Origin of the sequence: Natronococcus sp. JC468, from assembly GCF_012163165.1 — an archaeon.
Lineage (GTDB): Archaea > Halobacteriota > Halobacteria > Halobacteriales > Natrialbaceae > Natronococcus > Natronococcus jeotgali.
The window spans coordinates 1-112,580 of the sequence record NZ_JAAVUO010000010.1 but is presented as its reverse complement, the minus strand read 5'-3'; the positions used below and the strand labels follow the sequence as shown (position 1 = coordinate 112,580).

Genomic DNA, 112,580 nt, shown 5'->3' with positions numbered 1-112,580 from the left:
GGGGCGGAGGGTTCGGCGGCGCGGTCGCGAACGATCCCGCGGATACGAGACCGCGACCGACGGCGCGGTCGAACGCGCTACGCGGACGCCCGCTCCGTCCGATCCGTTCAGTACGACGACGTTACGCGCCCGCTCGACGGTGTACGCGTCCCCATCCGCCGTCAACGAGGGCCTACAGCCCCGTCGGCGCCTCGAGGTAGGTCGTCTCGAGGCCCCACTCCTCGACGAGCGCTTGGAGGGCGCGGACGCCGAACGTCTCGGTGGCGTAGTGGCCCGCCAGCGCGACGTGGATTCCCGCCTCCTTCGCCTCGTGGTAGACCTGCTGTTTGCCCTCGCCCGTGACGAGCGCGTCCGCGCCGACTGCGACCGCCTCCTCGAGCCAGTCGACGCCGCTGCCGGTGACGATCGCGACGTCCTCGATCTCGTCGGGGCCGAACTCGAGGAGCCGAACGGGGCGGCCGTCGGTCTCGAGTTCGGCCTCGAGTCGCGCCGCGAGGTCGTCGGGCGCGTAGGCGTCCGAGGCGGTGCCGCGCTGGCCGATGTGTTCGGGTCCGAGTTCGCCGAACGGCTCCCGTTGCTCGAGCTCGAGGACGTCGGCGACGCCTGCGGCGTTGCCGAGCTCCCGGTGGCCGTCGAGCGGGAGGTGGGAGACGTACAGCGCGAGGTCGTGCTCGAACAGGGGCTCGAGGCGGTCGTAGGTCCGCCCCGTCACCCGATCGAACCCGCCCCAGGAGAGCCCGTGGTGGACGACGAGCGCGTCCGCGTCGGCCGCGGCCGCGCGCTCGATCGTGTCGACGGCGCCGTCGACGGCGAACGCCACGCGCTCGACGGACCCCTCGTCGGGACCCACCTGCAGCCCGTTCGCGCTGGCGTCGACGTCGGCGTAGTCGTCGGTTCGCAGTCGGTCGTCGAGTCGGTCCGTAAACGTCGAGAGCTCGAGGGACATGGCCGATCGTTGCGCCGCCGTCGGCTTGTAAGCTTCCGATCGAGGGCGCGGCGAGGGGAGCCCGCCCTCACAGCAGGTAAAACAGCGGGAAGAGCAACACCCAGACGATGTCGACGAAGTGCCAGTAGAGCCCGAAGAACTCCACCGGACGGTGGTCCTCGAGGTAGGCGTCGATCGACCAGACGCGGTAGAGCATGAAGACTGCGATCAACAGCCCGAAGATGACGTGCAGCGCGTGCATCCCCGTCGTCACGTAGTAGATCGAGTACTCGAGGCCGTACCACCAGTACTCGCCGTCGGCGAACTTCACGCTGTACTCGTAGCCCTTGACGCCCATGAACGCCAGCCCGAGCAGAAGCGTCGCGCCGAGCGACGCGAGCAGCCCCCGCTTGTTCCGCCGTTCGGCCATCGCGAGCGCGAGGACGACGGTGAAACTCGAGGTGATCAGGATGTACGTGTTCAGCAGGCCGGGCCAGGTGGCGAACGGGACGGTCGTCCAGTTATTCCAGCCCGCGTGGATACGCATGAAGACGTACGCGCCGATGATCCCTCCGAAAAGGACGACGTCGGAGGCGAGGAATACCCAGACGCCGAACTTCGTGGTGCCGACCCCGTCGAACGGCCACCGCTCGGCGATGGCCATCTCGGGGACGACGAACCGCTCGCGGCCGAGCTCGAACAGCGCGTACCCCGCGATCGCCGCACCCAGAACGGTGAGAATCGGATAGACGACGGTCGGCTCGGCGGCGGTACCGGTGAGGTTCTCCGGGGCGACGCCGGTTCCCTGCGCGAACTCGATCATGTACGGCGTCACTCCCGAAAGCCCGAGGAAGAAGACGCCGATCCCGGCGCCGACGCCCAGCGGCCAGATGCTCGCGTGGTCGGCGTGTGCGTCCTCGGCGGCGACCGCGGAGGAGGGCCCCTCGTGGGCGACGCCACCGTCGGCCGCGGCCGAGGAGTCGTCGACGAACTCGAGGCGGCCGCTGGCGTAGGAGGGGCGGCCGTCCCAGTTTTCGAGCGGCGGCGGGGAGGGGATCGCCCACTCGGCCGTGCGGGAGAACTCCCAGGGGTTTTCGGGCGCTCGCGGGCCCGCGACGAGACTGTGGGCTAACGTCGCGAACAGGATCAGAAACGACGCCCCGAAGACGAACGCGCCGACCGTCGAGAGCTGGTGGTAGATCTGCAGGTTCTCGCCGAAGTGGAAGACCCGCCGCGGGGTCTCCCAGGCCAGAAACTGCGGGAAGTACAGCAGGTTGAACCCGACGAAGTACACGGCGAAGCTGAGCTTGCCCAGCGTCTCCGAGTACATCTTTCCGGAGATCTTCGGCCACCAGTAGTACAGTCCGCCGACCAGCGCCGTCACGCCCGAGACCATCACGTAGTGGAAGTGCGCGACGACCCAGTAGGTTCCCCGGAACTCGTAGTCCAGCACGACGGCCCCGAGGAAGACCCCCGTGATCCCGCCCAGGATAAAGAGGACGAGCGCGCCCAGCGCGAAGAGAAACGGCGTGGTAAACCGCACCCGCCCCTTGACCATCGTGTAGATCAACGCGAAGACGATCAGGTCGAAGGGCAGCGAGATCCCGATGGTCGTCGCCATGAACAGGGTCTTGACCTCGAGGTTGATGGTGGTCAGGAACATGTGGTGCATCCAGACGAGAAACGACTGCACCGCGACAAGCACCATCGCGATGATGACCCACTTCCGGCCGACGAGCCGTCTCCCGGTGAACGTCTGGAACGCCTCGAGCATGATCCCCAGCGCCGGGAAGAAGACGATGTACACCTCCGGGTGACCGAAGTACCAGAACAGATGGGCCCACAGCAGACTCGATCCCTGATCGGTCGCGAAGTACTGCGTCAGGAACACGCGGTCGGCAGCCTGCAACAGCAGCGCGGCCAGCAGCGCCGCGAACGCGAACAGCATCATCCAGACGGTCAACAGCCACGACCAGGTGAACATCGGCATGTTCCACAGGCCGAGCCCCTCCGCGCGTGAGCGGTGGATCGTCGTGATGAAGTTGACCGAACCGAGCGTGATCGAGAAGACGAACAGGATCAGCGCGAGCAACGCACCATTGCTGCCGGTGGTCGCCTCGAGAGCGGGCGTGTACATCGGAACGTTCAGCGGAGCGTACATCGTCCAGCCGCCCTCCCAGGAGCCGCCCTGGAAGAACGAGAGCGCGAACAGGATCCCCGAGAACAGGTAGAACCAGTAGCTCAGCGCGTTCAGCCGCGGAAAGGCGAGATCTTTCGCCCCGATCTGGAGGGGGACGAAGTAGTTCGCGAACCCGGACGCGATCGGCGAGAGGAACCAGAACACCATCAGCAGGCCGTGGGTCGACACCGCCTGGTTGAACTGGCTGTTCGTGAGCAGCCCGGTTCCGCCGCTCTGCCAGAGGTGGGCCCGGAACAACAGCGCCATCACGCCGCCCATCACCAGGAAGAACAGGGCCGTCACCAGGTAGAGAACGCCGACGTCCTTGTGGTTGGTCGTTACCAGCCAGCGCTTGACGCTCGTCTTCGGCGGCAGATCGCTCACCGACCGTCACCCCCGAGCGGACCGCGCCGGTCGCGGGGCGGTAGCGGCGGTCGAAACTCGAGCGAGACCGCCCTCGCCTGAGCCCGGTGCGGGCGGGTTTCCCGAGGGTGCGAAGCGAGAACCATAGGCAAGGAAACGCTCTCGACCGTCGCGGGGATGGAGCTATCCGGTGCACTCGCAAGGTCGTTTTTGAACCATCAGGGAGCGAAGCGACCCCGCTCGAGTCGGTCGCGTCGAGACCCGTTGCCGCGTCTCACTCGGCGGGCGGTCGAAAGGCCCTGACCGTGTGGTAGTCCATCGGGGCGGCGGCGTCCTCGAGTTCGACCCACCCGCGGTCGGTGAACACGTGCGCCCAGTCGCGGACGTACAGCCGGACGCCGTCGTCCTCGCGGACCTCGACGACGGATGGCTCGACGGCCGCGTTCGCGTCGGCGTCGACCCCCGCGGCGTCGGTCTCGCCCGTGATCACCAGCCCGCTGGCCAGACGAACCAGTTCGTCGAACACCCACTCGGCGTCGGGGTGGACGTGCTGGAGCGTCTGGACGGAGTAGACGACGTCGAACCGGTCGGTCTCGCGTTCACGGACGAACTCCTCGAGGGCGGCGTGGTGGAACGTCCCCGCCGCGGCGAGGTCGGGATAGTCCCGTTCCATCACCTCGAAGGCCTCGGCGTTGATGTCGACGCCGTGGAGGTCGTCGTACCCGCGGTCGTGGAGGTGCGCGAGGTGGCGCCCGGAGCTACACCCCAGTTCCAGCACGGTCGCGTCGGGACCGACGACGCGGTCGATCAGGGTCCGGAGCAGTTCGCTCGTCTCGTCGGGACCGTAGTGGGCGTAGTACGCCGGGGAGTACGCCCCCGTTCGCTCCGCCCATCGGTCGTGGATATCGTCGGAGTTCATCGTCGTAACGTCGTCCCGGCATCGCGAGAACCGGGGCTACTCGCTCCGGATCCGGAGTCCGCGAGCCGCCGGTTCGGGGCCCGCGGTCGTTCGTTCGGTACCGCCTCCGCCGTTCGCAATCGAGGCTGCGGGTCGATCAGAGCCGCGTGAGGTTTTTCGCGCGCGGACCCTTGTCGGCCTGTTCGATCTCGAACTCGACCTCCTCGCCCTCCTCGAGGTCGGGGCCGCCGACGTCTTCCATGTGGAAGAAGACGTCGTCGTCGCTCTCGTCGGTCTCGATGAAGCCGTACCCGCCAGTGTCGTTGAAGAAGTCGACCGTTCCGGTTGGCATCGACTGCAACTCCGGCGCCCGGCCATATATATTCGAGGGGTACCGCTCGCCCGCTCGCGCGCCGTCTCGAGGGACCGTTTTACGATCCCGCCGTCCGTAGCGGTGAGTGTATGGAACGTGAACACGTGTCGCACGAGGACGGCGTCGTCTACGAGTTCGAATCCGATCTCGAGGCGGTGACGACCGTCGAGCCCGGCGCGAAGCTGACGATCGAGACGAAAGACAGTCTGAACGGAACGATCAGAACGGAAGCCGACGTGATCGAGTCGATCCCCTCGCAGGTCAACGCCGCGACGGGACCGATCGCGGTCGAGGGGGCCGACCCCGGCGACGTCCTCCGGGTCGAGATCGAGGAGATCCGGCTTGCCGAGGAGCAGGGACGGGTGGTGACGATCGGCGGCTTCGGCCTGCTCGACGGCCACGAGGGGATCGATTCGCCCCGGACCCGCCTGCTAGAGGTCGAAGGCGACGCGCTCGCGTTCGGCGACCTCGAGGTCCCCGTCGACCCCGTCATCGGCACGATCGGGGTCGCAACCGAGTCCGACTCCTACACCACGCTGGTCCCCCACGATCACGGCGGCAACCTCGACACGACCGACATGACCGCCGGGTCGGTCGCGTACTTCCCGGTGTTTCAGGAGGGCGCGATGCTCGCGATGGGCGACTGCAAGGCCGCGATGGCCGACGGGGAGATGTGCGGCACCGGCGCGGAGATCGCTACCGAGATCGACGTCACCCTTGAGGTCGTCTCCGATCCCGAACCGGGTCTCGAGCGCCCGCTGGTCGAGACGGCCGACGCCTGGAAGACGATCGCCAGCGCCGAGACCCTCGAGGCGGCCTGCGAGCTCGCCAACCGCGACGCGCTCGAGTTGCTCGCGGCCGAACACGGGTGGGACTCGACCGACGCCTACATGCTCTCGAGCCTGGTCGGCGGCCTCGAGATCAGCCAGGTGGTCGACCCGCTCGTGACCGCGCGCAACGCGGTGCCGAAGGCCTATCTCGAGGATCCGTTCTATAGTAGCCACTGAGAGTCAGTGCGCACTCGATCGCACGACTACTGTGCGATCGGTGTGCAAACAGTTTCAGTTGTTACTATAGCGCAACGACGCCTCGAGCAGCCGGCGCGTCTCCCGATCGGCGGTGAGGACGACCCGGTCCGTCGTCGGATCGTACGCGATCACGCCCCGGTCGGCGAGTCGGGGCAGGTGGTTGTGGACGAGAGCGATCTCGATCCGGCGGCGAACCGTCCGATCGATCGTTTCGGTCGGCTCACCGCGTTCCCGGGCGGCGATCTCTACGGCCAGCGCCGACAGCGTCGTCGGCGCTTCCGGCTGCAGACACTCGAGCAGGTACCGTCGGCGCGAATCCGCGAGCAGTCGCCAGGTACCGCTCGGGAGACCATCGTTTGCGTCCGTGCGCGACATGCGACGGCTTGGGGACCGAACCGCACCAGAATACGCCCTAACTGGTTGGGTGGGTTCGCTCGAGCGAAGCGGTCAGGCGCGTTCCGAGCGCGCGTAGACGAACTCCCTGACCAGCTTCCCGGCCAGCGACGCCGCCTGGCCGTCGTCGCGGTCGTTGACCTCCACGGCGTCGAACCCCGTCGCGGCGGGCGCGATCGAGCGCACGACGTCGCGCATCTCGCGGGGCTCGAGGCCGAACGGCTCGGTCGTCCCGGTCCCCGGCGCGTAGCCGGGGTCGGCCGCGTCGACGTCGACGCTGCAGTAGAGGTCGCACTCGAGCAGCGCGGGGTCGGGCTCCCAGTCGGCGACGTCCTCGGGAGGGACGACCGTCACGTCGGGCTCGCTCGCCCGTTCCCACTCGGCCTCGCTGCCCGTTCTGGCCCCGAGGACGACGGCCTCCTCGACGGATTCGACGTCCTCGAGGATCCGTCGGGTGACGCAGGCGTGCGAGAGCGGGTTGCCGTCGTAGGCCTCGCGGAGGTCGAGGTGGGCGTCGAGGACGACCAGCGCCTCGGGCTCGACGGCGCGGGCGCCCGCGAGCGTGACGGTGTGTTCCCCGCCCAACAGGAGCGGGACGGCATCGTCCCAGACGACGTCCCGGAGGGTCCCCTCGAGCCACTCGAGGTACTCGGGGACGTCGTCCCACGGGCGGACGTCGCCGTGATCGACGACGCCCAGCTCCGAGAAGTACCGGTCCGTCCGGTGGTCGTAGTCGTCGAACGTCTCGGCAAAATGGCGGATGCGCCGGGGCCCGAAGCGGGTCCCCGGCTGAAAGGTCGTCGAGGCGTCCAGGGGCGCGCCGACGACCACGAAGTTCGCGTCCGCGCGATCGGGTCGTCCCGTCGCGTCGGTTCGCTCGCGCTCGTCGGTCGCCCCGGGGAACATTAGACGATCTTTCGCTGCTCTTCCATCTCGAGGAACTCGATGTTCTCGTCGGGGGAGACGTCCTGGTCCTCGGGGACGCGCATCGTCATCGTCTCGTAGGTCTCGAGGTCCATGACCTGCATGTCGTTGCCGTCGACGGAGACGACCTGGCCCTGTTTGCGCTCGATGATCGGGACCCAGATCTTCGCGTCGACGGGCTGGGACAGCGAGCGCTTCTTGCCGTCGAAGACGCCCTCGGCCTCGACGCGGGCCTTGGCGCTGCCGTGCTTGCCCGGCTTGGCCGTCGAGTAGGAGTTGATCTTACACGCGGCGTCGTCGATCATCACGTAGCTTCCTTCCTGGAGGTCGCGAACTTCGGTCTGCTGTTTCGCCATGTCCCGGCGTAATCAACCGACGGCCATAAACCGTTTGGAATGCCCGCTCGAGGGGTGAAAACCGATACCACGCCCCGCTCGCGCGCGAGCCCCTCAGCGCTCGAGCACCCGCCCGATCCGATCCAGCCCGTCCTCGAGTTCTGCGGTCGGCAGCCCGAACCCGATCCGGAACCGGTCGGGGTGGCCGAAGAACTCCCCGGGCGCGAGGACGACGCCCTCCTCGAGGACCGCCCGACAGAACTCCTTGCCTGTCTCATAGCCGTCGGGAACGGTCACAAAGCCGTTGACGCCGACGGGATCGTACCACTCGAGGCCGTAGTCCGCGAGGAACTCCTGCACGCGGGCGCGGTGGTCGGCCACGAGTTCGCGGTTCTCGGCGAGGATCTCGTCCTCCCGCTCGAGGGCCTGCGCCGCGACGTGCTGGCCGAAGATCGACGGCGAGATCGTCGTGTAGTCCTTCCAGTTCCAGGCGGTCTCGAGCAGGTCCTCGTTCCCGACCAGCCAGCCGAACCGCAGCCCCGCGAGCCCGTACGATTTCGACAGGCTCGCGGTCGAGAGACCGCGGGGACCGAGACTCGCCACGGGCGGTAGCGGGTCCTCGGCGAGCAGCCTGTAGACCTCGTCACAGAGCAGGTAGGCGTCGGCGTCCGCCGCGAGGTCGTACAGCGCCTCCACCGTCTCGAGGGGGTGGTACCTGCCCGTGGGGTTGTTCGGGTTGTTCAGGACGATCAGTCGCGTCTCGGGACGGATCGCGTCGGCGACGGCGTCGACGTCGAGTTCCCAGGTCGGGGGCTCGAGGGGCACTCGAGTCACCTCGCCGACGGCGTCGGGGACGGCGTGTAGTGCCTGGTAGGTTGGAGTCACGATGACCGCATGGTCGTCCGGCTCCTGGAGAACGGAGAGGACGGCCAGGAAGTTCGCCTCCTGGGTGCCGCAGGTACACAGCACCTCGTCGGCCACCCGGTCGTAACGGTCGGCGATTCGCGCCCGGAGGTCGGGATCGCCGTTCGTCGGGATCACGTAGCCCAGCTCGCCAGGATCGGTGTCGAAGCGATCCGTCGAGAGGCTGCGCACGCCGCTTTCCGCGAGCATGATCTCGGCCTCGTGTTCGTACTCGGCGAACCACCGCTCGAGGCCGAAGGTGTCGATCTGCATGCTCGAGGCTTTGCGGGAACGGGTAATACGGGTTGTTCATTCGGCATGGATCGGTGGGCTCGAGAACCGGACGCGAGCGATGACCCGAGCGAACCACGACACGGTGGCGCGCGCTGGTCGACGGTGAGCGAACAGCGAACCGTCATCCGATTCCGTGAGAGGTCTTCGCGAGCAGGCGAGCGAATGCCTGAAAGACGCTTCGCGTCTTTCCGTGGATGAGCGAACGAGCAAAGCGAGTGAGCGAAGCGACTGGGGAGGGCGTGGAGATCCCTGTCGCCAGCGTGAGCACGTTACGTACGAGTGCTGGACGTACCACTCTATCCGGATACCACAGGTGTTCGACTGCGACTTATACACCCGACCCCCAAGTGACTGTATGAGCATTATCGCCGAGTTTTCCGTCAGATCGGATGATTTTGCATTGAACCATGCACTCACGACGGCTCCACAGATGGTCGTCGAGATCGAGCAGGTTGTGGCGACGATGGAAGATCGACTGATGCCGTATTTCTGGGTGAGTGGCGGTGATCTCGCGGAGTTTGAAGAGGCGTTTCAGGACGATGAATCCGTGAAAAACACTGCTAGTATTGACGAAGTAGAAGGGGCGAAACTGTACCGTGGCGAGTGGACGGAAAACGTCGAGACGGTCATCTATGCGTACGTTGAACTCGGAGCAACGATCATACAAGCGATCGGAAAAGCCGAAGACTGGGAACTACGGATGCGATTCGACGATCAGGACTCTCTCTCTTGGAATTTCAAGAGTACTGTAATGAGAACGGCATTTCGTATGAACTCAATTCAATCCAAGAACAGGAACAGCCGATGGCGAGCTCCCAGTACGATCTCACACCGAAGCAACGCGAGACGCTGGTCACCGCGCTCGAAGCAGGCTACTACGAGGTTCCACGAGCGGTGACAATGCGTGAACTGGCGGATCGAATGGGGGTGGCCCAACAGACACTCTCGAGCCGATTTCGCGCTGCACACGACAATCTCATTACGAGTACGTTGACGATCAGCCATCCAGATGAGGACGAGGAGTGACGTGCTCCCACGAGGACTGAAGTCGTGGGTTTTCTCACCTGATTCCGATAATTCTCCAGTTGCGGACTGTCTGGGTTCCGTCACCCGGGTTAGTACTATACAGCATGTCTTCTCTTACGCGAAGAGGTGTTCTCTTCTTTCGTGGTTGGGTCTACTATCGAGTTCGACACGGTTCTCGAACTGTGTCAAGAGCAACACCGCCGCATCATCCTCGCAACACTCACACACGAGAAGCGGTCGGTAACGGTAACCGATCTCACGAAGACGATCCTCAAACACAATCATCACACGCCTCTTGCAGCGGTTTCCGAAGAAGAATCGAAACGGATTCGGCTGGCGCTGCACCACGTGCATCTTCCGAAGTTAGCGGAGCAATCGATCGTCGGCTACGATCGGGAACGGCAACTGGTGAAACCAACACCCCAGTTCGATCAGTTACAGCCCCAGCTTTCAGCCATCATTGATGCCGATCCCGATCTTGATGCACCAATATCACCGTGAAATGGCTCAGAATCGTCATTTGAACGACGTAGGGTTTTGATTGTTTTCCGCGGTGCGTAGAACGTAAGCGACGGTCAGTATGCCCCCTCCATGTACCGATCACCCGAGCACACGACGTATACTGACAACAGTGAATTTCCACATCCTCCCCAGCCGATTTCTGCCCACGGGCACTGCGCGGCGCGTTGCGCCGCGAATTCGAGGCGGTGAAACCGCCTCGCACGGCCCGTCTGCTCACGGGTCACAGACCCGTTCGCATGGTATGCGAGACCGCTGGTCTCCTATTCGCTTTTCGAGACGTGAGTATACTCACACCTCGCTACGCTCGAGCCGATCGACAGCGCACGCCACCGCTGTAGTGCAGACGGGCGATCAGACGCACGGTTCACTACAACTCGAGCGAATCGAACCCACCGTCCTCGCTTTCAGGACCAGCGAAAGCCCTCGGGATCCGCGGGTGGCTCGAGCGGGCTCTCGGGTAACTCTCCCGTCACCTCGGGCTCGTTGTACGCGCCCGGCGCGACGTCGTTGGGCGTGTCGGGATAGAACACCGACGCGAGCGCCTGGAGCTGGCCCCGCCCGACGCCGAGTTCGAACTGGCCGCCGCCGTACAGCGCCATCCCGCGCTCCTGGCAGTAGTCGATCGTCTCGAGCAGCGACTCGAGCGAGCCAAAGCGCGAGGGTTTGACGTTCAACCATTCAGGCTCCCACGGCAGGTCGCGAACGTCCTCGAGGCCGTGGATCGGCGCGTCCCAGGAGGTCCGCCCGCGGACCGCGTCGTCCTCGAACAGCGCCTCGGTCCCGTCCTCGAGCGCGGGGTCCTCGAGGACGGCCTCCGGAAACCCCTCGATCAGGCGTTCGTACAGTTCGGGGCTGACCTCGACGTCGACCTCGGTGCCGCTGTACTGGCCCTTCAGGTCGAGGATGCGGACGGCGTCGGTCGCCGCCAGCTCCGCGATCAGCGACTCGGTCCAGTCGGGCGTCGGGTCGAGTTTGAGCTCGAGATCAGGGACCGCCTCGCGAAGTGCCTCGACGCGGTCGATCGAGGGCTCGTCGCCGAGACGGGTGCTGGCGACGAACCGCACCGGCTCGTACTCGGCGTCCAGTCGCGAGGCCAGGTCCGTCCCGGCCTGGCGCAGCGCGAGGTCGAGCGCGGCGGCCTCGAGCCCCCACCGTCGGTAGTTCCGGAACACCTCGCGGTCGGGCGCGCCGGCGGGAAAGAGATCGAGGTCGGCGAGCCGACCCGAGAACGAGTCGATCGTGTACTCGCCCGCGAGGTCGGGCAGCCCCGTCTCGGCGAGCGCGTCGTGCTCGTCGGTCTCGTAGGTGACGTCCTCACCCTTCCCGACGGCGCCGTCGGGTCCCTCGAACGAGAACTCGGTCGTGACGCGGGTAAAGCCGCTCGAGGTCTCGCGCTCGAGGCGGTCCATCGACGCCGACTCGATCGTCAGCGGCAGATCGGCGATCCGGTCGTAGCTCATACGGGAGAGTCGAGAGCCAGCGGAAAGAAGGTTGCAGTGGCGGCGATCGAGTCGCTCACTCCTCGCGGCGGCGCTGGCGGAGGTTCTGACGGGTGAACTGCGGTTTCGCCTGCAGCGAGCCGCCGCCGTCGCGGAACGACCGGTAGAGCTGGACGAGCAACACCGCCGAGAGGACGGCGGCGACGATCGAGGCCTCCGGCGCCCCCAGCGCGTACAGCACGCCCATCGAGAACAGCGACATCGTCAGCAACATCCCGTAGACGAGCCGTTTGGCGAGCGCGTCGAAGACGCCCTCGGAGTCCTCGACGCCGACCCGGACGTAGAGGTTCTCCCGGTCGAGCCGATCCAGCGTGCGCTCAGTCTTGGGCGCGAGTCGGGTCAGCGACTCGCCGGACTCGCGGAGCTGTCGGCCCGTCTGCTCGGCGTACTGGCGGATCGACTCCTCGCGGTAGCCCTGCTCGGTCAGGTAGTCGGTCGCGGTCGCGATGAAATCGAACTCCTCGTCGAGCGTGACGCAGACCCCCTCGACGACCGTCGCGACCCGAAGGACGAGCGCGAGGTTCTTCGGCAGCCGGAAGGGAAACTCGTAGATCGAATCCTCGATCTGGCCGACGATCTGCTGGACGCGGTACTGTTCGATCTCCTGGCCGCGGGCGTCCTGGATCGCGAGTTCCATCACCTCGGCCATCACCGCCCGGTCGGCGTCGGGGGAGAGGGTGCCGACCTCGATCAGCGCGTCCAGGATCGCGTCGATGTCCTGGTTGGCGACCGCGATGTAGAACTCGACGATCTTGCCCTGGACGAACTCGTCGACGCGTCCGGACATCCCGAAGTCGTAGAAGATGATCGCGCCGCCGTCGGTCACCGCGAGGTTCCCGGGGTGGGGGTCGGCGTGGAAGACGCCGTCGTCGATGATCATCTGGAGGTAGGCCCGCTGGAGGGTCTCCGCGACCCGGCTCCGGTCGATCCCCTTGCGGTCGAGGGTCTCGACGTCGTTGATCTTCGTCCCCGGGACGTACTCCATCGTGAGCACGCGCGGGCCGGAGTGGCTCTCGAGGACCTCGGGGATGACGATCCGGTCGTCGTCCGCGAAGTTCGAGCGGATCTCGGCGAGCATCGTCGCCTCCCGCTCGTAGTCCATCTCCTCGCGGATCGTCTTCGCGAACTCGTCGGCGAGGTTCTCGAGCGAGAACGCCCGCGACTCGTCGACGAAGTACAACAACAGCGGCAGCGACCAGCGGACGACCCGCAGGTCGGCCTCGACGAGGTCCTCGATGTCCGGGCGGCGGACCTTCACCGCGACGGGGTCGCCGTCGACCCGGGCCCGGTAGACCTGGCCGAGGCTCGCGCCGCTGATCGCCTCGGTCTCGAACGCCTCGAATCGGGACTCGACCGGGCCGAGTTCGTCCTCGAGGACGCGTTTGGCCGCCGACCAGTCGGCGGGGGGCACCTCGTCCTGCAGGGCCGCGAGTTCGTCGATGTACTCCGGCGGGAGGACGTCGGGACGCGTCGAGAGCAGCTGGCCGAGCTTGATGAAGGTCGGGCCGAGGGTCAAAAGCGACTCGAGCAGGGTCCGTGCGCGACGGCGTCGCGTCTCCGGGTCGACCCGTCGGCGCGAGCCGAACAGCAGGAAGCGCCGTCGGTCGCGGGCGTACGCGAGCACGAGCGGGAGGAACTGCCAGGCGACGAGGACGAACCGGCGGTACGCGCGGAGTCTCGCCAGCCTCGGTCACCCCGTGTTCTCCGGGTCGGCGACGTCGATCGGCGCCTCGCCGCTCTCGGAACGCTTCGGAACGGTCAGCTCGAGGACGCCGCGCTCGACGGTGACCGCCGCCTCGCTCGCGGCGTCGTCGGGAAGCGGCAACTCGAGGTCGATCAGCAGCGGCCGGTTCTCCTCGAGGTACCGGTACTCGCCGTCGGCGAGCTTCTCCCGGTGGGCCTCGACCGCTATCGTCCCGTCCGCGACGGTTACTTCGACCGACTCCGCCGTGGCCCCGGGAACGTCGAGCACGATGAGGTAGGCGTCGTCGCTCTCGAGAAGATCGAAGAAAACGTCCTCCGAGAGGTCCCGCAACGCGTCGCGCAGCGTTGACATGGCCGTGGGTTCGAACGCGGGGACGAAAAACCCCGCGGTAGCGGTCGATTCCGGGTCGGTGACGGGGCCGTGGCGACGTCCCGTACCCTTTTGGGTCCCGCCGACCCGAGTCAGCGTATGGACGGAGCCGACAGCGAGCGCAAGGAGGCGGGGTTCAAGGAGCGGACGCCCGTCGACGAGGCGCGCCGGATTCTCAGCGACGCGGCCGTCGGGGACGGGGACCGCCCGACGACGGGCACCGAGACGGTCCCGCTCGAGCGGGCCGACGGGCGGGTGCTGGCGGCGCCGATTACGGCCGCCCGGGACGTGCCACACTACCGTCGGGCGGCGATGGACGGCTATGCCGTCCGCGCCGCGGACACCTTCGGAGCCAGCGAGCGCTCCCCGGAGGTGCTCCGGATCGGCGACCGAAACGGCGACGTCGGTCCCGACAGGGCCGTCCGGGTTCACACGGGAAGCGCCCTGCCCGACGGGGCCGACGCCGTCGTGATGATCGAACACGTCGAGGAACTGTCCGACGTCGGCGAACTCGAGGTCGGCGACGCCGTCGCGGAGGGAGAAAACGTCGCCCCGATCGGCGAGGACGTCGCGGAGGGTGCACGGCTCTACGAGGCGGGCCACCGCCTGCGCCCCTCGGATCTCGGGTTGGTGCGGTCGGTCGGCTACGACCGCCTCGAGGTCGCACAGCGGCCGACCGTCGGCGTGATCCCGACCGGCGAGGAGCTGGTCGAGGGCGATCCCGGCCCCGGCGAGGTGATCGAGACCAACGGGCTCACCGTCTCGCGGCTGGTCGAGCGCTGGGGGGCCGACGCTACCTACCGCGACGTCGTCACCGACGATGCCGAGGCGCTGCGGGTCGCGATCCAGCGCGACCTGACGAGAGACGTCGTCGTCACCACCGGGGGCTCGAGCGTCGGCGAGCGGGATCTGCTGCCGGAGGTTATCGACGACCTCGGCGAGGTGCTCGTCCACGGTGTCGGGCTCAAACCCGGCCACCCCGTCTGTCTGGGAATCGTCGAAGAGACGCCCGTCCTCGCGCTGCCGGGCTATCCCGTCGCCTGTATCGTCAACGCCGTCCAGTTCCTTCGGCCGACGCTGCGCCGGCTCGAGGGGACGACGCCCGATCCCCACCCGACCATGCCGGCCGTCCTCGAGCGCAAGATTCCCAGCGAGCCCGGCACCCGAACGTTCGCCCGGGTTCGACTCGAGGAACGCGAGGATCCCCCCGCGGACGAGCCCGCGTTCGCGGCGACCCCGACCCGCGCCAGCGGCTCGGGCGTGCTCTCGAGCGTCGCGCTCGCCGACGGCTGGGTCGTCGTCGACGACGGCCGCGAGGGGATCGCCGAAGGCGAGACGGTCGCGGTGCAGGACTGGGAGTCCCACCCCTGACGGTCGCCCCCGGCGCCCACCGATCAGCGCGGACGACCGTCACGCCTGGTCCGACAAAGGGTTATTTCGGTGGTGCTGGTACGACGACCGCCATGACGGCAGTCAAAGTTATCCGCGTGATGGGAACGTCCGACGAATCCTGGGAGGACGCCGCCCACGAGGCGTTTCGGGAGGCCAGCCAGTCGGTCGACGACATCTCCGGCGTCAACGTCGAGAAGTGGACGGCCGACGTCGAGGACGGTGAGATTATCGAGTACAAGGTCACGACCGAGATCGCGTTCCCGGTACAGCACTGACCGACCGGGAGCGATTCCGAGCGTCGTCCCGGGACTCGAGCGGTCCCCGTCGATCCGAAACGCAGGGCTATCGCTTCCGCTCGAACTCCTCCTCGTCGATCGTCATACGTCGGGTTTCGACGGCGAGCCACACGTAGTTCCGGAGGGGCGGTCCGCGTCGTCCGCGATCACTCGCGGCGAGCGCGTCGGAACCGCCTCGCGTACCGGGAGGCCGTCGCCAGCGCGAGCGCGTTCGTCGAGAGGCTCGAGCACAGCAGGAACAGGTTCCGTCGTTCAGTCCACTCGATGCGTTCGCGCTCCGCGGTCGTCGTCCGGACGACGAGCTGGGCCAGCGCCGTCGCGGTCCAGGAAAGCGCCGCGAGGAGGGGCAGGAGGCGTCTCGGTCGCACCATACCGATCGTTCGTCCTCGAGGACCAAGTCACGTTCTACGTCCCGTCGGAGAGCGCGAGTCGCACCGCGTCCGCGAGGGCGCTCACCCGGGCCACGTGCTCGTAGGAGCCGTCCCGGACGCCGTTTGTCACGTACGAAAGGGCGACCCCCGTCTCGGGGTCGGCCCAGCCGACGCTACTGCCCAGCCCCGCGTGACCGAACACGCGATCGGGCGCGAGCGAGCCGAACGGGGTCGCGGCGGTGCCGCCCTTGTAGACCCCCAGCCCGTACCGACGAGGTCGCGAGAGCGTCCCGTCGTCGTCGGTCTCGGCCTCGAGAGCGGTCATCGCGTCGACGGCCGACGACGAGAGGATCCGAGTTCCCCCGAGTTCGCCGCCGTTGGCCAGACAGGCGTAGAAGCGAGCCATGTCCCGGGCGGTGCCGATTCCGTTCGCCGCGGGGACGACCGCCCGGTGGATCGCCTCGGTGTTGAACGGCGCGGCGACCGCGGCGTTGTCGCCCAGCCCCTCGTCGGGGTCCCGACAGCGGTCGAACGCGTCGAACCCGACGAGGGTGGCGACGTCGTCGGGCTCGTGCTCGCGCAGGCCGATCCCGGTGTCGGCCATTCCGAGCGGGTCGAACACGCGCTCGGCCGCGACCGTCTCGACGCGCCGTCCCGCGACGCGGCGGACGAGCTCGCCGACCAGCCAGCCGAACGTCAGCGCGTGGTAGGCCACCTGCTCGCCCAGCGGCGAGACGAGGTCGGCGTCCTCGAGGCCCTCGATAACGCGTTCCCAGTCGGGCCACAGGTCGGGGCGGTCGTCGAGGTCGCTTCGCTGGAGTCCCGCGGTGTGGCTGAGCACCTGCCGAACGGTCACCGCGGCCTTCTCGGATCCCTCGTCGGCGAACCCGGGCCAGTGGTCGACGACCCGGTCGTCGTAGGCGAGCGCGCCGTCGTCGACGAGCGCGTGGAGCGCGGCCGCCGCGTACGGTTTCGTCGAGGAGAAGAGCACGTGGCGCGTCTCCGGGGTCGTCTCCCCGCCGTCGGGACCGGTCGTCCCGCCCGCGAGGTCGAGGACCTGCTCCCCGTCGACGAAGACGGCGAGCTGAGCGCCGTGGTGGAGGCCGACCTCGAGATGGCGGTCGAACAGCGCGGCGATGCGTTCGCGGGCGGCGGGCGCAAGTCGCGACATACCCGTGCCAACCGGGGGCGGGCTTGTAACCGTTCCGCCGCCCGCGATCGACCGACGTTTTTAGCCCCGGCCCGTCAACTTCGGGTATGGAACGCAAGGAGTTTCGCGACCTCGCCTCCCCCGAGGAGGCCCGCGAGGCGATCCGCTCGCTCTCGCTCGAGGGCGGTATCGACCGCGTCCCGCTCGCCGAGGCGCGGGGCCGCGTCCTCGTCGCGCGACTGGACGCCGAACTCGACGTCCCCGGGTTCGACCGGGCGAGCCTCGACGGCTACGCGCTTCGCGCGCGGGACACGTTCGGCGCCGACGAGGCCGACCCCGCCGCCCTCGAGCTGGTCGGCGAGGTCCACGCCGGCGAGGAGCCCGACGTCGCCGTCGGCGAGGGCGAGGCCGTCGAGATCTCGACGGGGGCGGTGATGCCCGCGGGCGCGGACGCGATGGTTCCCGTGGAACGAACCACCCGCGTCGAGCAACGCTCGGCAGAACAGGCGAGCGGTGAAACCGCGAGCACTGCGGGCGATGGCGTCGAGATCCGCACCTCGGTCGCCCCCGGCGACAACGTCATGTTCGCGGGCGCCGACGTCGCCGCGGGCGAGCGGGCGCTGGGTCCGGGAACGCGGATCACGCCCCGCGATATCGGCCTGCTCTCGGCGCTGGGGATCGACGAGATCCCCGTCAGGTCGAAGCCGACGGTCGGCATCGTCTCGACGGGCGACGAGCTCGTCCGCCCGGGCGAGGACGTCGCGAGCGAACGGGGCGAGATCTACGACGTCAACAGCTACACGATCGCCGCGGGCGTCGAGGACGCGGGCGGCGAGGCCGTGCTCTACCCTCACGCGGGCGACGAGCAAGAGGAGATGGAGCGGGTGCTCCGGGAGGCCGCCGCGGACTGTGACCTCGTGCTCTCCTCGGGCTCGACCAGCGCGAGCGCGGTCGACGTCATCTACCGGGTGATCGAGGAGCAGGGGGAGCTGTTGCTCCACGGCGTCGGCGTCAAGCCCGGGAAGCCGATGCTCGTCGGTCGACTCGAAGACTCGGCGTACGTCGGACTGCCGGGCTACCCCGTCTCGGCGATGATGGTGTTCAGAACGTTCGTCGCGCCCGCGATCCGCGAGGCCGCGGGCCTCCCCGAGCCCGAAACCGCGACGGTCGAGGGCAGGATGGCCGGACAGGAGCGCTACGGCGAGGGGCGGCTGCGGCTCATGCCCGTTGGGCTGGTCGCCGACGGGGACGGCGAGACGCTGGTCTACCCCGTCGACAAGGGCAGCGGCGCGACGACCAGCCTCGCGGAGGCCGACGGCGTCGTCGAGGTCGCGCCCGGCACCGACTACCTCGAGGCGGGCGAGTCGGTGACCGTCTCGCTGTTCTCGCCGGACGTACGGCCCCCGACGCTGCTGGGCGTCGGCGAGGACGATCCGACCCTCTCGCGGCTGCTCGACGGCCTCGACAACCCCCGGTACCTCTCGGCGGGCTCCCGCCCCGGTCTGCGGCGGCTCCGGGAGGGACTGCCGGACGTCGCCGTCGTCGCTGGCCCGACCGACCGCGACGTCGACGCCGAGGAGCTTGGCGGCTGGGAGCGCGAGTGGGGGCTGCTCGTCAAGCCCGGCAACCCCGATCGGATCGAGGGCCTGGGCGACCTGGTCGACGCCGACGTCGAGTTCGTCAACCGGACGACCGACTCCGGGCTGCGCTCGAGTCTGGGCGCCGCCGTCGCCGACCTCGCCGCGGACCGGAGCGTCGACCGACACGATATCGTCGACTCGATATCGGGGTTCGACCTCGGACTGCGCGCCCACGAGAGCCCCGCCAGGAAGGTCCTCGCCGACGAGGCCGACGCCGGGCTCGGGCTCCGCGAGACCGCCGACAGGCTCGAGCTGGGATTCGTCTCGCTTGGCACCCAGCGGGTCCGGGTCCTCGCGAACCCCGATCGCCGCTCGAAACCCGGTGTCGCGGAACTCGAGGACGCCCTCGAGTCGGTCGAACCCGACAGGTAGCCGACCGCGACGGTCAGTCGGCGCTGAACAGCGATTTTTACGCCGGGTGGTGTACGGAGCGTGATGTCGACCATCGCCGAGTTTCGGATTCCGGCTTCGGATACGGTCTTGGCCGACGCGTTCGATCGACTCCCGGCGCTGCGCGTCGAGCTCGAGGCGGCCGTCTCGCGGTCCGAGCCCTGTCTCTGGATCACCGACGTCGAACGGGCGACCGTCGACGACGCCCTCGAGGCGGATCCGACCGTCGAGACCGCCACCCTCCTCGTCGAGGCGGACGACCGACTGCTGTACGACGTGGCGTTCGTCGAGGGGCGAACGGTGTGCGATCGCCTGCTCGTCGACGGGGGCTCGCTGCTGGAAGCCTGGGCGGCCGAGGGCTGGTGGCAGGCCCGCGTCCGGTACCGGGACCGCGAGGCGCTTTGCCTGGCTCACGACCGACTCGTCGACCGCGGGGTCGGGGTCGACCTCCGGCGGGTGACCGACGTCACGCCGGGGTCCCCCACGAGGACGAACCTGACGGACGAACAGCGGGAGGCCCTGGAGGCCGCCCTCGAGCGCGGCTACTTCGAGATCCCCCGGGAGATCTCGATGGCGGAGCTGGCCGCCGAGATCGGGATCTCCCACCAGGCGCTGTCCGAGCGGTTGCGACGGGCCTACGGGGCGCTCGTCGACGAGGAGCTCCAGCCGACCCGCGAGCGGACCTGAGGCTCAGGGTCGGCCGGGAAGTTCGTCGAACGACGCGACGCGGTAGTCGCCCAGGACGCACTGACCGCGGCGCTCGGGGCCGACCCGTTCGACGTGGATGGCGTCGAGCCCGGCGTTCCAGGCCGCGCCGACGTCGTTCGCGCCGTCGCCGGCCAGCACACCCTGGTGGCCGTTGTGCGCGACGCCGAGCTCTCGCAGGACGGACTCGACGGGCGCGGGGTCGGGTTTCCAGCCGGTCTCCTCGGTACAGCAGAGGCGGGCGTCGAACCAGTCGCGGATCCCGACGTTGTCCAGCACGGGCTCGCAGAGGAACTCCTGGCAGTGGGTCACGAGCCCGACGGGGACATCGAGGTCGGCGACGAACGCGGCGTCGTCGTGCAGGTAGGTCTGTTCGGCCCGCACCATCGGGTCCTCCTCGGCGTGGAACGCCTCCCAGAACTCGTGGGGATCGATCCCCCACGCCTCGAGCTGGCGGTCGCGGGAGCCGGTGAGGCCGCTCCAGATGATGTCGGCCTCCCGGTCGGTGAACTCGCGGCCGAGGCGGTCGCCGACCCGGTCGAACACCTCCCGGGTGTAGGACCACTCGACGTCGACGAGCGTGCCGTCGAGGTCGAGCAGCCAGTAGTCGTACTCGGAGACCATTCGGACGGCTACCTACGGGATCGGCGAGTAAATGCGTGTCGCCCGCGCGCGCCGCCTACGTTCGGTCGACGACGTGGATGCTCGAGCCCAGGTACTTCGAGAGCACCTCGGAGACGTCGTCGGCGTTGAACGCCTCGAGGTCGGTCGCGATCTCGGCTTTCAGCGCCTCGAGGTAGGCCTCGTCGGTCCGCAGCTCCCGGAAGGAGACGTCCTCGATCGCGCCCAGGGGCTCGCCGAGCCAGTCGGCGGCGAGCCGTCTGGCGTGTTCCGCGTCGCCGACCTCGCCCCGCCAGAGCGCGTTCCGGAAGAACAGCCACCCATCGGTGCCCGGTTCCGGGGCGTCCCGCGAGACCGTCACCGTCGTCTCGCCGGAGTCGCCGTCGACCCGAACGCCCCCGGTCGCGGGCTCGAGTCGGAGCCGAACGCGAAAGACGTAGGCGGCGTCCATCAGCCGCCGTATTCCTCGTCGGCAAGTTCCGCCATCTCGATGTCGGCGTCGGTGATCCCGCCCTCCTCGTGGGAGGTCAGTCGCACCTCGACTTCCTCGTAGCGGATGCGGATCTCGGGGTGGTGGAACTGCTCCTCGGCGACCTCGCCGACGTCCCCGGAGAAGCTCACGCCCCGCAGGTAGTCGTCGAACTCGTAGGTGCGGACGATCTCGTCGCCCTCGCGCTCCCAGCCGTCGGGAAGCTGTGCGTCTACCTCGTCGTCCGAAAGCAGGTCTGCCATAGCGGACGGACGGAAGCGACGAAAATAACGGTTGTGCCGTCTTGCTCGTGCCGGGCTCAGTCGTCGTCGGTGGCGCTCGCCTGCATCTCGGATCGGTCGCGGTCGTCGGCCGGGGCGAACGCCGACGGCCGCGCGTCGCCGAAGTCGGGATCGAACAGCTGGAGGGCGGTGTTGATCGTGCTCCAGTCGTCCTCCGCGGCGGCCTCCCGCAGGCTCTTGGTCGGCGGGGCCAGCAGCTGGCTGACCATCGAGTCGGCCATCGCCTCGAGCACCTCCCGCCGGGAAGCGCCCTCCTTCTCGAGCTCCGCCAGTGCCCGCTCGAGTTCGCGTTCCTTGATCCGCTCGGCGGACCCGTACATCGCGGCGATGACCTCGTCGGCGCGGGCGCGCTTGTACTGGTCACAGAGCAGCTCGAACTCCCGGTCGATCATCGCCTCGACCTCGCTCGCGGCGTCGGCGCGTTGCTCGCGGGTTTCGGCGGTGATCGACTCGAGGTCGTCGAGATCGTACACCGTCGCCGAGTCGAGCCCGCCGACCGCGGGCGCGACGTCCCGGGGCTGGCCGAGATCGACGAGCACCCGCTCGTCGCCCCCGTCGGTCAGGTGGTGCGGTTCGACCACCGGTTCGTCGCTGCCGGTCGCCGCGACCACGACGTCGGCGTCGTCGGCGACGGTTCCGAGCGCCTCGAGCGGAACCCCGCGGGCGTCGACCTCGAGTTCGCTCGCGAGGTGGTCGGCCCGGTCGACGGTCCGGTTCGCGACGACCAGCTCCGAGACGCCGGCGTCCGCGAGGCTCCGGGCCGCCAGCCGCCCCATCTCGCCGGCGCCGACGACCAGGCCCGTCGCCCCCTCGAGGGCGACGTCGTCGGCGACGAGTCGGGTCGCGGCCGACCCCAGCGAGACGACACCCTCGTTGATCGCGGTCTCGGTTCGGGCGCGTTCGCCGACGTGGATCGCCTTCGTGACGGCCGCGTCGAGCATCGGTCCGATGCCGCCGGCGTCGCGTGCGTCCTCGTAGGCGGTCCGGACCTGGCCCATGATCTGGTCCTCGCCCAGCACGACCGACTCGAGTCCCGTGGCGACCCGCAGCAGGTGGCGCAGGCTCTCGTCGTGGCCTGTCACGACCAGCGCCTCGTCGTCGGCGGTCGCGAAGAACTCCTCGAGCGTGGCTCGACCGAGCGTGGCGTCGGTCGAGACGACGTAGGCCTCGACCCGGTTACACGTCGAGAGAACGTACGCTTCCTCGATCTCCGGGAGCCCGCGGAGCGCGGCGACGGCGGCTCGCTGGCTATCGGGACTCGCGGCCGCGAGATCGTCGACGCTCCCGCTGTCGTGCGTGACACGTGCGGCCGTGATAACCCCGTTCACTGCCGATCACCCGTCGTCGACGGCACCTCACCCAGCACGTCCTCGATCACTTGGAAGGGATTAGACGTTCCCGTACGTAAATCTGTCCAAACGTCGGGTGATTTGACGACGTCTCCGACGAGCTCGCGGCGTCGGGCGGGCGCGACGTCCCTCGATTTGAGCTCCGTCCGCAGCGCCGCACAGACCCGCGCCATCTCCCCGGCGCCGGCCAGTTGGTCCTCGAGCTCTCGGCGGAGGTGCTTGCTCACTGCGGGGGCGGTCCCGTCCGTCGAGATCGAGACGACGACGGGGTCCTCGCGGACGGTGGCGGGGACGACGACGCTGCCGGGCTCGCGCTCGCCGGCCCGGTCGGCGCGGTTGACGAGCGCTCCCCGCTCGCGGGCCGCCCGCTCGATTACCCCGTTGAGCACCTCGTCGTCGGTCGCGGCGACGACCAGCGCGGGCTCGGCCCGGGCGAGCCACCCCGAAACGTCCTCGGGATCCGGCGCGGCCCGGACTCGCTCGGCGCCGCCGAACCGTTCGTCGGCGAAGTCGGGACTGACGACGATCACCGTCGCCTCGCGGGCGAACCGGCGGGCCTTCCGGGCGCCGACCGGACCGCCTCCGAAGACGAGCACCGTCGCGCCGGTAAAGTCGTGGAGTAGCGGAATCATGGGAGACTCGAGTTCGAACTGCCGCGTCGAGGCCCGTCGACGGACGTCTCGGCGGTCGGGCCGTCGACGCGGTGCGTACACCCGATCGTCGGGTCGCGTCCGTGAAAAGCGAACCGGGTGCAGCCCGGGCGCCGTCGAGCCGCGCCCGAATCGGGCCGTTACTCCTCGCCCTCGACCCCGGTCACGTCGAAGCCCAGCTCCTCGATCTCCTCGAGGATCGCCTCGTGGTCGGCGCCCGCCTCGTAGTAGACGACGACGTCGAAGCTTCCCTCCCGGAGCAGCTGCTGGCACTCCCAGACGAACTCCTCGTCCTCGAGGGTCAGCCCCTGGTGCTGGTTCGAGGAGAAGTCGGGGTCGTCGTTGCCCGAGTAGACGTAGCAGTCTTTCGGGTCGTACCCCGAGTGCTCGGCGATGATCTCGCCGACGTCGATCGTGGCCTGCATCATCCGCACGTCCTCGCTGCCGTCGTAGTCGGTGTGGACGATCGCGCCGTTGAGTTCGACGTCGCCGGGCTCGAGCAGCGCCTTCGTCCGCCGGTAGAGATCCTCGTCGAGTGTCTCGGTCATCGGCCGACACGAGAACCTCCGGCCTGATAGCCGTCACGATCGGCCCTCGCGTGCCGTGACAGGACGTATCGATACCGACGAGTAACACACAAGACACATACTTCTCCCCGCCCTCACGTCGAACGATGAATCGGTGGCTCCGTGAGCGCGTGGACGCGGCCTACGAGCGGCTCCTCTCGAGGGAGATCGCCGGCGTGCCGACCCACGTCGCCGTAATTCAGGATGGAAACCGTCGGTACGCGCGCCGACGGGGGGCGGACGCGACCGACGGCCACCGCGCGGGTGCCGAGACGACCGAGCGCGTCCTCGAGTGGTGCCAGGAGGTCGGCGTCGAGGAACTGACTCTCTACGCGTTCTCGACGGAGAACTTCGAGCGCCCGCCCGAGGAGCGCGAGGCGCTGTACGACCTGCTCTGCGAGAAGCTCCGGGAGTTCGCCGACGCCGAGCGCGTCCACGACAACGGCGTCAAGATCCGCGCGCTCGGCGCGGTCGAACGGCTACCCGAGCGGGTTCGTGACGCCGTCGACTACGCCGAGGACCGAACCCGCGAGTACGACCGCTTCGTGCTCAACATCGCGCTGGCCTACGGCGGACGCTCGGAGCTGCTCGAGGCCGCCCGCGGCGTCGCCGCGGACGTCGAGTCCGGCGAGGTCGCCCCCGAGGAGATCGACGTCGGGGCGATCGAGCGCCGGCTGTACGACGACCCCGTCCGGGACGTCGACCTGATCATCCGGACCGGCGGCGACGAGCGAACCTCGAACTTCCTGCCCTGGCACGCCAACGGCAACGAGGCCGCGGTCTTTTTCTGTACCCCCTACTGGCCCGAGTTCTCGAAGGCCGACTTCCTGCGGGGAATCCGCACCTACGAGCACCGCCAGGAGTCCTGGCGGCGAACCCGCGCCCGCCGGGCGCTGGCCCTGCTCGGGGCGATGAGCGACCGCGACCTCGCCGAGGCCCGCTCGATCGTCGACCGGTTCCGGGACTCGCTACCCACCGCCGAACAGCCCGACGACGAGGAGCTCGAGGCGGTCGACTCGAGCGGTCCCGCCGCCGATTGAGCCCGGACCGTCCCGAAACCGACAACCGGGTAGACGCTTGAGTCGGCGTATGAACCGCCAGCTCGCAGCCGGCCTCGCCGCGACGGCGGCCGGGCTCGCGTCGTTTGTGGCGCTCGGGGCCGCCGGCGCGCTCCGCCACCCGCAGGCCGCCGTCGCCCACACCCGACCCGCGGAGTTTCTCGCGATCGGCGGAAGCCTGGGGCTGGTGACCGTCGGCGTCCTCGTGGCGCTGTTCGTCTACGTCGAGTTCCCCGAACCGAAGCCGTAATCCGAGAGACTACCGACCGAACCGCCTCGAGCGGTTGCAGTACTCCCGGACCGCCCGCAGGAAGTCCCGCTTTCGAAAGTCCCGCCAGTTGACGTCGGTGAAGTACAGCTCCGAGTAGACCGACTGCCAGATCATGAAATCCGAGAGCCGCTCGGCGCCCGTCTTGATCACCAGGTCGGGCTCGGAGGGGAAGACGAGGTGGTTCTCGACGCGCTTGTCGTCGATCTCGTCGGGCTCGAGTTCACCCGCGTCGACGCTCTCGGCCAGGGTGCGGACCGCGGCCGTGAACTCGTGTTTCCCGCCCAGCCCGATCCCGATCTGGATCGGGGCGTCGGCCCGGCTCGGGTCGTCGGGCGTACGGACGGCGACCTCCCGGGGAGCGTCGACGGTCTCGAGTTCGCGGCGCAGGGCCGGAATCGCGTCGGCGTCGAGGACGCTGACGTAGACGGTCACGCGCTCGGCGTACTCGAAGGCCCACTCGAAGAAGTCCGCCAGTGTCTCGTAGGCGCCGCCCTCGAGCAGGTCTCGCTCGGTGATCACGAGCGCGACGTGGTCGGGGCTGTCGGCGTCGTGACGGCCGATGCGAACGGAGAGGTAGCGCTCGTACAGACCCACGCCCTCCCGTTTTCGGGCCGGTGGCATACCGGTTACGGGTTCGCTCGAGACCGCGCGGACGCTCGAGTCAGCCCCGCTACGGGCGGGAAATCGGCGCCGGAGCGGTTCACGAAGGTTGAAGTGATCCCCACAGAAAGGACCGATTACCGTGTCTGAACCCGTTCGGCGAGCCGGCGTCTTCGCGTTGCTGTGTACGCTCTCGCTCGCCGTCCCGCTTTTCGGCCCGGAGGTCGCGGCGGCACTCGCCGCGGTCGTTTTGCTCGGCGCGGTCGTCGTCACGGACGGGCCGATCTTCGACCTGCTCGCCTACCCCGACGACTACGAGGACGGGCGCCTCTACGGGCTGATCGCGTTCGTGCTCGCGGGGGTCGCGCTCGGGCTGCTCGCCACGCAGTCCTCGATGACCAGTGCCGTGTTCGTCGGGACCGTCCTCCTCGTCGGCTACGGGAACTTCGGCGAGCGGCTCGTCCGGACCCGAACGGCCGACGACGTCGCCCGCGCTACGGGGTTCTGTCTCGCCGCAACCGTCGCGGCCGCGGTCGGACAGGCCGCGACCGTCGGGCTCGCCGGCGGCTCGGTCGCGGCCGCGCTCCCGACGATCCTGTTTCTCGCCGCCAGCGGCGCCCTGCTGGCCGCCCTGCTACGGGATATCCTGCTGCTCTACGACGATCCGGTGGTCATGTTGTCGGTCGGCCTGTTGCTCTGGCTGCTCGCCGAACTCGACCCCGCGCTGGGCGCGGTCGACATCGTGATCGCGCTGGCGATCACCGCTGCCCTGGGGTACGCCTCCTACGCCCTCGAGACGGCCTCGATCGCCGGGATTCTCACGGGGGTCTTGCTCGGCCTGTTGACGGTCGTGCTCGGCGGGTACGGCTGGTTCGCCGTGCTCATCTCGTTTTTCGCCATCGGCGGGCTCTCGACGAAGTTCCGCTACGGCCGCAAGGAGGACCTCGGCGTCGCCGAGGAGAACAACGGCGCCCGCGGTACCGGCAACGTCCTCGGCAACGCGGCCGTCGGGCTCGTCGCCGTGCTCGGCTACGCCGCCAGCGAGGCCGGGTTCGTGCCCGTCGCCTCGGAGCTGTTCCTGTTCGCGTTCGCCGGCTCGGTCGCGACCGCCATGAGCGATACGCTCTCGAGCGAGATCGGCAGCATCTTCGAGACCCCGCGGCTGATCACCACCCTCGAGCCGGTCGAGCCGGGGACCGACGGCGGCGTCACCTGGCAGGGGGAGATCGCCGGCGTCGTCGGCGCGGGGATCGTCGCGGCGATCGCCTACGCGCTGTTTCCCGAGATCGGCGCCGTCGGTGCGGCGATCGTCGTCGCCGCCGGCGTCGTCGGCATGACCGTCGACAGCCTCCTGGGGGCGACTCTCGAGGGGACGCTGCTCGGCAACCAGGGGGTCAACTTCCTGGCGACGCTGTCGGGGGCGGTGGTGTCGGCGCTGCTCGTCCTCTCGCTCGCGGCGCTCGGGTAATCCGTCGCTCGAGAGCGGTCGGCGGCGAGGAAACTGGTCTCCGTTCGAGAGCGGTCGCCACCCCCTCGAGCGGCGACGCCGCGAGAATCGCAAGCGGCGCGAGGGCGTCTTACTCCGAGGGCGGTTCGTCGGCGATCTCGTCGACCGCGTGGACCCGAACGCCCGTCGGACGCTTCGTGAACTGGCCGAGCGAGCGGGCGACGATCCGCTCGACGTCCCGATCGGCCGCGAGATCGAGCAGCCGCTGGTCGAGGATCCCGTCGAGCACGATCGTCGTCGGCGCCGTCTCGGCGTCCTCGAGCGCGTCGTAGACGTCCGCGGCCGGCGCCTCCTCGAGGATCTCCCCGTCGGCGTCGAGAAAGCGGGCGCGGTCCGTGTCGCCGGCGACGACGAGCGTCGCGTGACCGTAGACGGTCTCGGGCTCGGATTCGTCCTCGCTCGCGGACTCGTCGGCCGACGACACCGGACGGGACGGTTCCGCCTCCGCGTCGGGGCTCGAGTCCGCGTCGGCCGGGCCCGGATCGGGACGTCGGTTCGAACCGGTCGGCGGCGCCTCGGGCGATCCCTCGTCGATCGTCGGCGGGGACGACGCCGGGGGCGCCGGCGTCGCGCTCCCGTCGGTCGCGGCGACCGCCTCGCGGGGTTCGTTGAGCCCCGAGACGCTGTCGTAGGGGACCTTGTTCCGCAGCGCGGCGAACAGCTGGTGGTGGTCGAGCTCCTCGACGGACTCGCCCGACGGGGCGAAAGCCACGTAGTCGATGTCGCCGACCTGGGAGAGCTCCTCGAAGATCAGGTCGCCGCCCCGGTCCCCGTCGAGGAAGACGGTGACCGTGCGGTGGCGGGTCAGCTCGGCGACCGCGTCGGGGACGTTGGTCCCCTCGACGGCGATGGCGTTTTTGACGCCGTACTTCAGCAGCGTCAGCACGTCCGAGCGGCCCTCGACGACGATGATCGCGTCGCTGTCCGTAACTCGTGGACCGGCGGGCAGGCCCTCGTACTCGGTGATGTCCTCGACGCGAACGTGCTGGCGCACCTCCGCTAAGATCTCCTCGGAGGTCATCACCGAGTCGTCGAACCCGGTTCGCAGGAGTTCCTTCGCCCGGTCGACGACCTCCTTGCGCTTGGCCGCGCGGACGTCCTCGATCTCGGCGACCTCGAGGGAGGCCCGGCAGGGCCCGATCCGGGTGATCGTCTCCAGCGAGGCCGCGAGCGTGGCCGTCTCGACCTTGTCGAGGCTGGTCGCGATGGTGAGCGTTCCGTGTGACTGGCCCTTGGTGCTGGTTATCTCGACGTCGATACGGCCGACTTTCTGTGACTGACGGAGGTCGCGGAGGTCGAGTTCGTCGCCCAACAGCCCTTCCGTCTGGCCGAAGATCGCACCGACGACGTCGCTTCGCTCGACCACCCCGTCGGCCGTCACGTTTGCGTGGATGTGGTATTTCGAGGTGTCTTCCATACAGATCTGCCCCCGCAAGGCGGGGACTGACGAGACCGCGCGCCCGGGTGTTGCCTAGAACGAGGGCGGTGAGACGCAAATAGCTGTTGACCTGTCGGCACTCGACCGGGAGGAGGGGCCTCACGCCCGGCGAGCCCGGAATCAGTACGCCGGCCGCGCCCAGTACCAGTATCCCGCCACCGCGAGCAGGACCGCCAGTCCGCCGAAGAAGAACAGCGAGCCCGGCGATACGCCCGCGAACACGGCCTCGGCCGTTCCGACGCTCCCCTCGAGGAGCCAGTCGATTCCGTCCCCCGTCGGTTCGCCCGATTCCTCCGTTCGGTCGGCGCCCTCGCTCGCGGCCGACGCCGACGCCCGGTCGCGTCCGCCCTCGCGAAACCAGCGGGTGACGCCGTACTGGACGAGCAGGCTCCCGCCCGCGAGGGCGGCGATCCCGGCGAGGAGCCGCGAGAGGACCGTCCGCAGTCGGACGGCCGCGGTCCCGTCGCTGGTGACGATCAGGGGCCCGTCGGTCGTCGCGTAGACGCTCATCTCGTTGCCCCGCGAGGAGTACCAGGTGTCGACGATCTCGATCAGCCCCGCTTCCTCGAGGTTCTCGAGGTGGTAGCGGACGTTCTGGATCGAGGAGTCGATCGTCTCCGCGACGTCGCTCGGCGTTCCGGGCTCGTCGTCGAGGCGCGCGTAGATCCGGCGGGCCGTCGTCGAGGAGAGGGCGCCGAACACCGCGTCGGCGTCCTCGCCCTCGAGGTCGACGACGCGCGGTCGCCCCTCCCCGCCCCCCGGTTCCGAGCGGAAGGGGAACAGACGAGCCATGGTCAGTACCCATTCGCTTCCCGATACACATACCCTTTTCCTCCCCAAGAGAACGGTTTCAGCGAACGAGAGTCGCGCGGTCGAACGGGAGCCGGCGAACCGATGGAAAAATCTATTCAATACGCGTGATCGAACAGTAATAGTTATCCACGTGGGACCGAACGACGTGGTATGGCACGGCTAGTGCGTTGGGGCTGGATCGTCGTCGCGGTCGGGCTGTGCGCGCTCACGGTCCCGTGGTTCCTCTGGGGCGACGCGACGGTCGTCGCGGGGATCCCGCTGTGGCTCTGGTGGCACATCGGCTGGATGGGACTCGCCGCGCTCGTCTTCCGGCTGTTCGCCCGGCGGGCCTGGGGACTCGGCATCGAATCGGGCGCGGGCTCGAGCGACGGCTCGACGCCCCCGAACGCGGGCGTCGACCCCGGAGGTGAGCGACGGTGAGCGTCGCGCTCCAGCTCGGGATCATCGTCGGCTACCTCCTGCTGGCGCTCGCCGTGGGGCTGGTCGCCTACCGAACGACCGACCGCACCGCCGAGGACTTCTACCTCGCGAGTCGGACGGTCGGGACCGTCGTGTTGCTGTTTACGACGTTCGCGACGCTGCTGTCGGCGTTTACGTTCTTCGCGGGACCGAACATCGCCTACCGGGAGGGCCCGGAGTGGGTGCTCGTGATGGGGCTGATGGACGGGATCGTCTTCGCGATCCTCTGGTACGTCGTGGGGTACAAGCAGTGGCTGCTGGGTCGGCGCTACGAGTACGTCACCCTCGGCGAGATGCTCGGCGATCGGTTCGGTTCGCGACGGCTGCGGGGTCTCGTCGCGGGGATCAGCCTGCTCTGGCTCTTCCCGTACGTGATGCTCCAGCAGGTCGGCGCCGGCACGGCGCTACGGGCCCTGACCGACGGGGCCGTCCCCTACGCCGTCGGTGCGGGGCTGATCACCGCGTTCATGATCCTCTACGTCGTCGTCGCCGGCTTCCGCGGGATCGCCTGGACCGACACCCTCCAGGGGGCGTTCATGCTCGTCACCACCTGGATCGCGCTGGTGTGGGTGCTGGCCGCGGTCGGCGGTCCGGGCGCGGCGACCACCGCACTCGAGGCCGAGGCGGCCGACCACCTCGCGCTGGGCGGCGACTTCTACACCGTCCAGTGGATGCTCTCGACGGCGATCACGATCGGGTTCGGCGTCGCGATGTTTCCGCAGGTGAACCAGCGCTTTTTCGCCGCGGGTTCCGAAGCGGTCCTCAAACGGTCGTTCTCGCTCTGGCCGCTGCTTTGCGTGTTGTTGTTCGTCCCCTCGTTCCTGCTCGGCGCCTGGGCCCGCGGGCTCGACGTCGCGATCGCCGAGGGCGAGAACGTCCTGCCGGCGGTCCTGGCGGAGTACACGCCCGTCTGGTTCGCCGCGCTGGTGATCGCCGGCGCGATGGCCGCGATGATGTCCTCGTCGGACTCGATGTTGCTGTCGGGTTCGTCGTACTTCACGCGGGACCTGTACCGACCGTTCGTCGAGGGGAGCGTTTCCGAACGGCGCGAGGACCTGCTCGCTCGCCTCGGCGTGGTCGGCTTCGCGACGGCCGCGTTCGTCGGCAGTCTCGCACAGCCCGCGACGCTGTTCGAGCTGGGCGACGCGGCCTTCAGCGGGTTCGCCCAGCTCGCCCTCCCCGTCCTGGTCGCCCTCTACTGGCGGCGGACGACCCGCGCCGGGATCACGGCCGGGATCCTCGCGAGCCAGGCGTTTTACCTCTCGAGTCTCTTCACCGCCGTCGTCCCGAGCGCGTACGGGGGCTGGACGGCCGGGCTCGTCGGGATGGGACTGGGTCTCGTCGTCACCGTCGGCGTCTCCGCCGTGACCACGCCCGCAGCGGACGAACGGCGCGCGATCTACTTCGACGGCCTCGGCGCCGACTGACCGGTCGGCTGCAAACAACACACCGAAACGTGATCGTCGCGTACGGTCCGGCGATGACGTCTGCGCTGCCGGAATCAGTCGCTGGAACGTGGCAACGCGCCGGTACCCGCCAGGGAGAGACGAGCGTCCTGATCGCGTCGATCACCGCCGAGACGACGGTGTACGAGCCCGTCGAGTCGGCCGCCGCCCTCGCGGAGCTCGGGCCGGCCGATATCCCCCTTCGATCGCTGTTTACGGTCGAGACGACGTTCTCCCCGTCGCTGTCGACGGTCGGCGTCTCGCCAGCGTCGGCGCTCTCGAAGGCCGCCCCGAAGGCGAAAGACCAGTTCGTCGAGACCGTCGAGAACGACGGTCTGGTCGTCGAGGACACCCGCGAGGAACACGCCTTCGAGCGACCCGACGGGACCGAGGGGCGGTGGTTCGTGCTCGACGTCGCCTACCCCCTCTCGCCCGACCTCGAGACCGACCGGGATCGCCTCGCGGCCGAGACGAACGTCGCCATCTGGCCGACCGACGACGCCTACGGGATGGCCGGCGGCACGCTGCCCCTCGAGGCCCCGCCCGGAGACGCCGACGCGCTCGGGGTCGACCCCGAGCGCGACCGCGAGACGATCGCCGAGCTGATCCGGACGGTCGATCCCAACGGCGCGAGCGAGTAGCGACGGTTCGCCCGAGTCGTACGGACCGGTGTGTATTCTTCTCGATTTACAATATACCACACTTATGGCGCTGAGCGATGCCGTGGTGCTATGGAGGAGGACAGCCGGCCCGACGAGCTCGTCGAAAGCGACGCCCTCGACGGCACGCGGTCGCTTTTGGACCGATTACCGGACGGCGTGTACGTCCTCGACGACGAGCGCCGGGGTGTCTTCGTCAACGAGCGCACCCTCGAACTCCTCGGAACCGATCGCGTCGACGGCGAGGCAATCGACCGACTCCGCTCGCTGTTCGGGAGCGCACACGACCGGGCCCTCGAACGCCAGGAGACGGTCGCCGCGGACGTGTACGATCCCGCGACCGACGCCTGGCTCGAGGCGCGCGTCGAGCCCTCCCGGACCAGCGTCACGGGCTGTCTCAGGGACGTAAGCGAGCTGAAAGAACGCGAGCGACGGTTCGAGCGCCAGCGCGAACGGATGGCTGCGCTGAACGGCGTCTACAGCGTCATGCGGGCGATCAACGACGTGATCGTTACCGACGCCACCCGGGACGAGCTCGAGCGCGTCACCTGCGAAACCCTCGCCGACGAACCGGGCTACGAGTTCGCGTTCGTGGCCGCGGTCGACTCCGGAACCGGGGACGTGTTCCACCGAACCGAGGCCGGCGTCGAGGGGTACGTCGAGCGCATCCCGCTCTCGACCGATCCGGACGACCCTGCGGGGCGGGGGCCGGCCGGGCGGGCGATCCGAACCCAGCAGCTGCAGGTATCCAACGACGTCCTCGCCGATCCCGACTTCGAGCCCTGGCGCGAGGACGCCCGCGAGCTCGGCTACCGGTCGGCCGCCGCGATCCCGATCGTCCACGGCGGCGGACTGTACGGCGTCCTCGGCGTGACCGGCGCCAACCGGAACGCGTTCACCGACGAGGTGGCCGAAGGGTTCGGCCAGCTCGGCGAGGTGCTCGGTCACGCGATCGCCGCAATCGAGCGCAAGCGCGCCCTGATGGGCGACCGCCTGACCGAACTCGAGTACGAGATTACGGACGGGGTGGGGCTGTTCGACGGGCCGTCGATGGACGGCCACCGGATCGACTTCGAACGCGTCGTCCGGGTCGACGACGAGCAGTTCCTCGAGTACGGCGTGACGACCGTCGAGACGTTCCCGAAGCTCGAGGCACTGACCGACTGCGTGCCCCACTGGGAGAGCGTCGAACCGATCGACGAGTCGGCCGGCGAGGTCGCCTTCGAGCTCGAGATCGCGTCGCCGCCGCTGTTTTCCGTCGTCGCCTCCCACGGCGGCTACGTCGAGTCGGCCGCCATCGACGACGGCGACTACCGCATGACCGTCCACCTGCCCGAGAGCGCCGACGTACGGGCGGTCACCGAGGCGATCCGGGAGGTTTACCCCGAAGCGACTAACGTCGCCCGGCGGCAGGTGACCCCCTCCGACAGCTCGATCGCCCAGCTCCAGGACCACCTCTACGGCGTGTTGACCGACCGCCAGCGCACCGTCCTCGAGACGGCCTACTACGCGGGCTTTTTCGAGTGGCCCCGACACAGCTCCGGCGAGGAGATCGCCGAGACCCTGGGGATCACCCCCGCGACCTTCCACGAGCACCTCCGGTCGGCCCAGCACAAGATCGTCGCGGCGGTGTTCAACGAGCCGAACACGACGCGGGCGGAGGCCAAGCGGGAATGAGCGCCCGCGGCGTTCGTACCCGAGACCACAGGGGATTCATTAGGCGACCGACGAACTACCGGGTATGCAGACCCACATCGTCCCGGTCGGGTTCGACTACGACCGGCTGATCGCGCCGCTGGTGCGCGATCAGATCGACGTCGACCGCGTTATCCTGCTCGAGGGCGCCGTCGGCAGCGAGGCCAACGTCGAGTACTCCCGGCGCCTCTCCGAGAAGCTCGAGACCGACTTCCGGAACCTGCTCGGCGCCGGGACCGAGCGGTTCGTCCTCGAGGACGTCTACGACTACGACGAGGCCTTCGAGCAGGCCTACGGGCTCATCACGGCCGAACTCGACGACGGACACGAGGTCTGGGTCAACGTCGCCGCGATGCCCCGCACCGTCAGCTTCGCGTTCGCGACGGCAGCGAACTCGCTGATGGTCGAACGCCAGGACGACCGCGAGGCGATCCACACCTACTACACCGCCCCCGAGAAGTACCTCGAGACCGAACTCGCCGAGGAGCTGCGCGCGGGGATCGACCTGCTCGAGGACCTCGAGAGCGAGAGCGAACTGGAGGACGACCGCGTCGCCGAACGCCTCGAGAGCGCCCGCGGGCTGCTGGCGGAGTTCGACGAGCGCGGGACGACCATCGGTGCCAAGGAGATCGACGGACAACACGTCGTCGAACTGCCCGTCGCTTCCTTCTCGAACGTCAAGCCCTTCGAGGAGCTCATCCTGTACAAGCTCGGCGAGGACGGCGAGTTCGACTCGGTCTCCGAGCTGGCGGAGGCGCTGGCCCGGGAGTTGAACGAGGAGTACACCGACAGCTTCCGCTCGAAGGTGATCTACAACGTCGATCGGCTCGGCCCCGGCGGAAAAGGGTACATCGAGCGCGAGGAACACGGGAAGTCCTACCGAACCCGGCTCTCGCGGATCGGCGAGCTGTGGGTGCGGGCCCACTCCGACGGCGAAGCGACGAGCTGATGGCGTCCGGCGGCGACGCTCACCGCGTCGCCGCCCCGTCCGAAGCGGTCGCGGTCCACGAGAGTCCCAGTAGTTATACGGTCAGCTCTATCGACAGTACCACATGGAGCGTGCCGACCTCGCCGTCGCTCGACCGTTTCGCTTCCGGGTATCTCCGCTCCGGTCCCGACAGGTCGTCGGGACGGGACTGGTGGCCGTTCTCCTCGCCGCCGTCCTCAGCCGCGCCGCCGGTGCCCCCGAGTGGCTGAACTCGTGGCTGGTCGCGAGCGCCGCGCTGGCGTTCGCCGGCCTGCTGATGGTCGCGCGGCGCTTGACGGTCGCGACGACCGACGACGCCGAGCGGTACGTCTTCGCCGCCCGACTCGCGCTCGTCGTCGGACTGCTGGGGGTCCTCTACCAGAGCCGGAACCCGGGGTTCGGCCTCGGGGTGGACCGCGGACTCGACGCGGCGATGGTCTTCCTCGCACTGACCGCGCTGTGCGTGCTCGCCGGCGACCCCCGGCAGTACGACCCGTTCCAGTGGGTCGCGCTGGGGTGTTTCGCGGTCGTCGCCGGGATCTTCTTCTACCACGGCGTTCCGGTCGCCGAAGGGAGCGTGCGATCCCGACACCCCATCTGGTGGGGCGTCCTCGCGGGAACCTGTCTGGTGGTGCTTCCGGCGTACGTCTCCCGGGACGCGTACCTGTGGGCGCTGAGCCGGCTCTCGGCGATCCTCATCGCGCTTGCGCTCCCGGTCTACGCCGTCGGCGAGTTCTCCCTGTACGGGCTGCAGGTCGGGTTTCACGGGGCGTACACGATCCCGCTCGCGGAGTACGAGGTCCGGGCGACGCGGTCGCTGTTCGTCAACCGGAACGGGTTCGCGCTGGTGGTCTTCGCCGGCTTCGTCGCGTCGATCGCGGAGCTGTACCGCTCGTTCGACACGAAGCGACGGCTCCCGGGGCTCACGATCGCGGTTTCGGTCGTCCTGGTAGCCGTCAACACGCTGGGCATGGCGATCGCCTACGGGCGAGCGCTGTGGGTCATCACGCCGATGGCCCTCGGGGTGTACGCCGCGTACCTGGCGTTCGGTCGCCGGGCGCTGCCGATCGCGGTGGTGGCCGGGATCGCGTACCTGGCGACCGGTATCGCGGCCGTCCACTCCGGCGTGCTCAAGCTCCCCGACGGGACGCCGACGCGGATGAACCGGTGGTACCCCGCCATCGAAGCCGTCACGGACCAGCCGTCGCTGCTGGGCGAGGGACTGATCGCGCCCGGCGAGTTCATCGCCGACTACCATCCGACCGGCTCGAGCGGCAGCCCTCACAACTCCTACCTCTCGATCTGGATCCGAACGGGGATCGTCGGCGGAATGGCGTACGTCGGGCTCGTCGTCGCGAGCCTGCTGCGGGGAGTGGTGCGGTACCGCGAGGTCGACATCGGCGTGCTCGCGCTGGCGGTCGGGTTCGCCGCCCACCAGCTGTTCGACGTCTACACGATGTTCCAGACGGGCGCGAGCAGCGTCGTCGCCGCGCTCGCGATCGGCATGGTGCTCTTCGGCGACCGACCGCTCGAGCGAACGGGAGACGCCGGGCCGTCGACGATTCCGGACCGCTGACGAACGCCGTCGCTTTCGATCGCGGTCAGGTGTAGGCGTCTCGTACTCGTCACCGTGAAGGTCGGGTAAACGCCGGTACTTCCTCGGGTGTTCACTGAACTAGTCGGCCCGTCGGACGATGACCGATACACTCGAGTTCGATGGCTGGCCGAACCGTTTGGAAGCACCTGTTGTCGACCACAGAGCTATCGGGCTGGAGAGCCTACGAGTCAGGATGGCAGACGACAAACGCAGTCGAGACAAGCAAGCACACGACGCCGAACGACGCCAGCGGGAGCGTGAGATCGCCGCGGAACTCGAGCGCGGGGACGAAATAGAGCCGCCGATGGAAGCGGAAGAACTCGCCAATCTCGAGGCGGAACTCGAAGAGGTGACGTTCCCGACGACGGGGAACGAGGTCGTCACGGCGATCGGTGATCACGAGATCGAATCGGTCGAGGGGAGCTACAGTATCGAGGAACTAGTACCGGAGACGGACGAGGAGACGTTCGACTCTCCGGCTGCCGTCCGGGTGCAGGTACAGCGGCCGACAGTTGCCGCGGCCATGAAACGGGTCGTGGAAGCCAGCAAGACGCTTCGGAATACTGATTTCAGTTGGACACAACGCAAGGCTTACGAGAAGACCTTCCAGGAACTCAAAGCGATCGACGCCGATGACGACGATGAAGGGATCCAGGTCATCGGCGACTGGATCGTCGAGCGAATCCGTGACAAAGAGACGCTCCCGACGTCCCGGGCGGTACGCCGAGAAGCGGCGAAGTTCTGTCGGGCGAACGGATATCAGATCCGAAACGACGAGTGGCTCGGAGTGTAGACAGACGATCACGGGCATCGGTGCAACGACTGCCTCAAGCTCTACGCGTAACCGAGACGCGTCTGCGATCCAGTACCGGGACGTTCTCTTGCGTGAGGCGTCTCGTTCCGTCTCGTTTGGAACTGCTGTGGGCTTTATTGTGTTACCAGTGAAACCACTAGTATGGCGCTCGATATAGCGGTCCCGGAACCACCGGACCTCTCGAACCGAGGAATGCCCCGTGAGTTCGAGTGGCAGGACGAGACGCTCGGGTCGGAGGACTTCTACCGCGAGGATCTCGAAGACCTGCTCCAGGAGGGGGCGTGGAAGGAGGGATTCAACGAGTGGACCGAGTACACGAACCTCGACGAAGAGCAGGTTCGACTCGTCAGCGACCTCGGCCTGTTCCAGGCGTTGGACTTCTACTGGGACCCAACCGAAGACCGTCTTCGGTTCGACGCTCCAACGATTTCGGATGACTGGCGGGAGCGAGACGCGACCGAGTCGCTCGATCCGGGCACGGTTTCTACGATTGACAGTGAGTTAGACGATCTCGGCCGAACGGTACAGGAGGTAATGGAGGACTACCTCGAACGGAACGACGAAGCGTCCGACTATGGGTGGGGTGAAGAAACGTACGGCAAACGCCAGGAGTGAGCACAATCGACATCGTGAGCAGACGTCTGTCACGCCCGTTCACGGTCCAGGAGCACGCTCTCGCGAGCCGCGGAAACGCGTTACCTTCCGGCGGCGTCGTCGGCCCGTCCCTCGAACCGGAAGTAGCCGTCCTCGTCGACCCGTCCCAGATCGCCGGTGAGGTACCAGTCGCCGACGAACGCCTCGTCGGTGCGGTCGGGATCCTCCCAGTACCCCAGGAAGAAGGAGGGGAACTCCCCCTGGACGGCGATCTCGCCCGTCTCCCCGGGCTCGAGTTCGTCGCCGGTGTCGGGATCGACTACCGCGGCCTCGACGCCGGGCAGCGGTTTGCCCATGCTTCCCGGCCTGGTCTCGATCGACGGGTAGGTGTTGATCAGCATGTTCCCCGTCTCGGCCTGCCCGTAGCTGTCGGCGATCGGCGTTCCCAGGGTCTCCTCGCCCCACTCGATCAGGTCGGCCTCGAGAGGGTCGCCCGTGCTCATCGCCCGGTGGAGATCCAGCTCCTCGGGCTCGAGCCCGTCGGCGTCCTCGCGCAGCCGGCGGTAGTGGGCGGGAACCCCCGAGAGCACGGTGACGGGGAACTCCTCGAGCAGGGCCGTCCAGGTGTCGGGGTCGAACGCGCCCGCGTACGCGAGGATGCTGTGGCCCCAGAACCAGACGCCCAGCGCGTTGACCGGGGCCGTGAGCCAGCCCCGGTCGCCGGTTCCCCAGTAGAGGTCGGTCTCGTGTTGCTGGAGGTCGGCGGCGTACAGCTGGGCCGCGGCGACGCCGACGATCCAGCGGTGGCCGTGGACAATCCCCTTCGCGGGCCCCGTGGCGCCGCTGGTGTAGTACAGCAGGGCGGGATCGGAGCCTTCGGTCCGGACCGTCTCGTACTCGTTTTCGGCGCGGTCCATCGCCTCGTAGTAGCTGACGTCGCCCCGACGAACGCCGACGCCGTCGTCGCTGACGACGATCACGTGCTCGACCGAGGGGGCGTCCTCGAGGGCCCGTTCGACCGTCTCGCGGTTCTCGGGCGTCGTGACGACGACGCTCGCCTCCGCGTCCGCGAGCCGGTAGGCGACCCCCTCGGGACCGAGCTGCGGATCGATCCCGCCGAAGACACAGCCCGACTTGAGCGCCCCGAGCATCGCGACGTACTGCTCGGGGATGCGGGGCGTATAGCCGAAGACGCGGTCGCCGCGCTCGAGGCCGAGGTCCTCGAGGACGTTCGCGAACCGGTTCGACCACTGCGCGAGCTCCCAGAACGCGATCCGCTCGCGCTCGCCGTCGCGCCCGACGAAGTACAGCGCGACGGTACCCCGATCGGTCCGGTAGCGGTCGCAGACCTCGTGGGCGACGTTGATCTCCTCGGGCGCGTCCCAGTCGGCGTCGGCGTAGATGCTGTCCCACTCGAAGACCTCGGAGAGCCCCTCGTAGTCGGCGAGGTTCGGTGCCGTCTCCATGCGGGACGGTGGCACGCCGACGGCCATAACTCATCGCCCGGAATCGACGGTCCGCGCCGATTCCGGCGGTCGGACGTCGACGTCGACCTCGTCGATCGGCGGCCTACACCGATCCCGTCGATCCGAACCGCTCGAGGACGCGCTCCCGAACCACGAGCAGACAGGGTAACACGGTGAGACAGGCGACGAAGGCGTAGACGATGCTCAGTCCCGTCACGAGCCCGAACCGCTGGAGCGGGGGCGCCAGCGCGAGCGCGAGGACGCCGAAGCCCGCGGCCGTGGTCAACGCGCTGCCGAGCAACGCCCCGCCCGTCCCGGTGATCGTCGCGGCGAGGGCGTCCTGAAGCGAGTCCTGGCGACCCGATTCGTCGACGAATCGCTCGCCGACGTGGATGCTGTAGTCGACGCCGAGCCCGATCGCGAGGCTCGTGATGACGGCCGTCTCGCTGTTGAACGGAACGTCGAGCAGGGCCATCGTTCCGAGCAGCCACGCCAGCGCGGCGACCACCGGGGCGAGTGCGATCGCCCCCAGCGAGAGCGAGCGGTGGCGCACCCAGTACAGCACCGTGAGGAAGACGAGAACGACGACCAGCGTGACGGCGAACGCCTGAACGAGCGTCTCGAGCAGCGCGTCCTGGACCACGGCCGACGTCACAGGCCCCCCGGCCGCGACCGCCGAGACTGGGGCGTCGCTCTCGATCGCGCTCGCGAGAGCGCGCGTATCATCGGCGACGGTCTGCGCGGAGGCGTCGCCGCGCACGTCGACGAGCATGCGGGCGGTCTCGTACTCTCCGCTGTCGGTGCGGTACAGCACCGTCGACGCTGCCTCCTCGTCGGCCTCGTAGAGGACGTCGTACAGCCCCGCGAGGTCCTCGTCGGGCAGGCCGTCGCCGTCCGCGTCCCGCTCCTCGAGGGCCGCGGCAACGGATTCGTTCTCGCTCGCGGCGTCCCGAAGGACGGTCACCGGGCTCTCGACGGCGGGCTCGCCTCCGGGACCGACCGCGATCGTTCCGCCCTCGCCGCCGTCGATCCCCGCCGTGCCGTTCTCGATGGCGGCCAGCGTCGCGGGGTCGGTGACGTCCCCGCGTATCAGTACCTGCGTCTGGCTCCCCTCGCCCCGCTCCTGGAAGTTCTCCCCGAGGTACGCGGCGTCGTCGCTGATCGTGTACGTGTCGGGCGCCAGCGGCTCCGGAAGCGACTTCGCCCACTCGGGGGCGTCCTCGGGCAGGAAGTCGGCCTGGTTGAACTCCGTGTCGATCCCCGCGGCGCCGTAGGCCCCGCCGATCGCGAGCAACAACGCGACGGCGACGACGGCCAGCGGCGCCCGCCGGACGACCGCGACGACCCCCGAGAGCGCGCGGTTGACGGGCCCGGCACCCCGACCGAACGGGTCCTTTCGCCGATCGATCCCGAACCGGTTCTCGAGCAGCTCGTCGATCTCGACCTTCAGCGCGGGCACGAGGACGGCGAAGGCGACGAACGTCGCGAGGATGCCCCCTGCCGAGAGGATCGCGAAGTCCTGGATCGCGGGCAGCGGACTGACGACGTTCGAGAGGAAGCCGACCCCGGTCGAGAACGTCGCGGCCGCGAGCGCGAGGACGACGCCGCCGAGCCCGAGGCGCATCCCGTTTCGGACCGTTCGGCCGCCGCCGTCGGTCGCCGCGTCGTCGGCTGCTACCGCGTCCCCGCGGTCCCGCTCGAGAACGCCCGCGCGGGCCTCTCGAGAGCGCATGATGACGTGCAGGGAGTAGTCGATGCTGAGCCCGATCAGCAGGAACGGCACGGCGATCAGCAGCTGGCTCGTCGGGATCTCGAGCCAGCCCAGGATGCCCGCGAGCCAGGCCATCACGACGCCGATTCCGACCAGGCTGACGAGCACGTCGACGACGTCGCGGTAGGCGACCCCGAGCGCGAACAGTACGAGTACGAGCGCGACGGGCGTGATGATCGCGAAGCTGTCGCCGACCGCGTTGCTCGAGGCCTCGTCGGTGACGCCCTGGCCGAAGAGGAAGGCGTCGTCGAAGCGCTCCTCGACGAGCCCGTCGATCTCGATCTGGGCCGCGTAGGCGGCCTCGGGGTCCTCGTCGTCGTCGCTCTCGTCGACCTGGAAGACGAATCCGATCCGGGCGTCGGCCGTCGTCGAGCCCGGCTCGTAGTCGCTCGGCAGGAACTCGTAGGGGTCCTCACCTCGGTTGTCCGCGTCGGGATCGAGCACGTCGGCGAGCAGCGCCTCAACCTCCGCGTCGGAGCGGTCCTCGAGGGCCGCGATCTGTTCGTCGAGCGTGGGCTCGCTGGTATCGGGCGGTCCCTCGGTTTCGGTCGCGCGGTCCTCGAAGACCGCCCCCGTCGCGACGACGTTCTCGAGGGCGACGAACCCCTCGTCGGCCAGCGTCGCGTTCACGCTCTCGTTCTCGCGGACCTCCCGTTGCAGGTACAGTCCCTCGAGCAAGGAGTCGCGGGTCAGCACGTCGCCGCCCTCGTCGCGGACGACGAGCTGGGAGACGACCCGATCGTCCGTTCCGTACGTCTCGTCGATCTCCTCGAGCGCCGCGGTCTCCTCGGAGTCGGTCTCGAACTGGCCGATCTCGCCCTCCTCGCTCTCGCCGACCGCGGCGCCGGCGGCGACGGCGGCGGTGAGCACGAGCACGAGCAGGACGATTAGCTTGCCGTGGGAGACGATCGCGTCGGCGTAGCGGTCGGCGAGCGACCCGCCCATTCGCTATCGTCCTCTGTGGTTTATCGATGCGTTGCGGGTCGGTTCTCGAGCCGTTCGTCGGGGGTCGGAAGGCGCCGAATCCTCGGGGGGCGAGCCCGAACCGTCGGCGCCCCGCCGTTCGCTGATGTGCATGCCACCCTCTCGAACCCAAGCGCTCATATCCGTTCGGGTGGAATCACGTGTCGTATAATCGAAATCCGATTATGAACACCGACACCGATCGCGACCGCGGCATCCTCACGCCGGCCGACCGCGCGTTCCTGCTCGGCGAACGCGAACTGGGTCACGAACAGTCGCGACGAAACGCCGAGGCCCGCATCCGACGGCGCGTGATCGACTCAATTCTCGACTTCGATCTCCTCCTTCACGCGCTCTCCGAGAAGGATCGCCGACAGGTGTTCGCGGAGCTGACGAGCGATCCCGACTCGCTGGACGGGCTCAAAGCGATGCTCGCGTTCGCCTACATCGGGACCGACGAGCAGGGCGTCGACTTCGAGGACGTGCTGGTTCCGGCGATCCGCAGCTCGGAGGAGGCCGTCGCGGCCTCGAGACGCGGCGCGAACGTCTCGGTCGAGGTCACCTTCGAGGTCGAGACCAGCGTCGGGACGACCCTCGAGGGCGTCGCCGAGCGCCTCGCGGACGGCGACCCCGTCACACCCCGGGAGCTGTTCGCGCTGATCATGCAGGGCGAGCACGACCCCGCCGCACACGAGCGGATCGCGCTCGTCCTCGGCGAGGGCGACGTCGACGACCAGTTCCTCGAGCGACTGGCGACCTACCTCGAGGGCGAACTTCGGCGGCCGACGCCCTCGCGGGCGGTGATCCGTCTCGGCGACGGGTAGACGGACGCGAAACACCTAACAGGAATCGCCGCCAAGAGCGACGCATGACGGACTCCCTCGAGCGGACGGCGCGTATCGACGCCCCTCGGGACGCCGTTTTCGTAGGGGCCCCGTAGCCCCGCCTTCTACCCCGTATCGACGGATGTATTGTAGCCGACCAGCATTCACCGACAACGACCCGTATGGACGATCGAATCCTCCCCACGACGACGCACCGACGACGCCCCCGCCGGGCGGTGAGAGCATGAGCACGGATCCCGACGCGACCGAGCGCGAGGCGCCGAGCCTCGAGGGCGGCTACGATCCCGAAGCCGTCGAGAAGCGCTGGCAGGACCGCTGGGTCGACAGCGAGGTCTACGCCTACGACGGCGACCCCGGCCAGGATCCGAACACCACCTACGCGATCGACACGCCGCCGCCGACGGTCTCGGGCAGCCTCCACATGGGCCACCTCTACGGCCACACGGTCCAGGACTTCGCGGCCCGGTTCCAGCGGATGTACGACGGCGACGTCCTCTTCCCGTTCGGCTACGACGACAACGGGATCGCCAGCGAGCGCCTGACCGAGAAGGAACTGGACATCCGTCACCAGGACTACGAGCGCCGCGAGTTCCAGAAGCTCTGTCGGGAGGTCTGCGAGGAGTACGAGGCGGAGTTCACCGACAAGATGCAGGGACTGGGCTGTTCGATCGACTGGTCTCACACCTACAAGACGATCGAACCCCGCGTCCGGCGCGTCTCGCAGCTGTCCTTCCTCGACCTCTACGAGAAGGGCCGCGAGTACCGAAAGAAGGCGCCCGCGATCTGGTGTCCGGAATGCGAGACGGCGATCTCGCAGGTCGAGATGGAGGACGAGGAGCGGGGCTCGCACTTCAACGACATCGCGTTCGAGGTAGCAAGCGACGGCGCGGACCGCGAGGAGTTCGTCATCTCGACCACCCGCCCCGAACTGATCCCGGCCTGCGTCTCCGTGTTTGTCCACCCCGATGACGAGGAGAACCAGGATCTGGTCGGCGAGACGGCGCGAGTGCCGATTTTCGGCCACGAGGTGCCGATCATCGAGGACGACCGCGTCGACATAGAAAAAGGCAGCGGCGTCGTGATGTGCTGTACCTTCGGCGACCAGAACGACATCGAGTGGTACCAGGCCCACGACCTGCCGCTGCGGGTCGCCATCGACGAGTCCGCCACGATGACCGAACTGGCCGGCGACTACGAAGGCATGTCGACCGAGGAGGCCCGCGAGGCCATCGTCGAGGACCTCGACGACGAGGGCTACCTGCGGGACCGCTGGGAGATCACCCACGCCGTGCAGGTCCACGAGCGCTGTGACACCTCCGTCGAGTATCGCGTCTCCAAGCAGTGGTACGTCGAGATCCTCGATCACAAGGAGGAGTACCTCGAGGCCGGCCGGGAGATGGACTGGTATCCCGAGAAGATGTTCTCCCGTTACCGGCACTGGATCGAGGGCCTCGAGTGGGACTGGCTGATCTCGCGCCAGCGCGACTCGGGGATCCCGTTCCCGGTCTGGTACTGCGGCGAGTGCGACCACGAGGTCATGGCCCGCCGGGAGGACCTGCCCGTCGACCCGCTCTCGGACGAACCGCCGATCGATACCTGTCCGGAGTGTGGGAACACGTCCTTCGAACCCGAGGAGGACGTCTTCGACACCTGGGCGACCTCCTCGCTGACGCCGCTGATCAATGCGGGCTGGGACTGGGACGAGGAAGCTCAGGAGTTCTCGATGGACAACCCCGAGCTCTACCCGTTCGATCTGCGCCCGCAGGGCCACGACATCATCTCCTTTTGGCTGTTCCACACCATCGTCAAGTGCTACGAACACACCGGCGAGGTGCCCTTCGACGCGACGCTGATCAACGGCCACGTCTTGGACGAGAACCGCGAGAAGATGTCCAAATCGCGGGGCAACGTCGTCGCCCCCGACGAGGTGCTCGCGGACTACCCCGTCGACGCGGTCCGGTTCTGGGCGGCCAGCGCCGCGGTCGGCGACGACTTCCCCTACCAGGAGAAGGACCTGACCGCGGGCGAGAAGCTGCTGCGCAAGCTCTGGAACGCCTCGAAGCTCGTCGATAACCTGGCGCCCGAAGAGCCCGACGAGCCCGACGAGCCCGACGAACTCGAGGCGATCGACCGCTGGATCCTCGCGGAACTCGACGACGCCGTCGAGGAGCTGACGGCGTACCTCGCCGACTACGAGTTCGCGAAGGCCCGCGACCGCCTGCGGACGTTCTTCTGGAACACGTTCTGTGACGACTACTTAGAGATCGCGAAGGAACGCGAGGACAACCCCTCGACGCAGTACGCCCTGCGAACCGCCCATTGTCGGTTCCTCGAGCTGTGGGCGCCGTTTCTCCCCCACGTCACCGAGGAAATCTGGCAGGCCCGCTACGCTGGAGACGGAGGTCTCGACGAAACCAGCGTCCACGTCCGCGACTGGCCGACCCCGCAGGGGTACGAGGCCGACCTCGAGGCCGGCGAGGCCGCGATGGAGGTCATCTCGGCGCTGCGCCGGTACAAGAGCCAGAACCAGCTCTCGCTGAACGCCGCTCTCGAGGCCGTCTCGGTGTACGGCCCCGTCGACGGGTTCGAGGACGCGATCCGGAACGTGATGCACGTCCGGGAGCTGACGGTGCTGGAGGAACCGCCCGAGATCACCACCGAGGTCGCCGCGATCGACCTCGACTACTCGACGCTCGGCCCCCGCTACGGCTCGCAGGTCGGCGAGATCGACGCCGGCATCGAGAGCGGGGAGTACGAGATCGACGACGAGGAGGGCGTCCTCCGCGTTGCTGGTGAAGAGCTCGAGGACGAACTGTTCGAGGTCGAACTCGAGCGCACCTACTCCGGCGAGGGCGAGATGCTCGAGACCGAGTCGGCCGTCGTGATTCTCGAGTAGCACACCGAGTGCGGATTTCGGCCGCGAGCGCTACCGCGAACGGCTCGCCGACTCGGGACTCCCGACGGGGCGCTCCCGGGCCGCCTCGCACTTTTCGACCCGCGTCGCGAGCGCGAGAAACAGCGCCAGTAGCACGAACGCCGTCTCGCCGGCCGCGATCAGGCCCAGCGCGTCGGCGCCGAGGAACATCGGCTCGTCCCGGGGGACGGGAATCGTGGTGTGATGGGGCTCGCCGACGATCGGGACGAAGTAGTCGACGGTCAGGTTGAACCCGTACCAGGCGAGCGCGACGGCGACCCCCCAGACCGGGAAGTCCGTGATTCGGTGGAGGACGAAGGCCTGGACGACCATCGCGAGGTGGCTCCAGAACAGGAACTGGTACATCAGGAAGTCGGTCTGGGCCAGGTAGGTCTCGTGGAAGACGACGAGCGTGTACGGCGTCCAGAGCCCGAGGACGACGTTCCCGAAGAAGGCCAGCGCGGTCAGCCAGGGGAGTTCACGCCCGAGCTTCCAGGCGGCGATCGCCAGCGCGACGAGCAGCGTCGCCAGCGGACTGTCGGGCACCCACGGCCACATCGCCGTCGGCGTCGCGGCGAACTGGGCCGAGTAGTACCAGAACCCGAAGGCGGTGCCAGCGAGGTTGATCGCGACGACGACCCACGCGAACCGGAGCCCGAGGTCCTCGAGCGTCTTCGGCACGGGAGCGAGATAGCTCGGCAACGGATCGCGGTCGGGCAGCCCGGTCGACGCGGTCATCGTTCGGCGCGACGAACGGAACCCGCAAAACGGTAGCGGTCGCGGCCCGTCGGCGTCCGCCCGCAGCACTATCACCCCCGCCGCCGTTCGTTCGGACATGGCTTCGCGCACCGACGACCGAGGACGGCGAGTGCTCTCGACCGGACACGCGGTCTCGCTGCCGCTCGAGCTCTCGTGTACGCTCGGTGGGGTCGTCGTTCCGGCCCGCCGAGCGCGTCTGGAGGCGGTCTTGCCCGACGGGCTCTCGTCGCTGGGGATCGCCCCCCGCGTCGGCTGCGTCGCGCTCGTCGGGATTCGGTACCACCGCGTCGGCCGCGACACCGGCCTCGAACCCTACGACGAGTTCGCGGCGATCGTCCCCGCCGTTCGCGGGAGCCGAACGGACCGACCGCTCGCGCAACTGCTCGAGGGCGAACCGGGCGGGTACGTCCGCTGGCTGCCCGTGACGACCGACGCGTCGGTCGCGCTCGGCCGCGAGCTCTGGGGGTTCCCGAAGGAACGCGCCCCGATCACCGTCACCGACGGCCCGCGGGGTCTTCGCGTCGTCGTCGGCGATCCCGACGCGAGCGAGGAGACGGTGCGTCTCGAGGTGTCGCGTCCGCGAACCGCGATCCCGCTTCGGGGGACGGAGCTCTCGAGTTTCACCCACCATGACGGCGAGTTGCTCCGAGCGCGAATGCAGCTTCGCGGCGAGCTCTCGATCGGGTCGCCGATCGGGGCCGACCTCGAGGTCGCGCCGAAACTGGCGTCGGAACTGGGTCTGTGGCGCCGGCCCCTGACTCGAGTGTACGGCTCCCGCCTCCGCGCGCGATTGTTCGAGGGAGAGTCGATCGCGGCGAGAAGCGTCGACAAAGGACACGCGTAAGTGGGCCCGATCCCAACGCCGCGATATGCCAGAGAGTACCGATCTCGAGGAGCTCCGACGGGGGACGGACCTCGTCAAGCGCGGCTTCGCACGGATGCAGAAGGGCGGCGTTATCATGGACGTCGTCAACAAAGAACAGGCTCGGATCGCCGAGGACGCCGGCGCCGTAGCGGTCATGGCCCTCGAGGCCGTTCCGGCGGACATCCGCAAGCGCGGCGGCGTCGCCCGGATGGCCGACCCCGCGGACGTCGCCGAGATCGTCGAGGAGGTCTCGATCCCGGTGATGGGCAAGTCCCGAATCGGCCACACGAAGGAGGCCCAGATCTTAGAGGCCGTCGGCGTCGACATGATCGACGAGTCCGAGGTGCTGACGCCGGCCGACGACGCCTACCACATCGACAAGCGCGACTTTACGGCGCCGTTCGTCTGTGGCGCCCGGGATCTCGGCGAGGCGCTGCGGCGGATCCACGAGGGTGCGGCGATGATCCGCACCAAGGGCGAGGCGGGAACCGGCGACGTCAACCAGGCGGTTCACCACCAGCGGACGATCAAGGGCGCGATCCGCGAACTCGAGGGCATGACCCACGAGGAGCGGGAGGCCTACGCCCGCGAGATCGAAGCGCCCGCTGAACTGGTCCACGAGACCGCCGAGATGGGCCGCCTTCCAGTAGTGAACTTCGCCGCGGGCGGGATCGCGACCCCCGCCGACGCCGCCCTGATGATGCACCACGAGTGCGACGGCATCTTCGTCGGTAGCGGCATCTTCGGCGCCGAGAACCCCGCGGCGATGGGCGAAGCGATCGTCGAGGCCGTCAACAACTGGGACGACCCCGATCGTCTCGCCGACATCGCCTCGAACCTCGGCAAGGGGATGAAAGGCGACTCCAACGCGGACCTCCCCGAAGAGGAGAAGCTGCAGGGTCGGGGCGTCTGATCGGTCGGTCCCCGAGACCGTTCTCGAATACTGCCGATTTCGGGCCGTACGAATCGGTAAGCAGCTTCGTTTTCTCGGTGCCGGACGTACCGGTCCCATGAGTCAGTCGACAGCCCTCGAGCAGCGGTTCGATCGTCTCGCGGACGCCCTCGAGCGGCTACTTCTGGCCGTCGCCGAGGAGGCGGCGGACGAGACGCTGGCGGCGACGGCGGCAGAGCTGTGGGACGTCGTCGCCGAACTCGAGGACGTCCTCGAGACCGTCGACCTCGAGCGACTGCCCGATGCCGTCGACGGGGAGGCGGTCCCCGACGTCCTCGACCTCGAGCGACTGCCCGAGGCGATCCGGGAGCGGGACCCGGTGCTGGCGCTCGATCTCGACGCGCTGCGGCGCGCGATCGAGCTGCGGGAGCTCTGGAACGCCGTCGACCTCGTCGACTTCGGGCGGGAGTCCGACGAGCTCAGGGCCGAACTCGAGGACGTCCTCGGCCCCGACGCGTTCGAGTCGGACGACGACTCGGAGGCGGCCGAGGAACTCGAGGAGTTTACCGAGGAACTGACGGAGGAGGCGACGAACGCGGCGTTCCAGCAGGAGGTCATGGAACGGCTCGAGCCGGCCAGGGAGGCGGTGATCGACGCCCACGCGACGTTCGAGGAGCTGTACGAGTCACACCAGCGCGGCTCCGGCTACGCAGGACGGCGACCGACGTCGAACAACCCGACGGCGGTGTCCTCGATGCCCGTCGGCCCGCTCCCGGCGAGCGTCTCCACGCGGGTTTCGACCGTGCCGACGAACGTTCGCCACGCGAAGGTCGACGCGTTCCCGCGCGTGTACGGCCGTCGCTGGCGGAGCGCCCGACGCGACTGATCGAGCCGGCGCTACCACCACGTCCGCGGGGGCGGAACGATCCCGACCCGAACGAGCCCCAGCAACGCGAGGTAGGTCACCAGGGCGCCACAACACAGCGACAGCACGGGCTCCGGGGCGACTTGAGCGCCGACGGCGGCGAGCCCGACCGCGATCGCGAGCGAGATCGCCTGAACGTCACGTCGTTCCCAGTACCGACGAACGAGGTCGTACTCGCGGGTCGCGATCAGTTCAAACAGGACCGTCGCGAGGCCGCCGTAAAACAGGTAGAACGGGGAAAGGGAGGCGTTCACGAGGACGGCGGCGCCGACAAAGACGGCGAGCGCGACGAGGGCCAGCGCCGCGTCGGCTTTCGAACCCATCGGGTGCGGGTCAACCGTCGCGGTAGAGCCGCGCCCCTTCGCCGACGGCCGTCTGGTAGGCGCGGCTCTCGATCCCGGCTGCGTCGAAGGCGTCCATCATCGCGCCGGCGATCGCCCGACGGTCAGACTCCCGACAGACCGCGAGCACGCCCGGGCCCGCCCCGCTGACGGTGACCCCGGTCGCGCCCGCCTCGAGGGCCGCCTCCCGGACCGCGTCGTAGCCGTCGATGAGCGCGCTGCGCTCGGGCGTGACGATCTTGTCGGCCAGTCCTCGACCGACGAGTTCGGGATCGTTCCGGGTCATGCCGACGGCCAGCGTCGCGGCGTGGCCGACGGTGTCGACGACGTCCTCGAGGGGGGCGGTCTTCGGGACGACGCCGCGGGCGTCCCGCGTCGAGACGCTCGTCTCGGGGAGGCAGGCGACGAGGGGGACCGACGCGTCGACCTGGGTGACGCCGTCGTCGGTGGCGATCGTAAAGCCGCCCAGCAGCGAGGGGGCGACGTTGTCGGGGGGGCCCCCCCCCGACACCGGCCCCCCCCCCGGGGCGGCGAGCGGAACGAGTCCCCCCCGGGAGAGGCCGCGGTCGTAGAGGGCGTTGAGCGCGACCGCGCCCCCCGCGGCGCTGGCCGCGGAGGAGCCGAGCCCGGAGGACGGGCGGACGCCCTTGTCGATTCGGATCGTCGCCGGCGCCTCGAGGGCGTCGGCGACGGCGCCGACGGTGTTTTGCTCCGGATCCGTCGGGATGTAGTCGCTTCCGGCGCCGGTGATCGTGATCGACGTCTCCGGGGCTCGCTCGACCCGGATCACGTCGGCGGGCGCTCCGAGGGCGACGCCGAAGACGTCGAAGCCGCTCCCGAGATTCGCACTGGTCGCCGGAGCCCGCACGGTGAGCATGCCGAGTGCTTTCCAGAGGGCGGGGAAAAAGGTAGCGAACGACGCGAGATCCGACGCGGCGGCGGGTCAGTCGTCGGTCGCGGACGGCGTCGGCTCCGAGTCGGCGAACCGGTCGAGTCCCGCGACCAGCGCCGTCGAGAGGGCCAGCCCACCGAGCGCAAACGCGGCGATCATCACGAAGAACCAGCCGAGCGAGACGTCGAGCACGAACCCGCCCAGAGCGATGCTCGCGGCACCGAGCCCGAACTCGCCGAAGTAGGTGTAGCCGTAGGAGAGCCCCCGGGTGTCGGCGGGCGTGTAGACCGCGACGGCGTTCTGGTAGAACGGCTGGATCGCGAACAGGAAGAAGCCGAAGACGCCACAGAGCGCGACGATGGCGGCGAGTCCCATCCCCGTCACCGGGACGAACGCCACCGCCAGCACCGCGAGCACGGCGAAGATCGCGGCCATCCCCCGGGCGGGCGAGAACCGATCGGTCAGCTTCCCGCCGACGTACTGGCCGGCCATCCCGACGACCAGCAGTCCGACGTAGATGTAGTCGGCCGGTTCGATCCCCCGGAGTCCCTCGGACAGGGCGAGCGCGTCCGTGGCGGGCAGCCCGTGGAGGATCTCGGGGAGGTAGGTGAGCATTCCGCGGTAGTACAGTCCTTCGAAGGTGACGATGGCGAAGACGAGAGCGAACGTGCTCGCGAACAGAACCTTCGTGTTCGCGACCAGCTCGGGCAGCGACAGCGCCTCGTCAGGGCCCGCGTCGGCGTCGTCTTCGACCGCCGCGGTCGCCTCGAAGTCGGCGGAGAGCCCGTACAGCACGGCCAGCGCCCCGGGTGCGGCCAGTATCGCGGCGACGTGTTGCCACTCGAGGACGATCAGCAGGGTCGCGGCGGCGAACGGGCCGAGGGCGATGCCGGCGTTCCCGGCCATGCCGTGCCAGGCGAAGACGGTGCCCCGTTCCTCGACGCCCGTGCTGATGAGCGCCAGCCCGGCCGGGTGGTAGACGCTGGCGGCGAGCCCCCAGAGCAACAGTCCGACCGCGATCGCGTAGATCGAATCGAGATACCCCGCGCCCGCGATGAGGAGGAACGCCCCGCTCATCCCGGCGAGACAGAGGAGAACGAGTCGCTTCGCGCCGAACCGATCGACCAGCACGCCCGCCGGAAGGGCCCCGAACCCGAACAGCCCGTAACTCGGCGCGAGGACGAGCCCGAGTACGAGCAGCGAGACGTCGAACTCGGCGAGCCAGACGACCAGCAGGATCGGGATCGACGTCTCGAACCAGTGAACCAGTGCGTGACCGGCCATGGTGAAGCCGGCGATCGATCGGTCGTTTGCGTTCAGTGCCATTCGGTATCGATACGGGAACGCGCCGGCTATTAGCGGCTTGGGTCTGCGGCAAGGGTCGCCCGCGGCGCGGGCCGCGACGGCGGGACTCGCCGCCTACTCGTCCTCGTCGACGCCGACCGCCCGCGAAACGTCGTCGTCGGGCTACTCGCGCCCGTCCTCAGAAATCGAAGAGTTCTGATGGGCTCGTGAATCGGCGTTCGCCGATTCGCGACCGCCGACGACCAGTTCGCCGTCGTCGGTCTCGACGTAAACGTCGTCGGCGAACCCGCCCTCGGCGTAGGGGTGTTCGGGCTCCTCGAGCTTCTCCGGGGTCGAGGGTGCCTCGGGAATCCCGCCGACGGGCGCGAACTGGCCCAGCGGGTCGTCGATGGCGACGTCCCAGCGCTCGAAGAAGTCGCGGTAGCGGTCGTAGTGGTCGTCGAGTTCGTCGACGGGGAACTCCATCATCTCGGTCCAGCCGTGGTTGTAGAAGTCGAAGTTCGCCTGGATGTGGGTGATCTCGCGGGCCTCGGCTTCCGAGTACCCCTCCTGGAGCGCACGCAGGTACGCGTCCATCGTCGCGTCGAAGAAGGCGTCGAGTCGGTCCGTTCGTTCCTCGGCGTGGGAGGGATCGGCCTTCTTCGTGAATATTTTGGTGTGCAGGCGGACGAGGCCGGACTTGGCGACCGACCGGACGCCCGGCGTCTCGAGGGCCTTGCGATACGCGAAGTGCTGGGCGTTCTGGCGGATCTTCATGGCCGCGGGTACGGACGCCGTCCTCAAGAGCGGTTCGGATACGTACGTCGGCTCTCGGGTCGACCGTCGGACGGTCTGCTATCGTCAAACGGCGAGAGACGCCCACCGTTTACCACGGGGGAACAGTACCGGTTTTGCACGATCAGCAATCCGGCCCCGAGCTCGGGCGGGAGAGTTGTCGTTCCGTGGGTTCGACGGCCCGTTCGTCGACAACTGTGGTGACTGTCCGACCGAGGACGGAAAATGGACGAGATAGCAATATCCTTTAACCCGCATTACGAACGGTCAGGGTATGACCGAGTACGTCATCATCGGTGACGGGATCTCGGGCAGCTCGGCTGCCGAGACGCTCCGGGAGGAGGACCCGGACTCGTCGATTACCGTCATCACCGATGAGGGGGAGGCGCTGTACAACCGGATTCTGATCAAGGAGCACGCGAAGGGGAAGCTTCCCGAGGCGCCGATCTCGATCCACGAAGAGGGGTGGTACGAGGAGCGGGACATCGAACTCTCGCTCAACACCCACGTCACCGGCATCGATACCGACGAGAAGGTCGTCCGCACCCACGAGGGCGAGGGCGTCGGCTACGACAAGCTCCTGATCGCGACCGGGGGCACCCCCACCCAGCTCCCGGTCGACGACAGCGACGCCGAGGGGATCCACCACTTCTGGACGTTCCAGGACGCCCGCAAGATCCGCGAGAGCGCCGAGGAAGCCGAGAAGGGCGTCGTCGTCGGCGCCGGACTCCTGGGCATCGACTTCGCCGCGGTCTGTGGCGCCCAGGGCGTCCAGGGCAAGTACCTGATGCGGGGCGACCGCTGGTGGCGCTACGCCCTCTCGGGTGAGGGCGCGGAGATCATGCACGACGGGATGCGCGAGGTCGGCGTCGAACCCGTCTTCGACAGCGGCGTCGATCGCTTCGAGACCGACGACGACGGGCAGGTGGTCGCGGCGGTCGACCCGAACGACGAGCGCTACGAGTGTGACTTCGCCGGCGTCGCCATCGGACTGACGTTCAACACCGAATTCCTCGGCGACATCGGCCTCGAGCAGGACAACGGGATCGTCGTCGACGAGTACATGCAGACGAACCTCGAGGACGTCTACGCGGCCGGAGACATCACCCAATTCTACGACGTCCTGCTGGGCGAGCAGGCCCAGAACGGGTCCTGGGGCTCCGCGAAGGAACAGGGTCGGATCGCCGGCGTCAACATGGCCGCCGACGGCGAGGCCGAGGCCTTCGAGTGGGTCTCCTCGTACTCGATCACACACTTCGATTTCCCCTTCCTCTCGTTTGGCCACCCGACGCTGGGCGACGACTACGCCGAGCGCAAGTACAGCGACACCGAGTGGCGCCGGATCGCGTTCAAGGACGGCAAGGTCGTCGGCGGCGTCCTCATCGGCGACCTCGCCCCCCAGAGCAAGCTCAAACAGCTGATGCGCGAACAGCGCGACGTCGCCGACCAGAAGGAGGTCCTGCTCGAGGAGACCGTCGACCTCGACGACCTCGCCCCGCCCCAGGAGCAGTAGCCGCCCCCGTCTTCCTCGAATCGCCCGTTCGAACGGGCGTTCCGCTCGCGAACCGTTGGTCGCCGCCGGATTCTCAGCTCAGTTCAAGAACAACAGTTAAGTGACCCCACGCGTTTGGTAACGACACGCATGGCAACGACTACCAGTACGGGACGGACGCTGACGCTCAGGCGCGTCGACTCGGTCGCGGCGGACGCGACCGTTCGACACATCGACCAGCTCGACGAACACGCGCTCGAGCTGTTCTACGCGGCGCTTGAGGGAGCTAGACCGTTACCCGCGACTGGTACCGACCTCGAGCCGGGAACGGTCGTCGTCGCGACGGAGTACTACCGGATCGAGGCGACGTAGCCGACCGTTCCGAGGGGGTTGGAAGTATCGAAGCCGTTTTCCCGGCTGCGCCGTTTCGATAGCGTATGAACGGCGGTAGCGACATGACCCTGGCGTTCGAGCTCGAGGCGCTGAAGGAGCTCGCGTCGCCCGAGAGCGTCTTCGAGGACGCGAGAGGGTGGAGCGAGTACATTGGCGTAGTCTCGGAGAAACCCACCTACGTCGTCACGAACTACACGCGCAAGAACCGCATCCGACAGGACTTCTTCTCGGGCCCGCGCGGGAAAGCGGAGAGTCTCGAGGCCGTCAAAGACCAGTTCGACACCGAGCGGTACGTCTTCATCGGCGCGAACGAGGACGACGAGGCCCTCGCCGAACAGGTCGACTGGGAGTACCTCCCCGTCGAGGACGCCGCCGAGGCGGCCGACTGGATCGTCGCCAGCAGCGCCGACGACGAGGACGAAGACGCCGGAGCGGTCCGGGACGACTGGCCCTAACCGCGCGGAGTCGTCGACCTTTTACTGCTTCCGTCCTAACCGCGTCCAATGGTAGAGCCCCGCGTCCCCGGTTCCGAGCCCGACGACCGCCTCGAGCTTCCCTGCGGGGAGTCGTTGGACCCCCACGAGATCGACCTCGGCATGCGCGAGTACGACTGTCCCTGCGGCGAAACCCACGCCGTCGTCACGGACGTCCACCCGCCCTCGCGCTTTTTCCCCGAGTCGTTCGTGGTCGTCCTCCAGGAGCTGGTCGAGACCGACGACGAGTTCGAGGAGTTCGGCACGCCCCACCTGCTGGGCGTCGTCATGGAGGAGTTCCCCGAGGCCGTCGTCACCCACGACGCGAGCGACGACGGCGCGGTCGGCTACTCGATGTTGTGGGTCACCGACTTCGACTCCCGACGGCTGCACGAGATCGTCGTCGAACTCGTCGTCGAGCTGATGGAACACGCGATCAGCCACGCCGAGGACGACGCGGCGATTTCGGAGTTCGAGTCCCAGATGCTCGAGTTCGACGTGGGCGAGTTCGTCGAGCAGTACCGCCGCCAGCGGGAGTTCGAGGGCGAGCACGACCGGGCGCTCTGAGCGCCTGCGCGACTGCGGTCGCGGGCGCTCCGGCCGGACGCGGTTCCGAACGCGCGGTCCGCGGCGCCGGTTCGGTCCCCCTCGCGATCGTTCTCGAAACGGCGGGCTCCCGGGCCGTGACCGTTGACCCGTTATGCGAACGGACGCGTTCTATCACGATCGCTCCCTAGCGACGGGTACGACCGCGATCGGGCTCGGCCGTCGGTCGGTTCTCGACAGTATTCGAAATTCGAAATCGAGTTACGAGAATCGTATCGTTTCGTGGGGCTTATTACGATGTGCGAACTTCGAACGGATAGGACCAATGAGTACGGACCACCAGCGCGGCGGGGACGCCGCCACAGGGGACGGACGCACGATCCTGCTGATCGGCAGCGGACCGATCCAGATCGGCCAGGCCGCCGAGTTCGACTATTCTGGCGCGCAGGCCTGTCGGGCGCTTCAGGAGGAGGGCGCTCGAGTCGTCCTCGTGAACTCGAACCCCGCGACGATCATGACGGATCCGGAGATGGCGGACGAGGTCTACATCGAGCCGATCACGACCGAAGCCATCGCCGAGATCATCCGCAAGGAACAACCCGACGGCGTCATCGCGGGGCTGGGCGGTCAGACCGGGCTCAACGTCACCGCCGAACTGGCCGAGGAGGGCGTTCTCGAGGAACACGACGTCGAGATCATGGGCACTCCCCTCGACACCATCTACGCGACGGAGGACCGTGATCTCTTCCGCCAGCGCATGGAGAAGATCGGCCAGCCCGTGCCGGCCTCGACGACCATCTCGCTCGACGAGGGCGAGTCGGTCGCGGAGCTGACCGAGGCCGACCTCGAGGAGCGCGTCCAGGAGGCGGTCGACGAGGTCGGCGGGCTCCCGGTGATCGCCCGGACGACCTACACGCTGGGTGGTAGCGGGTCGGGCGTCGTCCACGAGTTCGACGAACTCCTCCGTCGCGTCCGCAAGGGACTGCGCCTCTCCCGGAACAGCGAGGTGCTGATCACGGAGTCGATCGCGGGCTGGGTCGAGTACGAGTACGAGGTGATGCGCGACGCCGACGACTCCTGTATCATCATCTGCAACATGGAGAACATCGACCCGATGGGCATCCACACCGGGGAGTCGACGGTCGTCACCCCCTCTCAGATCGTCCCCGACGAGGGCCACCAGGAGATGCGCACCGCGGCGCTGGACGTCATCCGCGAACTCGGTATTCAAGGCGGGTGTAACATCCAGTTCGCCTGGCACGACGACGGCACTCCTGGAGGAGAGTACAGGGTCGTCGAGGTCAACCCCCGGGTCTCGCGGTCCTCCGCGCTCGCGTCGAAGGCGACGGGGTACCCGATCGCCCGCGTGACCGCGAAGGTCGCGCTCGGCAAGCGCCTCCACGAGATCGAAAACGAGATCACCGGCGAGACGACCGCGGCCTTCGAGCCCGCGATCGACTACGTCGTCACCAAGGTTCCGCGCTGGCCCAAGGACAAGTTCGACGACGTCGACTTCGAGCTGACGACGGCGATGAAGTCGACCGGGGAGGCGATGGCCATCGGCCGCACGTTCGAGGAGTCGCTGCTGAAGGCCCTCCGATCGTCGGAGTACGAGCCCGACGTCGACTGGACCGACGTCTCGGACGAGGAACTCGAGTCCCACTATCTCGAGCGCCCCTCCCCCGACCGCCCGTACGCGATGTTCGAGGCCTTCGAGCGCGGCTACGACCTCGAGGAGGTCGTCGAGCTGACGGGCATCTTCGAGTGGTACGCCGAGCGGTTCCAGCGCATCGCCGAGTCGACCCGCGCGGCGCAGGAGGGCGACTTCGCCGAGGCCGCCATCGCCGGCCACACCAACGCGACGATCGCCGCGACGGCGGGCGGGGACGTCGACGTCGACACCGTCGAGCAGGCCGTGCCCGGCCGCACCTACAAGCAGGTCGACACCTGCGCCGGCGAGTTCGCCGCGGAGACGCCGTACTACTACTCCGCGCGCAAGTCGGAGTTCGACTCCGGCCCGCTCGAGGGCGCGGCGGCCGCGGGCGAGCTCGAGGTCGACCGCGACGTCGAGAGCGTGATCGTCGTCGGGGGCGGCCCGATCCGGATCGGCCAGGGGGTCGAGTTCGACTACTGTTCGGTCCACGCCGTCCAGGCGCTGCGCGAGCAGGGGATCGACGCCCACGTCGTCAACAACAACCCCGAGACGGTCTCGACGGACTACGACACCTCCGACGGGCTGTTCTTCGAGCCCATCACCGCCGAGGAGGTCGCCGACGTCGCCGAGGCGGCCGACGCCGACGGCGTGATGGTCCAGTTCGGCGGCCAGACCTCGGTCAACATCGGCGACCCGCTGCAAGCGGAGATCGACCGCCGCGGGCTCGACTGCGAGGTCATGGGCACCTCCGTCGAGGCGATGGACCTGGCGGAGGACCGCGACCGGTTCAACGCGCTGATGGACGAACTGGGCATCGCCCAGCCCGAGGGCGGGGCCGCCCACAGCAAGACCGAGGCGATGGAGCTGGCCCACGACATCGGCTACCCCGTGCTCGTCCGTCCGTCCTACGTGCTCGGCGGACGCGCGATGGACGTCGTCTACGACGACGCTGAACTCGAGGAGTACATTGAGGAGGCGGTCCGCGTGAGCCCGGACAAGCCGATCCTCGTCGACGACTTCCTCGAGGACGCGATCGAACTCGACGTCGACGCCGTCGCGGACGGCGAGGACGTCCTCATCGGCGGCGTGATGGAACACGTCGAGACCGCCGGGGTCCACTCCGGGGACTCGGCGTGTATGATCCCGCCCCGCTCGCTCGACGACGAGACGATGGCCCGCGTCCGCGAGGTCACCGAGGACATCGCAGAGGCCCTCGAGACCGTTGGCCTGCTGAACGTCCAGCTCGCGGTCCGTGGCGTCGGTAGCGACGAGGAGAGTACGGTCTACGTCCTCGAGGCCAACCCCCGCTCCTCGCGTACCGTCCCCTTCATCTCGAAGGCGACGGGCGTCCCGATCGCGAAGCTCGCGGCCAGGGTGATGGCCGGCGAGTCGCTGGCGGACCTCGAGATCGACGAGCAGATCCCCGAGCAGACCTCGATCAAGGAGGTCGTCCTCCCGTTCGACCGCCTGCCGGGTTCGGACCCGCGTCTCGGCCCGGAGATGAAATCGACGGGCGAGGTCATGGGTAGCGCCGACAACTTCGGCAAGGCCTACGACAAGGCCCAGGACGCGACGGGCAAGCCGATCCCCGAGAGCGGCACGGCGATCGTCGACCTCTCGGCCGACGAGTTCCCCGACCCGGAGACCGACGACGGGGCGGCGCTGGTCGACGGCTTCACCGACCACTTCGACCTCTGCGAGGAAGTCGACCTCGAGGAGGCCGTCAAGCGCGGCGAGGTCGACCTGATCGTCTCGCGGGACCGCGACCTGCTCGAGGTCGCCGTCGAGGAGGAGGTGACGTACTTCTCGACGCCGGCGAGCGCGAAAGCGGCTCTCGAGGCGCTCGAGGCGAAAGACGAGCCGATCGACGTCCAGGCGATCACCGGCCGTCCGAAGCGGACCGCCGAGTGGGGCCGGTAGCAGAAGTCGTAGTTCGGTTTGCTGGACACGATTCCGGGGACCGAATTCAGACCGGTCGAGTCGTTACGTGGGGCGTGCAGACGTACCTTTTTCTCGTCGGGTTCGCTCGCAGGGCTCGCTCACCACTCCTCCAAAAATCTACGCTAAAAAGCCGCCTCCGCGGGCTTCGCCCGTTTCGGCGGGGAACCGCTCGCTTCGCTCGCGGATGCTGGCCGTGATATCTGCTTCACCTGTACAGAACATGAATTTCACAGGCAACTTCGAATAGCGAATCGTTCGGCGATCACTCGAGCGTGTAGCGATCGAACCGCTCGATCGCGTACAGCGCCGACGTCGGCGGGGCGAGGAGCCCGACGACGAGGACGGCCCAGGCGACGCCGGCGATCTGGGCCGCGGTGATCGAGACCGAAGGGGTCGGGGCCCAGGCCGCCGTCGCCGAGAGGAGCGCGGCGATCGGTGCCGCCGCGTCGACGTAGAGCGCGGCCGCGGCGGCCGTCGGCAGGATCACCGCCAGCGAGTAGACGGCGAACGCCGCCTTGCTCGGCATCACCGCCTCGCGGCTGTTCGTCACGTTGACGCTGCCGAACCGGGGAAGCGCGGCGCCGATCCCGGTGGCGAGCGCTGGCGTCGCGACGGCGCCGACGGTCGTCGCCGCGGCCAGGGCCGCGGTTCGCTCGAGCGAGATCGGGCTGGCGAGACCGAGCGCCAGCGAGACGACGAGGCCGACGGGCGCCGCGACGAGGACGCCCGCGAGCACCAGCCCGGCGATCGACTGTCGACCCGAGAGCGTCGAGGTGACGACGGCGGGCAGCGCTCGGCCCAGATCCCCCAGCGGGTTGAGGGTGAACAGCGCGCCGGCCGCCCAGACCAGATAGACCGAGAGAACGACGGCGACGTAAGCGGGGATCGTTCCGGCCTCGAGGATCGCCTGGACGAAGCCGACGGCGCCGAACAGCGGGTAGCCGACGTACGCCAGGCGGATGGGCGCTCGCCTGGTCCGTCGGATCGCGGTGACCGTCACGGTCCGGGTCGGACGATCGACTCCGCGGGACAGGGCTCCCGCCAGTCGGCTCGAGGACGCCCCGGAGCGGTGCCGATCGTCGAACCGGGCCGGGTCGGCGAACCAGTGGACCCGCGCGGAGGCGACGCCGATCCCGACCGCGATCGGGGTCACGAGCGCCGTGCCGACGAGCGCGCCGAGGATCGCCGTCCCCGAGGCCGGGACGTTCGGGACGGTCGCGAGCAGGAGGTGGCCGGGCCAGCCCAGCGGTCCGTCCTGCAGGGCGACGAAGAGTTCGCTCACGACCAGGTCGAACCGCCCGGTCGCGATCGCGCCGAAGTACAGCGCCCAGAAGCCGACGAACAGGAACCACCGGTAGCGGGCGATCGGCTCGTAGGCGGTCACGAGGTGGCGAACCCAGACGCCGACCACGAACCCGACCGGGACCGCCGAGAGGAGCGCGAGCGCGGCGACGAGGACCGCGCCGACCACGGGTACCGCGGTGTCGGCGCCGACGGCGAACGCGCTCGAGAGCACAATCGCCGGAGGAAACACCCAGACGGCGAACAGCAGGATCTCGGCGCCGACGAGGCCGACGGCGGCGTTGCGGGTCGACGTCGAGACGAGCAGGAACGCCGGCTCGTCGGGGTCGGCGGCGGTAAAGGCCCGGATGGCGCTCATTCCGACCAGGAACAGCCAGCCGATCGCGACGCCGCCCGCGACCGTGTTCGTCGCCAGCGCGACGCTGCCGGCGGCCGGACCGTCGGCGAAGTGTTCGCCCAGCGTCGGCAGCAGGTACCCGCCCGCAACGGTCACCGACCCGAAGGCGAACGCCGCGAGCAGGCTCATCATGAGCAGCTTCGTTCGATCGGTCGTTATCGCGCGGACCGTTCGGCGAAACTCCGTCCGGGCGACGAGCGCGGCGGCGCGCGTCACCGCCGATCACCGTCGGGAGCCGGACGGCGGCGCGTGGTGGGGGGGACCATGCCCGATACCGCGTTCCGCCGCCACCTAAACGGTTCGGGTTCTGACAGGGAACGGCGTCCGCTCCGGGTGGCGAGCGATCGCCGAGCGAATCGGTCGGGAACGTCGACGTCCGATCTGTCGGTTTTACGTAACCAGCGACGGACGGAGGGGTATGGACGGCGAGGTTCCCGCGATCCGGACCGACGAACTGACCAAGCGGTACGGGGAGACGACGGCGGTCGACGGGCTGACGATGACCGTCGACCGCGGGACGGTGTACGGCTTCCTGGGTCCCAACGGGGCCGGAAAGACGACTACGATGCGGATGCTGACGACGCTTACCCGCCCGACCTCGGGCACGGCGCAGGTTGCGGGAGAGCCGATCGCCGACCGCGAGGCCGTCACCCCCCACATCGGTTACCTGCCCGAGGAGCCCCCGATCTACGACGAGCTCACCGGCCGCGAACAGCTCGAGTACGCCGCCGGCCTTCGGGACCTCCCCGAGGACGAGTCAGCGGAACGCATCGGGTCGCTGCTCGAGCGCTTCGACCTGCTCGGGGACGCCGACAGGCGCATCGAGGGCTACTCGAAGGGGATGCGCCAGAAGGTCGGGGTCATCCAGGCGGTGTTGCACGAGCCCGTCGTCGCCTTCCTCGACGAGCCCACCAGCGGACTGGATCCCCGCGCCGCGCGGACGATGCGGGAGACGATCGCCGATCTCGCGGACCGGGAGATGACGATCGTGCTCTCGACACACATCCTCCCCGTCGTCGACGAGCTGGCCGACGAGATCGGCGTGATCCACGAGGGCGAACTCGTCGCTCAGGGCGACCCCGAGACGCTCAAGTCCCGCGCCGAGACCGGCGAGACCCGCAGCCTCGAGGACGCCTTCCTCGAGGTCACTCGAGAGACGCCCGCGGCCGAGCGCTCGACGGAGCCGCGGCCGGAGTAGCCGGCGCGTGCGGTCGGGGTCCGCCCCCTCCGATCGCCCGGAGGAACCGCCCTCGGATATTAGTTAACAACAAAATATATTCAACTATAAGACACGATCGGTGGGGTATGGTCCCCCTTCGAAGCCGCCGCGAGGAGTCCGGCGGTGACCCGTTGCGATTCGCACTCGTCGTCGGGCTCGCGACGGTACCGTTTACGGTCGCTCTCTCCTGGCAGTTGCCCGAGGGAACGACCGCGGTCGGCGGCAGCGTCTCGGGGCTGCCATTGCTGGTCGCCGGGGCGCTCGTGGGGTATCGCTACGGCGACTGTGCGACTCGAGTTCGTCGCGCCGGCGTCCGAGCCGGCCTCGCCGCGTCGGTCGCGACGGTGTTGCTGTACGCCGCCACTGCGGTTTCGACGATCGGCGCCGCGTCGACGGCGGCGACGGCGGTGGCCGTCATCCTGGCTCCGTTCGTCGTCGCGGTGGGCGCGGCGCTTACCGTTCTGGTGACCGCGGGGACGGCCGCGCTCGTCGGCTGGATCCGTCGACGAGCCGACCCCGATCGCTGAACTGCGAACCGCGAGGACGGCCGCCAGCGAGGGGCGCTCGAGTCGCGGTGGTGGCTGCCCGTCCTCGGGTACGTCCTGCTGGCGCCGACGGTCGCGCTCGCCGTGGGGGTCGTCGACCCCGACGGCCGAGCGGGGCTCGCCCTCGCGCTCCTGGTCGTCTGTGCCGCCCTCCTCTCGGTGCCCGCCCTCCTCGGCATGTTCGTCGACGCGACCGTCCACCGACGCGGGTCGGCGTGGCTCCCGAACGTGTGGGCGTACGTCGGTCCCCCCGTCTGCGGGTTCGCCGTCGCGTACGTCGCCGCGTCCCTCCTGGGATCGCCGCGTCCCTCGGCCCCGGCCGCGGTCGCCTTTCTGGCCGTCCTCTGGGCGACGGCGGTCGTCTCCCTCGCGAACAGGTACCGCCGCCTCGAGACGCCGTAGCTCGGGGCCGTCGCCTCGCGCGGCGGGCGCTTCGCCGGCGAACGCGGGACGTCCGTAGCGGTCGCGAGCCGGCAGTCCGACATTCCTAAGCGCGACGGTCGCCGTGGTGGAGGTATGGAGTATCACGAGGCGGCGGACTTTTTGTTCGGGTTGCGTCGGTTCCGTCCCAAACCGGGGACGGAGTCGACGGCCCGGCTGCTCGCCCACCTCGAGGACCCCCAGGAGGGCGTCGATTTCGTCCAGATCGCGGGGTCGAACGGGAAGGGGAGCACGGCGCGGATGGTCGAGCGAACGCTGCGGGAGGCCGGGCTCTCGGTCGGGCTCTACACCTCGCCGCACCTCGAGGACCTGCGGGAACGGATCCGGGTCGACGGCCGGAAGATCCCGAAGTCGTCGGTCCGATCGTTCGTCGAATCGGTTCGCGACCACGTCACCGAGCGGGCCGCGGACGGGGAGTCCCCGACGTTCTTCGAGGTGTTGACCGCGATGGCGATCCGGGAGTTCGACCGCGCCGACGTCGACGTCGCCGTCCTCGAGGTCGGCATCGGCGGGCGCTACGACGCGACCAGCGTCGTCGATCCCGTCGCGAGCGCGGTCACGAGCGTCACCCTGGAGCACACGGGCATTCTCGGCGACACCGAGGCCGAGATCGCCCGCGACAAGGCCCACGTCGCGCCAGCGGGCGCGCCGCTGGTTACCGGCGCCTCCGGCAAGGCCCTGGAAGGGGTCCGCGAGGTCGCCGACGAGGTCGTCACCGTCGGGTTCGGCGACCGGGACGGGTCGGAGCCGGACGTCGGCGTCGCCTACGAGGGACGGGTGAACCACACCGAGGCCGTCGTCTCGATCGACGACGGCGACCCCCTCGAGGCGCGGCTCCCGCTGCTCGGGCGCCACCAGGCGGCGAACGCGGGGATCGCGGCGACGCTGGCCCGGCAGGTCGCGGACGTCACGGACGAGGAGCTCCGGCGGGGGCTGCGAAGCGCCCACTGGCCCGGGCGCTTCGAGGTGCTCGAGACCGAGCCGCTGGTGGTGCTCGACGGCGCGCACAACCCGGGCGCCTGCGAGGGGCTGGCCGAGACCCTGTCGGAGTACGACTACGACGAGCTCACCCTCGTCGCCGGCGTGATGCACGACAAGGACGTCGCGGGGATCGCCGACGCGCTGCCGACTCCCGATACGGCGATCGCCGCAGAGCCGGCGCTCGACCGGGCCGAGGACGGCGACGTCCTCGCGACGGTGTTCGAGCGAACCGGGGTCCCCGACGTGCGGGTTATCCCCGACGTTCGGGACGCTCTCGAGGCCGCGATCGCGGACGGAAACGCGGACGACTGCGTGCTCGTGGCCGGGTCGCTGTTCGCGGTCGCCGAGGCCCGCTCGCGGTGGACCGACCTGCAGGTGCCAAAGCGGGTCCGCGACCGCGACGACGCCCGCGAGGTGCTCTCGGGGGCCCACGCGACCGAGGACGACGTCGACGACGCGACCGACGCGGCGGTCCACCGGGTGGTGAAGACCTCGCTTCGCTACGAGCGGGCGACGGCGCTGCGGACCGAGCTGTGCCGGCTCGGCGGGGAGTGTACCCTCTCGGGGCTGCGCCGGAGCGACGAACGGATCGACGCCGTCCTGTCGGGCACCCTCGAGCAGTTCGCGGAACTCGTCGATCGCCTCGCGGCCCGCTCGGACGGGCTGGCCGCGATCGGTCGGGAGCTCGAGCGCACCCTCGAGCTCGAGGACGGGGCCGAAACCGACTCCGGCCCGCCCTCGGACGACGGCTCGTCGCCCCCCTGGGCCGACCGAACCGCCGTCATGGGCATCCTCAACGTCACGCCCGACAGCTTCCACGACGGCGGCGAGTACGACTCCCTCGAGGACGCGGTCGCCCGCGCGGAGGCGATGGTCGAGGCCGGCGCCGACGTGATCGACATCGGCGGGGAGTCGACGCGGCCCGGCGCCGACCCGGTCCCCGTCGAGGAGGAGATCGACCGCGTCGTCCCCGTCGTCGAGGCGCTGGCCGACTTCGACGTCCCGCTCTCGATCGACACGCGGCGGGCGACCGTCGCCGAGGCGGCGCTGGAGGCCGGCGCGGACATCATCAACGACGTCTCCGGGCTCGAGGATCCCGAGATGCGTTTCGTCGTCGCCGACCACGACGCGACCCTGGTCGTGATGCACAGCGTCGACGCGCCCGTCGTCCCGGATCGGGACGTCGAGTACGACGACGTCGTCGAGGACGTGATCGACCAGCTTCGAGAGCGGATCCTGCTGGCGGAGAAGGCGGGCCTCGAGCGCGGGGACATCGTCGTCGACCCGGGGATCGGCTTCGCCAAGTCGGCCCGCGAGAGCTTCGAGCTGCTCGATCGGCTCGGGGAGTTCCGGGCGCTGGGCTGTCCGATCCTGTTCGGCCACTCCCGCAAGTCGATGTTCGCACACCTCGGTCGGGACGCGGGCGAACGCCTCGAGGCGACGGTCGCCGCGAGCGCGATCGCGACCGAGCGGGGCGCCGACCTCGTTCGAGTCCACGACGTACCCGAGAACGTCGCCGCGGTGCGGACGGCGCTGGCGGCGCGCGATCCGGACCGATTCGAGTGGTAACCGGCGCAGTTGCCGGTCAAAGCTTCAACTGTCGGGGACCGGTACTGCCCGTGAGCGAAGCGTGCTCGAGGCCAATCTATGACAGACGAACACGATCACGATCTGCAAATCGAGGACGAACTGCCCGACGACCCGGTGGACGCGGCGAGCGAGATAGCCGGAGGGAGCCTCCGCGACGGGCGTCTCGCCGTGGTCGGCGGCGGGTTGCTGTTGCTGTCGACGCTCCGGTCGCTCGTTCGCGGACAGTTCCGGGCGATCCCGAAAGCCGCCATCGGCGCCGGGCTCGTCGGTATCGGGCTCCGGCAGCGCCGCGGGAGCGAGGGGACGACGTTCGAGCCCGATCTCGAGGAGATCGAGGGCGAGACCGACGGCAAGGAGACCAGCGACGAAGCTGCGGCCGCGGCCGAGCGCCCCGACGCCGGCCAGGAGTCCCAGATCGACGCGGCGGGCAACGTCGACGAGGAGCCCCAGCTCGGCGAGGCCGACGACGACGACGACGGCGATATCGAGTTCACCGACGATCCCGAGGAGGCGACCCACACGAAACCCGACGCCGACACCGACGACGAGGACCCCCGCCGAACCACCGACGGAGACGAGACGACGGTCGACGTCTCCGAAACCGCGATGGCCGAGGAGACCGCGGAGGCCACCGGTCCCGATCCCGAGCAGGCCCAGCCGACCCAGACCGACTCGACCGAGCCCGAGGACACCCCCGAGGAGGACGCCTCGGATATGAAGGTCGAACCCGACGACGAAGACGAGGAGGACGAGGACGGCGAGGAGAACTGACGTCGAGGGCGGTCCGGCTCCTGCTTTTCGTCGACCGTTACCGGGCGTGCCCGCTACCCCGAACGCGCCGCGGCCGCCTCGAGGATGCGTCGGGCGACACCGGTCGCGACTTTCGACCGCGAACACGGCAGTTTTGATCGGTGGTCGACGTAGATACCGGTAAATCGAATGCCGTGTCACGGACTGTCGCAATATCGGCTCCCACCTACGACGAAGCCGTCACAGCTATCGGCAACTCTTTCCTCCGTCTCCGACGGTATCGACAAGGGTTAAGTGCGCCGATCCGAAGGATCCACACGAATGTCTCTCAATCGACTGAGTCGAGGGGCTGCGGCCGTTCGGTCGCGGTGGACAGGCCTCGAGCGCGACTGGCAGAGCGTCGCCGTCGGAGCCGCGACCGTCGCGACTGTCGCCGTCTTCGAACTGCAGATCCCCTGGTAGCGAGATGTCGATCACGCGGTTTCTCCCGGGAATAGTCGCGCTCGGTCTCGGCGGCGTTCTCGCGCGCGCGATCGAGCTGACGCTCGGTCCCAACCACCTGCTCGTCGCCATCGCGCTCGGGTTCGTCCTGGCCAACGCCGTGGGCGTCCCCGATCGGCTCGAGCCGGGGATCGGTACCCACAAGCTCTGGCTCGGCGCCGGGATCGTCCTCATGGGTGCGTCGCTGACCCTCGAGACCGTCCTCGAGGTCGGCGGGACCGTCCTGCTGGTCGTCGTCGCCGTGACGGCGATGACGGTCCTCGTCGTCGAACTCCTCGCGCGCAACGTCTTCGGACTCGCCGAGCGACTCGGCTCGCTGCTGGCGGCCGGATCGGGTATCTGTGGCGTCTCCGCGGTCGTCGCGGTCGCCGGCGCGATCCGCGCTCGGGAGGACCAGATCGCCTACGCGGCGGCGACGGTGTTGCTGTTCGACGCGATCACCATCGTCGTCTACCCGATCGTCGGCGATTTGCTCGGCCTCTCCGACGTCGTCTTCGGCGTCTGGGCCGGCGTCAGCATGTTCTCGACGGGCCCGGTCGTCGCGGTCGGGTTCGCCCACTCGGAGGTCGCCGGCCAGTGGGCCACGATGGCGAAACTGTCGCGAAACGCCCTGATCGGCGCCGTCGTCATCGCGTACGCGAGCTACTACGCCCGCTCGGACTCGGCCGGTCGCCCCTCCCTGCGGACCCTCTGGGACGAGTTCCCGAAGTTCGTGCTCGGCTTTCTCGCCCTCGTCGCGCTGGCCAGCGCCGGCGTCTTCTCGCCGGCCCAGCAGGCCTCCCTCGAGAACGCCTACAACTGGCTGTTCGTGCTTGCGTTCGTGGGTCTGGGAACGGAGATTCAACTCGCCGAACTCCGGAGTACGGGGCTGACGCCCGCGCTGGTCGTCCTGCTCGCGTTGCTCGTCGCCAGCACGGTCTCGCTCGTCGTCCTCGCGGCGCTGTTCTGACCGTAACGGCGCTGCAGGGCCACTCACCCGCCGACGAAGTCGGATTCCCGTCGAAGTCTACGGCAATACTTGCTACCGGTCCGAGACGGCGGCCGCTCCCGGCGAAACGGCGCAGTTCAGGCGCGAGCAGGCGGGAATTCGATCGGACGAGCGAGTCGGACGATCGCGGATCGTCGCCGCGAACGGGTCGTCCGCCGTCCGTTCGGCCGAAAACGGCGGAAACGGCGAGATCGGGGCCGACCCGCCAAACCGTGGGACGCGTTCGCGTTCGTGCGAGAGCTTTGCTGGTTTCGGGTTGAAAACCAAATAATTGCAGGCTAACGAGGGGATACAAGCGTCTAGTGGGTAGGATGGGGCACGCATGGAACGGGGTTACTCGCGTCGCTCTGCACTGACCGCACTCGGGGCCGGGTCTGCGGTCGCGCTCTCGGGGTGTCTCGCCGGGTCGGATTCCGACTCCGGCTCGGGACCGACGATACGCATCTCTGGGGGCGTCGGCCCGCTGCCGATGGTACAGGTCTGGGCCGACATCTACACCGACGAGCGCGACGTCGAAATCGACGTCTCGGGAGGCGGCACCGGCGTCGGCGTCTCGGACGTGTTGAACGAGCAAGTCGACGTCGCGATGATGGGACGGGGCCCCGAGGAGGCCGAACTCGAGCAGGGGCTCGTCGCGACCGCGATGCTCATCGACACCGTCGTTGGTACGATCAACGTCAACAACCCGATGTACGACGAGATCCGGGAGCGCGGGCTCACCCAGGAGGAACTCGCGGCGATTTTCAGCAAGGAGATCACGAACTGGAACGAGGTCGTCGAGCCCGACGTCGACGAACCGATCTTCGTCTACGGGCGCTCGGACTCCTCGGCGGCCTACCAGAAGTGGGGCGAGTTCCTCGGCGGCTACACCGAAAGCGAACTCGAGGACATGGCCGACGGGAACTTCGACGGCGACCAGCAGGTCGCTCAGGCGATCAACAACGACACTCACGCCATCTCGCTGAACAACATCAACTACGTCTACGACTTCAACACGGGCGACCTCGAGATGAACATTCGACCCGTTCCGCTGGACCGCGACGGGAACGGGACCCTCTCGTCGGAGGAGGACTTCTACGACACCCGCGACGACTTCCTCACCGCCGTCGAGGACGGGCGGTACCCCTCGCCGCCGGCCCGCGACATGTACCTGGCCGCGAACGGGGAGTTCGACGACGCCGCCGCCGACTTCGTCGAGTGGGTGCTCACCGAGGGCCAGCAGTACGTCCGCGAGAACGGGTACGCGCCGATCGGCGACGAGAAACTCGAGAAACAGCGCGAGATCCTCGCGGAGGCCTCGTAGATGGGGACGACCGAAACCCGCTCCGAGGGCTCGAGCCGGCTCGACCGGCGGCTCCTGCTCGAGCGTCTGAGCAGTTACTGGCTGGTCGGCGCCGGCCTCTTCGCGGTCGCGCTGTTCGGGCTGATCGTCCTGACGCTCGTCCAGCGGTCGCTCCCGGTCGTCGCCGAGCACTCGCTGCTCGAGATGGTAACCTCGGCGAACTGGGACCCCGCGGCCAACGAGTTCGGGTTCCTGCCGGCGATCGTCGGCACGATCTACGTCACCGCCCTCTCGATGGCGATGGGGACCCCGATCGCGCTCCTCGCGGCGATCTACATCGCGGAGTACGCGGAGGGGCGAACGAAGGTGCTCATTTCGTCGTTCATCGACCTGCTCGCGGCGATCCCGAGCGTGATCTTCGGGCTCGTCGGCCTGATCGTCGTCGTCCCGTTCGTCGGCGACTACCTAGCGCCTGCCGTCGGCGCCCACAGCATCGGCCTGGGGATCGTGACGGTCAGCCTCGTGATGGCGATCATCGTCACCCCCTTCATGATCTCGCTGTCGGTCGAATCGCTCGAGGCCCTGCCCAACGAACTGCGGGAGTCGTCGCTGGGCGTCGGCGCGACGAAGTGGGAGACGATTCGGACGGTGCTGCTTCGGGCGGCGGGGCCGGGCATCTTCTCGGCGATCCTGCTCGGCTTCGGGCGCGTCTTCGGCGCGACGATCGTTCCCGCGATGCTCATCGGCGGCCAGACGGCGATCCCGGAGAGCCCGTTCGACGCGGGCCAGACGCTGCCGACGCTGATCGTCAACGACTTCGGCGAGCTGATGTCGATCCCGCTGACCCAGTCGGCGCTGATCCTGGTCGGACTGATGTTGCTGGTGATCGTCTGGCTCTTTAACTTCGGGGCGATGCTCGTCCGTCGCCGCCTGCAACGGAGGTGGCAGTACTGATGGACCGCTACACCGAACAGCGCCTGTTCGGCCTCCTCGCTCGGGCCAGCGCCGCGCTCGTCCTCGCGGTGCTCGCGCTCGTCGTCGGCGTCACGCTCTACCGGGGCGGACGCGTCTTCGTCACCGATCCCGCGGTCGCGGTGACGCCGCCGGGTTCGCGGTACATGTTAGACGGCGGCGGCGGGTTCCTCCACGCCGTGCTGGGCAGCATCTACATCGTCGTTCCCGCCACCGTGGTCGCCTCGATCCTGGCGATCTCGACGGCGATCTACCTCCAGAGCGACTACTCGAGCGAGCGCACCTCGGACGTGATCAATATGTTCCTGAACGTGCTCTGGGGGACGCCGCCGATCGTCTATGGGGTGTTCGTGCTGACGCTCATCATCGCCGCCGGCGCCCAGACGAGCCTGATCTTCGGGACGGTCGCGATCGCGATCTTCCAGTACCCGATCATGACCCGGTACGCAGACGAGGCGCTTCGCTCGGCTCCCGACACGGTCAGGGAGGCGTCCTACGGCCTCGGCGCCACGCGGTTCGAGACCGCCCGGATGACCGTCCGCGCGGCGCTGCCGGGCATCATCGCCGGGATCATCATGGGCTTCGCCCGCGGGATCGGCGACGCCGCCACCGTCCTCTTCACGGCCGGCCGGAGCACCCAGATGCCCGGCGGCCCGTTCGACTCCGCGACGACGCTGCCGATCCTCATCTTCGAGCAGGCGTCGTCGTTCAACGCCGAAGTGCGCTCGCACGCCTACGCGGCGTCGTTCGTCCTGATCGTCGCCGTGCTCGCGTTGATACTCGTCTCGAAGCTCCTCGCGGGGAGATTCGCCCGCTTCGCACCAGGAGGCAGACACTCATGACAGACGACACCGCAATCCGCACCGACGACCTCGAGGTAACGTACACCGGCAACCGAGACGTGACCGCGCTCGACGGCGTCAGCGTCGCGTTCGACGAGAACAAGCTGACGGCGATCATCGGCCCCTCGGGCTGTGGCAAGTCGACGCTGCTGAAGTCGCTGAACCGCCTGCACGAGATCCAGCCCAACGCCGAGATCGACGGCGAGGTCTACCTCGGCGACGAGGCGATCTACGACACCGACCAGCCGCTGCCCGAGATCCGCCGCCGGGTCGGCTACGTTCCCCAGACGCCGACGGCGCTGCCGCTGTCGATCTACAACAACGTCGCCTACGGCGCGAAGATCCACGGCGACTACTCGAGGGCGGAACTCGACGACCTCGTCGAGCGCTACCTCCGGAAGGTCAACCTCTGGGAGGAGGTAAAGGATCGGCTCGAGGACCCGGGCGCCGAGCTCTCGACCGGACAGATCCAGCGGCTCTGTCTTGCCCGATCGCTGGCCGTCGAGCCCGAGGTCCTGCTCTGTGACGAGGTCACCTCCGCGCTGGACCCGATCTCGGCCGAACAGGTCGAGGAGACCCTCGAGAACCTCAAAGCGGAGTACACCATCGTCATGGTCACCCACAGCATGGACCAGGCCAAGCGGCTCGCCGACGACGTGATCTTCCTCTATCTCGGGGAGCTCGTAGAGGCCAACGACACGCGCTCGTTCTTCGAGAATCCCCAACACGAGCGGACCCAGGAGTTCGTGAAGGGACACACCGCGGTCGACTACGACGAGCCCAGCGAGGGGGCCGCGGCTGACGAGCCCCCCGTCGCCAGTCGCTAGCCGGTCGGTTCGTAGACCTCCACCCACCCGTCGCTTCTCACCTTGACGAGGTACTCGGTGTAGCGAAATTCGACGGTTCCCGTCCCACGTCGGGACCCGTTCCCGCTGTCGGAACCGAAGAACGCGTCCTCGACACCGGCGACATCGACGCTGTCGTACAGCGGCGGGGATTTCACCTCGCTCGGGGAGATCCCCTCGGCTTCCGCGATGGCGAACACGATCACGGTCGCGAGTCCGCCGTCGCGGTCGGGATCGTATAACTGTTGTGTGGCCTGCTGCCAGTGTGTCTCCCGGCCGAGGGTCGGATCGTCGCTGCTGTCGGTTCCGCCGTTACCGTCCCTCGTCATCCATCTCACTCCGTGCGTGCGTCTCCTGAGTACTGTCGACGCTCGCCCCCATCCCTTCGAGTGCGGCCAGGACCTGAGCGGCGTTCTCGGCGGCCGCGATGGTCTCGCTCGCGTCGTCGAAGGTGATGACGCCCTCGTCGACTAACTTGGGAACGTGGGCGTGATAGAGCGAGACGTAGGCCCGCTCCCGCTGGCGGGCAGTAACCTCGTGCTCGGGGCGGTCGTTCTCCCACGCGGCGAGTTTCGTGGCCAGATCGGTCAGCGACCACTCCGTGTCCTCGAGCAGCGTGTAACAGAGGTATCGACGCCGCGGATGACCCAGCGCCTCGTAGACGTGATCTAACTCCAGTATCCCCCGCGGAGGGGGGGGGTCGTTCCCCGGTCGACGGACTCCCGGATTCGGTATCGGTGTCGTCACGTCGTTCGGAATCGTCGGTCATACTGTCTACGGAGAGGTTCGGCGAGTTATTAAACACCGCTGCCAGTTAGTTACGTGACACGGATGAGGGCACGAAACGTCTCTCCGTTCTCGGGGAGCCGCTCGAGCGAGTCGCTTCGGCCGCAGAACCTATTTGACGATCAGCGAGAAACGAACGACCATGTCCGACGGCAACTTCGAGGGCTACGGGGGCCGCCACGTTCCGGAACCGCTTCGCGACCCGCTCGAGCAACTGGCCAGCGCTTACGACGAGGTCGGCGCGACCGAGGAGTTCCGAGCCGACCTGCGAGAGCTCCTCGAGGACTTCGCGGGGCGACCGACCCCGCTGTACCACGCCCGGAGTCTGAGCGAACGCTACGGCGCCGAGATCTACCTCAAGCGCGAGGATCTGCTCCACGGGGGCGCCCACAAGATCAACAACGTCCTCGGGCAGGCGCTGCTCGCGAAGCGCTCGGGTCGCGAGCGGCTGATCGCCGAGACCGGGGCGGGCCAGCACGGCGTCGCGACGGCGATGGCGGGCGCCCTGCTCGATCTGGAGACGGAGATCTACATGGGCGAGAAGGACGTCGCCCGCCAGGAGATGAACGTCTTCAGGATGCGCCTGCTCGGCGCCGAGGTCAACGAGGTCGCACGCGGCGACGCGGGACTGGCCGACGCCGTCGACGCCGCCCTCGAGGACTTCGCGGAAAACGTCGCGGATACGCACTACCTGGTCGGCAGTGTCGTCGGGCCGGACCCGTTCCCGCGGATGGTCCGGGACTTCCAGAGCGTGATCGGCGAGGAGGCCCGCGAGCAGTTCCGCGAGCGGACGGGCGATCTGCCCGACGCCGCGGTCGCCTGCGTCGGCGGGGGGTCGAACGCGATCGGGCTCTTCCACGCCTTCCGCGAGGACGACGTCGCCTTCTACGGCGCCGAGGGCGGGGGCGAGGGAGCGGACTCGACGCGCCACGCGGCGCCCCTGGCCAGCGGCACCGACGACACCCTCCACGGAATGAAAACGCGGGTGCTCGAGGACGACGTCGAGGTCCACTCCGTCTCGGCGGGGCTGGACTACCCCGGCGTCGGTCCCGAACACGCGATGTTCCGGGCCGTCGGCCGCTGTGAGTACACCGCCGTCACCGACGACGCGGCGCTGGCGGCGTTCCGGGAGCTGAGCGAGACCGAGGGAATCATCCCGGCGCTGGAGTCGAGCCACGCGGTCGCCCGCGCGATCGAACTCGCCGAGGACGGCGCCCACGAGACGATCCTCGTGAACCTCTCGGGACGGGGCGACAAGGACATGGAGACCGCGGCGCGGAAGTTCGACCTCTAGAGGCGGTTCCCGACGAGCGCGCCGAGGGGACCGAACGCGGCCGGATAGACGACGCCGACGAGCCCGATCGCCGAGACCGGCGTCGGGCCCGCCGAGAGGCCGCTCGCGTCGACCGTCAGGAGGATCAGACCGACCAGCGCCGCCGGGAGGTAGCCGAGCACGACGGCGAGCCCGTGGATCGCAGCGGCGGTCGTCGGCAGCCTCGGCTCGCCGATCCGAACGGCGACGCCCGCCAGGAACAGCAGCGCCGGGGGAACGACGACGAGCAGCGCGCTTACGTCGTTCATCGCGCTGACGAGGTTGACCGTCTCGCCGCCGAACAGCTCCGGAACGGTGCTGGGCGAGAGGTGGGCGCCGTAGAACAGCCAGCCGACCACCCGCCACTCGTCCCCGCCAGTCACCGACGCGATCAGCTGGGCGAGCGTCGAGGTCCGAACCGCCGAGGCGGTCAGCAGGTAGACCAGCAGATACCCGCCGAGCCAGGCGCAGACGCCGCTGGCCGCGCCGCGAGCGACGGGGAACCCGGAGTCGGTAGCGGTCATCAAGAGGCGAGACGAACGCTACGGGATGGAGGTGACGATCGTCACTGCTGCGAACGCGAAGACGACCGCCATCAGCGCCGCGTCGCCCTTCGTTCCGTACCCTCCGACGGTATCTTTGGTTGTGGCGACGAGCGCGACCAGACACCCGAGCAACGCGAGGAGCGCGATTCCGGCGTACGCGACGTAGATCGACGGGAGCATACGTCGGTACAGTCGGCCCGCCGTCCTAAACGTTTGGAACCGCCCTCGGCGCCGATCGAACGATTATAATGCGCTCGCGGGCTACCGAGGTCCATGCGGATGGAACTGCGGGTGTGCAAACACTGCTACAACGGCGAGCACGGTAACCCCCAGAAGACGGCGGTCACGGAGGATATGGTCGCCTGCGCCGAACAGATCCGCGAGTACAAGGACCTCATCGGCATCGACTCGCTGTACATCTCGATGGTCGAGGAGGGCGACCGGGGCGGCGCGGAGGCACTGACCGTCTACGTCGCCGACATCGAGAACGACCAGATCCAGATGAACGATACCCAGCTGGTGATGGAAGACGACGACGGCAACGTCCTGGTCTACCCCGATCCCGACGACATCCTCGAGGTGCTCACGCGCAACATCGATCAGATCGACGCCCAGACCCGTCAGGACGTCGGCGTCGAGCTCTCGCCCGACAGCGAACAGATCCTCTCCTAGGTCCCGATCGCGTTTTCGCCGAACACTCCCTCGATCCGGACAGTAGCGACGTCCGTCGTCGTACGGTTCGATTAAGGGTCGACTTTTAACTCGAATCGTCACAACAGTAGAGGTATGACGGCCGAAAAATCGGAGCGGAAACGAGTGGCGGCGATCTGCGAGAACTGCGAGACGGTCCACGCCGCACACGTCGATTCCGGCGGCGAGATTAACCCGATCGGAAGCGGAGCGTGTCAGTGTGGCGACGGCGCGCTCCGGATCATCGAGGACAGTCCGGAAGGGTTCGAGGACGCGGACGACTGAGGGAGTCGAACGGCCTACCGGTCGTCGTGAGGGCGAATCTGACGGAGTGTTGGGCGCTCGAGCGCGTTACTCCCGCGAGCCGCCGTCGGTCGCGACGCCGTCTCGCTCGGTCTGGGCCTGCTGTTGGCGCTGTTTCAGGTACCGCACGCGCAGGATGTTGCCGTACATCGAGAGCGCGAGCCCGATGAACAACACGAGCATTCCGACGTTGATCGCGATCGTTCTGAACATGTTCCCGTCGGCGAAGGCGAGGGAGTCCGGAATCGGGTAGCCGCCGTAGCTCATGCTGCCGGCGAGCACGCCGGCGATGCCGACGATGACCATCGCGCCCAGCAGGTTCGTCGCCCACTTCCAAGTCGGCTTGAGCCGCAGCCGTTCGATCCCGGTCGTCTCGTACTCGTCGGGATCGCCGTGGAAGTTCGGCGTGTCCTTCTTCGGCAGGAACGCCTTCATCTCGACCGGGTAGAAGGCCGGATGACAGGCGTGCTCGAAGGTGTGAAACATCACGCCCATCAGCATGATGACCCCGAGCAGGCCGTGGAACGCGACGAAGCCCATCGCGACCGACTGGGAGTTGTAAAACTCCATCAGCCAGGTCTTCTGCCAGATGAGCAGCCCCGAGACCATCAGCAAGACGAGTTCGACGGTGAAGATGGCGATGACACCCTTCCCGACGTACGACAGCAGCGGGACCTCGTCGGCCTTGTAGCCGGCGAACTGCCTGGCGTGGGGGTGGCGCTCGTCGGCGTACCCGAGCGCGAACTTGACGTCCTGGACGAATGCCATCAGATCAGCCTTCGGCTTGGGCAGGACCTCGCGCAGGTTCGAGCGACTCGAGGCCCGAAGCAGCATGAACAGCACCCAGAAGACGGTCAACACGATGAGCGAGAAGCCGGCGGCGCGGTGGATCGTAAGCACCCAGTCGTTGCCGCCCATTAGCTCGACGAGCCACCACAGTTCCGCGTTGAACGCGATGGCGTACCCCGTAAAGAACAGGAAAAACACCGTCAGCGCCAGCAGCGAGTGGAAGGTGGTCGTGACTCGAGAGAACTTGCCGTGGTCTAAGTTCGTCACGCGCGGTCACCCCCGCTGGTGCGGTCGGACTCGGCGGCCCGGTCGCCGCCGTCGGCGCGAGCCGACGGCTCGGCGCCCCCGGGCGGTCGCATACGGTCGGCGAGCCGGCGGAACGCGGCCCAGTGGACGACCACCATCAGGATGATGAACACGCCCATGATCACGTCGGCGAAGTGAAGCACCGAGATCAGCGCGTTGAGCAGCGGCTCGGTGTTGCCGGCGACCCAGCCGGTGCCGACGCCGCCGCCGGCGACGGTCGGCCGAACCCGGAGTACCGTCTGGTAGAACGGTCCCTGGGACAGCCAGACCGAACCGACGGCGGCGACGAGGCCCGCGATCGCGGCGATCCAGAACGCCGCCGTATCGGAGAGGAACCCGTCGGTCCCGTTCGAGTCGTCGGCGCGCGTCTCGTCCCCGCTCATGATTCGAAGAGGTCGGCGTCCTCGCCGAAGATGATCCGCATCGACTCCTCGTTGAAGAAGGAGCCGCTGTCGCGCTGGTCGAGTTCGTCGGCGATGTCGCCAGCCGAGCCGACGAGCAGGGCGTTAGTCGCACACTCGTCGACGCAGGCCGGTGCCTTGCCGACCTCCTGGCGCTCCTTGCAGCCGGTACACTTGTCCATCGTGCCACCGGTGCCGACGATGCTCGCCGACCCCTCGCCGCTCTCGGGGAACTGGGGCGCGCCGAACGGACAGCCCGACAGGCAGTACTGACAGCCGACGCAGAGGTCCTCCTCGAGGTCGACGAAGCCGTCGTCGCTCTTCTGGAGTGCGTCGGTCGGACAGACCGAGACGCAGGGGGCCTCCGCGCAGTGGTAACACTGCATCGGCAGGTTCGTCTCGCCGGGGTTGACCCCGTCCTCGAGGGCCTTGGTCTGCTGACCGTTGTACCCCGACTCGGCCTCCCGGCCCTCGAGCATCTTCACGACGTCGATCCGTTCGCGCTGGGGCTCGACGTCCCAGGTCCGTTTGCACGCGACGACGCAGGCGCCGCAGTCGATACAGGCCTCGACGTCGGGAAACAGGCGCATTCCCTCTCCGACGCCCATCGTCCCGTCGCCGATTCGGTTTCGTTGTGATTCGTTCGTAGACATCGTTAGTCGTCAGCGAGCATGTCGTGCTCTCGCACGTCGTACTGTTTCTGGAGTCCGAGTTCCGCCTCGTCCTGCGGGAAGTCGATGAACTCCATGTCGTACTCCTCGATCCGTTCGGGCGTGGCCGGCAACACCCGGACCATCCCGACTTTCGTCTCCTGCATCTGGGTCTCGGCGTCGAACCCGCTGGCGGTGACCACGTTCGTCGAGTCGCCGATCGCCAGCGGTTCGGTGCCGTCGGGCCACTGGTCGCGCTGGTCCTTGCCGGCGAAGACGCCGCCCCAGTGGTACGGCAGGAAGATCTCGTTGGGGTGGGGTTCGGCGGTTTCGGTCCGGTAGTCGACCTTCGCTTTCACCAGGATCGCGCTCTTGCCCGCGCCGGCGGGCTCGATGATGACCATGTCCTCGCCGCCGGTGATCCCGAGCTCCTCGGCCATATCGGGGTGGATCTCGGCGTACATGTGGGGCTGGAGGTCTGCCGTCAGCGGGTTATTCCGCGTCTCGGAGCCCCCGCCCTGGTGTTCGACCTGGCGTCCGGAGGTCATGATGACGTCGAACTCCTCCTCATGGACGCGCTGGGTCGCTTCCTGCTGGGTCGCGGCGTTGTTCTGGTCGAGCCGGAAGACGTTCTGTTGCTGGCCGTTGGCCGGCCACTCCTCGGTGATCCCGAGGTGCGGGCTCTGGATCGGCTCCCGGTGGACGGGAACGGTGTCGAGGAAGTTCCAGGCGACCGCCCGGGCCTTCCCCCGCCCCGTCGGCGGGTCGGGCTGGGCGGTGTCGAACTGTTCCCAGAACTCCATGTCGAGGTCGTGGTCGTACTCCTCCTCGAGGGCCTGTGCGGCGTCCAGCGGCGACTGGTCCTCGCTCAAGGCGTACTCGACGGGCAGCGTCATCTGGTGGGGTTCGGAGACGTCGTCGGGCAGCACCGTATTGTAGTGGGGGTACTGCGGGACCCCCTCGACTTCGCCGTCCCACCACTCGGGTTCGTACGGCTCCCGGAGCATGTCCAGGCCCTCCTCGCCGCGTTCGTCGTACGTCTCGGCGAGCGGGTACTCCTGGTCGATGTCCATCTCGTCCCACTCGTCGGGCGTCGGCGCCTGGATCCCCCAGTTGGTGCGGAAGTCGTGTCCGCCCTCCCGGGGATCCATGTCGTCGCGCCAGATGATCGGCGTACCGGTGTGACCCTCGCCCCAGTAGGGCCAGGGCAGCGACCAGTACTCGCCGTCGACCGGCGTTCCGGGCGCGTCGGCGCGCAGGTCCTCCGTGCTGAAGAGGTGGTCGTACTCGCGGTGTTGCTGGAGCTTCTCGGGAGACTGCTGGTAGCCGATCGAGCGCGCCCCGAGGTTGATCTCCCGGAGCGCGTCCTCGTAGGTGCTCTTGCCGTTGTAGAGGCCGTCGCCGCTCCCCCAGTTGAAGTGCTCGCCGAAGCCGAGCGCGTCGGCCAGCTCCTGCATGATCTGCAGGTCGGGCTTGGAGTTGTGCGCCGGCGGGCCGGCGGGTTCGCTCCACTGCACCGATCGGTGGGTGTTCGTCAGCGAGCGGTAGTGCTCGTACTGGCTCGAGGCCGGCAGCAACAGGACGTCCGAGTCGTCCGGCAGCGTCCCCGCGACCGAGGGGAAGACGTCGACGACGACCATCATCTCGAGGGACTCCATCGCCCGCTTCATCTTCTCCATCTCGCTGATGGAGTTCGCCGAGTGCCCCCAGAAGAACGCCATCTTCAGCGGGTTGGGCTGGTAGAGGTTCGACTCGTGGAGCCGACCCTCCTGCCCGAGTGCCGCCTCGTACCAGCGGGCGACCGTCAGCCCCGGCTGGAACATCATCGACCGGGTCGTCACCTCCTCCGGCCGGTGCGAGTCCGGCTGATCGTCGCCGAGTTCGTCCTGGACCTCGAGGTTGACCTCGGCGGTCGGCACCGTCTCCTCCTCCTCGCCGAGGTCGTCCCAGCGGTCCTCGGGCATCGCATCGAACCGGTTGTAGAGCTCGTCGAAGTCGGTGGTGCCGTCGGTCCAGGGGCTCTCGGACCAGACGTTCGCCCAGTGGGTCCAGGAACCGGGAGAGGTTATCGAGTAGTAGCCGGGCAGATACTCGGCGTCGACGCCCATGTCCGTCGCTCCCTGCACGTTCGCGTGGCCGCGCATGACCTGCAGCCCGCCGCCGGACCGGGCCGCGCTCCCCGAGGCCAGGCTGAGCAGGGCGTAGGAACGGATGTTCTGGGTGCCGTTGTTGTGCTGAGTCCCACCCATCGCCCACTCGATCTGGACGTTGGGCTTGTTCTCGATGATCATGTCGCCGATCTCCTCGAGATCCTCGACGTCGAGCCAGGTGAGTTCCGACACCGTCTCGAGGTCGTAGCGCTCGAGTTCCGCGTAGGCGTCCTCCCAGCCGTTGACGCGGCCCTCGAGCATCTCCTCGTCGAGCTCGCCCTGCTGGTCGAGGTAGTTGATCAGCCCCATCATGATCGCGACGTCCGTGCCGGGTCGCATGCGATAGAAGTAGTCGGCGTGCGAGGACGTCTTCGTGTAGCGGGGATCGATCGAGACGATCGTTCCGCCGCGGGCCTGCCCCTCGAGGATGTGTTGCATCGCCACCGGGTGGGCCTCGGCGGGGTTTTGCCCGATGATGATGTTGAGATCGAAGTTGCGGTAGTCGTTGACCGTGTTCGTCATCGCGCCGAAGCCCCAGGTGTTCGCGAGGCCGGCGACGGTCGGGGAGTGACAGATCCGGGCCTGGTGATCGACGTTGTTCGTGGCCATGAACGCGCCCAGCTTGCGGAACGCGTAGGCCTCCTCGTTGGAGTGGTGGGCGCTGCCCAGCAGCATCACGCTGTCGGGCCCGTACTCCTCGAGGATCTCCTGGTGTTGCTCGGCGATGAGCTCGTAGGCTCGGTTCCAGGTGATCTTTCGCCACTCGCCGTCGACCTTCCGCATCGGGTGCTTGAGTCGCTTGTCGGAGTGTTCGGTCTCGAGGATGCTGGCCCCCTTCGAGCACAGTGACCCGTTGTTGATCGGGTTCTCCGTCCAGGACTCCTGGGCGACGAAGGAGTCGCCGTCCTTGACGGCCTTGAACCCGCAGCCGACCGAACAGTAGTTACAGATGACCTTCGAGGTCTCGGCGGCCTCGTGAACCCCCTCGGGTTCGTCCTCGTCCTGGCTCAGGACGCGACCCGTCGCCCCGCTGCCGAGGATCGTCGCCCCGGCCAGCGCGGACGCCTTCATGAACGACCGCCGATCGAGGTCGAGCGTTACCGGTTCAGCACTCATCGTGGCCCCCTCACTGGTGGGAGATCGTAGTATATATCCGATACGTCCACAGTATCCGCATGAACCGGTTTGTCGATCATAAACGTTGTGTATGTAGCGCTATCTCGTTAGAGTTTTTACACAATGGTGTAACATTTTTCTCGTTTCCCCATTCGGACAAGGACGACTCGAAAACAGTTATCGGGCTAACGCGAAACATCTTTCATAATCGACGCAAAGACGGAGTTGTCTATGAACACTGGGGCCTTCGTCTGCTCGTGTGCCGGAACCTGCGATATCGATCTCGAGGCGGCGCGTGAGGGGATCGACGACGTCGACGTCGCTGCCAGCTCGCGGCTGCTCTGCGGGGACGGACTCGAGGGGATGGAACACGTCGTCGAGGAGCACGAACTGGACCAGCTCATCGTCACCTGTCCCGAGGCGAGCGCCCAGGAGCGAATCCGCGAGGCGGCGATCGAGCGGGGGCTACACCCCGACGCCGTCGAGTTCGTCGACCAGCGCGAGAGCGCGGGCTGGGTCCACGGTGAGTCCGAGGCGACCGCCAAGACCGCGCGGCTGGTCAACGCGGCGAACGCCGGCCTCGAGAACGAGTCGGTCGGCCGATCGCTCACCTACGAGGCCGGCGAGCGGGTCGCGGTCGTTGGCGACCCCGAGACGGCCGCGGGACTCGCCGAGGGCGCCGACGTGACCCTGATCGCCGACGGTCGCGACTTCGCGGACACCGAGTACGACCTCGAGGACGTCCGGATCGAACGCGGTCGTGTCGTCGAGGTCGAGGGCAGTTTCGGCGAGTTCGAGCTGCGCGTGCGAAGCCGCGTCACCGACGACTGCATCTCCTGTATGGAGTGCGTCCGCGAGGCCCCCGACGGGAAGGCGACCCGCCACCCCGTCGACCTCGACCCCGACGTCGACGACGAGTCGCTGCCCGAGCTGTGTCCGACCGACGCCATCGAACTCGAGGGCGCCGAGCGCACCCTCGAGGCCGACCAGGTCGTCTACCCCGAGGCGACCGACTCGTCCCGCGGCGGCCGGCTCGGTTTCTACACCGCGCCGATCACCCCCGCGAAGGTGTCGGCGATCGAACGCCAGCTCGGCGGGGTCACGAAACCCGAATTTCTCGACCTCGAGATGGACGTCTGCGCCGCGGGGGCCTCGAGCCAGGCGGGCTGTAACGAGTGCGTCGAGGCCTGCCCCCACGGCGCCGTCGAGCGCGCCCGGATCGACGAGGTCGAGTTCCGCGAGGAGCTCTGTCAGAACTGCGGGGCCTGCACGAGTTCCTGTCCGACGGGCGCCACACAACTGCGCGAGCCAAGCAACGAGCGCATCGCCCGCGAGGTCGAGACGCTGCTGGTTCCCGACGAGGTCGAGCGGAGCTGGCTCCCGGGTCGCTCGGGGTCGGGCATCGACGACGCCGTCGTCGCGTTCGTCTGCTCGGAGCGAGCCGAGGACGCCCTCCGGGAGTACGGTCGGCTCGCGGCCGCGGGACGGGCCGACGTCGAGTACCCGCCGATCCTGCCCGTGCGGGTCAACTGCACGGATACGGTCGGCGAGGCCCACGCGATGCACGCGCTGGCGGCCGGCGCCGACGGCGTCGCGATCGTCGGCTGCGGCGGGAGCTGTCTGCACTCCGGACCCGATCCGAAGGCCGAGCTGGTCGAGCGCCTCGAGCGCGCGACGACCGACCTCGGCCTGGGCAACCGCGTCGAGTTCTTCGCGCCCGATCCCGACGAGCCCGAGGCGTTCGTCGACTCGCTGACCGCGTTCGTCGACGGGCTCGAGTCGACGCCCGTTCCCGCGGGCGAACACGAGGCCGAGGGCGGGATCGACGACCCCGGTCGCGAGAACCCCGCCTTCGACAGTCACGGCTGGACCCTCGAGAGCGTGCGGGCGATCCTCGCCCACGTCGAGCCCGAACGGCGGGTGATCCGCGGGCTGAAGGACTTCGGCGTCGTCGACGTCAGCGACGCCTGTACGCTGACCCCGACGTGTTCGAACCTCTGTCCGACCGACGCGTTGCGTCGGACCGAGACGGGCCTCGAGTTCAACCACGAGCGCTGTGTCAACTGCGAGCTCTGCGAGGAGGGCTGCATGGAGGACGCCATCGCGGTCGATCAGGGGCTGGATCTCTCCCTGCTGCCGGAGAACCGCGACGAGGAGGATCCTGCCTGGTCGACGGTGTTCGAGGGCTCGATGCTCGAGTGTCGCAGCTGCGGAAAGGAGTTCACCAGCGAGCGCTCCGCGGAGCGGATCAAGGGCGAGGTCGGCGACCTCGTCTCGGGGATGGCCCCCCACGCCGAGGGGAGCATCTTCGACTACTGCTCGGAGTGTCGATCGAAGTTACTGTACGACCGGAGCGGCGAGTGATCGGTATGGACATGGACGCCATCTACGCGGCGCGGCTCGACCTCGTCGAGTTCCTCGTCGCGGCGACCCACGACGCGCCGGGAGAAGCCTTCGTCGCGGACGTCCTCGAGGGTGAGGTGACCGCGCCCGCCGACAGCGTCAACGACGAGCTCGACCGCGGGTTCGCGCTGCTCGAGGAGTTCGTCGAGGCGAACCGCGAGCGACCGATCGAGGACGTCGTCGACGACCTCGAGGTCGAGTACACCCGCCTGCTCGTCGGTCCGCGACCGCCCGTGACTCCCCACGAGACCTACGTCCGCGAGGACATGGAGTACCTGGGCGAGGGATTACCGAAGGTCAAGGCCAGCTACGCCGCGGCCGGCTGGAAGCCGCCCGAGAACTACCCCGAGGAGGCCGACCACGTCGCGGTCGAACTCGCCTTCCTCCAGTACCTGATCCGCTCCCAGCACCAGGGCCGGGAGGAGGCGCTCGGCTACCAGCGGGTGTTCCACGAGGAGCACCTGACCCACTGGCTCGAAGAGTGCGCGCTCGAGATCGCCGAGAAGACCCACGAGACGTTCTACGAGGCGGTCGGCCACCTGCTGGCGGGCTACGACGAGTTCGAGGAAGGGATCGCGATGCAGGTGAGCTAGACGGTCCGTCGCTACTCGTCGTCGCCGCGTTCTTTCTCCTTGAGCTCGTCGGGGAACTCGACGACGCCGTCGACCTCGTCGTCGGCGATCTCGTGGGCTCCCGTGTGGGTCCAGGATTTTCGGGTCGCTTCGTCGCCGTCCTTCGGCGTCCAGTTGGTGCGTTTTCGCGCCATGCTGGTCGTCGGATACCGGCGGGAGACGTATAGTCGTTGTTCTCCGTCGCGGGGTCAGCGGCGCCCGCCGTTTACCCCGCGGTCGTCCTCGAGGAAGGCGCGGGCGAACAGGTCGACGTGCAGTTTCAGCAGCCGATCCGGCTCGAGGCCCGTCTCCGCGGCCTGGTCGTCGAGAAACGCCCCGAGATCGCCGCTGGGTTCGTAGACCACCGTCTCGCCCTCGAGGTCGAACTCGACGGCGGTCGCGCCGGAGACGAGGTGTTCGATCTCGAGCAGCGCCTGCTCGACTTTCGACTCGACGGCGGCCGATCCGGAGACGACCCGCGAGTCGCCCCACTCCTCGGCGGCCGCGAGGAAGCGCTCGCTCAGTTCGAACGACAGCGCGTCGGCAGTCGAAGGTCCGGTCATCTCACTCGCTCGGGGGGAACTCCTCGGGGCCGGGACTCGGCTCGCCCAGTTCGCCGTAGAGCAACACGACCGTCAGTCCGAGCACGAACAGCACGGCCAGGCCGATCAACCCCACGACCCCGCTCTGTCCGACCCAGTCGCCGTACGCGATCTCGCCCATGCTCGAGGAGACGTTCAGGATCGTCAGGAACGTCCACGCCCCGAAGGCGAGCAGGCCGACGAACACGAGCGGGTTCTGCCGAAACGCCGTTCGAAGTCCCATATCGACTGGGAGAATCAGGCCGAGCAGTATGAACGTTTTGAACGACGGTGACAGAGCCTCCCCTCGAGCCGTCAGGGCTCCAGTCCCCAGTCGGCGGCCTCGGCGGCGTCCTCGATCGAGAGGAACTCCCAGTCGGCGGCCTCGGCGATCGGTGCTTCCTCCTCGAGGCCGATCAGAAGCAGCCGCTCGGCGTAGAACATCGAGGTGCGATCGATCTCGCGGAGCCGCTCGGCCGGGCTCGTCCCGCTACCGGTGAAGAAGTCGGCGTCGACGGTGTTGGTCCGCTGGAAGTTCGTGATCGCGTGGGTCCCGACATCGCCGACGATCCCGATCCAGTCGGCCCACGATGAGGCGTCCGCGAACACCGCCGCGGGCGTCTCCAGCCGCCCGGCGGCCCGGTAGGTGAACGCGATCGTCATCTCGTCGGGACCCCCGCCGTGGGGACCGTCCGCCGCCGATCCCGCGGGCCGGGGTTCGGCCGTCGTTTCCCCCGCGTCGGCCGAGTCGCCGGCGCCCGCGCCGCCGCTCCGGGCCGGGATTCCGACCGGTTTGGTCCGTTCCGATCGCGGGACGTGAGGTGCGGGCGACGCCTCGGCGCCCGCGTCGGCACCGTTCGGGCCGTCGTCCCGTCCGGTGTCGGGCTCCTCGACGGCGGGTCCGGTCGTGGCGGGCCGTTCGGGTTCCTCGTCTGGGCTGCCCTCGCCGCGCCAGAGCCAGTCGCCGCGGTTCGGTTCCTCGGTCTCCTCGTCCTCGCCGCCGACGTCGAGTTCGTCGAGATCGATTCGTTCAGTCATGGTGTGAGTCGGGCTCGAGGTCCTCGAGCCCGTAGCGTTCGAGCGTCTCGCGGGTCGGTCGCCCCCGCTCGTCCCAGCCCCGGCGCTCGTAGTACCGATCGAGGGTGTCCTCGAAGCCGGCCGCGTCGATCGCCGCGCCGTCGTTTGGGCCGCCCTGAAGCGGTTCGGTCAGCCGCCGGGGGAGCGTGTCGTCCTCCCGGGAGAAGCCCTCGCGGCAGTTGAAGAGTCGGATCAGCGTCCAGACGCGCTCGCCGACCCGACGGAGCGCCGCGGGGTCGTACTCGCGGCCGACCGCCGCGAGCCAGTCTGCGCCGAGCGTTTTCGAGAGCGCCTCGCCGAAGAAGTCGTCGGCGATGAGACTCCAGAGGACCGCACGGCGGTCCTGCTCGGCGATCACGGCGTCCACGCGGTCGACGTCGTCCCAGTCGGTCCCGCCCAGCGCCTCGACCTCGACGGGGCGAGCGCGGCGGTGGCAGGCGCCCCGGTCGCTGGTCGCGTAGGCGAGCGCCATCGCGGACGCGCCGCGGGGGTCGTAGGCCGGCAGCGCCATCCCCTTCACCGAGGGGATCAGGTCGCCGCCGCCGTACTCGGCCGCGGCCGCGTCGACGCCGTCGGCCAGCGCCGCCCCCAGCGGGCTCGAACGGCGGGCGATCTCCTCGATCAGCTTCCGGGCACCAGCCTCGTCGCCGAACTCGAGGTCGCGGTCGATCAGGCCCTCCTGGCTCGCGCGGATCGCCCAGGCGACGGCGTTGCCACCCGAGATCACGTCGAGCGCCAGTCGGTCACAGACCGATCCCAGGGTGGCGACAGCGTCGAAGTCGTCGATCCCCAGACCCGCCCCCAGCGAGATCGGCGTCGATCCTCGCGGGACGCTCTCGCCGTCCTCGCCCTCGACCTGGAACCCGCCCGGAACCGGGTCGTCGGCGCGCTCGCGGTCGTGGGCGGCGTCGCGAACGGCCTCGATGCCGATCCCCTCGGCGCCGTCGAACCGCCCCTCCTGCCAGCCGCGGGTCGGGAGGACGCCGACCTCGTTGGCGAAGTCGATCGTCTCGAGGGTCTCGCTGGCGGCCTGCCAGCGCCCGGTGTCGTCGTCGGCGAAGGCCGCCTCGTAGCGCCGACGGAGCTCCCGGAGGTCCGCGTCGGGTTCGGGCGGGCCGTCGAGGGCGACCAGCGCCTTCAGCCGTTTCGCGCCCATCACCGCCCCCGCGCCGCCCCGGCCCGCGTGGTGGTCGCCGCCCCCGGAAGCGATCGTCGCGTAGGAGATGCCGTTCTCGCCCGCGGGACCGATGCAGGCGACCGCGGCCTCGCCCGCCCGCTCGTCGGTCTCGCGGGCGTCGAGTCCCCACCAGTCCGCGGCGGGTTCGATCGAGACCTCGCCGTCGGCGACCTCGAGCCTGACGGGGCGGTCGGCCCGCCCGGAGACGAGGACGCCGACGTTGTCCCCGAGCGAGCCCGCGAGCCGCCCGGCCATCTCGCCGCCCGCGTAGGAGTCGAGGAAGGCCCCCGTCAGCGGCGACTTCGTGACGACGACGTAGCGCTGCTCGCCGGGGAGGTACCCGGTCAGCGGGCCCGTCAGAAACAGCAGGACGTTCCCGCCGCCGAGCGGGTCCGCGCCCGGCTCGAGCTCCTCGTAGAGGTAGCGCGCGCCGAGTCCCTTCCCGCCGACGAAGTCGCGGCGCCACGACTCGGGTACCGGTTCGTACGCGACCGACTCGGCCGCGAGGTCGACGCGGACGAGAGACTCCCCCGTTTCCATACAGTCCCGTGATCGTAACCGCCGAACGATAGTTAAAGCTCTCGGCTCCGAACTACGCGACGTCGACGACGGGGTCGTCCTCGAGCAATCGGGTGAGGACGATCCGGGGAACCGCCCGTCGGTCGCGGATCTCGGCCGCAATCTCGCGGGCGACGTCCTCGAGTTCGGGCGTGTCGACCATGTTGATCAGCGGGATCACGGTCGCGTCCTCGGGAACGTCCTTGCACCCGCCCCGGCCGCTGGCCAGGACCGTCGCGACGTCGGTCGCCGAGATCCGATCCCCGAGTTCGAGGTCGGTGATCGACGCGACCCGTTCCGGGCGGTGGACGTGGTCCTCGGCGAGGCGCTCGCCGACGACCTTCGCGCTCGCGATGGGGACGACGACGTCGGTCGCGGCGGGGAGCTGGGGCTCGTCGTCGTTCGGGGCCTTGAACCAGCGGGTGCGGGCGCCGTCGGCCTTGACGACCACCGACGTCTCCGCGTCGAGTTCGGCCGCGAGTTCGTCGACGACCGCGGGATCGTAGCCGAGGTACCGATCCGACCCCTCGCGGCCGGCGACCAGCCCGAGCGGCCAGGACTCCGCCGTACGGATCGCCTCGAGCGGGGCGTCGGTGACGACCACGTCGGCGACCCGCTCCTCGAACGGCGGGATCCGGACCGTCGCGGTGACGACGGCGCGCTCGAGGACGTCGCCGAGGGCGTACAGGGTCGATTTCTTTCCACCCGCGCCGACGACGCAGGTCACGTTCCCCCTCGCGTCCAGGGCCTCGGGGAGCTTCATGGCGGTACCCGGACGCGAACGCACTTGTAGCTGCTCTTCGCGCCGCTCCGGGACGAGAACGCGGCTCGGTCCGTCCCTCGTCGGGATCGTCGCTCGAGGCGGACGGCGCGGCCGCTCGGGACGTCACCGTCAGCCGCCGTCGCCGAGCGCGTCCGCGCCGTCGTCCGTGACGTTCTCGTCGGAGTCGGCGGGTTCGTTCGAGTCGCTCGCCGCCGTCTCATCTTCGTTTCCGTTCGGCTCGTCGACGTCGACCGTCTCCGCGGCCCCCTCGTCGGTCCCGGCGGGCTCCGCGGCGTCCTCGGCCCCGTCGTCCGCGCCGCCGGCTCCGAGGCCAAGGAAGACACCCGCGAGGGTCAGCCCGAAGGCGACGAGAACGACGACCGTCGTGAGCACTAACGTTCCGAACGCGGCGCCCGACTCCCGCTCGTACCCGCGCGTCATACTCGGAGCGAGCACGCCGGGGGGCATTGTTACGCGCTCCGAACGGCCGTCCGCCGACGTCGCGAATCGTGGTCGTCCGCGCGCGGTCGCCGGGTTCGTCCCGAGTAGGCGAGGGCTACTCGACGAACGGCGGTTCCGGAACCGAAACGACTACCGACTCCCGTCCGTACCGCCGTGACATGGGAACCTACGACATCGAGCGGTATCTCAACGTTCGCAGCGCCTACGGCGCCTCCTTCGGCCCCGACGGCGAGCGACTCTCCTTCCTGATGGACACGACCGGCGTCTCGCAGGTCTGGTCCCTCGAGGAGCCCCGCTCCTGGCCCGAGCAGCGCACGTTCTACGACGAGCGGGTGACCTTCGCCTCCTGGTCGCCCGAACGGCCCGAACTGGTCTTCGGAATGGACGAGGGCGGCAACGAGCGCGCCCAGCTCTACCGGCTCGAGGCCGACACTGGCGAGATCGAGAACCTGACCGCGACGCCCGACGCGAAACACCGCTGGGGCGGCTGGAGCCACGACGGCGACCGGTTCGCGTTCGCCTCGAACCGCCGCGACGAGGCCGTCTTCGACATCTACGTCCAGGGTCGGGACGCGATCGGAGACGAGGCCGAACTCGTCCACGAGGGCGACGGCTGGCTCTCGCTGTCGGGCTGGAGCCCCGACGACTCCCAGCTGCTGGTCTCGCAGGCGTACTCCAACTTCGACCAGGATCTGTCCGTCCTCGACCTCGAGACCGGGGAGCTCGAGCACCTCACGCCCCACGAGGGCGACGTCCGGTATCAGAGTGCCAGCTGGGCGCCCGACGGCGAGGGGATCTACCTCGTGACCGACGAGGGCCACGCCGACACGCTGTATCTGGCCTATCTCGACATCGCAAGCGGCGAGATTGAAACGGTCGTCGCCGACGAGGAGTGGAACGTCGACGGGATCGCGCTCGACGACGAGACGGGGCGGTTCGTCTACTCGAAGAACGTCGAGGGCTACACGGAGCTAACGGTCGGCGAGTTCGACGCCGCGGAGCCGACCGCGTTCGAGACCTTCCCCGAGCCCGATCTGCCGGGCGGGGTCGCTGGCGGCGTGAGCTTCGCCCCCGACGCCGAGCGCTTCGCCATCTCGACGACCGGGGATACGGTCAACGCGAACGTCTTCGTGGTCGACGTGGAGAGCGGCGAGGCCGAGCGCTGGACGAGCGCGCCGACCGCGGGCATCCCGCGGGAGACGTTCGACGAGTCGGAGCTCGTCCACGTCGAGAGTTTCGATGGACTGGAGGTCCCCGGCTTCCTCACGCTTCCCGCCGAGGACGAGGCGAGCGAGACCGAAACCGGCGAGGGTGTCCCCGTCATCGTCGACATCCACGGCGGCCCCGAGAGCCAGCGCCGTCCCTCCTTCTCGAGCGTCAAACAGTACTTCCTCGACCGGGGGTACGCCTACTTCGAGCCGAACGTCCGCGGATCGGCGGGGTACGGCGCCGACTACGCGGCCCTCGACGACGTCGAGAAGCGGATGGACTCCGTGGCCGACATCGAGGCCTGCGTGGAGTGGCTGCAGGGCCACGAGGCGGTCGACCCCGATCGGATCGTCGCCAAGGGCGGCTCCTACGGCGGCTTCATGGTGCTGGCCGCGATGACCGAGTACCCCGACCTGTGGGCCGCGGGGATCGACATCGTCGGCATCGCCAACTTCGTCACGTTCCTCGAGAACACCGGCGACTGGCGCCGCGAGCTGCGCGAGGCCGAGTACGGCAGCCTCGCCGAGGACCGGGAGTTCCTCGAGGAGATCTCGCCGATCAACAACGTCGAGCGCATCGCGGCCCCGCTGTTCGTCCTCCACGGCGAGAACGATCCCCGCGTGCCCGTCGGCGAGGCCGAACAGATCGCCAAGCAGGCCAAAGCCCAGGGCGTTCCGGTTCACAAGCTGCTCTTCGAAGACGAGGGCCACGGCTTCTCGAAGCTCGAGAACCGCATCGAGGCCTACTCGGCGATCGCCGACTTCCTCGACGAGCACGTCTAGGGCGTCGCGGTCGCGATCAGCCGATGACGCCGGTCTTCGTCGCGACCTCCCGTGCCGCCCGCTCGTTCATCCCGTTGCCGAGGATCGTGTAGCGGTCGCGGATCTCGTGGCAGGTCGTCAGCGCCTCGATCACCGTCTCGTCGTCGATCCCGAGCTCGGCCGCGGTCGTCGGTGCATCGATGCTGTCGAGCGCGTCGCGGATATCGTGCCAGATACCCCGTTCGCCGCCGTGGAGGTAGGCGGTCATGATCGATCCGACGCCGACCTGGTGGCCGTGCAGCGCCGCCCCCGGCTCGAGGCGGTCGAGCTGGTGGGAGAAGAGGTGTTCGGCGCCGCTGGCGGGCCGCGACGAGCCCGCGATGCTCATCGCGACGCCCGAGGACATCAGCGCCTTGGTGACGATCCAGGCCGACTCCTCGAGGCCCGGCCGGACGTGGTCGGCGTTGTCGACGAGGATCTCCGCGGTCATCTCCGAGAGCGCGGCGCCGTACTCGGAGAACTCGACGTTCTGGAGCCGCCGGGCCAGCCGCCAGTCCATGACGGCGGTGTAGTTCGAGATGATGTCGGCACAGCCGGCGGTCGTCAGCTTCCAGGGGGCTTCCGCGAGGACGCCCGTGTCGGCGATCACGGCGAGCGGTGGCTCGGCCGCGACGCTGTGGCGGGTGTCGCCGTCGGGCACCGAGCCGCGGTTGCTGACGATCCCGTCGTGGCTGGCCGCGGTCGGCACGGAGAGAAAACCCATCCCGAGGTGCTCGCTCGCCATCTTCGCGATGTCGATGGCCTTTCCGCCGCCGATCCCGACGAGGTAGGAGACCTCCTCGGCCTCGGCCGTCTCGATGACCTCCTCGACGGCGTCGAACGACGCCGACTCGACGGTGACGACCGCGGGTTCGACGCCGGCGGCCTCGAAGTCGGCCGCGATCGGGTCCGCCGCGAGGCGACGCGGCGTCGGGCTCGTCACGAACAGCGGTCGCCCCTGGAGGTGAAGCTCGTCGACGGCGGCGACGACCTCCGACAGCACGCCGTGGCCGACGATCACGTTCCGCGGGAGTCGAATCCACGTCGACTTCTCGAACATACGTTGACCGAGTCACCACCGAAATATACGTGTTGTTGCTCGCCGTCGCGAACCCGGTCGGGAGCCGCCGGATTCGCGGGTCAGAACGTGTCGAGGATCCCGAGAACCCGCTCCTCGGCCTCCCGGTCGGGCTCGTGTTCGCTCCCGTCGCGGTCGCTCTCGAGGTGGGCCGCGACCGAGCGGGTCATCGCCTCGTCGATCGGCGTCGACTCCCAGCCCAGCGCCGCGAGCTTTCCGGTCGCGAGGACGTGGGGGTACTCCCGGTAGAGCACGTAGTCGGCGGGTTCGATGTCGCCCGCCTCGAGTTCGCGGGGGCCGGCGGTGACGACGTCGACCGTGGTGTCCAGTACGTCGGCGATCAGTTCGAGGGTCTCCTCGAGGGTGACGAGTCGCCGATCGCCGACGTTGTAGGCCTCGCCAGCCTCGCCGCGTTCGGCGACGATCCGCATGGCGGCGGCGACGTCCTCAACGTACGCGCGGTGCCAGAGGTTCGTCCCGTCGCCGGGGACGACGACCCGATCGAAGCGGTTGACGCGATCGATCCAGAAGTCCAGTCGTTCGGTGTAGTCGTGGGGGCCGTAGACGATGCAGGGTCTGACGGCCATGGCCCTGACCCCGCGCTCCGCGGCGGCGAACACCGCCCGATCGCCCTCGGCCTTGCGCGGGCCGTAGGTCGCGCCGGAGTCGTCGACGGCCTGCTCCGGGGTACACTCGGCGAGCGGGGTCTCGTCCTCCCGCTTGGGAATTTCCTCGCGGCCGTAAGCCGCCCCGCTCGAGACGAAGACGTACGCCTCACAGTCGGCGAAGATCCGGGTCGCGGCCTGGACGTCCTTCGGGTAGTAGGCGACGCAGTCGAAGACCGCGTCGGGGTCGACCTCGAGCGCGGCCGCCTCGAGCGCCGAGTCGTTCGTCCGATCGCCCTCGATACAGGCGACGCGGTCGTCGTCGGCGAAGGGGTTCTCGTGGGTCCCCCGGTTGAAGAGCGTCACGTCGTAGCCGTGCTCGAGGAGCTCGTCGACGAGGTGGCGGCCGATAAAGCGCGTACCGCCGATAACGAGTGCGTCGTCCATGATCGACGGTCGTCGCTTCGCGGGAAAACGGTGACGGACGTCGTCGCCGACGGGACCGTGTGAGTATCATGCAAACGAACGCACGCCCCGACCGTATCTGACTCATCGGCTACCCCCGGTTCGGAGAGCGACCCGCGGCGGATCGCCGTCGTTTTCGTGTCGAATCGGATAGCGGACGGTATGGGCGGAACCTACGTCCTCGCGATCGACGTCGAGGCGCCGACGAGCCTGACGGTCGGCGCGCTGGGCGAGCTGGCGTTCGAGGAAGAAACGTACGCCTACATCGGCAGCGCGTTCGGCCCCGGCGGATTCGCCCGCCTCGACCGCCACCGCGAACTGGCCCGCGGCGAGCGCGACGTTCGCCACTGGCACGTCGACTACCTGCTCGGTCACGAGGCGGCGAGCCTCGAGGCGGCCGTCAGGTTCCCCGACGCCGACCGGGAGTGCGAACTCGCGGGGACGCTTCCCGGCGAAGCGGTTCCCGGCTTCGGGTCCTCGGACTGCGACTGCGGGTCACACCTGCTCGAGACGCCCGGACTCGAGGCGTTGCTCGAGGCGGCCGCGGACGCAGGCGGCGTCCTCGAGGCCGACACCGAAGTCGGAGCCGACTAGACGTTATACCGCTCGCTCGCGAATCGAGCCGTATGTCCGAGACGGACGTCGACCCCGAACTCGCCGACGACGCGATGGATCGCTTCCCCGTCCCCGATTACGAGACCCTCCCCGAGGATCTGCGGGAGCGGATCGATGAAGAGACCGAGCGCGCCGGCTTCACCCCGAACGTGTTCTCGGCGCTGTCGTACAAGCCGTCGCACTTCCGGGCCTTCTTCGACTACCACGACGCCCTGGTCGAGGAGACGGCCTTAGAGCGCGAGGAGATCGAGATGATCGTCGTCGCGGTCTCCGGCGTGAACCACTGCTACTACTGTAACGTCGCCCACGGCGCCCTGGTACGGATCTACGCCGACGACCCGCTGCTGGCCGACCAGCTGGTCGCGAACTACCGTACCGCGGATATCAACGAGGCCCACCGGACGATGTTAGACGTCGCCGTGAAACTCACCGAATCGCCCGCCAGGGTCGACGAGGACGACCTCGAGACCCTGCGCGAGGCCGGCTTCGGCGAGGAAGCGCTGTGGGATATCGCCTCCGTAACCGCCTTCTACAACCTGAGCAACCGACTCGCGACGTTCGCGGGAATGCGACCGAACGACGAGTTCCACACGCTGGGACGCGAGTAGCGACCGTCGGCCGTCCGCAGGGTCCCCGCCTCGAGCCGACCGGGAATCCGCCTCACAGGCGGAAAAACCTTGTAGAGTGACAGGAAAGGCGAACGTATCGTGGATCCCGTCCCGACTCGAGCCGAACGGATCGCGGCGATCGTCGCGATCCTCGCCGTCCTGGCACTCGTGCCGGCAGCCGCGCTCGGGTCCGGGATCGCGGTCGTCGTCCTGCTGTTCGTCGCGTTCGCCTGCGGAACGATCGCGAAGGCGCGCGTCGACCTCGAGGCGCTGCGAACGTTCGGCCTCCGTTCGGTCCCCGACGACGATCCGGCGACCGAACGCTTCCGCGAACGCCGCCGGCGGAGGGACGAACGCCTCCGCGAGGCCGTCCCGTCGGAGTACGACCCGCGGCTCGACCGACTGCTGGCGGCCGGGCTGGCCGTCGTCGGCGTCGGCGCGCTCGCGGCCGTCGCGTCGGGGGTCGGCGACGGCGGGCGAACGACCGTCCGCCTGCTGGTCGTCGCGCTGATCGGGCTCAACGGCGCGCTGATCGCCTACGCGGCGTCGTACGTGAACGCCGGAGAATAACTGTGAGAGCGACGGCGATCAGTCGTCGCTCGCGGCGAACCCGGGCGAGTCGGCGTCGACGGGCGTCTCGGGCGTTCCCGGGAGTTCGCTGCGGACGTCGTCGCCGCCCTGCTCGGTGATCGCCTCGTGGTAGGCCTCAGGCATCACCTTCACGAACGACTCGAGGGCGCGCTCCCAGTTCTCGAGCAGTTCGCGGCCCCGTTCGGAGCCGGTGTAGGCGACGTGGTTCTCGACGAGTCGGCGCAGCATCTCGACGTCGGCGTCCTCGAGTTCGTCGTGGAGCGCGACCATCCCGGTGTTGGCGCGGTCGGCGAACTCCTCGTCGGGGTCGAACACGTAGGCGACGCCGCCGGACATCCCGGCCGCGAAGTTCGTCCCCGTCTCCCCGAGGACGGCGACGACGCCCCCGGTCATGTACTCGCAGCCGTGGTCGCCGACGCCCTCGACGACGGCCTTCGCGCCGGAGTTGCGCACCGCGAACCGTTCGCCGGCAACGCCGTTGACGTACAGCTGGCCGTCGGTCGCGCCGTACAGTGCGACGTTGCCGATCGCGACGTTCTCGGTCGGATCGTAGCTCGCGGCCTCGGGCGTCCGAACGGTGATCTTTCCGCCCGAGAGACCCTTGCCGACGTAGTCGTTGGAGCTCCCCTCGAGGTGCAAGGAGACGCCGCTGGCGAGGAACGCGCCGAAGCTCTGGCCGGCGGTCCCTGCCGCGTCGACCGTGATCGTGTCCTCGGGCAGCCCGGGCTCGCCGTAGCGGTCGGTGATCCGGTTCGAAAGCATCGCACCGACCGCGCGGTCGACGTTGGTGACCGCCGTCGAGAGCGTCACCGGCTCGCGGTCCTCGATCGCCGCGCTCGCGGCGTCGATCAGCTCGCGGTCGAGCTGGTCCTCGAGCTCGTGGTCCTGCTCGCGGACCTTGTGGCGGACGTCGCCCGCGGGCTCGGCCAGCACCGCCGAGAGGTCGACGGTGCGGGCCTTCGGGTGGTCGACGTCGGTGCGCTGGGAGAGGACCTCGACTCGGCCGATCATCTCGTCGACGGTCTCGAAGCCGAGCTCGGCCATGATCTCCCGCAGCTCCTGGGCGATGAACGACATGTAATTGATGACGTGTTCGGGTTCGCCGGGGAACCGCTTGCGGAGGTCCTCGCGCTGGGTCGCGACGCCGACGGGACAGGTGTTCTCGTGACACTGGCGGGCCATGACACAGCCCGAGGTCACGAGCGAAGCGGTGCCGAAGACGTACTCCTCGGCGCCGAGCAGGGCGGCGACGGCGACGTCCCGGCCCGTCTTCATCCCGCCGTCGGCCGAGACACGGATGCGGTCCCGGAGCCCGGTCTGACGGAGCATCTGGTTGGCCTCGGCCAGCCCGAGCTCCCAGGGGAGGCCGGCGCTCTTGATCGAGGTGCGCGGCGAGGCCCCGGTCCCCCCGGAGTGGCCCGAGATGTGGACCACGTCGGCGTTGGCCTTCGCGACGCCGGCGGCGACGGTGCCGATGCCCGCCTCGGAGACGAGCTTGACGTTGATGTCGGCGTCCTCGTTGGCGGCCTTCAGATCGAAGATCAGCTGCTTTAAGTCCTCGATCGAGTAGATGTCGTGCAGCGGGGGCGGCGAGATCAGCCCGACGCCGGGCGTGGACTTGCGGACGTGGGCGATCATCTCGTTGACCTTCTCGCCGGGGAGGTGGCCGCCCTCGCCGGGCTTCGAGCCCTGGGCCATCTTGATCTGGAGTTCGTCGGCCGAGGAGAGGTACGTCGAGGTGACGCCGAACCGTCCGGAGGCGACCTGCTTGACGTTGCACTCGCGTTCGGTGCCGAACCGCTCGGGCGGTTCGCCGCCCTCGCCCGAATTGGACTTGCCGCCGATGCGGTTCATCGCGATCGAGTTGTTCTCGTGGGCCTCCGGAGACAGGCTGCCGAGGCTCATCGCGGCCGTCGAGAACCGCTCGACGATATCAGCGACGGGTTCGACGTCCTCGAGCGGGATCGACTCGCGTTCGGAGTCGAACTCGAGCAGCCCCCGCAGCGTCTGGAGGGTCTGATTCTGGTCGTTGACCTGTTCGGCGAACTCCCGGTACCGTTCGTAGTCGTTCGCGCGAACCGACTGCTGGAGCGCGCCGACGGTGTCGGGGTTCCACTGGTGGTGGACGCCGTTCGAGCGGTGCTCGAACTCGCCGTGGCGGTCGAGCTCGGAGTCGTCGTCGCCGAAGGCCGCCTCGTGACGTTCGCGGACGTCGGCCTCGATCTCGGCGAGTCCGATCCCCTCGGTGCGGTTCTCGGTGCCCGCGAAGTACTCCGCGACGAGGTCGGAGTCGAGCCCGACGGCCTCGAAGATCTGCGCGCCCTGGTAGCTCTCGACCGTCGAGATCCCCATCTTGGCCATGATCTTCAGCAGGCCGTCCTCGACGGCCTCGACGTAGGCGTCGATCGCGAGTTCGGTCTCGGCGCCGTCGGGGCCCGCGGTGATGTCGGCGATCGTCTGGTAGGCCAGATACGGGTTGACCGCGCCGGCGCCGTAGCCGACCAGCGTCGCGAAGTGGTGGACGGTCCGCGGATCCGCGGACTCGACGACCAGTCCGACGTGGTTGCGAAGCCCGTTGCGCACGAGGTGGTGGTGGACCCCGCCGGTCGCGAGCAGGCTCGGGATCGCCGCGCGCTCCTCGTCGACGCCCCGGTCGGAGAGGATCAGGACGTCGTGGCCGTCCTCGATCGCCTCGACGGCCTCGGCGCGGACGCGTTCGATAGCGGCCTCGAGGTCCGTGCCCGGCTCCTCGCTCGTCGGCTCGTAGGTGATGTCGACCGTCGCGGCGGTGATCCCGTTCGCCTCGCAGTCGCGGATCGACCCGAGCTCGGCGTCGGTGAGGATCGGCGAGTCGAGCACCAGCTGGCGGGCGTGTTCGGGCGACTCGGCCAGCAGGTTGCGCTGGTAGCCGAGTCGGCTCTCCATCGAGGTGACCAGCTCCTCGCGGATGTAATCAAGCGGCGGGTTCGTGACCTGGGCGAACAGCTGCTTGAAGTACGAGAAGAGGGGGCGGTTGAACTCCGTCAGGACGGACAGCGGCGTGTCGTCGCCCATCGAGCCGACGGGATCTTTCGCCGTCCGGGTCATCGGCTCGATCAGGTTCTCGAGTTCGTCGTGGGTGTAACCGAATGCGGCCTGCTGGTCCCGCAGGGCCTCGACGGGGTCCCGTGGTGTCCGCTCGCCGGTCGCGACGATGTCGGCTAACTGGACCTGTTCCTGCTCGACCCACGCGCCGTAGCGCTCGTCGGTCAGGTCCTCGAAGACCTCGTCGTCGGGGACGACCCGCCCCTCCTCGGGGTCGGCGAGGAACAGCTGTCCGGGCTGGAGACGACCGCGCTCGGCGATCTCCGCGGGATCGGTCTCGAGCGCGCCCGCCTCGCTGGCCATGATCAGTCGGTCGTCGGTCGTGACGTCGTACCGACACGGCCGCAGGCCGTTGCGGTCGAGGACCGCGCCGACGCGCTCGCCGTCGGTGGCGGCGACCAGCGCAGGGCCGTCCCAGGGCTCGACCAGGGAGGCGTGGAAGTCGTACCAGTCCTTGCGCTCGGCGTCCATCGCGTCGTCGCCACGCCAGGCCTCGGGGACGAGCATCCGCAGGGCGTGTTCGAGGTCGCGGCCGTCCTGCATCAGCAGCTCGAGGGCGTTGTCGACGCTCGCGGTGTCGGACTGGTCGGGGTCGTCGATGATCGGCTTGACCGCCTCGAGATCTTCGAGGACCTCGCTCTCGAGGTCGGTCTCCCGGGCACGCATCCAGTTGATGTTGCCCCTGATGGTGTTGAACTCGCCGTTGTGGACGATGTTGCGGTAGGGGTGGGCGAGGTGCCAGGCGCCGAGCGTGTTCGTCGAGAAGCGCTCGTGGACCATCGCGAACGTCGACTCCATCCGTTCGTCCCGCAGGTCGGGGTAGTACGACGGGACCTGCTCGCCCTTGAGCAGCCCCTTGTAGACGATCGTATCCGAGTCGAGCGAGCAGACGTAGAAGCGCTCTTTCCCGTCGACGTCACAGTCCTCGACGGCGTTCTCGAGGGCGCGCCGGGCGACGTACAGCCGTCGGTCGAACGCCTCGTCGGAGAGCTCGTCCGCAGGTGCGACGGCGACCTGCCGGACGTCGGGTTCGGAGTCGAGCGCGGTCGCGCCGAGGTCGGCGTTGTCGGTGGGAACGTCGCGCCACTCGAGCACCTCGAGGTCGTACTCCGCGAGCGCGTCCTCGGCGATTTCGGCGAGGTGCTCGCGGGCCTCGTCGTCGGTCGGGAAGAAGAGCGAACCGATCGCGTAGGCCTCGGGGAGATCCGCGTCGAGGACGTCCGCGAAGAACGAATCGGGCGTCTGGAGCATGATACCCGCACCGTCGCCGGTGTTCTGTTCCGCCCCGGTCGTCCCGCGGTGCTCGAGGTTGACAAGCAGATCCAGTCCGTCGGCGACGACGTCGTGACCGCCCGCCCCGTCGAGATCCATTACGACGCCGACCCCGCAGTTCGACCGTTCGTCCGTCGGGTCCGCAAGACCCGGAGAACGATCGGTGTTCGAAGTGTGTGGCTGTGGCATGCACCCTCCTTGGGAGATCTCCCATAAGAGGCTACTCCATAATGGCTAAGTGTATTATATACACATATAAGGTGATATAGCCTATAATGAAATTATTTATACTGCAGATTGCGGGCGGAACGCGTCGCTACTCGGTCAGGAGGGACGAAAGGTGTCAGAGGCACGTAGTGTTCACCCACCAGAGTGAACACCACATTCGTACATCGTTCCCGGCGGGTAAGCACTGTTTGGCTAAAGAGTTAGGTAGCGGAGAACGAATCGGCTCGGACGGCCCGGAGAACCGCCCGAGGGCGAGGGGGACTCAGTAGCTCTTCGCGAAGTATGCGATCTCGTCGGCGGGCTCCCCACAGACGCCACACTCCTCGCGTTCGGGTTCGGGAACCTCGCCCGCGGACTGGCCGCCCTCGTCCTCGAGGGGTTGCATGACGATCTCGGCGGCGATCTTCTCCTTGATCGCCTCCTCGCAGGCCTGGTCGCCACACCACGGCGTCTTCACGTAGCCGCCGTGTTTCCCGATCGTGCCGAGGATGTCCTCGGGGCTGTGGGCCTCGCGGACGTTCTCCTCGAGGTTCTCCTCGGCGGTCTCGTACAGCCTGTCGAAGATCTCGTCGAGGTGGTCCTCGACGGTGTCGACGATCCCCTCGCGGTCGGCGACCGCCTTCTCGCTGTCCGGGCGGTGGACCAGCGTCACCTCGCCGTCGTCGGCCTCGTTGGGACCGATCTCGAGTCGCAGCGGCACGCCGTTTAACTCGTGTTCGTTGAACTTGAAGCCGGGGTTGCGCTCGTCGCGGTCGTCGAGTTCGACGCGGACGCCGGCGGCCTCGAGGTCGTCGGCGATCTCCCGGGAGTACTCGAGGACCTCGTCTTTCGTATCCGCCTGCCAGATCGGGACGATGGCGACCTGGGTCGGCGCGATGGTCGGCGGGAGCACGAGCCCCTGATCGTCGGAGTGGGTCATGATCAGGGCGCCGATCGCGCGCCAGGACAGCCCCCACGAGGTGGTGTACGCCGTCTGTTCTTCCTCGTCCTCGTCGGCGAATGTGATGTCGAACGCGTCCGCGAAGGACTGGCCGAGGTTGTGGCTCGTCGCCCCCTGGACCGACTTCCCGTCGGGCATCAGCGCCTCGACGGTCGTCGTCGTGTCCGCCCCGGGGAACTTGTCGTGTTCGGGCTTTTTGCCCCGCAGCACCGGGATCGCGAGCACGTCCTCGTAGACCTCCTCGTACTGGTCGAGGCGGGTCCAGACCTCCTCCCAGGCGCCCTCGTCGTCGGCGTGGGCGGTGTGGCCCTCCTGCCACATGAACTCCTTCGTCCGGAAGAACGGCTTCGTCTCGGTGGCCTCCCACCGGACGACGGAACACCACTGGTTGATTCTCAGCGGTAAGTCGCGGTGGCTGCGGGTCCAGTCGGCCATGAACGGGGCGATGATCGACTCGCTCGTGGGGCGGACGGCGAGCCGTTCCTCGAGTTCCTCGTGGCCGCCCTGGGTGACCCAGGCGACCTCGGGATCGAACCCCTCGACGACGTCCTTCTCGCGCTCGAGGAAGCTCTCGGGGATGAACAGCGGGAAGTAGACGTTGTCGACGCCGGTTTCCTTGAACCGGGTGTCGAGGGCGTCCTGGATCCCCTCCCAGATCGCGTAGCCGCGGGGTTTCGTGACGATGAAGCCGCCCATCGGAGCGTAGTCGGCGAGGTTCGCCTTCTGAACGACCTCGGCGTACCACTCGCCGGGCTTGTGTGATTTCGTCTCGGTGATCCCGAGCTCCTGACTCTCGTCGCTCATACCGCCACCTTCGTGACCGGAGCAATAAATGGACCCCGTTTGGTGATCGTCTCACACCGATCGCGCGGTAGCGTTCGTTCGGTGCCGTGTGTTACTCCTAGAGGGACTCGAGACCGCGAAGAAACCCTCGACATTCGGTTTCCCGTTCTCGGACGTTTATACGCGCTCGTTACGAGTGATAACCCATGAAGGCCATCGAAGTGACGGAGTACGGCGACAGCGACGAACTCGAGGTCGTCGACCGCGACCTGCCCGAACCCGGCCCCGGCGAGGTCCGAATCGAGATCGAGGCCGCGGGGATCAACTTCGCCGACGTCATGCAGCGACGCGGCGTCTACCCGGGCGGTCCCGAGGCGCCGTACGTTCCCGGGATGGAGGCCGCAGGGACGATCGACGCGACTGCCGAGGACGTCGATCTGGACGAGGGCGACCGGGTCGTCGCCATGCTCGACCGGGGCGGCTACGCCGAGTACGCCACCGCGAACGCTCAGATGCTGTTCCCGATCCCGGAGGGGATGAGCTTCGAGGAGGCAGCCGGCTTCCCCGTTCAGTTCCTGACCGCCCACTCCTGTCTGTTCGAGTGGGGCGAGCTCGAGGACGGCGAGTCGGTGCTGATCCAGGCCGCCGCGGGTGGCGTCGGTACCGCGGCCGTCCAGCTCGCCTCGAACGCCGGCGCGGAGGTGTTCGGCACGGCGAGCAGCGAGGAGAAACTCGAGCTCGCCGCCGAGTTGGGCTGCGATCACCCGATCGACTACACCGAGACGGACTTCCGCGAGGTGATCGACGAGGAGACCGACGGCGAGGGCGTCGACCTCGTCCTCGAGTCGGTCGGCGGCGACGTCTTCGAGCGCAGCCTCGACGCGATGGCACACTTCGGTCGCATGGTCACCTTCGGCGTGGCCAGCGGCGAGCCCGCGAGCGCGGAGAACCGGCGACTCCTCTTCGAGAACAAGAGCGTCCGGGGCTTTCACCTCGGCCAGGCCGCGATGCACGATCCGAGTCGGATCATGCAGGCCGTCCCCGACCTGACGGAGGGGCTCGCGAGCGGCGACCTCGAGGTGATCGTCGGCAAGTCGTTCCCGCTCGCGGACGCGGCCGACGCCCACCGCTACATCGAGGACCGAAAGAGTTCGGGCAAGGTCCTGTTGAAACCCTGATCCGGACCGCGCTGCCGCGACGAACCCCGCCCCGGCGCCCGTTCGGTCGCGCCGGCGCTCAGCGCCCGTCCGCGAACGAGACGCCCTGCTCGAGGGCGTGGTCCGCGAAGTCGGCCTCGTCGAGCGGTTCGCCGCCGACGAACCGGAACTCGCCGGCGACGGTCTCGCCCGCGAGGACGGCGGGAAGCCAGAGCCGATCGTCCTCCCACATCCGATCGTAGGGAACCGCCTCGACCGCGACCCACTCCGGCCGGGCCTCCGGGGAGGGACGGGGCTCGCCCGCGAACGTCCGGGTGCGGAAGACGTGACAGAGCGTGTGGCGCTCGCCGTCGAGACGAAAGTCGAGTTCGGCCGCCTTCTCGAGGTCGGCCGGGTCGATCTCGAGGCCGACCTCCTCGCGGGTCTCCCGCACCGCACACTCCCGGAGCGTTTCGCCGGCCTCGAGCTTGCCTCCGGGACCGTTGTACCAGCCCTCGCCGAGGCCGCGTCGCTTCTCGATCAGGAGCACCTCCTCGGTTCCGCCGACGTCGCGGAGGGGAAAACACAGCGTCGCCTCGATCATACCTCCGCGTTCGGCTGGGAGAAGATAAACGCGTTCGGTCTCGAGACACCGCGGCTCAGTCGTCGTCCGCGGCGTCGGGGACGTACGCCGCGGGCGCACAGCCCAGCGACCGGTGCGGGCAGCGACGGCAGTGCTCGCCCGGCGTCGTCTCGCGGTAGGAGGGGTCGTCGACGCCCTCGAGCGTCTCGCGGACCGACTCCCAGGGCGGCACCTCGTCGGGCTCGAACAGCTCGACCCGCGGACCGTCGACGGCGCCGACGTAGACGTAGCCGACCGCCGCGATCGGCTCCTCGAGGCGCCGATCGCAGGCGCGGGCGTACAGCGCGAGCTGGTCGGCGTCGGCGGGGGCGATCCGGGTCGCGGTCGCCTTGTAGTCGAGGACGGCGAGTCCGCCGCCAGCGGCCTCGGGGAGCCGACGGACGGTATCGACGTAGCCCACCACGTCGCCCTCGACGCCGGCGACGTCCGCGAGGGCGAACGGCAGCTCCGCGGCGAGGGGCGTCCAGTCGGCGACCGGGTCGTCGATCCCCGCCGCCGTCGCCTCGAAGTAGCGGTCGACACACGCCAGGACTGCCTCGCGGTGCTCGAGCAGGTTCCGCGCAGTCAGCTGTCGGACGGCGGCCGCTCGCCAGTCGGTGCGGCCGTCGTAGCCGTGGTGGAACGCCTCCTCGGCGACGTCGTGAAAGACCGAGCCGACGATCCGGGAGCTCGAGGGCGACCCCGGGTGCTCGGGGTCGGAACTGTCGGCGTCGATCGGATCGTCGATCGCCCGCACGGCGTGCTCGAGGTAGTGCTTTCGCGAGCAGGCCTCGTAGCTCTCCATGGCCGTGTAGCTGTGGCGCATCGCGACGGGAACCCCGCCGTCGTCGACCAGCGGCGCGGACGGGAATCGGGTCGCGTCGGCGGTCAGCGCCGACGCCCGCCGCTCGCCCGGCACCCGGATCGGCGGTCCCGCCTCGGACGCGTGGCTCGCGGCGTCGGCGGCCGGCAGCAGCGTTCCGTCGCGGAGCAGCCGGCCCAGCCGGTGGACGGTCTCGATCGCCTCCCGGGTCTCGAGGGGTTCGATCGAGCGGTCGCCGTAGCCGGCGTAGTAGGTGATCGTGCCCGGGCGCTCGTCGGCGGCGACGGCGAGTTCGTCGGTGCGGTCGGCGACGGTCCGCGGGTAGGTCCCTCGGACGGACTCGAAGCTCTCGGTCAGGGTCGACCACAGCTCCATGCGCTCACCCGCGACCGACCACTCGATAGCTGGATCGAGGCAGGCGTCCGCGGTGGAGACCGCCAGTTCACCCTCGCCGCCGTCGTAGTCGTACTCGCTCCCGAAGACGAACAGGTGGTTCGCCGCCCGCGTGAGCGCGACGTGGAGCACCCGCCACTCCTCGCCGACGGTCTCGGTCGCGACGTCGGCCCGCAGCGGCGAGTCGACGTCGTCCTCGAGCGCCGCCGCGAGCAGCCGGGTGCGGGCCCGGCGGGCGTAGTCGTGCTCGACGCACCACTCCTCGTCGGAGAGGTAGGGGACGAGTACGGTGTCGAACTCCAGGCCCTTCGCCTGGTGGACCGTCATCACGCCGACGGCGTCGGCCGAGCGGGTGCCTCGAGTCCGTTCGGTGTTTCCGCCGCGCAGGGTCCGCTCGAGCGCGTCGACGAACGCCGGCGTGAGAGAGCGGACCACCCGCTCGGCGTCGTAGCGCTCGACGAACCGGTCGATCCGCTCGAGCTGACGGCGCTCCTCGACCGTGAGGAACCACTCGAGGCGGGTGAGCTCCCGGAACCGGGTGAGAAACCCCGACAGCGGGTAGCCGTCGCGGAGCGTCTCGAGCCGTTCGATGTGGGCCCGGGCTCGCTCGAACCGGGTCGTCGCCTCGAGGTCGTCGGCGTCGACGTCGAAGATGGCGTCGAACAGCGACCCCGAGCGTCGCTGTAAGGTCGTCAGATCGGCCTCGGGCAGGCGGTAGCGGTAGAGCAACACCCGACGGAGGTGGACGTCCGCCTCCGGCTCGACCAGCACGCGGAGGTACGACAGCAGCGTCCGGATTCCGGGGGAGATCTGTCCCCGGGGCGAACCCGAGCGTTCGTGCGGAATCCGTCGCTCCCGGAGCGCGTCGGCGACCAGCCGGGCGTGGCGGTTGGTGCGGACGATCACCGCGACGTCCTCGAGAGAGCGCTCGGGGACGTTCTCGCAGGTGCCGTTCAACAGCCGGGAGACGGTCGTCGCGACCTGCTCGGCCGTCGGGTCGTCGAGCTCGTCGCTCTCGACTTTGACGACGCGGTCGGGAGGATCGTCCGCCTCGTAGGTGCCGGGCTCGCGGCCGTCCTCGCGCAGCGTCTTCGAGCCGTCGGCGTACGCACAGCGGTTGGTCAGCTCGAGGATCTCCTGGCGCGACCGGAAGTTCAGCTCGAGCTCGATCCCCTCGTGGTCGTCGTAGCGCTCGGCGAGGCGATCGAGTCCCCGCCGATCGGTCCCGCGCCAGCCGTAGATCGCCTGGTCCTTGTCCCCGATCGCGAGCAGGTTGGGGCGGTCGGAGCCGTCGGTGAGTTCGGCGATGAGTTCGAACTGCGTCGCGTCCGTGTCCTGGAACTCGTCGCAGTAGACCTGCTCCCACTGGCCGGCGATCTCGTCGGCGACGGCCCCGTCGGCGAGCAGGTCGGTCGCGGTGCGGACCAGCTCGTCGAAGTCGAACGCGCGCTCGCGCTCGAGGGTCTCGTGGTAGTCGGCGTAGACCTCGGCGTAGTGGCGGGCCAGCCGGAGGTACTCGACGTAGTGTTTCAGCCGGCCGAAGGGGGTCTGCTCGATGCGGTCGGTTCCCGTCCCGCCGATCCGGTTGCCGAACAGCGCCCGCGGCAGCTGTTTCGTGGTCGGCTCGTCGAGGTCGAGCGCCTCGTACACGTTCGTGACGCAGCGCTGGAGGACCCGCAGGTAGCCGTCGACGTCGCGGACGACCTCGTCCTCGCGAAACGCCGCCGGCGCCTCGGCGATCTTCTCCCGACAGTAGCTGATGAGCGTGCCGTACTCGACGAGCCCCTCGCGGGCCGCCTCGAGGTGGTCCTCCCGGTTGAAGTACCGCAGCGCCTCGTTGTCGAAGGAAAGCTCCTCCTCGGCCCGGCGCTCGAGCCAGTGAACGAACTCCTGGCAGAGCTCGAGGGTTCGGGTGTCGGGGAGTCGCTCCCGGAGGTCGGCGGGCGCGACGTCCTCGCGGCTCATCGTCGCGACGTAGCGGTCGACCGCGTCGGCGAGGTCGGCTGGGGAGCCGTCGCCGACGCTGGTCGCCGCGAACGCGTACTCCCGCTCGGCGAGCAGCCGACCGACGATCCGGCGGCGCTTGCGCTCGGTCACCACCTCGAACTCGGGGGAGTAGCCGAGGTAGTAGGCGTACTCTCGGACCAGCCGGTGACACAGCGAGTGGTACGTCGAGACGGTGATCGCGGCGGCGACGTCGGGCTCGAGGCGTTCGGCGACGGCCTCGCGGATGCTCGCTGCGGCCTCGTTGGCGAAGGTGACGACCAGCACGTCCTCTGGGTCGACCTCGCCGCGCTCGATCGCCCGCTCGACGCGCAGCAACATGGTCGTCGTCTTCCCCGTCCCGGCGCCCGCGTCGACGGACGTGCAGGCCCGGTCGCTCTCGATGACGTCGCGCTGTCGCCCCCGCGGTTCGATCGGTTCCGCCGGCGGGCTCGCGCTATCCATCGAACCGCACCTCCGCGGCGAGGTGGTCCCGACAGCCGACGGCGTAGCCGCAGTCGGGACACGACTCGGCTGCGATCTCGTCCCACCGCGGCGTCGGATCGAACGCTCCCTCGAGGACGTCGCGAGCGACGTCGGCGAGCCGCGAGTCGACGGTTTCGTTGCGGTGTTCGTGAGTCATCGCGTAGGTGTGGTGGTCGACGTAGACCTCGGTGAGGTCGATCGGCTCGACGGTCGCGTCGACGGCGCCTTGCACCCAGTTGACCGCGGTCCGGTTTCGATCGGCGAGGGGAACCTGCACGTACCGGCAGGTCTTCCCCTCGAGCCCGAGCCGATCCCGCAGCCGGCGGAGGCCGTCGACGACGACGGCGGTCTCGAGGAGCGCGCCGACCGCCCGCGGCTCGAAGACGTCGGTCTCGGGGTCGAAGTGATCGACGAACAGCGCGGCGACGTCGCCCTCCCACTCCGAGCGGTACCGCAGGAGACCGAGCGGCGCGAGCGTCGGGACGAAGCCGACGGCGACGAGGCTCGAGTCCTCGCGAGTGACGTAGTCGACGGTGGCGTCGACCCGAACCCGATCGCGGTTGCTCCCCTCGGGAAGCGACCGCGGACTCGCCAGCGGGAGCGCTGGCCCGACCAGTTCCTCGGGCGTCGCCGCGAGCCGATCGATCCCCGCCGCGTGGTCGGCACCGACGCGCTCGAGGTAGGCCTCGAGGGTCGCCTCGAGGACCGCGCGCTCGTGCTCGCGCTGGGTTCGCGAGTGGAACGGCTCGTCGTGGCCGTCCCACAGTTCGGCGAGTCGATCCGCGGCGCGGGCCGCCAGCGACTCGCGGTCGGTCGCGCCCGAGCGCAACGCCTCGCAGATCGCCGCCCGGAGGAGGTCGACCCGATCCCGCGAGGGATCCTCGTCCTCTCCCTCGAGCCCGTGGACGCGGGCGTGCTCGTACCGTCTGGGGCAGTGCAGGTACGTCTCGATCCCGGCGGCCGACAGCGCCGGCGGCTCACTCACCGCGGACCACCTCCCCCGCGGCGAACTCGAACTGCGAGCGGATCGCCTCCTCGAGCACCGGGTCGAGATCGTCCTCGGCGAGCAGCAGGGCGATCTCCTCGAACAGCTCCTCGGTCTCGCCCAGGTCGGCCCGGCCCCCGGTGCTGGCCTCGCGGAGAACGCGCTCGAGCTCCCCGCGGGGTTGCTCGAGCAGCGCCTCGATCGCAGCCGCCTCGCCGCGGATCCGGGTCCCACCGGCCTCGAGGTCGTTCAGGGTGAGCCCCGGTGTGGCGGCGGCGAGCCGGAGGTATCGCGACTCCTCGTGGGTTCGGCGGAGTCCCCCGGACCCGCGCTCGTACGAACAGCAGTACAACCGCGTCCGGGCCGCGCCGGCGGCCAGCGCGAGTCGACGGCGGGACCGCTGGGCGTGGTAGGCTCCGAAGGGGTCGGTTACGTCGTCCGGATCGTCGACGGGCGCGAACGTCTCGGTGACCGTCTCCGGGGTCGGATCGGTCACCGCGGGATAGTTCGGCATCTCCTCGAGCCACGCCCGCGGGAACAGTCGCGTGAGATGCTGGTCTCCGGGGTACCGGTCGTCGATCAGATCGAGCAGGAAGACCACCTCCCGGGAGTCGTACTTCAGGTCCTCGGCCGCACAGACCGCGACACCCCCGGTCGGCGAGCTGGTCTCGACGGCGTGAACGTAGGGGGCGTCGTACCGGATCGTGCGCCGGAGCATCCGCCGAAGGCCACCCCAGTCCGGGCCGACCAGGTCCGTCTCCTCGACGAAGTCAGCGATCTCGAGTACGCGCTCGAGGCCCTCGAACTGCTCGCGGGCGTCGAGCCACGACTCCTCGCGGGCGATCCGACCCTTGAGGTCCGTGCGCTGGATCCAGCGCTCGAGCGAGTGCCGGACGCTCGAGCCGTCACAGTCCTCGAGCAACGCGCGGTCGAACTCCGGCACCCGGGCGCGGAGTCGGGTCGTCGAGTCGTCGTCCTCGAGCGGGGGAGCTCCCCGCTCCCGGCGGGCCTGGAGCGTGACGAACGCGTAGAGCTCGTTGACGACGGGGTCCTCGGCGAGCGAGGGAGTGCCGATCGTCGCCGTCGGGATCCCGGCCTCGCGGAGGCGGCGTCTGGTCTCGGGCACGCGCTCGATCCCGGGAACCGCGACCGCGATCTCGTCGTCGGTCCAGCCCCGGCGCTCCCGCAGCGCCTGGATCTCCCGGGCGACGGCCCGGGTCTGCTCGCGGGCACTGCGGGCGCGGATCCGACGCGCCCGACCCTCCGCGAGCGAGCCGTCGGCCGTCTCGCGGGACGGCGCCTCGCCCGTCGCGAGAAACCGAGCGATCGGGTCGTGGGGAGCGGTCGACCCGGCCGCGCGCTCGGGCTCGAGGGACTCGACCTCGAGGCCCACCTCCCGCGCGATCGCGTCGACGGTCCCTGGCTCGACCCGGGTGCGCTCGACGCTCGCGTGGCGCCGACCGAGACAGACCAGTTCGGCGTCGTCGGCGAGCGCGGCGAGGTACCGCCGATCGAGCCGGCGGAACTCCTCGAACTCGACGGCCAGGACGGCGTCGAACGACGACGTCACGCGCCCGCGGACGCCGTCGGCGTCGTCCTCGAGCAGCGAGACGGCCCGCGGGATAACGTCGGCGCGCTCGACGTACCCCCGCTCCTCGAGGACCTCGTGGAAGCGGTCGTTCGTCGCGTACAGGAAGGCCAGACAGTCGTGGGGATCCTCCAGATCCGCGAGCCGGAGCCGCTGGCGGGTCGCCCCGAGCAGCAGCTGGCCGACGTCGCGGGCGAACCCCTCGCGGGCGGCCGCGTGCTCGAGGTAGTCAGGAATCTCGCGGTCGGCGCCGTCGATCACCAGCGAGATGAGCTCGATGCGCTCCTCGTACTCGAGGCGGTCGAGGGTCGGATCGAACGCCTCGATCGTCTTCGAGGCGTGCTCGGGAACCGACTCGACGCGGGGCGAACGGGGCGGCTCCCCGGCGCCGGCGGTTCCGATCGCCTCGGTCAGGCGCTCGAGGCCCGTCGGGTGGCGCTTGAGGACGAGGACGTTCCGAGAGCCGTGGCTCGCGGCGAGGTCCGCGTACAGTTCGGCGGCGGCCTCGGCGGGATCGCTCTCGGGCCCGGGGAGGAGTTTACAGGAACCGGAGAGGCGAGGCGGCGGAGTCATCACCGTCACCGACTATGTCCGAATCCGTACTTAAATCTGCGCCGTTGGATCGGCGAGAGGGTGGCCGGTTGGCCAACCCTTATGCGATCCAGTACCAAGCGTCTCGTATGGACGATATTTTCGTCGCGCGAGTGATGTCGACCGACCTGCAGACGGTGACGCCGGAGACGCTCGTCGAGGACGCGGGACAGGTTATGCGCGATCAGGGCGTCGGATCGGTCATCGTCGTCGACGAGGAGAACCGCCTCGAGGGGATCCTGACGACGACGGACTTCGTCGACATCGTCGCCGAGAGCCACCCGAAAGCCGAGACGGCGGTCTCGCGGTACATGAGCACGGACGTCGTCACGACCGACGCTCAGACGGGGATCCGCGACGCGGCGGATCTCATGGTCGAACACGGCGTCCACCACCTCCCCGTCGTCGACGACGAGGAGGGCGTCATCGGCATCGTGACCACGACGGATCTGACCGCCTACCTCTCGCGGATCCAGTCGCCGAGTCCGGAGCCGTAGTCCCGGTCCGCACGTTCTCGATCCGCGGTTCCGATAGCGGGCGACTCGAGAGCGACGCGGCTCTCGACGACCGCTCCGAACGTCGCGGTCGCTCGAGAGGTTCGCGTTACGAACGTCGGCACTCGACGGAAAACCGAGAACTGCCCGTTACGTTCCGCATTAATTACTATAAATTTTCATCCGGATTTCAGATACGGATACGGGCGAAAACGCGTATCGGAACGCCCGCACCTGCACTCGGTAGGTCGGCAATCCGCGTCGTCGACCGCTCGAACCATGGACCGACGCACCTTCATCACGGCAAGCGGCGTATCGCTCGGAACCCTCGCGCTCGGCTCCGTCGTGACGGCGACGGAAGCGACCGATCGGTTCCTCGTCGACCGCTCGAGTCTGCGCGACGAGGACCGCGTCGAGCTCGTCCACGAACTGGCGCCCGTCGACCTGCTGGTCGTCCGGGCGAGCGAGGCCGAACTCGAGGGCCAGGGGGCCGAGTTCGCTCCCGACGTCCGAATCGATCCCGACGCCTATCGGCCGGCGCGACGGGACTCGGCCGCCGCGCTCGCGGCGGGCGAGGACCTGACGGAGTACCAGTGGGACAAACGGGACCAGGGAGTCCCCGAAACCCACGACGTTACCCGCGGCGAGGACACTCGCGTCGCGATCATCGACTCGGGGATCGCGGCGGGCCATCCCGACCTGGAGGGCCAGGTCGACCTCGAGCTCTCGCGGAGCTTCGCCGACGACGACTACGGCGTCGGCGGACCCTACGGCGGGACCCACGGCACCCACGTCGCGGGGATCGTGGGCGCGAACGACGACGGAACGGGGGTCGTCGGTTCGGCGCCCGGAACCGAACTGGTCGACCTGCGCGTGTCCGGACCGGGGCTCGAGAGCCGGGACGGAGGAGAGCTGCCGCCGACGTACTGGGGCGACACCTACTACGGCTCGGTCCTGGCGGCGCTGGTTTACGCCGCCGAGATCGGCTGCGACGCGGCCAACCTCAGCCTCGGCTGGACCTGGCGGATGCGCCAGGAGGGATGGGGGAAGTTCTGGGGGCAGGCCCACCAGCGCGTCGGGACGTACGCTCGGCGGCAGGGGACGCTCCACACCCACGCCTCGGGCAACTGGGGCGAGAGCCTGCAGTTCAACCGGGACGAGACCGACTCCTCGGAGACCGCGGGGGGAATCACGACGAGTTCGACAGGACCCGTCGGGTTCGATCCCGACACCGGCGAGTACGACGAACCGCCGTACGTGCCGTCGACGTACACGACCCACGGCGTCGGCGCGATCGACCTCGCCGCGCCGGGCGGGCGGGGCGGCGAGTACGAACGGGACAACGTGCTGAACGCGGTCGCGGTGCCGTCGTTCGGCGAGGACGGCGAGTACCTGGGCGCCGACTACGGCCACGCCTGGCTGGCCGGCACCTCGATGGCGGCCCCGCAGGTCGCGGGCGCCGTCGCGCTCGTCAGGAGCGTCGACGGGCGGGCGAACGCCAACCAGGTGCGGACGACCCTCGAGCGAACCGCCTCGGTGCCCGACGAGTACGAGCGCAAGTACTACGGACGGGGCTACCTCGACACGCAGGCGGCGGTCGAGGACGCGGCGGGGTCGGGTCGGTCGTAGGACGTTCGCGTCTCCCCCGCTCGAGGGACCGGGCTCTCGAGCGTGGTTGGCAATATTCGCCAGGCGACCCCCTCTTATCGTGTTCCACAAGAGAGACCAACGCGTCCCCGCAGTCGGAGACACGTAGTACGGGCCTCCACCCACCACCAGCGCGGGGGTTTCGCCCCCGTTCGTCTCGAGCGACGGGCCACTGCCGTGTAGCGATCGCACCAGACCGCGCCGGTTCTCGAGGGCGAACCGATAGCCGTCGGTTCTGCCCGTGTCGGTGGATTGATACGCGACGGCGGTGCAGGGGAAGACGATGGGGAACGGTGATCACCGAACCGGCGGGACGGGTGGTGTCGAGGTCGAACTCGCGTCCGAGCACGACGATCAACGGGCGGAGACGCTGGTCCGCACCTTCGAGCAAGTGACGATCCTCGAGTCGGGGTGGCTCCGGGGGAGCGAGCCCGCTGACGGGTGTGGCCTGCGGTACTACCCGCCGAAGCGAGTGGTGGATATTCGCTCGAGTGGGTTTGCGGGGCTCGAGGGATCTCGGTGATTTTTCGGTGCTGCTCGAGTGGGGATGTCGGGCTGTTCAATACGAGGATATCGCGGGAATCTTCCATCAGTTGGTAGATCGTCGCTGGATACTTGCCCAGCTCGTCACTGAGACTGTTGACGGTCGCACCGCAGCCAGTCGTGACCTCCTCGATGATTTCAGAGAGCGAACTAGTGTTCTGTCAAACCTCATCCGCTAAGGCTATCGTTCTAGCCGTCGTCTATGATGTAGTTATCCAGGGAGCATCATGGCACGAAAGAAGTACATCGTTGATCTCAGCGAAGAAGAGCGCGCCGAGTTGAAGACTCTCCTCTCAGCAGGTGAGGAGAGAGTGCGAAAGCTCACACGAGCACGGATCTTGCTGAGGGCTGATGACGGTTGGTCGGATCCACGGATCAGCGAGGCGCTGGACTGTAGCCCTGCTACCGTCCAGCGCACACGGAAGCGCTTTTCCGAAGAAGGGCTTGCGGCGGTGGATCGCCGCAAGCCCGATCGCGTCTACGAACGCAAACTAGACGGTGCTGCTGAAGCCCGGCTCGTTGCATTAGCGTGTAGCGAGCCCCCCATAGGGTACTCTCGGTGGACGCTTCGACTTCTCGCCGACGAACTCGTCAAACTCGAGGAGATCGACGTCGAGTCGATCTCCCACGAGACGGTTCGACAGGTGCTAAAAAAACGACCTGAAACCGTGGAAATCGAGCCATTGGGTAATTCCACCCGAGAATAACGCTGATTTCGTCGCACGAATGGAAGACATTCTCGATCTTTACCACGAACCGTATGATCCTCGCCGCCCTGTCGTCTGTTTCGATGAATGTCCTGTCCATCTTCGTGGCGATGAGAAGGGGGGGCCCCCCCCCCCCCCCCGCCGCGGGGGCCCCCCCGCCGCCCCCCCCCCCCCCCCCCGACACCCCACACCCCCCTCCCTCTC

The 112,580-nt window shown here is 68.7% G+C and carries 104 protein-coding genes and 2 pseudogenes; 53 read left to right on the top strand and 53 right to left on the bottom strand.

The annotated features are described in order from the left end of the window. Positions 1–172: 172 nt before the first annotated feature. The 4 genes from GWG54_RS08470 to GWG54_RS08455 all read right to left on the bottom strand — a co-directional run bounded on the left by GWG54_RS08470 (position 173) and on the right by GWG54_RS08455 (position 4,717). Positions 173–946, bottom strand: a complete 774-nt coding sequence (locus GWG54_RS08470) for a Nif3-like dinuclear metal center hexameric protein (RefSeq protein WP_167937367.1) — start codon at positions 944–946, stop codon at positions 173–175. Positions 947–1,013: 67 nt separating this feature from the next. After that, positions 1,014–3,488 carry a cbb3-type cytochrome c oxidase subunit I gene (locus GWG54_RS08465; RefSeq protein ID WP_167937366.1) on the bottom strand — a complete coding sequence of 825 codons (2,475 nt, stop codon included), beginning with the start codon at positions 3,486–3,488 and terminating at the stop codon, positions 1,014–1,016. 253 nt (positions 3,489–3,741) lie between these two features. Next, positions 3,742–4,386 (bottom strand): bifunctional 2-polyprenyl-6-hydroxyphenol methylase/3-demethylubiquinol 3-O-methyltransferase UbiG, encoded by a 645-nt coding sequence (locus GWG54_RS08460; RefSeq protein WP_167937365.1) that lies wholly within the window; start codon positions 4,384–4,386, stop codon positions 3,742–3,744. A gap of 136 nt (positions 4,387–4,522) precedes the next feature. Continuing rightward, entirely contained in the window at positions 4,523–4,717 is a 195-nt protein-coding gene (locus GWG54_RS08455; protein ID WP_008420016.1) for a cold-shock protein, read from the bottom strand. 110 nt (positions 4,718–4,827) lie between these two features. Between GWG54_RS08455 and GWG54_RS08450 the strand changes: the two genes are divergently transcribed. After that, positions 4,828–5,745 (top strand): acetamidase/formamidase family protein, encoded by a 918-nt coding sequence (locus tag GWG54_RS08450; protein ID WP_167937364.1) that lies wholly within the window; start codon positions 4,828–4,830, stop codon positions 5,743–5,745. 54 nt (positions 5,746–5,799) lie between these two features. On the opposite strand, the gene GWG54_RS08445 is transcribed toward GWG54_RS08450, so the two are convergent. The 4 genes from GWG54_RS08445 to GWG54_RS08430 form a co-directional block, all read right to left on the bottom strand. Beyond that, positions 5,800–6,141, bottom strand: a complete 342-nt coding sequence (locus GWG54_RS08445; protein ID WP_167937363.1) for a hypothetical protein — start codon at positions 6,139–6,141, stop codon at positions 5,800–5,802. A gap of 72 nt (positions 6,142–6,213) precedes the next feature. Then, positions 6,214–7,065, bottom strand: a complete 852-nt coding sequence (gene speB / locus GWG54_RS08440; RefSeq protein ID WP_167937362.1) for an agmatinase — start codon at positions 7,063–7,065, stop codon at positions 6,214–6,216. Further along, a complete protein-coding gene (locus tag GWG54_RS08435) occupies positions 7,065–7,439 on the bottom strand; it encodes a translation initiation factor IF-5A (RefSeq protein ID WP_167937361.1) in 375 nt (124 codons plus the stop codon). Before GWG54_RS08435 ends, speB begins: the two co-directional genes overlap by 1 nt. Before the next feature lie 93 nt (positions 7,440–7,532). Further along, a complete protein-coding gene (locus GWG54_RS08430; RefSeq protein ID WP_167937360.1) occupies positions 7,533–8,594 on the bottom strand; it encodes an aminotransferase class I/II-fold pyridoxal phosphate-dependent enzyme in 1,062 nt (353 codons plus the stop codon). 376 nt (positions 8,595–8,970) lie between these two features. Between GWG54_RS08430 and GWG54_RS08425 the strand changes: the two are divergent. Both GWG54_RS08425 and GWG54_RS08420 read left to right on the top strand, forming a co-directional pair. Further along, positions 8,971–9,641, top strand: a pseudogene (locus GWG54_RS08425) (bacterio-opsin activator domain-containing protein). A 141-nt stretch (positions 9,642–9,782) separates the two neighbouring features. Beyond that, entirely contained in the window at positions 9,783–10,142 is a 360-nt protein-coding gene (locus tag GWG54_RS08420) for a hypothetical protein (protein WP_167937359.1), read from the top strand. Positions 10,143–10,567: 425 nt separating this feature from the next. Here the strand turns inward: GWG54_RS08420 and GWG54_RS08415 are convergent, their stop codons facing one another. The 3 genes from GWG54_RS08415 to GWG54_RS08405 all read right to left on the bottom strand — a co-directional run bounded on the left by GWG54_RS08415 (position 10,568) and on the right by GWG54_RS08405 (position 13,718). Then, positions 10,568–11,623 (bottom strand): hypothetical protein, encoded by a 1,056-nt coding sequence (locus tag GWG54_RS08415; RefSeq protein ID WP_167937358.1) that lies wholly within the window; start codon positions 11,621–11,623, stop codon positions 10,568–10,570. Between the two features lie 55 nt (positions 11,624–11,678). After that, complete coding sequence (locus GWG54_RS08410) at positions 11,679–13,286, bottom strand: AarF/ABC1/UbiB kinase family protein (protein ID WP_167937357.1); 1,608 nt, start codon at positions 13,284–13,286, stop codon at positions 11,679–11,681. A gap of 66 nt (positions 13,287–13,352) precedes the next feature. Then, positions 13,353–13,718: an Hsp20/alpha crystallin family protein gene (locus tag GWG54_RS08405; protein ID WP_167937356.1), complete on the bottom strand. Its 366-nt coding sequence runs from the start codon at positions 13,716–13,718 to the stop codon at positions 13,353–13,355. Positions 13,719–13,835: 117 nt separating this feature from the next. Here GWG54_RS08405 and glp point away from each other — a divergent pair, with 117 nt between their 5' ends. Further along, on the top strand, positions 13,836–15,107 hold the full coding sequence (gene glp, locus GWG54_RS08400) for a gephyrin-like molybdotransferase Glp (protein ID WP_167937355.1): 1,272 nt from the start codon (positions 13,836–13,838) through the stop codon (positions 15,105–15,107). A 92-nt stretch (positions 15,108–15,199) separates the two neighbouring features. Beyond that, the gene (locus GWG54_RS08395) at positions 15,200–15,403 is read left to right on the top strand and encodes a dodecin family protein (protein WP_008420036.1); all 204 of its coding nucleotides are present in this window, start codon (positions 15,200–15,202) and stop codon (positions 15,401–15,403) included. Between the two features lie 167 nt (positions 15,404–15,570). Here the strand turns inward: GWG54_RS08395 and GWG54_RS08390 are convergent, their stop codons facing one another. Continuing rightward, positions 15,571–15,795, bottom strand: a complete 225-nt coding sequence (locus GWG54_RS08390; RefSeq protein ID WP_167937354.1) for a hypothetical protein — start codon at positions 15,793–15,795, stop codon at positions 15,571–15,573. 34 nt (positions 15,796–15,829) lie between these two features. Beyond that, positions 15,830–16,966 (bottom strand): serine hydrolase, encoded by a 1,137-nt coding sequence (locus GWG54_RS08385; protein ID WP_167937353.1) that lies wholly within the window; start codon positions 16,964–16,966, stop codon positions 15,830–15,832. Positions 16,967–17,052: 86 nt separating this feature from the next. Between GWG54_RS08385 and GWG54_RS08380 the strand changes: the two genes are divergently transcribed. Further along, entirely contained in the window at positions 17,053–18,957 is a 1,905-nt protein-coding gene (locus GWG54_RS08380) for a molybdopterin biosynthesis protein (RefSeq protein WP_167937352.1), read from the top strand. Between the two features lie 63 nt (positions 18,958–19,020). Further along, complete coding sequence (locus tag GWG54_RS08375; protein ID WP_167937351.1) at positions 19,021–19,662, top strand: helix-turn-helix domain-containing protein; 642 nt, start codon at positions 19,021–19,023, stop codon at positions 19,660–19,662. A gap of 3 nt (positions 19,663–19,665) precedes the next feature. On the opposite strand, the gene GWG54_RS08370 is transcribed toward GWG54_RS08375, so the two are convergent. The 6 genes from GWG54_RS08370 to GWG54_RS08345 form a co-directional block, all read right to left on the bottom strand. Further along, entirely contained in the window at positions 19,666–20,304 is a 639-nt protein-coding gene (locus GWG54_RS08370) for an HAD family hydrolase (protein WP_167937350.1), read from the bottom strand. A 55-nt stretch (positions 20,305–20,359) separates the two neighbouring features. Next, positions 20,360–20,752, bottom strand: coding sequence for an LWR-salt protein (gene lwrS, locus GWG54_RS08365; protein WP_167937349.1), 393 nt, complete (start codon positions 20,750–20,752; stop codon positions 20,360–20,362). Further along, entirely contained in the window at positions 20,752–21,033 is a 282-nt protein-coding gene (locus tag GWG54_RS08360; RefSeq protein ID WP_167937348.1) for a 4a-hydroxytetrahydrobiopterin dehydratase, read from the bottom strand. The genes lwrS and GWG54_RS08360 overlap by 1 nt, the downstream gene beginning before the upstream one ends. A gap of 56 nt (positions 21,034–21,089) precedes the next feature. Next, positions 21,090–22,400, bottom strand: a complete 1,311-nt coding sequence (gene hemA, locus GWG54_RS08355; RefSeq protein ID WP_167937347.1) for a glutamyl-tRNA reductase — start codon at positions 22,398–22,400, stop codon at positions 21,090–21,092. Continuing rightward, a complete protein-coding gene (locus GWG54_RS08350) occupies positions 22,397–23,053 on the bottom strand; it encodes a bifunctional precorrin-2 dehydrogenase/sirohydrochlorin ferrochelatase (protein ID WP_167937346.1) in 657 nt (218 codons plus the stop codon). Before GWG54_RS08350 ends, hemA begins: the two co-directional genes overlap by 4 nt. Positions 23,054–23,211: 158 nt before the next feature. Continuing rightward, positions 23,212–23,619: a DUF5778 family protein gene (locus GWG54_RS08345; RefSeq protein ID WP_167937345.1), complete on the bottom strand. Its 408-nt coding sequence runs from the start codon at positions 23,617–23,619 to the stop codon at positions 23,212–23,214. Between the two features lie 125 nt (positions 23,620–23,744). On the opposite strand from GWG54_RS08345, the gene uppS reads away from it, so the two are divergent. Both uppS and GWG54_RS08335 read left to right on the top strand, forming a co-directional pair. Beyond that, entirely contained in the window at positions 23,745–24,677 is a 933-nt protein-coding gene (gene uppS / locus GWG54_RS08340; protein WP_167937344.1) for a polyprenyl diphosphate synthase, read from the top strand. Positions 24,678–24,726: 49 nt separating this feature from the next. Further along, on the top strand, positions 24,727–24,945 hold the full coding sequence (locus GWG54_RS08335; RefSeq protein ID WP_167937343.1) for a hypothetical protein: 219 nt from the start codon (positions 24,727–24,729) through the stop codon (positions 24,943–24,945). Between the two features lie 9 nt (positions 24,946–24,954). Here the strand turns inward: GWG54_RS08335 and GWG54_RS08330 are convergent, their stop codons facing one another. Beyond that, the gene (locus tag GWG54_RS08330) at positions 24,955–25,560 is read right to left on the bottom strand and encodes an undecaprenyl diphosphate synthase family protein (RefSeq protein WP_167937342.1); all 606 of its coding nucleotides are present in this window, start codon (positions 25,558–25,560) and stop codon (positions 24,955–24,957) included. A 148-nt stretch (positions 25,561–25,708) separates the two neighbouring features. Here GWG54_RS08330 and GWG54_RS08325 point away from each other — a divergent pair, with 148 nt between their 5' ends. Continuing rightward, positions 25,709–27,034: a DUF92 domain-containing protein gene (locus tag GWG54_RS08325; protein WP_167937341.1), complete on the top strand. Its 1,326-nt coding sequence runs from the start codon at positions 25,709–25,711 to the stop codon at positions 27,032–27,034. A gap of 109 nt (positions 27,035–27,143) precedes the next feature. Here GWG54_RS08325 and dnaG read toward each other — a convergent pair whose 3' ends face one another. Together dnaG and GWG54_RS08315 are read right to left on the bottom strand one after the other, a co-directional pair. Then, positions 27,144–28,490, bottom strand: a complete 1,347-nt coding sequence (gene dnaG, locus GWG54_RS08320) for a DNA primase DnaG (protein ID WP_167937340.1) — start codon at positions 28,488–28,490, stop codon at positions 27,144–27,146. 141 nt (positions 28,491–28,631) lie between these two features. Continuing rightward, a complete protein-coding gene (locus GWG54_RS08315) occupies positions 28,632–29,303 on the bottom strand; it encodes a helix-turn-helix domain-containing protein (protein WP_167937339.1) in 672 nt (223 codons plus the stop codon). A gap of 171 nt (positions 29,304–29,474) precedes the next feature. Between GWG54_RS08315 and GWG54_RS08310 the strand changes: the two genes are divergently transcribed. The 8 genes from GWG54_RS08310 to GWG54_RS08275 all read left to right on the top strand — a co-directional run bounded on the left by GWG54_RS08310 (position 29,475) and on the right by GWG54_RS08275 (position 37,575). Beyond that, a complete protein-coding gene (locus GWG54_RS08310; protein ID WP_167937338.1) occupies positions 29,475–29,744 on the top strand; it encodes a DUF3311 domain-containing protein in 270 nt (89 codons plus the stop codon). Beyond that, the gene (locus GWG54_RS08305) at positions 29,741–31,210 is read left to right on the top strand and encodes a sodium:solute symporter (protein ID WP_167937337.1); all 1,470 of its coding nucleotides are present in this window, start codon (positions 29,741–29,743) and stop codon (positions 31,208–31,210) included. Before GWG54_RS08310 ends, GWG54_RS08305 begins: the two co-directional genes overlap by 4 nt. A gap of 53 nt (positions 31,211–31,263) precedes the next feature. Further along, a complete protein-coding gene (locus GWG54_RS08300) occupies positions 31,264–31,869 on the top strand; it encodes a hypothetical protein (protein ID WP_167937336.1) in 606 nt (201 codons plus the stop codon). 90 nt (positions 31,870–31,959) lie between these two features. Further along, the gene (locus tag GWG54_RS08295; protein ID WP_167937335.1) at positions 31,960–33,564 is read left to right on the top strand and encodes a bacterio-opsin activator domain-containing protein; all 1,605 of its coding nucleotides are present in this window, start codon (positions 31,960–31,962) and stop codon (positions 33,562–33,564) included. 64 nt (positions 33,565–33,628) lie between these two features. Then, positions 33,629–34,531: a DUF6293 family protein gene (locus GWG54_RS08290; RefSeq protein WP_167937334.1), complete on the top strand. Its 903-nt coding sequence runs from the start codon at positions 33,629–33,631 to the stop codon at positions 34,529–34,531. A gap of 103 nt (positions 34,532–34,634) precedes the next feature. After that, positions 34,635–36,125: an O-antigen ligase gene (locus GWG54_RS08285; protein ID WP_167937333.1), complete on the top strand. Its 1,491-nt coding sequence runs from the start codon at positions 34,635–34,637 to the stop codon at positions 36,123–36,125. Positions 36,126–36,339: 214 nt separating this feature from the next. After that, positions 36,340–36,939, top strand: a complete 600-nt coding sequence (locus tag GWG54_RS08280) for a hypothetical protein (protein WP_167937332.1) — start codon at positions 36,340–36,342, stop codon at positions 36,937–36,939. A gap of 213 nt (positions 36,940–37,152) precedes the next feature. Beyond that, positions 37,153–37,575: a hypothetical protein gene (locus tag GWG54_RS08275; RefSeq protein WP_167937375.1), complete on the top strand. Its 423-nt coding sequence runs from the start codon at positions 37,153–37,155 to the stop codon at positions 37,573–37,575. A 95-nt stretch (positions 37,576–37,670) separates the two neighbouring features. Here the strand turns inward: GWG54_RS08275 and GWG54_RS08270 are convergent. Continuing rightward, positions 37,671–39,020, bottom strand: a pseudogene (locus GWG54_RS08270) (acyl-CoA synthetase); the annotation flags it as partial. A gap of 103 nt (positions 39,021–39,123) precedes the next feature. Continuing rightward, positions 39,124–41,736 carry an RND family transporter gene (locus GWG54_RS08265; RefSeq protein ID WP_167937330.1) on the bottom strand — a complete coding sequence of 871 codons (2,613 nt, stop codon included), beginning with the start codon at positions 41,734–41,736 and terminating at the stop codon, positions 39,124–39,126. 203 nt (positions 41,737–41,939) lie between these two features. Between GWG54_RS08265 and GWG54_RS08260 the strand changes: the two genes are divergently transcribed. Both GWG54_RS08260 and GWG54_RS08255 read left to right on the top strand, forming a co-directional pair. Further along, the gene (locus GWG54_RS08260; RefSeq protein ID WP_167937329.1) at positions 41,940–42,578 is read left to right on the top strand and encodes a hypothetical protein; all 639 of its coding nucleotides are present in this window, start codon (positions 41,940–41,942) and stop codon (positions 42,576–42,578) included. Positions 42,579–42,822: 244 nt separating this feature from the next. Next, complete coding sequence (locus GWG54_RS08255) at positions 42,823–45,495, top strand: valine--tRNA ligase (RefSeq protein WP_167937328.1); 2,673 nt, start codon at positions 42,823–42,825, stop codon at positions 45,493–45,495. A 30-nt stretch (positions 45,496–45,525) separates the two neighbouring features. On the opposite strand, the gene GWG54_RS08250 is transcribed toward GWG54_RS08255, so the two are convergent. Further along, positions 45,526–46,251: a DUF1405 domain-containing protein gene (locus GWG54_RS08250; RefSeq protein ID WP_167937327.1), complete on the bottom strand. Its 726-nt coding sequence runs from the start codon at positions 46,249–46,251 to the stop codon at positions 45,526–45,528. Positions 46,252–46,348: 97 nt separating this feature from the next. On the opposite strand from GWG54_RS08250, the gene GWG54_RS08245 reads away from it, so the two are divergent. The 3 genes from GWG54_RS08245 to GWG54_RS08235 all read left to right on the top strand — a co-directional run bounded on the left by GWG54_RS08245 (position 46,349) and on the right by GWG54_RS08235 (position 48,915). Beyond that, positions 46,349–47,116: an acetoacetate decarboxylase family protein gene (locus GWG54_RS08245; RefSeq protein ID WP_167937326.1), complete on the top strand. Its 768-nt coding sequence runs from the start codon at positions 46,349–46,351 to the stop codon at positions 47,114–47,116. A gap of 25 nt (positions 47,117–47,141) precedes the next feature. Then, on the top strand, positions 47,142–48,050 hold the full coding sequence (pdxS, locus tag GWG54_RS08240; RefSeq protein ID WP_167937325.1) for a pyridoxal 5'-phosphate synthase lyase subunit PdxS: 909 nt from the start codon (positions 47,142–47,144) through the stop codon (positions 48,048–48,050). 97 nt (positions 48,051–48,147) lie between these two features. Next, positions 48,148–48,915 (top strand): hypothetical protein, encoded by a 768-nt coding sequence (locus GWG54_RS08235; RefSeq protein WP_167937324.1) that lies wholly within the window; start codon positions 48,148–48,150, stop codon positions 48,913–48,915. A gap of 11 nt (positions 48,916–48,926) precedes the next feature. On the opposite strand, the gene GWG54_RS08230 is transcribed toward GWG54_RS08235, so the two are convergent. The 4 genes from GWG54_RS08230 to GWG54_RS08215 form a co-directional block, all read right to left on the bottom strand. Then, positions 48,927–49,277, bottom strand: a complete 351-nt coding sequence (locus GWG54_RS08230; RefSeq protein WP_167937323.1) for a hypothetical protein — start codon at positions 49,275–49,277, stop codon at positions 48,927–48,929. Positions 49,278–49,287: 10 nt separating this feature from the next. After that, positions 49,288–50,172 (bottom strand): homoserine kinase, encoded by an 885-nt coding sequence (locus GWG54_RS08225; RefSeq protein ID WP_167937322.1) that lies wholly within the window; start codon positions 50,170–50,172, stop codon positions 49,288–49,290. Positions 50,173–50,238: 66 nt separating this feature from the next. Further along, on the bottom strand, positions 50,239–51,513 hold the full coding sequence (locus GWG54_RS08220) for an MFS transporter (RefSeq protein ID WP_167937321.1): 1,275 nt from the start codon (positions 51,511–51,513) through the stop codon (positions 50,239–50,241). Positions 51,514–51,654: 141 nt separating this feature from the next. Continuing rightward, positions 51,655–52,248 carry a DUF6149 family protein gene (locus tag GWG54_RS08215; protein WP_167937320.1) on the bottom strand — a complete coding sequence of 198 codons (594 nt, stop codon included), beginning with the start codon at positions 52,246–52,248 and terminating at the stop codon, positions 51,655–51,657. Between the two features lie 292 nt (positions 52,249–52,540). On the opposite strand from GWG54_RS08215, the gene GWG54_RS08210 reads away from it, so the two are divergent. The 5 genes from GWG54_RS08210 to carB all read left to right on the top strand — a co-directional run bounded on the left by GWG54_RS08210 (position 52,541) and on the right by carB (position 58,744). Further along, on the top strand, positions 52,541–53,779 hold the full coding sequence (locus tag GWG54_RS08210) for an NAD(P)/FAD-dependent oxidoreductase (RefSeq protein WP_167937319.1): 1,239 nt from the start codon (positions 52,541–52,543) through the stop codon (positions 53,777–53,779). A 129-nt stretch (positions 53,780–53,908) separates the two neighbouring features. Next, positions 53,909–54,130, top strand: a complete 222-nt coding sequence (locus GWG54_RS08205; RefSeq protein WP_167937318.1) for a hypothetical protein — start codon at positions 53,909–53,911, stop codon at positions 54,128–54,130. 65 nt (positions 54,131–54,195) lie between these two features. Then, positions 54,196–54,606, top strand: a complete 411-nt coding sequence (locus GWG54_RS08200; RefSeq protein WP_167937317.1) for a hypothetical protein — start codon at positions 54,196–54,198, stop codon at positions 54,604–54,606. A gap of 48 nt (positions 54,607–54,654) precedes the next feature. Then, positions 54,655–55,191, top strand: coding sequence for a DUF5815 family protein (locus GWG54_RS08195; protein ID WP_167937316.1), 537 nt, complete (start codon positions 54,655–54,657; stop codon positions 55,189–55,191). 304 nt (positions 55,192–55,495) lie between these two features. Next, positions 55,496–58,744: a carbamoyl-phosphate synthase large subunit gene (gene carB / locus GWG54_RS08190; protein WP_167937315.1), complete on the top strand. Its 3,249-nt coding sequence runs from the start codon at positions 55,496–55,498 to the stop codon at positions 58,742–58,744. A gap of 283 nt (positions 58,745–59,027) precedes the next feature. Here carB and GWG54_RS08185 read toward each other — a convergent pair whose 3' ends face one another. Beyond that, the gene (locus tag GWG54_RS08185) at positions 59,028–60,680 is read right to left on the bottom strand and encodes a hypothetical protein (RefSeq protein ID WP_167937314.1); all 1,653 of its coding nucleotides are present in this window, start codon (positions 60,678–60,680) and stop codon (positions 59,028–59,030) included. 202 nt (positions 60,681–60,882) lie between these two features. Between GWG54_RS08185 and GWG54_RS08180 the strand changes: the two genes are divergently transcribed. The 11 genes from GWG54_RS08180 to GWG54_RS08135 all read left to right on the top strand — a co-directional run bounded on the left by GWG54_RS08180 (position 60,883) and on the right by GWG54_RS08135 (position 71,402). After that, positions 60,883–61,662, top strand: coding sequence for an ABC transporter ATP-binding protein (locus GWG54_RS08180; protein ID WP_167937313.1), 780 nt, complete (start codon positions 60,883–60,885; stop codon positions 61,660–61,662). Between the two features lie 107 nt (positions 61,663–61,769). Then, on the top strand, positions 61,770–62,210 hold the full coding sequence (locus tag GWG54_RS20810; RefSeq protein WP_245242766.1) for a DUF5518 domain-containing protein: 441 nt from the start codon (positions 61,770–61,772) through the stop codon (positions 62,208–62,210). A 102-nt stretch (positions 62,211–62,312) separates the two neighbouring features. Continuing rightward, entirely contained in the window at positions 62,313–62,630 is a 318-nt protein-coding gene (locus tag GWG54_RS20805; RefSeq protein ID WP_245242765.1) for a hypothetical protein, read from the top strand. A 114-nt stretch (positions 62,631–62,744) separates the two neighbouring features. Beyond that, complete coding sequence (folP, locus tag GWG54_RS08170; protein ID WP_167937312.1) at positions 62,745–65,219, top strand: dihydropteroate synthase; 2,475 nt, start codon at positions 62,745–62,747, stop codon at positions 65,217–65,219. A 78-nt stretch (positions 65,220–65,297) separates the two neighbouring features. Continuing rightward, positions 65,298–66,011: a hypothetical protein gene (locus GWG54_RS08165; protein WP_167937311.1), complete on the top strand. Its 714-nt coding sequence runs from the start codon at positions 65,298–65,300 to the stop codon at positions 66,009–66,011. Positions 66,012–66,311: 300 nt separating this feature from the next. Beyond that, on the top strand, positions 66,312–66,452 hold the full coding sequence (locus GWG54_RS08160) for a hypothetical protein (RefSeq protein ID WP_167937310.1): 141 nt from the start codon (positions 66,312–66,314) through the stop codon (positions 66,450–66,452). A gap of 4 nt (positions 66,453–66,456) precedes the next feature. Further along, positions 66,457–67,440, top strand: coding sequence for a YeiH family protein (locus GWG54_RS08155; protein ID WP_167937309.1), 984 nt, complete (start codon positions 66,457–66,459; stop codon positions 67,438–67,440). Positions 67,441–67,801: 361 nt separating this feature from the next. Further along, positions 67,802–68,782: a PstS family phosphate ABC transporter substrate-binding protein gene (locus GWG54_RS08150; protein WP_167937308.1), complete on the top strand. Its 981-nt coding sequence runs from the start codon at positions 67,802–67,804 to the stop codon at positions 68,780–68,782. Continuing rightward, positions 68,783–69,715 (top strand): phosphate ABC transporter permease subunit PstC, encoded by a 933-nt coding sequence (gene pstC / locus GWG54_RS08145; protein WP_167937307.1) that lies wholly within the window; start codon positions 68,783–68,785, stop codon positions 69,713–69,715. After that, entirely contained in the window at positions 69,715–70,575 is an 861-nt protein-coding gene (locus GWG54_RS08140) for a PstA family ABC transporter permease (protein WP_167937306.1), read from the top strand. Before pstC ends, GWG54_RS08140 begins: the two co-directional genes overlap by 1 nt. Continuing rightward, entirely contained in the window at positions 70,572–71,402 is an 831-nt protein-coding gene (locus tag GWG54_RS08135) for a phosphate ABC transporter ATP-binding protein (RefSeq protein ID WP_167937305.1), read from the top strand. Before GWG54_RS08140 ends, GWG54_RS08135 begins: the two co-directional genes overlap by 4 nt. On the opposite strand, the gene GWG54_RS20660 is transcribed toward GWG54_RS08135, so the two are convergent. Next, on the bottom strand, positions 71,399–71,749 hold the full coding sequence (locus GWG54_RS20660) for a HalOD1 output domain-containing protein (protein WP_209438335.1): 351 nt from the start codon (positions 71,747–71,749) through the stop codon (positions 71,399–71,401). The two genes, GWG54_RS08135 and GWG54_RS20660, sit on opposite strands and share 4 nt — an antisense overlap. After that, a complete protein-coding gene (locus GWG54_RS08125) occupies positions 71,733–72,167 on the bottom strand; it encodes a hypothetical protein (protein ID WP_167937304.1) in 435 nt (144 codons plus the stop codon). The genes GWG54_RS20660 and GWG54_RS08125 overlap by 17 nt, the downstream gene beginning before the upstream one ends. Positions 72,168–72,348: 181 nt before the next feature. Between GWG54_RS08125 and trpB the strand changes: the two genes are divergently transcribed. Next, a complete protein-coding gene (gene trpB, locus GWG54_RS08120; protein ID WP_167937303.1) occupies positions 72,349–73,500 on the top strand; it encodes a tryptophan synthase subunit beta in 1,152 nt (383 codons plus the stop codon). On the opposite strand, the gene GWG54_RS08115 is transcribed toward trpB, so the two are convergent. Together GWG54_RS08115 and GWG54_RS08110 are read right to left on the bottom strand one after the other, a co-directional pair. Next, positions 73,497–74,042, bottom strand: a complete 546-nt coding sequence (locus GWG54_RS08115; RefSeq protein WP_167937302.1) for a hypothetical protein — start codon at positions 74,040–74,042, stop codon at positions 73,497–73,499. The two genes, trpB and GWG54_RS08115, sit on opposite strands and share 4 nt — an antisense overlap. An 18-nt stretch (positions 74,043–74,060) precedes the next feature. Continuing rightward, positions 74,061–74,243, bottom strand: coding sequence for a hypothetical protein (locus GWG54_RS08110; RefSeq protein ID WP_152424786.1), 183 nt, complete (start codon positions 74,241–74,243; stop codon positions 74,061–74,063). Positions 74,244–74,336: 93 nt separating this feature from the next. Here GWG54_RS08110 and GWG54_RS08105 point away from each other — a divergent pair, with 93 nt between their 5' ends. Beyond that, positions 74,337–74,735, top strand: coding sequence for a hypothetical protein (locus tag GWG54_RS08105; protein ID WP_167937301.1), 399 nt, complete (start codon positions 74,337–74,339; stop codon positions 74,733–74,735). A gap of 114 nt (positions 74,736–74,849) precedes the next feature. Beyond that, on the top strand, positions 74,850–75,038 hold the full coding sequence (locus GWG54_RS08100; RefSeq protein ID WP_167937300.1) for a hypothetical protein: 189 nt from the start codon (positions 74,850–74,852) through the stop codon (positions 75,036–75,038). Positions 75,039–75,104: 66 nt separating this feature from the next. On the opposite strand, the gene GWG54_RS08095 is transcribed toward GWG54_RS08100, so the two are convergent. From GWG54_RS08095 to GWG54_RS08080, 4 genes are read right to left on the bottom strand one after another with little or no spacing between them, the layout of a single operon-like run. Continuing rightward, the gene (locus GWG54_RS08095; RefSeq protein ID WP_167937299.1) at positions 75,105–76,112 is read right to left on the bottom strand and encodes a cytochrome b/b6 domain-containing protein; all 1,008 of its coding nucleotides are present in this window, start codon (positions 76,110–76,112) and stop codon (positions 75,105–75,107) included. Continuing rightward, on the bottom strand, positions 76,109–76,534 hold the full coding sequence (locus GWG54_RS08090; RefSeq protein WP_167937298.1) for a hypothetical protein: 426 nt from the start codon (positions 76,532–76,534) through the stop codon (positions 76,109–76,111). Before GWG54_RS08090 ends, GWG54_RS08095 begins: the two co-directional genes overlap by 4 nt. Further along, positions 76,531–77,205, bottom strand: a complete 675-nt coding sequence (locus GWG54_RS08085; RefSeq protein WP_167937297.1) for a 4Fe-4S dicluster domain-containing protein — start codon at positions 77,203–77,205, stop codon at positions 76,531–76,533. The genes GWG54_RS08090 and GWG54_RS08085 overlap by 4 nt, the downstream gene beginning before the upstream one ends. Before the next feature lie 2 nt (positions 77,206–77,207). Further along, on the bottom strand, positions 77,208–80,468 hold the full coding sequence (locus tag GWG54_RS08080; protein ID WP_167937296.1) for a molybdopterin oxidoreductase family protein: 3,261 nt from the start codon (positions 80,466–80,468) through the stop codon (positions 77,208–77,210). 231 nt (positions 80,469–80,699) lie between these two features. Here GWG54_RS08080 and GWG54_RS08075 point away from each other — a divergent pair, with 231 nt between their 5' ends. Beyond that, a complete protein-coding gene (locus GWG54_RS08075) occupies positions 80,700–82,832 on the top strand; it encodes a hydrogenase iron-sulfur subunit (protein ID WP_167937295.1) in 2,133 nt (710 codons plus the stop codon). Positions 82,833–82,837: 5 nt separating this feature from the next. Next, positions 82,838–83,464 (top strand): molecular chaperone, encoded by a 627-nt coding sequence (locus GWG54_RS08070; protein WP_167937294.1) that lies wholly within the window; start codon positions 82,838–82,840, stop codon positions 83,462–83,464. 11 nt (positions 83,465–83,475) lie between these two features. Here GWG54_RS08070 and GWG54_RS08065 read toward each other — a convergent pair whose 3' ends face one another. The 7 genes from GWG54_RS08065 to GWG54_RS08035 all read right to left on the bottom strand — a co-directional run bounded on the left by GWG54_RS08065 (position 83,476) and on the right by GWG54_RS08035 (position 88,079). Beyond that, positions 83,476–83,637, bottom strand: coding sequence for a hypothetical protein (locus tag GWG54_RS08065; RefSeq protein ID WP_167937293.1), 162 nt, complete (start codon positions 83,635–83,637; stop codon positions 83,476–83,478). A 54-nt stretch (positions 83,638–83,691) separates the two neighbouring features. Continuing rightward, positions 83,692–84,045: a hypothetical protein gene (locus tag GWG54_RS08060; protein WP_167937292.1), complete on the bottom strand. Its 354-nt coding sequence runs from the start codon at positions 84,043–84,045 to the stop codon at positions 83,692–83,694. A gap of 1 nt (position 84,046) precedes the next feature. Continuing rightward, on the bottom strand, positions 84,047–84,307 hold the full coding sequence (locus tag GWG54_RS08055) for a hypothetical protein (RefSeq protein ID WP_167937291.1): 261 nt from the start codon (positions 84,305–84,307) through the stop codon (positions 84,047–84,049). A 71-nt stretch (positions 84,308–84,378) separates the two neighbouring features. After that, the gene (locus GWG54_RS08050; protein WP_167937290.1) at positions 84,379–85,101 is read right to left on the bottom strand and encodes a hypothetical protein; all 723 of its coding nucleotides are present in this window, start codon (positions 85,099–85,101) and stop codon (positions 84,379–84,381) included. After that, positions 85,094–86,857, bottom strand: a complete 1,764-nt coding sequence (locus GWG54_RS08045; RefSeq protein ID WP_167937289.1) for an aldehyde ferredoxin oxidoreductase family protein — start codon at positions 86,855–86,857, stop codon at positions 85,094–85,096. The genes GWG54_RS08050 and GWG54_RS08045 overlap by 8 nt, the downstream gene beginning before the upstream one ends. A gap of 52 nt (positions 86,858–86,909) precedes the next feature. Continuing rightward, entirely contained in the window at positions 86,910–87,638 is a 729-nt protein-coding gene (gene yqeC / locus GWG54_RS08040) for a selenium cofactor biosynthesis protein YqeC (protein WP_167937288.1), read from the bottom strand. A 129-nt stretch (positions 87,639–87,767) separates the two neighbouring features. Then, complete coding sequence (locus tag GWG54_RS08035) at positions 87,768–88,079, bottom strand: hypothetical protein (protein ID WP_167937287.1); 312 nt, start codon at positions 88,077–88,079, stop codon at positions 87,768–87,770. A 179-nt stretch (positions 88,080–88,258) separates the two neighbouring features. Between GWG54_RS08035 and GWG54_RS08030 the strand changes: the two genes are divergently transcribed. Next, complete coding sequence (locus GWG54_RS08030) at positions 88,259–90,091, top strand: S9 family peptidase (protein ID WP_167937286.1); 1,833 nt, start codon at positions 88,259–88,261, stop codon at positions 90,089–90,091. A 16-nt stretch (positions 90,092–90,107) separates the two neighbouring features. Here GWG54_RS08030 and GWG54_RS08025 read toward each other — a convergent pair whose 3' ends face one another. Continuing rightward, positions 90,108–91,169 (bottom strand): NAD(P)-dependent glycerol-1-phosphate dehydrogenase, encoded by a 1,062-nt coding sequence (locus GWG54_RS08025; RefSeq protein ID WP_167937285.1) that lies wholly within the window; start codon positions 91,167–91,169, stop codon positions 90,108–90,110. Positions 91,170–91,249: 80 nt separating this feature from the next. After that, positions 91,250–92,239 carry an NAD-dependent epimerase/dehydratase family protein gene (locus GWG54_RS08020; RefSeq protein WP_167937284.1) on the bottom strand — a complete coding sequence of 330 codons (990 nt, stop codon included), beginning with the start codon at positions 92,237–92,239 and terminating at the stop codon, positions 91,250–91,252. A 180-nt stretch (positions 92,240–92,419) separates the two neighbouring features. Here GWG54_RS08020 and GWG54_RS08015 point away from each other — a divergent pair, with 180 nt between their 5' ends. The 3 genes from GWG54_RS08015 (at position 92,420) to GWG54_RS08005 (ending at position 94,050) form a co-directional block, all read left to right on the top strand. Continuing rightward, positions 92,420–92,851: a DUF123 domain-containing protein gene (locus GWG54_RS08015; protein WP_167937283.1), complete on the top strand. Its 432-nt coding sequence runs from the start codon at positions 92,420–92,422 to the stop codon at positions 92,849–92,851. A gap of 32 nt (positions 92,852–92,883) precedes the next feature. After that, entirely contained in the window at positions 92,884–93,480 is a 597-nt protein-coding gene (locus tag GWG54_RS08010; RefSeq protein ID WP_167937282.1) for a peroxidase-related enzyme, read from the top strand. 99 nt (positions 93,481–93,579) lie between these two features. After that, entirely contained in the window at positions 93,580–94,050 is a 471-nt protein-coding gene (locus tag GWG54_RS08005) for a hypothetical protein (RefSeq protein WP_167937281.1), read from the top strand. An 18-nt stretch (positions 94,051–94,068) separates the two neighbouring features. Here GWG54_RS08005 and gltB read toward each other — a convergent pair whose 3' ends face one another. Together gltB and proS are read right to left on the bottom strand one after the other, a co-directional pair. After that, positions 94,069–98,616: a glutamate synthase large subunit gene (gene gltB / locus GWG54_RS08000; RefSeq protein ID WP_167937280.1), complete on the bottom strand. Its 4,548-nt coding sequence runs from the start codon at positions 98,614–98,616 to the stop codon at positions 94,069–94,071. 301 nt (positions 98,617–98,917) lie between these two features. Then, on the bottom strand, positions 98,918–100,399 hold the full coding sequence (proS, locus tag GWG54_RS07995; protein WP_167937279.1) for a proline--tRNA ligase: 1,482 nt from the start codon (positions 100,397–100,399) through the stop codon (positions 98,918–98,920). Between the two features lie 185 nt (positions 100,400–100,584). On the opposite strand from proS, the gene GWG54_RS07990 reads away from it, so the two are divergent. Continuing rightward, positions 100,585–101,556, top strand: a complete 972-nt coding sequence (locus tag GWG54_RS07990; protein WP_167937278.1) for an NADPH:quinone oxidoreductase family protein — start codon at positions 100,585–100,587, stop codon at positions 101,554–101,556. Between the two features lie 58 nt (positions 101,557–101,614). On the opposite strand, the gene GWG54_RS07985 is transcribed toward GWG54_RS07990, so the two are convergent. From GWG54_RS07985 to GWG54_RS07970, 4 genes are read right to left on the bottom strand one after another with little or no spacing between them, the layout of a single operon-like run. Then, positions 101,615–102,118 carry an 8-oxo-dGTP diphosphatase gene (locus tag GWG54_RS07985; protein ID WP_167937277.1) on the bottom strand — a complete coding sequence of 168 codons (504 nt, stop codon included), beginning with the start codon at positions 102,116–102,118 and terminating at the stop codon, positions 101,615–101,617. 55 nt (positions 102,119–102,173) lie between these two features. Beyond that, positions 102,174–105,800, bottom strand: coding sequence for a UvrD-helicase domain-containing protein (locus GWG54_RS07980; protein WP_167937276.1), 3,627 nt, complete (start codon positions 105,798–105,800; stop codon positions 102,174–102,176). Next, positions 105,793–106,806 (bottom strand): PD-(D/E)XK nuclease family protein, encoded by a 1,014-nt coding sequence (locus GWG54_RS07975; protein ID WP_167937275.1) that lies wholly within the window; start codon positions 106,804–106,806, stop codon positions 105,793–105,795. Before GWG54_RS07975 ends, GWG54_RS07980 begins: the two co-directional genes overlap by 8 nt. Continuing rightward, entirely contained in the window at positions 106,799–108,967 is a 2,169-nt protein-coding gene (locus GWG54_RS07970) for a hypothetical protein (RefSeq protein WP_167937274.1), read from the bottom strand. Before GWG54_RS07970 ends, GWG54_RS07975 begins: the two co-directional genes overlap by 8 nt. 107 nt (positions 108,968–109,074) lie before the next feature. Between GWG54_RS07970 and GWG54_RS07965 the strand changes: the two genes are divergently transcribed. The 4 genes from GWG54_RS07965 (at position 109,075) to GWG54_RS07950 (ending at position 112,376) form a co-directional block, all read left to right on the top strand. Further along, positions 109,075–109,482 carry a CBS domain-containing protein gene (locus GWG54_RS07965; protein ID WP_167937273.1) on the top strand — a complete coding sequence of 136 codons (408 nt, stop codon included), beginning with the start codon at positions 109,075–109,077 and terminating at the stop codon, positions 109,480–109,482. Between the two features lie 276 nt (positions 109,483–109,758). Beyond that, positions 109,759–111,108, top strand: a complete 1,350-nt coding sequence (locus GWG54_RS07960; protein WP_167937272.1) for a S8 family serine peptidase — start codon at positions 109,759–109,761, stop codon at positions 111,106–111,108. 301 nt (positions 111,109–111,409) lie between these two features. Beyond that, positions 111,410–111,649 (top strand): hypothetical protein, encoded by a 240-nt coding sequence (locus GWG54_RS07955; RefSeq protein ID WP_167937271.1) that lies wholly within the window; start codon positions 111,410–111,412, stop codon positions 111,647–111,649. A 247-nt stretch (positions 111,650–111,896) separates the two neighbouring features. Then, positions 111,897–112,376 carry a helix-turn-helix domain-containing protein gene (locus GWG54_RS07950; RefSeq protein ID WP_167937270.1) on the top strand — a complete coding sequence of 160 codons (480 nt, stop codon included), beginning with the start codon at positions 111,897–111,899 and terminating at the stop codon, positions 112,374–112,376. Positions 112,377–112,580 lie beyond the last annotated feature (204 nt).

What these genes read in the sequence shown, in the direction of transcription:
- GWG54_RS08470 (WP_167937367.1), bottom strand. Translation starts at nt 946, where the DNA reads ATGTCCCTCGAGCTCTCGACGTTTACGGACCGACTCGACGACCGACTG.
- GWG54_RS08460 (WP_167937365.1), bottom strand. Translation starts at nt 4,386, where the DNA reads ATGAACTCCGACGATATCCACGACCGATGGGCGGAGCGAACGGGGGCG.
- GWG54_RS08455 (WP_008420016.1), bottom strand. Translation starts at nt 4,717, where the DNA reads ATGCCAACCGGAACGGTCGACTTCTTCAACGACACTGGCGGGTACGGC.
- GWG54_RS08450 (WP_167937364.1), top strand. Translation starts at nt 4,828, where the DNA reads ATGGAACGTGAACACGTGTCGCACGAGGACGGCGTCGTCTACGAGTTC.
- GWG54_RS08445 (WP_167937363.1), bottom strand. Translation starts at nt 6,141, where the DNA reads ATGTCGCGCACGGACGCAAACGATGGTCTCCCGAGCGGTACCTGGCGA.
- speB (WP_167937362.1), bottom strand. Translation starts at nt 7,065, where the DNA reads ATGTTCCCCGGGGCGACCGACGAGCGCGAGCGAACCGACGCGACGGGA.
- GWG54_RS08435 (WP_167937361.1), bottom strand. Translation starts at nt 7,439, where the DNA reads ATGGCGAAACAGCAGACCGAAGTTCGCGACCTCCAGGAAGGAAGCTAC.
- GWG54_RS08430 (WP_167937360.1), bottom strand. Translation starts at nt 8,594, where the DNA reads ATGCAGATCGACACCTTCGGCCTCGAGCGGTGGTTCGCCGAGTACGAA.
- GWG54_RS08415 (WP_167937358.1), bottom strand. Translation starts at nt 11,623, where the DNA reads ATGAGCTACGACCGGATCGCCGATCTGCCGCTGACGATCGAGTCGGCG.
- GWG54_RS08405 (WP_167937356.1), bottom strand. Translation starts at nt 13,718, where the DNA reads ATGTCAACGCTGCGCGACGCGTTGCGGGACCTCTCGGAGGACGTTTTC.
- glp (WP_167937355.1), top strand. Translation starts at nt 13,836, where the DNA reads ATGGACGGAGCCGACAGCGAGCGCAAGGAGGCGGGGTTCAAGGAGCGG.
- GWG54_RS08395 (WP_008420036.1), top strand. Translation starts at nt 15,200, where the DNA reads ATGACGGCAGTCAAAGTTATCCGCGTGATGGGAACGTCCGACGAATCC.
- GWG54_RS08390 (WP_167937354.1), bottom strand. Translation starts at nt 15,795, where the DNA reads ATGGTGCGACCGAGACGCCTCCTGCCCCTCCTCGCGGCGCTTTCCTGG.
- GWG54_RS08385 (WP_167937353.1), bottom strand. Translation starts at nt 16,966, where the DNA reads ATGTCGCGACTTGCGCCCGCCGCCCGCGAACGCATCGCCGCGCTGTTC.
- GWG54_RS08380 (WP_167937352.1), top strand. Translation starts at nt 17,053, where the DNA reads ATGGAACGCAAGGAGTTTCGCGACCTCGCCTCCCCCGAGGAGGCCCGC.
- GWG54_RS08375 (WP_167937351.1), top strand. Translation starts at nt 19,021, where the DNA reads ATGTCGACCATCGCCGAGTTTCGGATTCCGGCTTCGGATACGGTCTTG.
- GWG54_RS08370 (WP_167937350.1), bottom strand. Translation starts at nt 20,304, where the DNA reads ATGGTCTCCGAGTACGACTACTGGCTGCTCGACCTCGACGGCACGCTC.
- lwrS (WP_167937349.1), bottom strand. Translation starts at nt 20,752, where the DNA reads ATGGACGCCGCCTACGTCTTTCGCGTTCGGCTCCGACTCGAGCCCGCG.
- GWG54_RS08360 (WP_167937348.1), bottom strand. Translation starts at nt 21,033, where the DNA reads ATGGCAGACCTGCTTTCGGACGACGAGGTAGACGCACAGCTTCCCGAC.
- GWG54_RS08350 (WP_167937346.1), bottom strand. Translation starts at nt 23,053, where the DNA reads ATGATTCCGCTACTCCACGACTTTACCGGCGCGACGGTGCTCGTCTTC.
- GWG54_RS08345 (WP_167937345.1), bottom strand. Translation starts at nt 23,619, where the DNA reads ATGACCGAGACACTCGACGAGGATCTCTACCGGCGGACGAAGGCGCTG.
- uppS (WP_167937344.1), top strand. Translation starts at nt 23,745, where the DNA reads ATGAATCGGTGGCTCCGTGAGCGCGTGGACGCGGCCTACGAGCGGCTC.
- GWG54_RS08335 (WP_167937343.1), top strand. Translation starts at nt 24,727, where the DNA reads ATGAACCGCCAGCTCGCAGCCGGCCTCGCCGCGACGGCGGCCGGGCTC.
- dnaG (WP_167937340.1), bottom strand. Translation starts at nt 28,490, where the DNA reads ATGGAAGACACCTCGAAATACCACATCCACGCAAACGTGACGGCCGAC.
- GWG54_RS08315 (WP_167937339.1), bottom strand. Translation starts at nt 29,303, where the DNA reads ATGGCTCGTCTGTTCCCCTTCCGCTCGGAACCGGGGGGCGGGGAGGGG.
- GWG54_RS08310 (WP_167937338.1), top strand. Translation starts at nt 29,475, where the DNA reads ATGGCACGGCTAGTGCGTTGGGGCTGGATCGTCGTCGCGGTCGGGCTG.
- GWG54_RS08300 (WP_167937336.1), top strand. Translation starts at nt 31,264, where the DNA reads ATGACGTCTGCGCTGCCGGAATCAGTCGCTGGAACGTGGCAACGCGCC.
- GWG54_RS08295 (WP_167937335.1), top strand. Translation starts at nt 31,960, where the DNA reads ATGGAGGAGGACAGCCGGCCCGACGAGCTCGTCGAAAGCGACGCCCTC.
- GWG54_RS08290 (WP_167937334.1), top strand. Translation starts at nt 33,629, where the DNA reads ATGCAGACCCACATCGTCCCGGTCGGGTTCGACTACGACCGGCTGATC.
- GWG54_RS08285 (WP_167937333.1), top strand. Translation starts at nt 34,635, where the DNA reads ATGGAGCGTGCCGACCTCGCCGTCGCTCGACCGTTTCGCTTCCGGGTA.
- GWG54_RS08280 (WP_167937332.1), top strand. Translation starts at nt 36,340, where the DNA reads ATGGCAGACGACAAACGCAGTCGAGACAAGCAAGCACACGACGCCGAA.
- GWG54_RS08275 (WP_167937375.1), top strand. Translation starts at nt 37,153, where the DNA reads ATGCCCCGTGAGTTCGAGTGGCAGGACGAGACGCTCGGGTCGGAGGAC.
- GWG54_RS08265 (WP_167937330.1), bottom strand. Translation starts at nt 41,736, where the DNA reads ATGGGCGGGTCGCTCGCCGACCGCTACGCCGACGCGATCGTCTCCCAC.
- GWG54_RS08260 (WP_167937329.1), top strand. Translation starts at nt 41,940, where the DNA reads ATGAACACCGACACCGATCGCGACCGCGGCATCCTCACGCCGGCCGAC.
- GWG54_RS08255 (WP_167937328.1), top strand. Translation starts at nt 42,823, where the DNA reads ATGAGCACGGATCCCGACGCGACCGAGCGCGAGGCGCCGAGCCTCGAG.
- GWG54_RS08250 (WP_167937327.1), bottom strand. Translation starts at nt 46,251, where the DNA reads ATGACCGCGTCGACCGGGCTGCCCGACCGCGATCCGTTGCCGAGCTAT.
- GWG54_RS08245 (WP_167937326.1), top strand. Translation starts at nt 46,349, where the DNA reads ATGGCTTCGCGCACCGACGACCGAGGACGGCGAGTGCTCTCGACCGGA.
- pdxS (WP_167937325.1), top strand. Translation starts at nt 47,142, where the DNA reads ATGCCAGAGAGTACCGATCTCGAGGAGCTCCGACGGGGGACGGACCTC.
- GWG54_RS08235 (WP_167937324.1), top strand. Translation starts at nt 48,148, where the DNA reads ATGAGTCAGTCGACAGCCCTCGAGCAGCGGTTCGATCGTCTCGCGGAC.
- GWG54_RS08230 (WP_167937323.1), bottom strand. Translation starts at nt 49,277, where the DNA reads ATGGGTTCGAAAGCCGACGCGGCGCTGGCCCTCGTCGCGCTCGCCGTC.
- GWG54_RS08225 (WP_167937322.1), bottom strand. Translation starts at nt 50,172, where the DNA reads ATGCTCACCGTGCGGGCTCCGGCGACCAGTGCGAATCTCGGGAGCGGC.
- GWG54_RS08220 (WP_167937321.1), bottom strand. Translation starts at nt 51,513, where the DNA reads ATGGCACTGAACGCAAACGACCGATCGATCGCCGGCTTCACCATGGCC.
- GWG54_RS08215 (WP_167937320.1), bottom strand. Translation starts at nt 52,248, where the DNA reads ATGAAGATCCGCCAGAACGCCCAGCACTTCGCGTATCGCAAGGCCCTC.
- GWG54_RS08210 (WP_167937319.1), top strand. Translation starts at nt 52,541, where the DNA reads ATGACCGAGTACGTCATCATCGGTGACGGGATCTCGGGCAGCTCGGCT.
- GWG54_RS08205 (WP_167937318.1), top strand. Translation starts at nt 53,909, where the DNA reads ATGGCAACGACTACCAGTACGGGACGGACGCTGACGCTCAGGCGCGTC.
- GWG54_RS08200 (WP_167937317.1), top strand. Translation starts at nt 54,196, where the DNA reads ATGAACGGCGGTAGCGACATGACCCTGGCGTTCGAGCTCGAGGCGCTG.
- GWG54_RS08195 (WP_167937316.1), top strand. Translation starts at nt 54,655, where the DNA reads ATGGTAGAGCCCCGCGTCCCCGGTTCCGAGCCCGACGACCGCCTCGAG.
- carB (WP_167937315.1), top strand. Translation starts at nt 55,496, where the DNA reads ATGAGTACGGACCACCAGCGCGGCGGGGACGCCGCCACAGGGGACGGA.
- GWG54_RS08180 (WP_167937313.1), top strand. Translation starts at nt 60,883, where the DNA reads ATGGACGGCGAGGTTCCCGCGATCCGGACCGACGAACTGACCAAGCGG.
- GWG54_RS20810 (WP_245242766.1), top strand. Translation starts at nt 61,770, where the DNA reads ATGGTCCCCCTTCGAAGCCGCCGCGAGGAGTCCGGCGGTGACCCGTTG.
- folP (WP_167937312.1), top strand. Translation starts at nt 62,745, where the DNA reads ATGGAGTATCACGAGGCGGCGGACTTTTTGTTCGGGTTGCGTCGGTTC.
- GWG54_RS08165 (WP_167937311.1), top strand. Translation starts at nt 65,298, where the DNA reads ATGACAGACGAACACGATCACGATCTGCAAATCGAGGACGAACTGCCC.
- GWG54_RS08160 (WP_167937310.1), top strand. Translation starts at nt 66,312, where the DNA reads ATGTCTCTCAATCGACTGAGTCGAGGGGCTGCGGCCGTTCGGTCGCGG.
- GWG54_RS08155 (WP_167937309.1), top strand. Translation starts at nt 66,457, where the DNA reads ATGTCGATCACGCGGTTTCTCCCGGGAATAGTCGCGCTCGGTCTCGGC.
- GWG54_RS08150 (WP_167937308.1), top strand. Translation starts at nt 67,802, where the DNA reads ATGGAACGGGGTTACTCGCGTCGCTCTGCACTGACCGCACTCGGGGCC.
- pstC (WP_167937307.1), top strand. Translation starts at nt 68,783, where the DNA reads ATGGGGACGACCGAAACCCGCTCCGAGGGCTCGAGCCGGCTCGACCGG.
- GWG54_RS08140 (WP_167937306.1), top strand. Translation starts at nt 69,715, where the DNA reads ATGGACCGCTACACCGAACAGCGCCTGTTCGGCCTCCTCGCTCGGGCC.
- GWG54_RS08135 (WP_167937305.1), top strand. Translation starts at nt 70,572, where the DNA reads ATGACAGACGACACCGCAATCCGCACCGACGACCTCGAGGTAACGTAC.
- GWG54_RS20660 (WP_209438335.1), bottom strand. Translation starts at nt 71,749, where the DNA reads ATGACGAGGGACGGTAACGGCGGAACCGACAGCAGCGACGATCCGACC.
- trpB (WP_167937303.1), top strand. Translation starts at nt 72,349, where the DNA reads ATGTCCGACGGCAACTTCGAGGGCTACGGGGGCCGCCACGTTCCGGAA.
- GWG54_RS08115 (WP_167937302.1), bottom strand. Translation starts at nt 74,042, where the DNA reads ATGACCGCTACCGACTCCGGGTTCCCCGTCGCTCGCGGCGCGGCCAGC.
- GWG54_RS08110 (WP_152424786.1), bottom strand. Translation starts at nt 74,243, where the DNA reads ATGCTCCCGTCGATCTACGTCGCGTACGCCGGAATCGCGCTCCTCGCG.
- GWG54_RS08105 (WP_167937301.1), top strand. Translation starts at nt 74,337, where the DNA reads ATGCGGATGGAACTGCGGGTGTGCAAACACTGCTACAACGGCGAGCAC.
- GWG54_RS08100 (WP_167937300.1), top strand. Translation starts at nt 74,850, where the DNA reads ATGACGGCCGAAAAATCGGAGCGGAAACGAGTGGCGGCGATCTGCGAG.
- GWG54_RS08090 (WP_167937298.1), bottom strand. Translation starts at nt 76,534, where the DNA reads ATGAGCGGGGACGAGACGCGCGCCGACGACTCGAACGGGACCGACGGG.
- GWG54_RS08085 (WP_167937297.1), bottom strand. Translation starts at nt 77,205, where the DNA reads ATGTCTACGAACGAATCACAACGAAACCGAATCGGCGACGGGACGATG.
- GWG54_RS08080 (WP_167937296.1), bottom strand. Translation starts at nt 80,468, where the DNA reads ATGAGTGCTGAACCGGTAACGCTCGACCTCGATCGGCGGTCGTTCATG.
- GWG54_RS08075 (WP_167937295.1), top strand. Translation starts at nt 80,700, where the DNA reads ATGAACACTGGGGCCTTCGTCTGCTCGTGTGCCGGAACCTGCGATATC.
- GWG54_RS08070 (WP_167937294.1), top strand. Translation starts at nt 82,838, where the DNA reads ATGGACATGGACGCCATCTACGCGGCGCGGCTCGACCTCGTCGAGTTC.
- GWG54_RS08065 (WP_167937293.1), bottom strand. Translation starts at nt 83,637, where the DNA reads ATGGCGCGAAAACGCACCAACTGGACGCCGAAGGACGGCGACGAAGCG.
- GWG54_RS08060 (WP_167937292.1), bottom strand. Translation starts at nt 84,045, where the DNA reads ATGACCGGACCTTCGACTGCCGACGCGCTGTCGTTCGAACTGAGCGAG.
- GWG54_RS08055 (WP_167937291.1), bottom strand. Translation starts at nt 84,307, where the DNA reads ATGGGACTTCGAACGGCGTTTCGGCAGAACCCGCTCGTGTTCGTCGGC.
- GWG54_RS08050 (WP_167937290.1), bottom strand. Translation starts at nt 85,101, where the DNA reads ATGACTGAACGAATCGATCTCGACGAACTCGACGTCGGCGGCGAGGAC.
- GWG54_RS08045 (WP_167937289.1), bottom strand. Translation starts at nt 86,857, where the DNA reads ATGGAAACGGGGGAGTCTCTCGTCCGCGTCGACCTCGCGGCCGAGTCG.
- yqeC (WP_167937288.1), bottom strand. Translation starts at nt 87,638, where the DNA reads ATGAAGCTCCCCGAGGCCCTGGACGCGAGGGGGAACGTGACCTGCGTC.
- GWG54_RS08035 (WP_167937287.1), bottom strand. Translation starts at nt 88,079, where the DNA reads ATGACGCGCGGGTACGAGCGGGAGTCGGGCGCCGCGTTCGGAACGTTA.
- GWG54_RS08030 (WP_167937286.1), top strand. Translation starts at nt 88,259, where the DNA reads ATGGGAACCTACGACATCGAGCGGTATCTCAACGTTCGCAGCGCCTAC.
- GWG54_RS08025 (WP_167937285.1), bottom strand. Translation starts at nt 91,169, where the DNA reads ATGTTCGAGAAGTCGACGTGGATTCGACTCCCGCGGAACGTGATCGTC.
- GWG54_RS08020 (WP_167937284.1), bottom strand. Translation starts at nt 92,239, where the DNA reads ATGGACGACGCACTCGTTATCGGCGGTACGCGCTTTATCGGCCGCCAC.
- GWG54_RS08015 (WP_167937283.1), top strand. Translation starts at nt 92,420, where the DNA reads ATGGGCGGAACCTACGTCCTCGCGATCGACGTCGAGGCGCCGACGAGC.
- GWG54_RS08010 (WP_167937282.1), top strand. Translation starts at nt 92,884, where the DNA reads ATGTCCGAGACGGACGTCGACCCCGAACTCGCCGACGACGCGATGGAT.
- gltB (WP_167937280.1), bottom strand. Translation starts at nt 98,616, where the DNA reads ATGCCACAGCCACACACTTCGAACACCGATCGTTCTCCGGGTCTTGCG.
- proS (WP_167937279.1), bottom strand. Translation starts at nt 100,399, where the DNA reads ATGAGCGACGAGAGTCAGGAGCTCGGGATCACCGAGACGAAATCACAC.
- GWG54_RS07990 (WP_167937278.1), top strand. Translation starts at nt 100,585, where the DNA reads ATGAAGGCCATCGAAGTGACGGAGTACGGCGACAGCGACGAACTCGAG.
- GWG54_RS07985 (WP_167937277.1), bottom strand. Translation starts at nt 102,118, where the DNA reads ATGATCGAGGCGACGCTGTGTTTTCCCCTCCGCGACGTCGGCGGAACC.
- GWG54_RS07980 (WP_167937276.1), bottom strand. Translation starts at nt 105,800, where the DNA reads ATGGATAGCGCGAGCCCGCCGGCGGAACCGATCGAACCGCGGGGGCGA.
- GWG54_RS07970 (WP_167937274.1), bottom strand. Translation starts at nt 108,967, where the DNA reads ATGACTCCGCCGCCTCGCCTCTCCGGTTCCTGTAAACTCCTCCCCGGG.
- GWG54_RS07965 (WP_167937273.1), top strand. Translation starts at nt 109,075, where the DNA reads ATGGACGATATTTTCGTCGCGCGAGTGATGTCGACCGACCTGCAGACG.
- GWG54_RS07960 (WP_167937272.1), top strand. Translation starts at nt 109,759, where the DNA reads ATGGACCGACGCACCTTCATCACGGCAAGCGGCGTATCGCTCGGAACC.
- GWG54_RS07955 (WP_167937271.1), top strand. Translation starts at nt 111,410, where the DNA reads ATGGGGAACGGTGATCACCGAACCGGCGGGACGGGTGGTGTCGAGGTC.
- GWG54_RS07950 (WP_167937270.1), top strand. Translation starts at nt 111,897, where the DNA reads ATGGCACGAAAGAAGTACATCGTTGATCTCAGCGAAGAAGAGCGCGCC.